Here is an 86,156-nt window from a genome sequence, read left to right as displayed (position 1 = left end):
ACGAAGACCTCCGGTGACGATGCGTGTGTGGTAACCCACATCGTCCCGGAGGTCTTCTTCTACGTCACCCGTTCACAACGTCCCGAGGAACTACATCTAGCGGACATGTCCGCTTGCGGACAGGGATGCGGGCAACAGATCCGTGCCGCGGACCCGGCCGCTCGTCGATCCGACCGGTGTGCCCCGCCGTCCGCCCGCCGGCCCCTCATTCGGGTGCGGGGATGGTCCGGCGGAAGGTGATCACCTCGGAAGCGACCTCCCGCAGGTCGAGGGTCAGCGCTCGGGCCTCGTCGCGCAGAGCGGCGAACGCCGCGTCCGCGCTCAGGCGCAGGCTCACGCTGAGGAAGCCGACCGCCTGCAGGACCGGCACGTCGTCGTCGCCCACCTCCTCGAGCGCGCCGACCCAGGACAGGAAGGGGCCCGGCTCCTCGCCCGGCTCAGTCACGGCGGTCTCCGCCGCCGGCCGGGAAGGAGCTCCGGAGGGCGTTGCTCAGCTGCTGCACCGTTCCATGGTCGGCGATGCGACGCCCGGGCGGGGACGGGGTTGCCGGACCGGCGAGCAGGAGGTAGCCGACCGCCGCTCGTCCTGCGGAGCGAGGCGCTCCGCGCGGCCGCGCAGGTCGGGCCGGCTCCGCACTGCGGCGCCCGTCGGTCACGCCGGAGTGCGCGCAGCCGACGGGAACCCGCGCAGAGGCGGCGCCGCCAGGACAGTGAGCCCCCTCCTCACGGCCTCCGATCCGGATCCGGAACCCCGTGTGTCTGCAACCTAGACCTCCCGAGTCGCTCTGGGAAGCGCTCGGGGGAAGGAGCATCGCCGGCCGGTCCCGGTGCGGCACGGATGTCCGCCGGGACCGCGGGCACCGCCCGGTGCGGACGCCGCCAGCGGAGCCAGGAGCGGGATGTCGCACCGATATCGACGAAGCGTGAGGATTCCGGCCCGTTCGGGCGTAGCCTCCGTTCCGACCCCATCCGGACCCCTTTCGCGTGGCCACGGCATCCATTCCGGATGCACCCGACGTCAGGATCCCCATGGGACGACTCGTCTACGACTCGCGGCTCGACGTGGACTTCGAGGACCGCCTCCTCGGTCACCTCCAGGTCGTCATCGGCACCAAGCTCGGCCGGGGCGAGAGCTTCTACCTCTCCTGGAAGGACCTGCCGGCCGTGGGCAGCGGCCGCACCTCGATCTGGCTGCATCCCGCGAGCGCGCTCCGTTTCCGGTACGCCAGTGCCGATCGCGTCGTCCTCAACCAGGCCTGGGTGCGGCGCTGGATCGCGGACTCCTACGCCCCGGGCGGGCTGCGCCTCACCGACGAGCCGGAACCCGAGGGGGACCGTCCGACGAGGACCGTGACTCCGGCATCGTCCCCGCGGGCGCCGCGGCTCTGACGTCGTCCCGGGGACCGTCAGTCGCGCGCCCCGAGCGCGGACTCGGGTGTGCTGCCGTCCCAGGCCGCGAGCAGGCGGAGCCTGTCCCCGCTGTCGCCCTGCTCGTCGGGGTAGTAGATCACCAGGACGAGCCCGTCGACCGGCAGCTTCTCGCGGTGCAGGTCGAGGGGACCGACGCGGGGGTGGTCGATCGTCGCGGTGCCGCCGCGGAGCGGGCGGACGTCGTGCCGGGCCCAGAGGGTGCGGAAGCGGGCGCTGGCCAGGGAGAGCTCGCCGACGAGCTCGACCGCACGGGGGTCGCTCGCGTCCTGGCCGAGGGTCTGCCGGGCCACGCCGACGAACGACTCGACCGCCGTCTCCCAGTCGCGGTGGAAGAGGCGCTCCTCGGGATCGAGCAGCAGCGACCGCAGGCGGTTGTGGCCGGGAGCGAGTCGCGGTGAGAGCGACACGGCCGCCCGGTTCGAGGCGAGGACGTCGAAGTACTGGCCCTCGACGAACGCGGGGACCTCGAGTGCGGCGAGGAGGTGGTGCAGCCGCGCGGGGACCTGCTCCGCCGGCCGCGCGCGCCGCCGCACGCGGGGCTTCGGCGCGGCGAGGTCGTGCAGCCAGGCGGTCTCGACGTCGTCCAGCTGCAGGACGCGGGCAATGGCCTCGAGCACCTGCGCGGAGGGATTGTCGTCGCGACCACGCTCGAGCCGGACGTAGTAGTCGGCGCTGATGCCGGCGAGGAGGGCGACCTCCTCCCGGCGGAGGCCCGGCACCCGCCGCCGCGTCCCCGGTGGCAGGCCCACCCGCTCGGGAGCGACGAGCGCGCGCCGGGCCTGCAGGTACTCGCCGAGTGCGTTCGCCGGTGCGTCGACATCCATGGGGCCGACGATACCCACCCCGTCGCGCGGGGAGAGAGGCCCTGCCACTCCCCGGATCCGCCGGGACCTGGCTGCCCCCGGCGGCGGCGACGACCATCGAGCCGAGCCGTTCAGCACGGACCCGTTCCCCAGGAGGAGACACCATGGACATCACCGACCGCACCGTCCTCGTCATCGGCGGCACTTCGGGCATCGGCCTCGGCCTCGCCTGCCGCTTCGCCGCCGCCGGCAGCACCGTCGTCGTCGGCGGACGCGACACCGCCCGGGTCGAGGACCTCGAGACCGTCCGGATCGACGTCACCGACGCCGACTCCGTGATCCGGGCCAGGGACGAGGTGCTGGCGGCGCATCCCGGCCTCGACACGGTCGTCACGATGTCCGGGGTCCTGCTCCAGGAGGACCTCCGCGACCCCGCCCACTTCGCCACCGCGGAGCGGACCGTCGCCGTCAACCTGCTCGGCACAATCCGCGCCGTCGACGCCTTCACCCCGCACCTCCTCGGCCGGGGCGGCGGCGACATCGTCACGGTGTCCTCGGGGATCGCCTTCCTGCCGTTCCCGCTGATGCCCAGCTACGGCGCGTCGAAGGCGGGCGTCCACGCGTACACCGAGTCGCTGCGGGCGCAGCTCGCCGGCACGGGCGTCCGGGTGACCGAGCTCGTCCCGCCGGCCGTCGCGACCGCGGGTCAGGAGGCCGTCAACCCGGCGGCCCTGCCTCTCGACGCCTACCTCGACGAGGTCCTCGAGCTGCTGACGCAGGAGCCGACCCCGGACGAGATCGTCGTCCGGGCCGCGCAGCGACTGCGCTGGGCCGAGCGGGACGGCACCTACGCCGAGCTCCTCGCCGCCCGGTCCCGGGCGCTCGACACCCTGCCGGGACGCTGAGCCGGCGCCGGGAGACCGGGAGACACATCCCGGGGAGGCGCGAGCGGCGCGGCAGTCCTATCGTGATGGAGGAGGTCATCATGGTTCGTTCGGCAAGCAGGAAGACCCGTCCGTTCATGCCCCGTCTGCTCGTGCTCTCCGTCGCGGTGATCGGCGGACTCGCCGGCGTGACGGGCTGCTCGACGGGCACGGCCCAGGAGACGCAGGCGTCGACGGCGCCCTCGGCGTCCAGCTCGACGACCGCGTCCAGCGCGACGGCCGCACCGGCGAGCCCTTCCGCGTCCGCACCGTCGTCCGCACCGCCCGCGTCCTCGGCCGGCTGCACCCCGAACGACACCCCCGTCCCGGCCGGCGTCACGACGGCGGAGATCGGCGACGTCGACGGCGACGGCCGGGCGGACCAGGCGTTCTACGACGAGGACGGCGGCTTCGACTACGGCATCCGCACCGCCTCGGGCGCGACCTTCCTGCAGCAGGACACGCTGGCGGGCCCGGCGACCCACAGCGGCTGGACGGTCGCGGTGAGCCCGACCCTCGCGGCGACCGTCCTCAGCGACGGCAGGACCGCCGCGCTGTTCGCCTTCACCGACTGCGCGTTCGTGACGCCGGTCGGTGTCGACGGGGAGCCGTACCGATTCGTGCTCGCCGGGTTCGGCGACGCCGGTACGGGCGTCACCTGCGGCACGGCCGACGCCGACGGCCACCACTCGATCTCCGGCGTCCTCGCCGCGCAGGACGCCGATGGGCGCTACAGCATCACCTCGACGCAGGTGGAGCTCTCGGCCGATGGGCGCACCGCGACCAACGGCGCCGTCACGAGCGGCGGCGACGACCTCGCGCAGGACGACCCCGCGGTCGTCGCCGCGATGACGGCGACCTGCGACGACGTGGCGAGCGTTCAGACCAGCGGGGAGTGACCGCCCGGAGTTCCGCTCGGTCCGAGCGGGGCGCCCGGACCGCGGAGATCGACAGCACTCGACCACCGCGCCCCCGGCGGTGGTGTCGAGGCGTCGCCGATGTCCGTCGCGCGAGTCGAGGACGGCGCGCGGCGGCGGCATCAGGGGTCAAGCGGGGTCGTACCCGCCCTCCTCATCCCACTGGTCGAGACCCTCGCGGGCGGGCGACCGGGGGGCCGGGGCGGGGCGCCGCCACGTCGACAGAGCGGCGTCGGCCCAGGCAGTGACCGACCCGGGTGCGGCGTCGTACGAGGCCCAGAACCGCGTGTGGCGAGCCGCCTCCTCCCGCAGATCGTCCGCGGGGACGACCGGCACGGCGGTGCGCGGTCGAGGTGCCACTGAGAGGCGTGTCATCGGGGATCCGGTCGTCGGCGCCGTGCTGATGAGTGCGGTCATGGCCGGACCATACGCCCTTCTCGAGGCCTCGAACGGAGGAGCCGCGAACACGTCCGCGCGAGCGACTCGAAGTCGGTCCGCCGCACCCCTCCGCGGCGGCTCCGGTCCTGACTCCGGGTGCTCCGGTGCGCCTGGTGCTCCTTCACACGCCTGTTGCGGAGAGCTCGTTCGGGTGGGGCCACCTCAGAGGGCCTCGATCTCTCCTCTGACCTGCCCACGTGAGCAGGGGGCCCACAGCATGTTGGGGGCGCTGAACGCGAGTGGAGGGGCGACGGGTGCTCGACGTCGACGGTGGGTAGCTTCGGGACATGGATGAACCCACTGAGCCGTCCGCTCGAGGGTGGCGAATCGATTTCAACGAGCCGCCGAGCCTTCTGTGCAGCGAAGCGGAGGCAGCTCTCGTGCGCGCGTCGGAGGAGAGTGCACTTCTTCGGAGTCTGCCCTCGGGATCCGGGGGGAGGGAGAGAGTCGTCTCCGCTGCATGCTCCGCTGCTCTTCTCGGTGCCAACGAGCACGAGCTCGCCGTCACGATGGGGTTCACGATCGAGGCCGTTCGGTCGATGCTTCGCGACGCTTGAACTAGGCCCGGGTCGTCCCGTATGGGGATGGTCTACCGAGATGCCGGGGTCGATACTGAGGAGCGCTGTCGGGTGGATGCCAGAGCGTCGAGTCCGCAGTGTCCTGTGAGCCCGGGCCGGCGATGCCCTGATGACGATCGGATCGACCATGCAACGCAAGCAGGCAGTCCTCGTTCTGGCCTCGTTGGTGCTTCTTGGAGCGACCGTCACCGGCGCGGGTATCGCACTGGCCGCACCCCCGGCTGTGCCCAGTGCGACGCCCAGCACGGTCACCCTTCCGAGCGAAGTCGTGGCGACGATCGCTCCTGGCACGCTGCACAGCGGGGAAGCATCCGCACCAACTGAAACGCCGTCGCTCGAGCCCGGTGCTCCCGGTGCCGAAAGGGCGCCGGTGGAGTCGGCTGATGCCGCGATCGCCCTCGCCCTCCAGGACGAAGCGTCCATCGGAGTCGCCACGAGCACCGATGCCGTCAGGACCACCTCGGAGGAGGCGTATGGCAGCGAAGGACTGCTCGCTGGCTTCTCTCCGCCGTCGGACAGCCCCTCCGCCGACGATCTCTGGCTCGTCGGTGTCACCGGCGAGATCCGCAACAGCTTCGGCGCCATCGCGGTTCCCCTCGACTGGATGATTTTCGTCATCGATGCGAAGACAGGTGCTCTCATCGGCCGGTGGGGCGACACCGGTAACTTGCCGGACATCTTCGACTGACGCCGTGATTGAGGCTCGACGAGCAAGCCGTAACAGCGCAGGCCGACCGTCCCGAAAGGGGATGGTCTGACGGACGCGAAGGCTGGGGTCAGGGCAGAGGGGCGACGTAGACACTCGAGCTCCCGGCTCGGCCCGCCTGAGTTCGCTCTACTTTCACGATGTGGGTCGGGTCGAGTCCGGCGGGTGTATCGAGGACATAGCTGGCGAGTACGTAGCTCTCCGAGCACCCCTCCTCCTGCGGGTCCTCCTGCAGCTTCGACTCGATCCGTAGGTGGTCGGGCGCGACGACCTCGAGAGCGACGGGTTCGTTCAGGCACTGACCGCTCCCGCCCGTGGTCATCGTGAAGGTGCTCCCGTCCTCCAGCCACTGAATCGGCCGGCTCGAGGTCGGATTCTTCAGTCCACCCCAGTAGCCGTATCGGTACACCGCGCCCGCGGGGGAGAAAGTCGGTGCGGCGGTCGGTGCGCCGGCGGAGGGCACCCGGTCCGGCCACCTGCCCGCGTAGTCCCCGAGGAGCCACAGGCTCGCTCCGGCTGCCACCGTCAGTGCGGTGATGCGCAGGACCTTCGAGAGGCCATGGCTTCGGTGAGTGGACACAACTCGATTCTGCCTTCGCGAAACGCCGGGTGCGCAATGATCCCGTCTGTCTTTGGAAGAGCAGTGAGATGGTGCGAGGCATGTGGACTCCCGGCGGGTGGAGCGGCGCGCTCCGTTCGGCTGAGCAAAGCACGCTCGCGCCGGTGCTGCTACGCGCTGAGCAGTTCCAACGCGACCAGACCCCTGCATGTCCGGGGAACGTCGACGATGCGTCGTCTGTCCCGAAAGGCAATCGCCTCACGCGTCACACCCGGCGTATCTCTCCAGATCCGAGTGCCTGTTCCGAGGGCAGCGGGGACAGCAGGTCACCGAGTTCGCGCTTCGCCTTCTGGTATCGACTGCGTGCCGTGGACGGTGGGACGGAGAGGATCTGGGCCGCCTCGCTGAGAGAGAAGCCCTCCCAGTGCACGAGTCGCACGAGCTCTGCCAGCTCCGGAGTGAGTTTGCTCAGCGCTGCTCGAACGTCGAGGACGACGTCGGAAGGTTCTCCGATCACGCCGATGGGGTCGACGATGCCGCGAAGCTTCTCGGCGAGGAGGTCTTGGCGCCTGCGCGTCCTACTGGTGTTCAGCGCGACGTTCCGCGCTACCCCGAACAGCCACAGGCGGGCGTCCTCGTCCGGCAAGGGCATGGACGACGACCGGCGCCACGCGATCGTCATCGTCTCGGAGAGCGCATCGGCAGCGTCATCGGTGCCGACTCGGCGTTCGAGGTAGTTCAGAAGGTCACGGGCTGTGGCGTCGAGGATGGCCACGATGCGATCGGCTTGCGTATCGCGGCGGCTCACTGGGTGAGGTTCGCCTGGGTGAATTTTGCGCAGTCGTCTTGGCTTCCGAAGGAGAGATCTGATCCGGTGACGGGATCGACCACTCCTCGGTCTTCGAGCTTGTCCCAGACGACGTTGATGATCGCGCCCACCACCGCTTGGCGGTACAGCTCGTCTCCCGAGTACAACTCGGTCGCGGGCACCACGGTGTCGCCGTCGTCGCCGCGGACGGTCACGTCCCGAGCGACGATCCGGGCCAGCTCGCCGTCGATGTCCGCGAGGGCGAGCACGTCGGTGGTGCGAAGCACGTCCTGCGCCTCCTTGACGTCCTCCGGGTCGCCTTCCCTGGCGACGCTGCGGAACTCGCATTCTCTTCCGCTGGGCAGCGTGAAGTGGACGACGGAGTCCGGATTCGTCACCCACGGCTCCCACCCGGAGAGCGTCGTCGCCGCGGCCGCACCCGCGCCGCCCAGCGTGAGAGCGACGACGGTGCCGATCACGACGGCACGAGGCGTGACTGGCCGCCGGCCGCGTCGTGTCTCCCGCTCCGCCCCGCGGACCATCTCTCGAAGGGCGTCGTCGGGGACTGCATCCGCCAGTGGAGTCGGTGGCACCGATTCGTCGAGGAGCGCCTTCATCGCCCGATCGCTGGCGGCGTCGTGAGGTTCGGTCGTCATGATCTGCTCCTGGGTGCTCGACTGGCCTTCACTCTGTACATGTCCAGCAGGACCCCGAACTGACGACACGAAGAGGGAATCAGTCGAGAACGTGTCCCGCTCGAGCGGGCATCGTCTCCTGCAGGGGTCGCTCGGCCGGGACGGTCTGTGAGTGGTGAGCGTCAGCGCGAGCGGACGTTCGTGTCTTCACCCTGCCGTGACTGCGGTGCGACCGTTGTCGCTTATCGGTTCGAGCCGGAACGAGCGCATCGGCCGTCTCGCCTGATCATCGATCGTCGGCTCACCGGTGCCCGCGGTGAGCGCCGATCCAGAGGAGCAGCACTCCGACGATCGCCGCGACGACTCCGAATGCCATCACCGTCGCGTCCGCGGGGTGCATCGCGCAGGCCGCGGCCACGTCGTCGTCGGCGCAGGTGCGCCACGGCTGGAGGAGGAACACGACGGCCACGATCACTCCGAGGGGAGCGAGAACCGCTCCGGTCGTGGTCAGCAGGTCGATCCGTTCTCGCGCAGCCATGTCCTCAAGGTAGCTGCCACCGTTGCGCCTCTACTGGTGCTCGATGCGCGACGCCGACTCCACGCCGAAGGTGCGGAGGGGGTCGGGGCCGTCGAGAGTGATGGACATCGTCGGGTCGCTCATGAACTCGTCCGCTGAGCGCTCGTGGGTTCCACGGCCCGCATACACGTCGCGGAGGACACTGGCTGCGGCGCCGGCGGGAGCCACGGCTTCTCGGAAGCGTCGGCGTCGGAGGAGTCCCAGAGTGAAGCCGACCGCGATGACGAGGCCGAGGGCCATGATGAGCAGTGCTTCGGACATCGTGATCTCCGATCGTTGACGTCGGTTCAGTCGAACACGCCCGCTCAGCGAATGCAACGCCGCCGGTGGGCGACCGGGCCTCCCTCAGGGGATGAGCCCGGACGTATCGCCGAGTCGTCTGCGATCGCTCCCTGAAGTCTGAGACGAAACCGTGCTCTGAGGGCATTCACTACTGAGGGGGGTGATGTCGGTGGTCGGTGCTGCTGAGCTGACGCTGGTGGATCGTCTTCGCGGCGGCGACCCTTCGGCGCTGGATGCTCTCTTCCGGATGCACGGCCGTGCGGTCCACCGGGCCGCGGGGAGCTTCCTCGTCCACGCCGACCAGGCGGAGGACGTCGTGCAGGAGACCTTCTTCCTGCTCTGGAAGCGCCGCTCGGGCGTGCGCATCGTGGGGGAGTCGGTGCTGCCGTGGCTGCTGGTGACGGCGCGCAACCTCAGCTCCTCGATTGACCGCCGCGAGCAGCGCCGACGCCACCAGCCCCTCTCCGACGACACCGCCTCCCCAGGCGTCGACACGGAGACGAGCGACCGGCTGCTCGACGTGCGGCGTCTGGTCGAGGAGATGAGTGCGACGGACCGCGCGATCTGGACGGCCTGCATCGAGGACGACCTCAGCTACAGCGACGCCGCTCGCTCCCTCGGCCTGTCTCACGGGACGGTCCGCAACCGCCTCTCGCGGGTGCGGGCATCGGTGACGAGAACCCTGACGGAACGGACAGAGGACCATGGACGATCCTGACCTGAGCGATGAGCAGATCGAGCGCATCAGCGCACGCCTCGCGCAACGGATCCGCCGCCGCCGACGTCTCGGCCAGGCCGCGGCGGTGACGCTCGCCGGCATCGCCGGCGCGGTCCTCAGCGCCGCAGTCGTCACGACAGTGCCGACGGACCGCGGCATCCCAGTCGCGGCGCCCGTCACCTGCTGGGAACAGGACGGGCAGGGCGTCGCCCTGTCGGGCGAGATCCGGACGCCGGCAGAAGAGCCCACCGAGTCACTCGCTGCGGCATGCGCTGCACTCACGGGGTCGGGTACCGACGGCATCACAGACGCGACGGACGCCGCACTGTTCTCCCTCGCAGGAACCCAGGTGTGTCGGGAGGGCGGGCGGATCCGGATCTTCACGGGACTGACTACCGCGGTCGACTGCACCGACCTGCCCATGAACCAGAACGGAGTCGACCAGTGATCACCAGTCGCGCGAGAAGCCTCCCCTTCAGCATCCTCTGCCTCTCCGGGGCGCTCCTTCTCAGCGGATGCGCGACGAGCACCACCGTGTCCGGCGCACCGTCGTCATCGCAGGTCCCGGGTGAACAGCTGCGAGTTGAAGACGTGACGAAGCTCACCTACGAGAGCACCGCGGTCATCGGTGATCAAGGATCAGGCGGGTGGGTGCTGGATCATCCGGTCAGCTTCCACACCGTCAGCATCGACGGCCAGTCGAAGCTCAGCGTGAACGAGCCTTGCAACCGGCTCACCTACGAGCTGCAAGCGGCCGGCCTGCAGCCTTCCGTCTGGGTCATCACCGCAGGCCCTGCGACGACGATCGTCGCGTGCAATGACGGCGAGCAGTGGCTGAGGGACGTCCTGGGCGCCGAGGACGTGAGCCTCACGCAGACCACGACCACGATGCGCATCCGCTCCGGCCCCGTCACCATCGACGCCACCGCGAAGACGACGCCCACCTCGACGGAGACACAGGCAGCACCGGCCTCGACTCGGGACCCCCAGCCCTCTTCACTCCCGACGGAAGCCCCGCCGTGCCCCCCGACTGCTGACGCCGCAAACGGGCCGATGATCGACGTCCAGCAGCTGACCGCCCCGGCGCTCGACCTGGCCAACGGCGCCGGAAGTCGCCTCTCCACGCTCAGCGCGGAGGAGAAGAAGCAGTACCCGATCTTCGCGGTGCGGGCGACGTATGCGGAGCTGTCCTCCTGCGCCCCGGGACTCGGCGGCGACACTCGAATCTCACCGGAAGCGCCGATGTGGGCTCTGAGCGTGTACGCCCCTGTCATGAACGACGCGCCCTACGGGATTCCGGTCAAGAAGTGGGACGTCTACACCGTCGTCTACGACGGCGATAGCGGAGAGGCGATCGTCTCCTCGACGGGTGTCGACCTCCAGGCGCTCGGGATGCGCGGTGACATGATCACCGCACGGTAGACGATCTCGGAGATGATCGGCGATGGCGCACCGGCCGCCTCCTGGGTCGGAAAGACCATCCCGCGACAGTGTGTAGAGGCGGCATCGACCTCGAGATCCTGAGGGCGCCGGGCGCACTGATCACCGCCGACCAGACCCGCAGTCGACCGCCTCGGAAGAGGGGGATCACGCGGGCGGATCGTGGGAGAAGTCGAGCGATCCGGCGAGGATGAGTGTGGCCACGTCGCGCACTCCGATGCCTTCCGCGAAGGCGTAGGCGCGGATGATCGCGAGGGCGTCCGCCGGTGTCGACCGGGTCTGGCCGATCACCATCCCGGTCGCCTGGTGCACTTCCCGGCGCGAGAGCGCCGGATCACGGGCGAGACTCCCGTTCTCCGGCAGGGTGATCGCCTGATCGACCACGGCCCTGGCGAGCGCTCCTGAGAGTCGGCCCGCGAGCTGCAGCTGTTCGGCGTCGAGCCGCATCGAGGCGCTGCTGTACAGGGTGACGGCGCCGATGCTCGAGGTGCCGATGACCAGGGGGACGGCGAGGACCGTCCTCGTTCCTGCCGCCTCTGCGGAGAGCGCGAAGACGGGCCAGGCGGCGAAGTGCCGCTCGTCGTCGACCTGCATCTCGACAGGGCGGTAGGCGCGGTACGCGCTCCAGGCGGGCCCTTCGCCGAGGTCGATCTGCGTCTCGTCGAGTGTCGCCGCTCGACGACTGGTCGCCGCGAGTGTCTGCATGTCGAAGGGAGCGCCGAGCACGGAGGTGGCGGCGTCCTCGGCGGGCAGCAGCGTGGCGAAGGAGGCGAGGAGCCGGTCGATCTCCTCGCCGAAGGCGCCGCCCGGCTGACTGGTGCTCACAAGGAGAAGCCGGGTACGCGCGTGCACTCGCTCGTGCCGAGCTCCGTTCCGATCATGAGCTGCAGGGGAGCGAGGAGCCGGTCGTCGACGTCGGTCCCGCGGCCGGAGTCGTCGTGCAGCCTGCCCATGGGGGTCCCGCCGTCGCGTGCGCCCGGGAAGGGTGCGGTTCGCCACGCGAGGTCTCGGATGGACTCTGAGACTAACCCCGTTCCGCACTGCTCACACCGATCCGGGACGATCGGTCGCGCAATCGCCCGGACGGAGACGCGAAGGGCTGTTTCTGCGGTGTCACCGGGATATTCGTGAAACACCTCTCCGGGGTCGTCCGAGGCGTACTGTGACGGATGCCGGCCGCGTCGCGGAGGTGCACGACCTCTCTCCCGCCGATGGGTGACATCGCTCGGCCGAGCGGGCTTCTCCTAGCGATCCGAGCCGCCATGACCCCGCGGGACGAGAATCAGCACGACTCCGTCCGTGCCCTCCAGGACCTGATCTCCGCGTTCTCCGGACCGCACTGGGTGCACCCCGCCTACGTCGAGCACGTCCTCGCGCACGCCGCGGACCTGCTCGACACGGCGCTGATCACCGCCGGGCCCGAGCGGATGCGCATGCCGACGCTGATGTGGCCGCGCTCGGCCGTCTTCGAGATCCCGAACCCGCCACCTGTGCCACCCGCGGCCCTCTGAACGGCGGGCTCTCCCGCCCGCGCTCGAGACGTCCCGGTTGAGCCGATGCGCAGGGCAGCGCGACCGACGTCCGAGCAGGGGAGGGGCACCAGCGCCGTCGGTCGCGAGTGTGGTGGAGTGGAGCGCACCGCCCGTCACCACCCCCGAGGAGCCACCATGCACGTCGTCGTCATCGGCGGGAGCGGCCACATCGGCTCCTTCCTCGTCCCCCGGCTCGTCCGCGCCGGGCACGAGGTCACGAACATCACCCGCGGCACCAGCACCCCGTACACCGCCGGCCCGGAGTGGGAGCAGGTGCGGAACGTCGTCGCCGATCGGCAGCAGGAGGACGAGGACGGCGTCTTCGCCGGCCGGGTCCGCGATCTGCGTCCGGACGTGGTGATCGATCTGGTCTGCTTCACCGTCGACTCGGCGCGGGCGCTCGTCGAGGGGCTGCGCGGGCACGTCGGCCACCTGATCAGCTGCGGATCGGTCTGGCGCTATGGCCCCACCCTGAAGCTCCCGATCCGGGAGGGCGAGGGGACGCCCGCGATCGACGAGTACGGCCGCCAGAAGGAGGCGATCGCCCTCCTCCTGAAGGCCGAGACCGCCGCGGGCGGCCTGCGCACCACCACGCTGCACCCGGGCCACATCAGCGGACCCGGCCGGGCGCCGATCGGCCCGCTGGGCAACCTCGACCCCGCCGTCTGGGAGACCCTGGCCACCGGCGGGACGCTGCGCATGCCGGGCTCGGGCGCGGAGTCCCTGCACCACGTGCACGCCGACGACGTCGCCCAGGCGTTCGAGCTCGCGGTGGCCCGGCCCGAGGAGGCCGCGGGGGAGGACTTCCACATCGTGGCCCCTTCGGCGCTCACGGTCCGCGGGTTCGCGCAGATCGCCGCGGGCTGGTTCGGGCGGGAGGCCGTGCTGGTGAGCATCGGCTGGGAGGAGTTCCGCCGGAGCGCAGGCGACGACCTCGCCGACGCGAGCTGGGGCCACCTGCACCGCAGCCAGTACTTCTCCATCGAGAAGGCGACGACGCTCCTCGGCTACGCGCCGCGGTACGAACCGGAGGCCGCCGTCCTCGAGGCCCTCGAGAGCCTGGTCGAGCGCGGCGAGCTGACCCTCCCGGTCGCGCTCCCGGCTCGAGCGCACTAGGCAGCAGCATCCGGCGCGGCCGGCCTTCGCGCGGGTCTCGATACGCGCCCGCGGCGCTACTCGAACAGCATGGGTCGGTCTCAGTCGAGCGTCCGCAGGGCCTGAGCGATTCATGCTGATCGAGTAGCCCGCGAAGCGGGCGTATCGAGATCCACATGTGCACGGAGGCGCTGGTCTCGATACGCCCCTGCGGGGCTACTCGACCAGCATGTGTCGACCAGTATGCGTGTGCCCTCCCATGCTGATCGAGTAGCCCGCGGAGCGGGCGTATCGAGATCCACCGCGTATTCGAGAGCCCTTGCTGCAGTCCGGCGGGTGCCCGCATCACTCGGTGGCGCGGCGGTCCTCGGCGAGGAGGAGCGCCAGCTCGTCGCGGCTCAACGACTCGACGGGTGCCTGCGCGGCCATGGCGAGGTAGCCGCCGTCCGCCGCTTCGTAGCTGCCCGCGCCCCCACCCAGGAGGGCGGGACGCTCGCCCTCGTGCAGGAAGAGCAGGTAGGAGCTCCCGGGTACGAGCAGGGGCTCCTGCACGGTCGTGTAGCGGACCCCGTCCAGGACGCCGCCGGTCTGCGTGATGGTGAGGCGGTCTCCCGCCTCGCCCTTGTGGACGGCGGTCACCTCGAGCTCGACCTCCGTGACGGCGATGGCGCCCTCGAGACTGGCGGCGCGCTGCTCCTCCTCCGACGCCTCGCTCAGCGGGTTCAGGAGCGGATCGGTGCCCTCGTAGGTCGGATACAGGACGGCGTCGCGGGTCGAGACGGCGGTGCCCTCGATGATGCGATCGGCCTGCCCGACGAGCTGCGGCAGGTCGTAGGAGGGGTAGTCGACGGCCATCCGCGACGTCCGCTCGACGATCGGCTCCGCGGGAGTTCCTGCACAGCCGGAGAGCAGAGCGGACGAGAGAACGGCCGCCGCGACCACCGAGATCCGGACCGCTGTCGTGGGCTGCATGCGGATCACCCTCTCACGGGAGACCGCTCAGGCCGGGGCCGTGCCGTCAGGGGGTCGATCACCGCCACGGGTGGTCAGCGGTTCCAACGTCCGTCCCCGGCACGCGCTCGATCGGATGCGACTCCACGAGTTCGACCTCGAGAGGACGCCGGAGAGAGAACCATAGTGATGCCGGCGGCACCCAGCCCGACGGCCACTGACGTCGCCGTCCAGCTACCGGAGGAGGTCCGTCGTCCCTCTCGACGTGGCCGATCGATGCGGCGTCCGGCGACTCGGGCCCCGGCGCGGGTAACCTGTGACGCATGATAGAAGGCGTCGGCGCTCAGCTTCGAAAGGGCGTTGCTGAGTTCTGCATCCTCGGGCTCCTGGACAGTGTGCCGATGTACGGGTGGGAGCTGTCGACACGCCTGCAGGAGGTGGGGGTCATCGGGAGCATCGGGACGCTGTATCCCCTTCTGGGGCGGTTGCGTGATCGGGGGTCCATCGCTGCTGTCGTCGTGCCGAGCGATCAAGGCCCTGCGCGGAAGTACTACTCACTGACTGACGTGGGGAAGATCGAACTCGGCCGTTTCAGAGCGGAGTGGCCGTCGTTCGTCAGTCAGGTGAACCAGACGATCGGAAGGGGAACCCCATGACTGCCTCCACCTCGCGGGTAGCTGACCGCTACCTGGAAGAGTTGAAGGTCGCGCTCGCCGATGTGCGCGCCGAACTCCGCGAGGAGATCTACGGGGGGATAGCGGAGGAACTGGACGGCCTCGATGACGACGCTGCGCGAGAGCGCATCTCCGAGCTCGGGACCCCTGCGCGTATCGCTTCGGCGGCCGACGGGTCGTCCAGCAGTAGTGGACTCGTCTTCGATCGCCCGTGGTTCGCCGTTGCGAGCTCGTTGTCGTACGCGTTCGGCTGGCTGCTGATCCCGGGCGCGGGCTGGCTGATCGGGATCGTTGCGCTGCTGCTCTGCTCCTCGTGGACTCTCGCAGAGAAGAGGGCGGCCGTGATCGCACCGGTGGTCACGGCTGCAGTCGTCGGCGGTGGCACCGGGCTCTTCTACTGGGTCACTCTCACTCCGAGTTCCACCATGACGACCTGGACGGTCCTGGTCGCAGCGACGCTCGTCGGCGGGGTGGTGAGTCTGATCCTGGGAACGCGCTTGTGCGCCCGCTACGCGAGAACGCGGCGGGCGCACGAGGCGACGATGCAGTCGTGTAGCCGATGATGCACATCTGCGCGTTGATGTTCATCTGGGCACTGAGCCGGCGGCGCGGAGAAGGCGGCACCACCGGGCCGGCGGGAAGCTCCGTCATGCTGATCGAGTAGCCCGCGAAGCGGGCGTATCGAGATCCACCGCCGCCGGAAGCCGGGTCTGCGGACCCGCCGTGCTGATGACGGCGGGTCTCGATACGCCCCTCTGGGGCAACTCGACCAGCATGTCTGCAAGCGTCTTTTCCAAGGAGATCGACCGCCCTCGGAAGCCGGGTCTGCGGACCCGCCGTCCTCAGAAGGCCGCGCCCGCGCGGAACGCGGCACCGGGGTGGCCCGCGGGCAGCGTGGGCGCGGTGAGTCCGAGGATCCGCTCGCGCATCGATCCGGAGCGGGGCGTCTCGGGCAGCATGCCGCGCTCGCGCAGCAGCGGCACGACCTGCTCGGCGAAGTCGCGGTAGGTCTCCCACGCGCCGTAGGTGTACTCGATCAGGAAGCCGTCGACGTCGGTCCGGTCGACGATCTCCTGCAGCTGATCGGCGACGGACTCCGCGGTGCCGGTGACGCGCATCCCTCCGATCGAGGACGTGATCACGTCGAGGATCTCGGCGACGGTCGGGCTGTACTCGGGCTGCTGGAACATCGCCAGCATGGTCTGCCCGACCTCGGTCGTCACCTCGGCGAGGGTCGCGTCGAGCGGGAACGACATCAGGTCGACTCCGCTCCACCCCATGAACAGCGCGGCGGCGGCCTCGCGCGAGGGGGTCGCGTCGAGCTCGGCGCGCAGACGAGACGCCTCCTCCTCGGTGTCGCCGACGATGATCGAGACGGAGGGGATGACCGTGATGTGCCGCGGGTCGCGGCCGTTCGCCTCCGCCCTCGTCCGCAGGTCGGCGACCGTGGCGGCGGCCTTGTCGAGGTCGCGGTCCTGGATGAAGACGCACTCGCCGTACCGGCCGGCGAAGGCGCGACCGGCGGAGGAGGTGCCCGCCTGCAGCAGCAGCGGTGTGCGCTGCACGGACGGGATCGCCGGGAAGTAGCCGTCGTAGCGGAAGTACTCGCCCTGGTGGGTGATGCGGTGCACCTTGTCGGGGTCGGCGTAGGTCCGGGTGGCCTTGTCGTACACGACCGCGTCGTCCTCCCACGCGCCCTCCCAGAGCTTCAGGCACAGCTCGACGAACTCGGTGGCGCGGCGGTAGCGCTCGTCGTGGGGCGTGACTCCGTCGTGCCCCAGGAGCTTGGTGAGCGCGACCTGGTTGTCGGAGGTGACGATGTTCCAGGCGATGCGGCCCTTCGTCAGGTGATCGAGCGTGGTGAAGGTCCGGGCGTTGAGGTAGGGCTGCTGCGCCGTGGTGGAGGCGGTGACGACGAAGCCGAGGCGATCGACGGTCGCCGCGAGACCACTGACGAGGACGAGCGGATCGTGCACGGGGACCTGCACGGCTTCGCGGATCACCACCTCCGGAACGTCGTCGCCGCTCATCGGATAGCCCAGTGCCTCGGCGAGGAAGAGGAAGTCGAAGCCGGCGTCCTCGAGCTTCCGGGCGAGGTCCTGCCAGTACTCGAGAGTGGCGAAACCGCGGGTGTCGCCGCGGGGGTGGTGCCAGGCGTTGCTGATGAAGTTCGGCGTGAACTCCTCGAACGCGCCGAGGAAGATCTGCTTGGTCACGGTGCTGCCCTTCGGTGGCGATCGGATGCTCCCGAGCGGAGGGCTGATAACCTGACGTTATCAACCCGCTGATGATAACCGTGGGTTATCATTCTCGGCAAGACCGCCGCACCGCACCACCCGGGAGGACCGATGAGCGATGACGCCGTCGTGGCGCCGGCCCTCGCCTCCGAGATCGGCGTGCTCGTGCGCACCCTGCGCACCGCACGCGGACTCTCGATGCGCGCGCTCGCGGCCGAGGCCGGGGTCTCGCAGCCGTTCCTCTCCAAGCTCGAGAACGGCCGCCTGCTGCCGAGTCTCTCGACCCTCTACGCGCTGGCCGCAGCCTTCGACGTGCCGCCGGCCGAGCTGGTGCCGGCGATCGCCTCCTCCGACGACACGACACCGGAGGCGCATCTGCGCGCGAGCGACGCGCCGCACGCCCCGCGCGCTCGGCTGGTGGCGGGCGGCCCGGGCCGGCGGACGGAGGCGTACCTCTTCACTGCGCAGCCGGGACAGTCCGACGACGTCGACTTCGTGCATCAGGGCGAGGAGTTCGTCTTCGTCACCGAGGGCACCGCGGTGCTGACCTACGCCGACGGAGCGTCTCACACGGTGTCGGCCGGCGAGTCGATCACGATCGAGACGTCGCGCCCGCACCGCTGGTCGGTGCCCGCGGACGCTGGAGGCGCGGCACGGTACCTGCTCGTGACCACTCCTCCAGGTGCCCCCGCGGGCTGAGGGCGAGCGCCGGCGACGGGAGGCGATCATCGCTCGTCTTTTGTGAGGACAAGCCGAGGCGCCGCCGCATCGCAGGGCGCGCTCGTCGGCGCTATTCGACGTACTCTCCCTCGATCCCGAGCGCTTCGATGTCCGTCCCCGTGCCGGAAGCGATCATGTCGCCCGTGGGTCCATCGCAGACGAGTGTGTAGACGTCCCAGGTCTTGGCCACCGTGCCCGAGAGCGCGCCCCAGTTCTGGATCGTGTGATGCACCGTCAGTACGTAGACCGGACGGTCGGCAGAGATCTGCACGTCCGAGGCCAGACTCGGCAGGGCGACCCGCAGATCTCCGTAGGACAGGAGGGCTGCATAGACAGGGCTCTTCTCGGCGCCGACGTCGACGACCGCTCGTGCGGAGCCGACCAGCTCGGCGACGGGCACCAGAGGCTGAGAGGCGTCGTACGGTTGAAGTGCAGGGAAGTGCTCCACGCGTTCTGCAGATGCTTCGTCCGGCGAGACGGCGGGCTCAGCAGCGGCCGGTTCAGTGCGAGCGGTCTCCACGGGAGTGCTCGGACCGTCTCCGCCGGCCTGCGCAGCCGAGACACCCATCGTCGTCGCCACTGCCGCCGCCGCAAGCACGACGCCGGCGATGCCGAGCGTGATCCTCGTGACTCTCATCAGTACCCCGTCCCCCAGAGCGACGCCGCACGCGTGCTCGCCGTCCGTCCGGCAGTCACGTCCCGGCTCAGCCACTCGGTCTTCGCGAAGGCGAAGAGCCGGTCGCCGTCACTCGTACCTGGACCGTACTGCCCAACCGTTCCCTCCTGCGACCTTTCTCCACGATCGGACCGGCCTGCGCGAAGCGACCTGACGGGGGAGCGGCGTCCCGCCGAAGGAGCGGATCGACCGTGCCGTCCATCCGCCCAGGCCAGGTGCCGGAGAGGTCGGGCCCGCGGGACACAGGCGGCGTCCGCGCCACAGGAGGCGGCGTCAGCGCGACACGCGGCGGCCGGCCCGCCGGTTCTCGATCGCGAGGATCGCGGCGGCGAGGAACGCGCCGAGGACGGCGCCGATGGTGTTCATGAACCAGTCGTTGGTGTCGCAGGAGCGGCCGATCGCCGGGACGCTCGCCTGGACCAGCTCGATCAGGGCGGACAGGCCGGAGACGGCGGCGGCGACGAGCACGGGGCGGCCGACCGCCACCGCGAGCAGCAGGGCCCCGGGGAGCAGGAGGGCGATGTTCGCGAGGGTGTCGATGCCGTCGAACGGCACCGAGAACTGCACGGTGCAGAAGACCAGCGGCGTGCCGTCCGGCGGGTACATCGTCAGCGCGATGCCTGCGAGGAAGGCCACCGCGGCGAGGACGAGGAGGGTCCTCCTCGCGCCGCGCCGGTGCAGCAGCCGGGCGAGCGCCGTGACCAGCGCGACCGCGATCCAGAAGCCGATCGGCACGAGCGCGGCGTGCTCGACGAGGAAGGTGCTGATCATGGCGCTCTGCTCTCGGGTGGCGGGGTGGCGGGATCGGTATCAGCGGGCGGAGGGACGGATGCGCGATCACCGACGGCGTCGACGTACGGGGGAGACGTCCGCGCAGCCCGAATCGAGCCCTCGGCGGAGGCAGGCCCCGGAGGTCGGCCTTGGAGACCGGTCCCGGAGGTCAGCTGCGGAGCGGAGAGCCCACGACGTCGAAGCGGTGGCCGCCGAAGGCGCCGCTGAGCAGCGGACGCGCCCGCGCGATCGCGGCCTGGACCTGGGGGAGTGCCAGCGAGGCCCGGTGCGCCTCGGCGCTCTCCCACAGCTCGACGACGAAGACGGTGTCGGGCTGCTCGTCGTCGACGCCGACCTCGTAGGCCAGGCAGCCGGCGTCGACGAGGGCGTCGTTGTGCTCGGTGAGGAGGGCGACGAGCTCGTCGCGTCTGCCGAGTGCGGCCCCCAGGGTGCCGACGTTCGCGAAGGTCATGCCGCGAGGCTACCGCCGCCGCAGCCCCCGCTCCTCGCCTCGATCCGCCGCGCCGGTGCTCGGCGGCCGACTCCGGCGGCGGCCGTCGCGACCGCGGCGACGGCGAATGCGACCGTGGCGCCCGGCCCGTCGAGAAGCGCTCCGAGGCCCATTGCGCCCACGGCCTGGCCCGCGATGAGCACCACGAAGAGCAGGGCCGTGCCGGTCGCCGCGCGGTCCGGGTCGAGGGCGGTGGTCCAGGCGATGAGCGCTCCGGTGCCGGCGGTGTAGCCCCACCCGAAGAGGAGGCACGCCAGGAGGGCGAGCGGCGAGGAGGCCGTGAGCGCCAGGCCGAGGGTCCCGACGGCGGCCGTCGCCGTGGTGATGGTCCACGCCGTGCGCGGCGGCAGGGCGCTGGTCCAGCGGGCGGTGGCGATCGCGACGGTGCCGCCGATCCCGAGGACGATCCACGCGAGGACCGACTCCGCGGTGCTGCTCCCGCCCTCGACCAGCAGGGTCCTGCCGAAGTTCCAGACTCCGGCGGATCCGGCGCCCAGCAGCGCCGCCGCCAGGATCGCCCCGCGATGCGCGCGCAGCCAGGTGGCGGAGAGCGCGGTCGCGGTCTTGCGGTGCGGGGTGGCGCCGTCGAGAGCGGCGACGGCGAGGGCGGCCGCGACCACGACGACCGCCGCGACGACCCACACCGTGCGCCAGCCCGGGAGCAGCGTCAGGGCGAGGGCACCCGCTCCGACCAGCCCGGGGCCCGTCCCGGAGTTCACGATCGTCTGCGCTCGCGCCTGCCGTCCCGGGCGGACGCCCCGTCGGAGCACGTCGACCAGTGCGGGGGAGGCGAGTCCTGCGCCGACGGAGCTCACGACGGCGGCGATCGCGAAGGGGACGAACTCGTGGCTGAGCGCCATCCCGAGCGCGCCGGCGCCCGCCGTCGCACCGGCGGCCAGCACGAGGACGCGGGCCGCGCGGGAGGCGAGCAGGAAGCCCGCGACCGCGCCGAGGCAGTAGGCGAGGGAGGCACCGGCCGAGACACGGCCCGCCGTAACCGCGTCGAACCCCAGCTCGGAGCGCATCTCCGGCAGCAGGAGACCGTAGGCGAAGCGCACGAGACCGTAGGTCGCCGCGATGAGCCCGGTGGCGGCGAGGACGAGGGGGACCGGGGACGAGAACGAAAACGTGCGTTTCATATTCAGAGTCTAGGCTGGAGGCATGTCCACTCCACTCCGAGCCGCGTCGATCAGGCCTCGCACCGAGGCGAAGCTGCTCGACGCGGCCGAGGAGCTCTTCTTCAGCCGCGGGATCGCCGCGACGCCGATCGACGCGGTGCTGGCACTGGCCGGCGTCTCGGCCGCCACCCTCTACCGCGGCTACTCCAGCAAGGAGGCGCTGGTCGCCGCCGCGCTCGCCCGTCGGCAGGCAGCCTGGCTCGAGACCTGGGACGCCGAGATCGCGCGGGCGCACTCGGACCGGGAGCGGCTGCTGGCCGTGCTCCCCGCACTCGAGCGCTTCCGGGAGCGGCCGCACGGCGCCCGCTGGTGCGCGTTCCTGGCGTCGTCCGCGGAGTACCTCGACCCGCCGGCCGAGCTCGCCGACGCGGTCCGCGCCGATACGGAGTCACTGCGCGGACGGCTGACCGAGCTCGCCGCACCGCTGGTGGGGGAGGAGGCGCCGCAGCTCGCGGAGGAGCTCCTGCTCGTCGTGACCGGCGAGCTCGCCATGCGGCTGCGCGGCGGCCCGCTCGGCGGGACCAGCACGGCCGGGCGCGTGGCGGACGCGGTGGTGAGTGCGCACCTGCAGGATCAGGGCCTGCGGGCGGAGCGGTAGCGGCACGGAGGGCGTCGCCGCCGTCGGGGTCGACGCAGCTGCCGAGGACGCCGGCACTGGCGACCGCGACTGCCGAGCAGCGAGGCGTCGACGACAATCACACGCTTCCGGAACAAGATCAAACTGACATGATCTCGATCATCGCCCAAAAATGGCACTCGGCCCTCCTCAGCGCGAGCCTGCAGCCCCTCATCCGCATGCCGCCCGATCACCGACGTCTACGAGTGGACGACGAAACCAGGCGACGAGACGGCCGGAGACATCCTGGCCTCGAGCGATTTCCCGCTGATGGCCAAGAGCTTGCAGGGCGCAACGCGGTTGGAGCACCGGGAGCGCGGGTCGGTGTACTCCACTGCCCGGCGCATGGCGTCCTGCTTGAAGGACTCCGGCACCCGCCAGTGGGTGAACCGCACCGGCGAGAACGACACCCGGCCGGAGTTCGACCCGGCAGCCTTCGTGCGCTCCACCGGGACGCTCTACAGCCTGTCCAAGGAGGGCGCCGGCAGCGCCGGCCCCCTCGTCCTCGCCCTCACCGCGGCGACCGTCGAAGCCGCGGAAGAGCTGGCGGCCGTCTCGCCGGGAGGTCGGATGCAGACACCGATGCTCGGCGTGCTCGACGAGGCAGCGAACGTCTGCCGCTGGCGGGACCTCCCCGACCTCTACAGCCACTACGGCTCCCGAGGCATCCCCATCATGTCTGTGTTCCAGTCCTGGTCGCAGGGCGTCAGCGTGTTCGGACGGGAGGGCATGGACAAGCTCTGGTCGGCCGCGAACGCGAAGATCTACGCCGGCGGAATCTCCGAGACGGGCTTCCTGCGGATGGTGTCCGAGCTGATCGGCACCTACGACCGCGAGACGACCTCCGCGAGCATCAACAAGGGCGTGCGCTCCACCACCAGCGCGTTGAAGCGGGAACTGATCCTCGACGTCGCCGAGCTCGCGAACCTCCCCACACCGAAAAAGGGACGCAAGATCGGGAGGGCGATCCTCATGTCCTCCGGCTCCCGCGCCGCCATCCTGCGCCCCGTCCCATGGTTCGACGGCCCCAAGCCGCTCGTCGCCGCAATCAACGCTTCCCTCGCGAACCACAGACCAGGTGCAGCGCCACCGCTGACGCCCACGCCGTCCACCGAGCAGGGGCACGACCTCACGCCGGCGACTCACGCATGAGCGACTACGACGACGACGACCCGTTCGGCGCCGACGAGCCCACCACCGCAGCGGTGAGCGTCGACGTCGACGCGGGGGAGCAGCCGACAACGCACTTCGGATCCGCGGATGAGTTCGTGCGCAAGCAGCTCATTGGCACCTACCGGCGCCGAGTCATGGCGCAGGGCTCCGGCGGCGGTTCGCGGTGGAAAGCAGCCTGGTGGGAGTCCAAGGAAGCGCAGCAGCGCATCGAAGCCCTGTGGCGGGCGTGGGAGGCCGCACGCGCCGACCCGAAAGCCGGGATGAGCGCGTGGTGGATCAACCACTGCGACCCGCACATGAGCGTCCTACTCTCCCCAGACGGGCCCTTCGCGGACTCCACCGACGAGAACCGCATCGGGGAGGCGCTGCCCTACGAACCACCGGTCGAGGGTGCGTTCCCACCCGACCTACAACCGCCGCTGTACACGCAGCGTCCGCGCAATGAGCACCGGTGATTTGGAGGAGGCGGCACGATTCCGGCCGTGATTGCCGGGCTGGCGATCGCGACGCACCACCCGGTACCGAGAGACCCTCGAAGCAGCGGGAACATCGGAAATAGGCATCCCCGGAGCGGAAGACGCCACATTCCCCGGCGCGCTACGTGCCGCCGTGGACTCCGGAGTCACGGCCGTCATGGCCGGTGACGACCCGACCGCGGTCAGTGCTCTGGAAGTACTCGCCACCTCGGGAATCTTGAGTCCTCAAGCCGTCTCTATCACCGGGTTCGACGGAGTTGGCGTGTACCGGTCGCCACTTTTCGGCCTCGCAACTATGCGCCAACCCGTGGAGGCGATGGCGATAGCAGCGACCGACATCATGATGCGCCGCTTGGACAACACCCAGACCGAGCCCGCGCACGAGGTATTCCGAGGAGAATACGTGCCCGGAACCACCCTCGGATTGCTACAAGCTGAGCACGCACTTAATTCGAGCGCCTGAAGTACTTTCGCTCAGGGTCTTCGGTCCGAAGACATCGAGAATCGTCGTTGCAACTTTCTTGAACGAGATGTAGCCCGCGGCGCGACCTGCGGTCGATTCGAAGCTTCCAGCCTGTGTCCTGTGATCGGGCCCAACGGGTGATGAGTGCGTACGATCCGAGGGCGCGACTGGTCCGATCGCGGTGGGCATGCTCGCGCAGGGTGAGTGCGCGAGCGGACGGGAGACGACCTTGCTCGTACTGGTCATCTCAGCAAGCAGCGCCATAGCGTAGCTGTCAGCCGCCTCATCCGCAGGTAGTGATCGGCTTGCTCGGGAACGCTTCTGCGCTTGAAACCCGGCTCTCGGACGGAGAACGGAGCCGTGTTAGAGCTCGGCCCGTGTTGGGGGATCGGCGCCTGCTCGGGATGTTGTCACGCCCGCGACGCAAGCGGCCCACCGCCCGATCGCGCGCAGCGACGGTTCATCGAGCAGCATCCCATGCGGCGCGCCCAGTCCCTGCCGGAAGGCCTCGTCGAGGATCGCTCCCATCGCGGAGTCTCCCGCGCCGATCGTGTCCGCGACAACGATCCTCGCGGCGGGCACCGTGATGCGTGCAACGGCGGAGGCGAGCAACAGCCCCTCGCCTCCACGCGTAATGACCGCGAGCTGCGCGCCGAGTCCGAGTAGCCGAGACAGCACCTCGTCGAGTTGCATTGTCGGGTAGAGCCACTCGGAGTCCTCGTCACTGAGCTTGACGATCTCGCAGGTCGTCGCGACCCGCTCGAAGCGCGCGAGTGCCGCCCGGTGCACTCCAACAAGGGCCGGGCGGATGTTCGCGTCGACGCTCGCGGTGACTCCGGCCGGCAGCGCCTCGAGCAGCTCGAGCACGGCGGAGCCGCCCGGCTCGAGGTAGAGAGCGATGGAGCCGGTGTGCACGTGGGTGGCGTCGCTTGGATCTGCTGTAGGCGGGTTCCACGAGAGGTCGAAAACGTACTCGGCCGAGTTGTCCTCACGCAGCACGGCGCGGGCGGTCGAAGTGCGAGGCGCGTCACCGTGGATTACATCCACCCCGGAGGCGTCGAGGTGCTCGGCAATGCGCCGGCCGCGGTCATCGTCGGCGATGTCGGTCACTAGGGACACGTCGCGGCCAAGCCGGGCGAGGGTGAGAGCGACGTTGGCGGGGGAGCCGCCGACGTATTCCTTGCTCGCGCCGTCCCTCTCGACAATGTCAATCAGAGCTTCGCCGATGACCAGGATCTGGGGAGCCACGCTATTAGGGCGCTGTTCCTCGATAGCCGGCTGATGCCTTGTCGTGGTCATTACTCCCTCCCGGGCTTGTGTCTTCGAGATGGTGTTGTTCGCCGCGCAACAGCGCCTGCGCCGACAGCGTCGTGGGTAGTGGCTTGTTGGCGCAGGCTCTGCTGCTGCTGCGTTGCCGTTGTCAGCGGCGTTTGTAGAGCTGCTGCCGGCGAAGGTGGTCGACGGCTACGGCGCAGACGAGGATGGCACCCACGACGATGTTGTTGAACTGGGGCGGGATGCGGGAAACGATCAGCGCGTTGTCGATCAGGGAGAGAAGGACAGCGCCGATGGCGACGCCGGTGATGTTTCCGAGCCCTCCGAGCAGGCTCACGCCTCCGATGAGGACGGCGGTGACGACGACGAGCGTGGTCGCGGAGCCGCCTGCTTCGACTTGCCCGGCGCCCACTCGTGCGGAGTAGAGCAGGCCGGCGATGCCGCCGGTGACTGCTGCGATGGCGTAGAGCGCGAGGTCGAGCTTCTTGACGTGGAGGCCGTTGGCGACGGCTGCTGCTCGGTTGCCGCCGAGGGCGCGGATGTTGACGCCAAACCGGGTGTGTTCGAGTGCGAACCAGGTGACGATACCGACGAGGACGGCGATCCAGATGATGTTGGGGACGCCGATGAAGTAGCCCTGTCCGAGGCGTACGAATTCTGGGGGGAGGGGGAGGACGTCGAGGCCGCCGGTGATGAGGGAGTTAGCGCCGAGGACGACGAAGAAGACTCCGAGGGTGGCGATGATCGGCGGGACGTGCCAGTAGGTGATGATCAGGTGGTTGAGCACCCCGACGAGTGCCGCGATGACGAGGGCGGCGAGGATCGCGAGGGGGATTGGAACCCCGATCTTCATCAGCGAGGTGCCGGTGAGGGCGCTGAGCGTGAAGATCGCGCCGACCGAAAAGTCCAGTCCTCCGCCGATAATGAGCAGCGCCGCGCCGCAGGCCATGACGAAGTAGATCACGGAGCTGCGGAGGATCTCCGTGATGTTGTCACCGGTAAGGAACGCCGGGTTGATCAGTGTCGCCGCGATGACGATGACGGCGACGACACCGAACAGGGAGGCTTCTTGGCGGACCAGAAGCGAGGGGATCCGGCGTGCTGCTTTCGCGGTGACGACGGGAGCGGGGGCGGTCGAGGTGATCTGTGTCATGACTTCTCCTTCGATGCGGCAGCCGCAGCGCCGCGGGGGATCGCGCCGGTGATCATCCCGATGATCTCGTCGCGAGTCGTTTCGGCGGTGCCACGCGTGCCCACGCTGTTTCCGAGCCGGAGCACGGTGATGCGGTCGGAGTGCTGGAAAACGAAGTCGAGGTCGTGGCTGATGACGATGACGGCTTTGCCCGCAGCGCGGAGCTCGTCGAGCATGCGTCCGACCTGGGCTGTCTCCTGGACACCGAGGGCGGCGGTCGGTTCGTCGAGCAGGATGGTGGGGGTGTCCATTCGGACGGCGCGCGCGATGGCGACGACCTGACGCTGGCCGCCGGAGAGCAGCCCTACGGGGGTCTTCACATCACCCACACGCACGTTGAGGTCGGTGAGGACCTTGGCGGCGTCGCGGTCCATGCGCTTGCGGTCGAGGAGCATTCCGAAGCGCTTGGGGAGGTTTCCGAGCGCCATGTTGGTGGAGATGTCGAGGCATTCGACGAGGGCGAGGTCCTGGTAGACGACGGCGATCCCCTTTTCGAGGGTGCTGGCGCCGTGGCCTTCGACGATGTCGCCGTTGATCAGGATGTCTCCGCCATCGCCTCGGTGGATTCCGGTGATGATCTTGATGGTGGTGGACTTTCCGGCGCCGTTGTCGCCGACGATGGCGTGAATCTCGCCCGGGTAGGCGGCGAGGTCGACGTGCTCGAGGGCGGCGACGGATCCGAAGAACTTGCGGATGCCTCGGAGTTCGAGGGCGGCGGTGTCGGTCACGACCAGCCCTTCTCGACGTACTCGGCGTAGTCGTCCTTCGTGGCCATCCGGGTGCCCATGTCGATGAGGGTGGCGTCGCCGCCGGCAGCGGTTCCGCTCTCGAGGCGGTCGGCGACGGCGTCGAGCGCGTCCTTGCCGCCATCGCAGAGCGCCTGGAGCAGGAAGCGGTACTCGGTTCCGTTCTCGATGGCTTCCTTGCCGCCGTTATCGGGGCCGTTGCCGATGAAGGAGACCTTCCCGGTGAGTCCCTTGGACTCGATGGCGGAGATGCCGCCCTGAGTGGCGGTGCCCATATTGGTGACGATGACGTTCACCTCGGGGTGCGCAGTGAGAAGGGCATTGGTCTGAGCGAGGGCCTTGGCGGAGTCATCGCCGGTGTAAACCTCGCCGACGATCTCGATGTCGTCGGAGTCGGCGACGGCGGCTTTGACGCCGTCCATGAAGAGCTTGCCGATTCCGGTGTCGGCGCTCGTGACGATTCCGAGCTTCTTGTCGCCGGGGAGCTTCTCGACCTCGTCGATGTAGACCTTGCCGAGCTCGGTCCAGTTGATGCCGACGTTGATGTCGGCGCCGCTGCCCTCCGCGCCGTCTCCGTACATGGTGGCGGTGACGATCCCCGCGTCGCGGGCCTGCTGGAGCAGAGGACCGAAGGCGTCGCTGGCCGGGAGCGTGATGATGCCCGACTTCTTGTTCGCGATGGCGCCCTGGATCTGCTCGATCATCGTGGTCGGGTCCATGGCCTGCCCGGTGGGCCCGGTCTCCGTGAAGTCGACTCCGCGTTCTTTGGCCTGGTCGGCCATGCAGTCGCCGATCACGCGCCAGGCCGGGTAGTTGGGCAGCGGGTTGACGAACTGAACGCTGACGGCGTCGCTGCCGGCGTTGTCGGTCGTGTCGCTGGACGCGCCGATCGGTCCGTCGCTGCAAGCGCTGAGGGACACTGCGAGGGCGGCGGTGCCCACGAGCGCGATCATGCGGCTGGTGCGGTTCATGATGATGCCTTTCTAGAAGCGGAAAGAGAAGGGAGAAGAGGGAGTCAGCGGTTGGGGGTGGCGGCCGGGAGAAGTGGAGCACCCTGTCGGCGGAAGTGGTCGAGCGAGAAGGTGTACGCCGCTCGGAAGGTGGGGTCATCGCCGAGCGTGCTGAACCAGTCGGGACGATCTAGGAATGACCCGGAGACGACTCGTTCGTCGAGGAGTCCTTGCTCAACGTCTCCCGCTTGGCGGTCCTTGAGGGGCTGAGTGGAGCGGCGGCTCTGGTCAGCAGTTGCAACCCAGCTGGCGATGACAGCGGCCGTGGCGGGCGCTATCCGATTCTGATGGAGGAGATCCTGAGCGATCGGGACGACGAATTTGGGGATGCGGTCGCTGGCATCGGTAGCGAGGCGCTCGAGCGTGTCGCGGATTGCGGGGTTGGAGAACCGCTGCAGGAGCAGGGCACGGTAATCGTGCAAGTCGATTCCCTCGACGGGTGGCACTGTGCTTTGCGCCTCCGTCATGAAGACGTCCACGAAGGTTGCGACTGTGACGTCGGCCATCGCTTCGTGCACGAAGGTGTAGCCGTTCAGGAGACCGATGTACGCGAGCGCCTGGTGGGACCCGTTGAGCATTCGGAGCTTCATCGTCTCGAACGGTGCGACGTCCTCGACGAGCTGCGCCCCGACGTTCTCCCAGTGGGGACGGCCGGTCGGAAAGTTCTCTTCGATCACCCACTGGGTGAAGTCTTCGCTGATGACCGGCCACGCGTCCTCATACCCGGTGGTCGCGCGGACCCACTCCCGATCCGCGTCAGTCGTGACGGGGGTGATGCGATCGACCATGCTTCCGGGGAATGCGGTGGTCTCCTCGACCCAGTCGGCCAGATCAAGGTCGGTCATTCTGATAAAGGATGCGAGTGCTTCGCGCGCCATGTCGCCGTTGTTCTGGATGTTGTCACAGGACATGACAGTGAACGGCTCTACGCCCGCGCGTCGCCGACGGCGCAGAGCGGCGGCGAGATAACCGAAGACGGTCATTGGCTGCTCGCTCCGCCACGTGTCGGCGCGCATCGTGCTGTTGCTGGTATCGAACCGTCCGGTGGTGTCGGAGAGGTTGTAGCCACCTTCGGTAATGGTCAGCGACACGATGCGAGTAGAAGGGTCGGCGAGCAATTCGATGAGCGCGGCGGGGTCATCAGGGCCGTAGAGGTAGCCGGAGATGGACGCGACGCGGTGCACCTCATCGGTGCCGTCGGCGGCACGCTCGACGAGGGTGTAGGTGTAGTCCTGGGCCTGGAGGGCGTCGCGCATGCGGACGTCTCCGGGAAGCAGCCCGGCTCCGACGATGGTCCATTCGAGGTCGTGGCCTTGCTGGTGCAGCTCGTGAAGATACTTGGCTTGATGGGAACGGTGGAAATTGCCCACACCGAAGTGGACGATGTGCGAGGTGGTCATGGCGGTGTCCTTTCGGCCAGGTCAGCGCGTCGGCGCCGGCAGCAGGGGAGAGGGGGCTCCGGTGCTGGCGATCGTGATCGCGAAGGCGGTGTAGGCGCGTCTGAGGGCTCTCGTCGCCGCGGGAATGCGGGGGACCATCTGCTGGAAGCCGTGAGTGAGCCCGGGATTGGGCAGGTAAGTGGTCGGCACTTCGGCGGCGATGAGGCGTGAGGCGAGTTCGCGGTCTTCATCGCGAAGCGGGTCAAAATCCGCGCTGACCACGACCGCCGGCGGGAGCCCTTCGAGCTCCGCGAAGCGGGGGGCCGCGCTGGGATGACGGCGGTGCTCATCCAAGGGCACGTACAAGTCCCAGAATCCGCGCATGGCATCGGCTGTCAGAAGGTAGTCGGCACCGTTGTCGGTATAGGAGAGGTTGTCGAACGCCGTCGGATCCACCACGGGGTAGAGCAGGAGCATCGACGACACGATGCTCTCGGTCTTCAGGGCGATCGCGGCACCGAGGGCAAGGTTTCCCCCGGCACTGTCTCCGGCGAGGGAGAGTGATCGGTGAGGACCCCGTTGCAGCTCACGGAGGACGGCGATGCAGTCCTCGATGGCCGCCGGAAACGGGTGCTCAGGCGTCCGGCGGTAGTCGATCGCGACGACGGGAAGCCTGAGGTGCGCGGCGAGCCGGCGAACATCCGGGTCGTACGAATCGACGTCACCGGCGAGCCAGCCACCTCCATGGAGGTACACCACGAGGTCGTTGTTGGCCTGTCGCTCATCGCCGTACCAGCGAACGCGCACTCCAGCGACGGAATCCTCTCGCGTCGGAACACGGTCGAGTTCGGGCTCAATGTCGCCCCGCATCCACGAGTGGAGGCGAGCCTCCCTGGTCCTGATCTGATCTGCCGTCGCAGCGGGATCGATGTTCAGGATGGCGGGTGCGTCGGCGATCAGAGTCACGACGTCGGGATCGACGGGGGCGCGAGAGGTCATCATTGTCCTTCCGGGGCCGAAACGAAGCGTGGCCGCAGCTGTAGAGCGATGCTGCGCCTACGGGATTCGAGACGACTTGAGGTGTGCCACCGACGTTACGGTTGCCACCCAAATCCCCTGACCGCCATTTGGCTGTCTTCACGGCACGAAACTCGCCGTTTGTCGATTCAGGTGCGAAGAGCCCATCGGAGTGCGGTGATCTGGTCTGCCAGGGCGCGCTTTCCTACGTTGGTCATCCGGTAGCCGTCGAAGCCGTGGATGGTGCCCGGGTACTGCATGATCCCGACGGGGACGCCGGTGGCCATCAGCCGCTGCGCGTAGGCGTAGCCCTCGTCGCGGAGGGGATCGTATTCCGCAACCCAGATGGACGCGGGCGGCGCACCGGCGACGTCATCAGTGAGAGCCGCAGCAGCCCGATGGTCTACCGGCACCGAGGAGTCACCCAAGTAGAGCTCCCACATCAGGAGGTTCTGCTCCCGGTTCCAGCCCGGCGTGGTCGTGAATCGATGCATCGAAGCGGTCTCACTCCGGCAGTCCAGCACAGGATTCACAAGGAGCTGATGGACAAGGGAGGGTGCTTCGTCGGTGCGCGAGGCCAGGGCGATGGAGGCCGCGATCGCACCCCCAGCACTATTACCTCCGACGCTCAACCGCCGGCTGTCGATTCCGAGCGAGGTCGCTTCGTCGTGCATCCACCAGAGCGCATCGACGCAGTCGTGGAACGCTGCCGGGAAGGGATGCTCGGGTGCTAGTCGATAGTCGATGGAAACGACCGTGCAGTGCGCATCTCGCGCGTAGTAGGCGCAACGGTCGTCCTCCGTGTCCAATCCGCCGAGGACGAAACCGCCACCGTGGATGTACAGAACGGCCGGCAGAACCCCGATCTGTTCGGGGCGGTAGATCCGGGCGGCGACAGTTGAACCATCGCGACGCGGAACGAGTACATCCTCGGTGACCACACCCTCGACAGTCCGCCTGCCTTGAGCGACGAGCTCTTGCTCGAAACGGCGCGATCCCTCAACGTCGGTGAAGTCGAAGCTGGGGATCATCACGCTGATCGCAGCCAGCTCAGGATCAAGGCGCAAGGGGAGTCCGTCGACAGTCACTCCGCCATCATCCCGCTCGCCACCCGCTACGCAGACCGCCAATTGGCAGATGTCATCGTTGTGACCAGACGGATGGCGGTCACAGGGCGATCCTGCTCGTAGGATCAGAGCATGCAGGGCCTCATGGTGAAGCTGCTCAACGTCGACACTCCCGGAGAGCGTGCGCTTCGTGTCGTCGCATACTTCGACCAGCTGGCCTCCAACAACCCGGACCTTGACGCCGTGGTACGAGCGACAGCAGTTCTCGCCGACTGTCCCGCAGGAGTAGAGCTCCCCTCTCGAGGACTATCGACCCGGTACTCCAGCGACGGCGCACTGTTGGCGGGATCGGCAGCTCACGTCTCGCAGCACGCGAACGTCGATGCGGGCAGCAACGAACACGGCACCCTCTGGTTGGAACGAGGCGACACCCGTCACGAGCTCGACGAGTTCATCCTCGAGCGCTTCGCGTTGACTGTCACGGCTGTCCTAGCGCGCCAACGTCCCTCAGGTGGGGTAGACGCCGCATCAGGGCTTTCAGACCCGGCCCTCGCGCAACTCCTCGTTAACGCAAGGAGCACAGAGGCGGAAAGGTCTCGCGCTGCACGCCTTATCGGGTTACAACCAGCGACTTCTATCCAACTCATCGCGGTCGAGTCAGAAGGATCAACGCTGGATGAACCCGCCACCCGTTTTCTCCGTACTGCTTGGCAGCGGCCGGTGCACATCGCACCACTGTCGAAGCACCTCTCGCTGGTGATCGCTGTCGGCTCGGAACCCGTCGACTGGACAGCCGCGCACGGCATCACCGGGCGAGCGGCGAGCGGACCCATCGTCGGCATTCTCGACGCACCACGATCCTGGGTCATCGCACGCGACACGCTCCGCTTCGCCGGCGCCACCTCATCATGGCCGCGACTACTCGATTCCGACACACTCGGAGCCCTACGCCTGGTCAGCTCTCTCGACCCCGCGGTCGTAGCGGAACAGCCCGACGTGATTCACCTCGAACGACTGGCATCAGGGCCACACGGGGCAGAGGCAATCGACATCCTCGACCACTACCTCCATGCAGATTCTCTGAGATCAGCAGCGCGTGCCGCCAACTTCCACCACAGCAGCATGCAGGGCCGCATCACTCGCCTTGGCCAAGCTCTACAAGTTGATCTTCGATCGCCCGCAGGCCGCGAGCGCATGGCCGTCGCCATGCTGATCTGGAGACTCTTCCGAAGCCACAACGGCTGACTCGGCCTTTCGACCTTCCGGCAGCCCATCGAAGAGGTGGGGCGAACCGCTGTCGACTTGCTCGTCGGTCGCCTGGAAGATCGAACGAGCGAGGACCGCTTCGTGGCGTTGCGCGGCTGCGCGCCCCCATCGAGGCGCGCGGCACAGGTAATGCCCTGCCGTTCAGCAGCATGTCGTCGAAACCGCCCGAAGCGAACCCGTCCCGCGATCCCACAACTCAAACCTGACATAATGCGCATTATCGGATGTCTGCACAGCGAGCAGCCGGGACCGCATGTTCCGCGACCAGGCTGCTCCAGCGGACGACCCGGGGCACCTGACGCGGGACGCAGCCGCCGACCGCGTCGGCTGACCGTGCGGACCCGCAGCCCTACCAGGTCCGGGCGGCTTCCGGAGCGCCTTGTGGGCGCGCCGTCGTCCCGGCACTGTCGTGCCGAGACGGACTGTTCGTCACCGAGAGGGAGTCATGGACGACGAGACCCTGCTGGGCATCCTGCTGCGCGGGCGGCCCGCGACGCTCGAGGACGCGGTGCTCGCGACCCACCTCGAGCCCGCGCAGGTCGAGGCGGCCGTGCAGCGGCTCCGCGACCGCGGGCTCATCGGCGGCGCGGGCGATCTGCTGGCCTATCCCCCGCCCGCGGACTGGGCGAACGAGGCCGTCTCGGTGCACACCCGCCGGGTCCGGGTCGCGGCCGAGGACGCCATGTCCGGCATCGAGAAGATCCTCGAGAACCTGCCCACCGTGCTCCGCGCCTGGTCGACCGGCGAGGCGGCGGCCGACCTGGTGCCCACGGTGCTGCGTCACGGGCCCTACGCCGCGGAGGACCTGCTGTGGGAGCTCGTCGGCACCCCGTCGGGCTCCCTCGTCGCGGTGTTCGCCAGCATCGACCGGCTGATGACGGCGCCGATCGACCGGGCCGTCCGCTTCGGTGACGCCCTGCAGGAGAGGGACACGGTGCGCATCATCGTCCCCTCGTCCGCGGCCGCCGACCCGCGGGTGCTCGAGCGGATGGCCGTCTACGGACGGGTCGGGCTCGAGTACCGCTCGCTCGACCGGCCGCCGGGCTGGTTCTGGGTCGACGGCGACCACATCGCGCTCCCCTTCGTCTGGGGCGAGGCGACCCCGACGAGCGTGCTCGGAGTCCGCCACGCGGGCCTCGCGAACATCGTCCGCGCCTACTTCGACGAGCTCTGGCAGCGCGCGGATCCGCTGGGCAGCGACGAGCACTCCTGGCTGCCGCTCCTGCGTCTGATGCAGCAGGGCAACACCCTCGACAGCGCCTCCAACCGCCTCGGCATCAACCCCCGCACCGGCCGCCGCCGCATCTCCGCCGCGATGGAGCACTACGGCGTGGACACGCTCTTCGGCCTCGGCGCGGCATGGGGCGCAGGCCGGGCGGGCAATACGACGCGATCCGAGGGGTGACCGACTCCGCCCGGCATCGGAAGGCGCGCCGCACCACCGACCGAACACTCGAGAAATCCGACACGGCCGGTCCTGCGGGGTCTCCGGCGCCTCCTGCCGCACGCTCTCGGCCATCAGCGGGAGATCGCTGCGGCGGGATGTGCTCGGCCGAGGCGCGTGCGCACGTGAGCCGGCAGCGCCCCCGCTCAGCGTGACACAAAGTGAATGGAATCCTTGACGAGGCTGTTCCACTTGTGACATGGTCGCCTCAGGAGATCACGGAGTCGTGATGCGGAGAGGCGAGACGATGAAGCTCGAGAACGTTCTTCTCGGAGTGCTGCTGCGGCACCCGAGCACCGGGTACGAACTGAAGAAGTTCATGGACACGCACGGCCGGTTCCTGCGCTCGAACACGCAGATGAGCCAGGTCTATCGCGCACTCGCAGGCATGGAGGAGCGCGGCTGGGTGAGCCACACCGTCGAGAGCCGGCCCGGTGCCACCGATGCGAAGACCTACCGGGTGACCGAGGAGGGTTCGACGATCTTCCTCGACTGGCTGACCGGTCCCTACACACCGCCGACGCGGTTCGAGGACCCCGACCTGGGCGTCCGGATCGCCTTCGCGGGCTTCATGACCCGAGAGCAGCTGCTCCATCTGCTCGACGTCGAGATCGAGGCGCGTCAGCACGAGATCGCGCTGTACCGCAACCGCGACCGCCGGTCCGAGGTCGAGACCTCGATCCCCTTCGATCCGGAGCTGGCCGAGCTGGTCGCCGAATGGCAGCACCAGGGTGGCGCCCAGTCCAAGGACGCGCACGTCGCCCGCTGCATCGCTCTGCGGTCGCTCCTCCTCGACGCGCCGGAGGGCGCGCCGCTCCCCTCGCTCCCGCCCCTCACCACCGCGATCGGAGCAGAACTGTGAAGGCGATCGTGCTGATGTTCGACAGCCTCAACCGCCACCTGCTCTCGCCGTACGCCGACACGATCGTCGATGCCCCGAACTTCGCCCGTCTCGCGGCGCGCGCGGCGACCTTCGACAACTTCTACGCCGGGTCGATGCCCTGCATGCCGGCGCGCCGGGAGATGCACACCGGCCGCTACAACTTCCTGCACCGCTCCTGGGGTCCGCTGGAGCCGTTCGACGACTCGATGCCGGAGCTGCTGCGCGACGCCGGCGTGCACACTCACCTCGCTAGCGACCACCCGCACTACTGGGAGGACGGCGGTGCGACCTACCACACGCGCTACTCGACCTGGGAGTTCTTCCGCGGCCAGGAGGGCGATCCCTGGAAGGGACACGTGTCCGAGGTCGATCCGTCCGCGCCGGTGCATCAGCGGATGCTGCGCCAGGACGTCGTCAACCGCTCCTACATGCCGACCGAGGCCGAGCACTCGCAGACGCTCACCGTCGACGCGGGGCTGCACTTCCTCGACACGAACGCGGACGCGGACCGGTGGATGCTGCAGATCGAGCTGTTCGATCCGCACGAGCCGTTCTTCGCGCACCAGCAGTACAAGGACAGGTACCCGCACGAGTACGACGGACCCGTCTTCGATTGGCCGGGCTATCAGAAGGTCACCGAGCCCGAGTCCCAGGTCGAGCACGCCCGCCTCGAGTACGCGGCGCTGGTCTCGATGTGCGACCGATCCCTGGGCCGGGTGCTCGACGCGATGGACGAGCACGATCTGTGGGACGACACGATGCTGATCGTGAACACCGACCACGGCTTCCTCCTCGGCGAGCACGGCTGGTGGGCCAAGTCCGTCCAGCCCTGGTACAACGAGCTCGTGCATCTGCCGATGTTCCTCTGGGACCCGCGCACGACCGAGCGCGACACCCGTCGCGGGGAGCTCGCGCAGACCATCGACATCGCGCCGACCCTGCTGCGCTTCTTCGATCTGGAGCCCACCCCCGACATGCAGGGCATCGACCTCGCCCTGCCGGAGGAGGCGCTGACCCGCGACTCGGTGCTGTTCGGGATCCACGGGGGTCACGTCAACGTGACCGACGGCCGCTACGTCTATATGCGCGCGGCGGCGGATCGGTCCAACACTCCGCTCGACGAGTACACGCTGATGCCCACGCACATGCGCTCCCGGTTCGCCCCGGCGGAGCTGATGGCCTGGGAGCCGTCCGAGCCGCTCCCCTTCACGAAGGGCGTCCGCACGATGCGGATGCCTGCGACGCCGGGCTGGATGAACCCGTGGCAGCACGGGACCCTCCTCTTCGACCTCTCGACCGACCCCGGCCAGGAGCACCCGCTCGTGGACGACGAGGCCGAGCTGCGCATGATGCGGCTGCTCGTCGACGCCCTGCGCGCCGCCGACGCTCCCGGCTCGCAGTTCACCCGACTCGGACTCCCGACCGAGGGCGAGCCGGGCAGGGAGCACCTGCTCGTGCGAGCCCAGCGAGAGCGTGCCGCGGCCGTGGCCGAGCCCCTTCCGCGCGCGGAGGATCTCGCCGCTCACGAGCTGCTCATGCTGCCCCTCGTCGACCTCCTCGCCGTGCCCGGAGCCCGCTCCGCGCTGGAGGCGCACGTCCCGGGGCTCGTCTCCACCGAACCCGTCTCCGTTCCGATCGGGATGAGCGTCCTCGACCTCGCCCGATCGGCCGCCCTGACCGCCGCACAGCTCCTCGCCCTCGGCGACGCACTCACGAAGCTCGTCCCCGTCACCGCCTGAGAAGGCGTCCCTTCCGCCGGCCGATCCTGCCGGCGCCACTCCCCTCGCATCCCCGAGCGGCGTCACCACCTCCGTGGCGCCGCCCTGCGGTGCACCCTCTGCACCTGACGACGAAGACAGGACCTCCTGATGAACACCTCCCTGCCCACCACCACCAGCGCTCCGACCGGCATCCCCGCCGCTCCCGTGAAAGTGCCGCACCGCTGGCGCAATCTCGCCACCCTGACCGGCGTCACCGTCGTCGACAACACCGAGGCCGGCCTCACCACCACCCTGTTCCCCTCCATCGCCGCGGCCCTGAGCCTGAACAGCGGGCACCTCGGCGTCCTCGCCGCCGCGGGCAAGGTGATCGCGGTCCCGGCCGGGCCCTTCTGGGTGTGGCTCGCCTCCAGGATCGGGCGCCGCGCCGCCCTCGTCCTCACCACCGTCATCGGCGGGACGTTCGGCATCGCCGCGGGCTTCTCGCAGGACTGGATCCAGCTCCTGATCTTCGCGACGCTGATGTCCGCCAGCCTCATCGGCGGCTCCCCCATCGCGAACGCCGTCATCTCGGACTCCTTCGACGACGCGAACCGCTCGAAGGCGGTCGGCTACTTCTACGGCGGCGTCAGCGGCATCGCCTCCGTGGTCGGCCCCGCCATCGCCCTGTTCACGGGTCTCACCGACGGCTGGCGGTACGGGATGTGGACGATCGGCGCGGTCTGCATCCTGTCCGGAATCCTGGTGCGCCTGGTGTTCCGCGACCCCGGTGTCGGCGCCTCCGAAGCCCAGCTCGCGACCCTGGACGAGAGCGAGCGCGCCAAGCAGAAGGTCACCGTCCGGTCCGTGCTGTCGCTGTTCACGATCCCGACGTTCTCGATCATGATGCTCTCCCGGCTGCTGTCCGGGCACCTGCTCATCACCATCTTCGGGATCCAGTTCCTCGTCGTCGAGCGCGGCTTCGAGAACCCCGTCGCCGCTCTCGTGCTGCTCCCCTTCGGTCTCGGCTACATCGTCGGCACGATCGGCGGCGGATGGACGATCCCGGTGCTGGACCGCACGCTGGGCCTCCGCGGCCGCGTAGCGTTCATCCAGCTGGCGCAGGTGTTCTTCGCGGTCGCCGCGTTCTTCGCCACGCAGCAGCCGCACGAGAACATCGGCGTCTACAGCGTCTTCTGGGCCCTGATGGGCCTCGCGCAGGGCATGAACCCGCCGGTCAACCGTCCGATCGTCTCCTCCGTCGTCCTCCCGGAGCTGCGGGGCCAGGCGTTCGCGATCTGGCTGACCGTCTTCGAGACCGTGGGCTGGGCCGTCTTCTCCCTCGGTGCCGGAACGCTGGCGCTCACCCTCGGCCTGCAGGGCGTGTTCCTCTACGTCCTCGTCGGCGCCATGCTCCTCAATGCGGTCGTGCTCGGCGCGCTCTACCTCGTGTACCCGCGCGACGTCCGCCGCGTCGAGGCCGAGCTGAACCGGCGCGCGGCGCCCGCCCGCGTCTGACCCACCGTGATCCGCACTCCCCCGCCCGCGCCCCGTCCGGTCCTCACGACCGGGCGGGGCGAGCGCCGTCCCCGAGCTCGCTACCTCGCCGGTCGCGCGACGCGACAGCGCATCCTGCACGCCGCTCTCGCCTGCCTCACCTCGAGGGGTTCGCCGGCGTGACCGTCAGCGCCGTCGCTCAGAGGGCGGAGCTCAGCACGACCGGCCTCCTCCATCACTTACGCTCGAAGGACGCTCTGCTGCTCGGCCTCCCACGAGCTCCGGGAGGCGGCACGACTCCGAGCCCGGCCGCCACCGTCAGGACGGACGCCTCGATTCCTCCCGCAGCCGCATCGCGGCCTCGTCGTCGAGCCAGTTCGGCCCGGTGTTGCGGAGGAACACCGCGTAGACCACCAGGGAGACGGCGATGACGGCGGTCGCGTAGCCGATGAAGGCCGGCACCTGGTCGGCGCCGAGCGCGCCGGCGTAGAGCAGCGGCGCGGTGCCGCCGAAGACCGAGTTGGCGAGCGCGTAGCCGAAGCCGAGCCCGAGGGCGCGGACGTGCGTGGGGAACAGCTGCGCCTTCACGACGGCGTTGATGGAGGTGTAGCCGGTGAGGATCACGAATCCGCCGACCAGGATCGCGAAGGCGGCGAGCGGGGCGGTCTGCTGCGGCAGGGCGGTGAGGAGGAACCAGGTGTAGAGCACTCCCCCGATCCCGAAGAAGACCAGGAGGGTCTTCCGGCCGATGAGGTCCGAGAGCCAGCCGCCGAGCGGCTGCAGGAGCATCAGCGTCGTCAGGGCGATGAGGTTGATGACGGTGCCCGTGACGACGTCGTCTCCGGCGAACGCGCTCTTGATGATGCTCGGACCGGTCACCGAGTACGTGTAGAAGGCGACCGTGCCGCCCATCGTCACCGCGAAGCAGAGCAGCAGCGGCCGCCACTGGTGGACGAGGAGCTCCCGCATCGAGCCGCTCCGGCGGGACTCCCCTGCTCTGACGGCGTCGATCCGGGTCGTCGCCAGCGATTCGTCCATGGTGCGGCGGAGCCAGAACACGACGACCGCGGCGACGCCGCCGATGCCGAAGGCCACCCGCCAGCCCCAGGCCGAGATCGCCTCGTCAGGCAGGGTCAGCACCATGACGAGCAGCGTCAGCTGAGCGAGGACGTGGCCGCCCACGAGGGTGACGTAGTGGAACGACGAGAGGAAGCCGCGCCGACCGGGGATCGCCGCCTCCGACATGTAGGTGGCGCTCGTCCCGTACTCCCCGCCGGTGGCGAAGCCCTGGAGCAGGCGCGCGAGCACCAGGAGGACCACCGCTCCCCCGCCGATCGACTCGGCCGTCGGCGCGAACGCGACGAGGAGGGAGCAGGCGGCCATCACGGAGACCGAGACCGTGAGCGCGAGGCGGCGCCCGTGCCGGTCCGCGAAGCGGCCGAAGAACCAGGAGCCGATCGGCCGCATGAGGAAGGTGACCGCGAAGATGGCCCAGATGTAGAGGGTCGAGTTCTTCTCGCCGGGAGCGAAGAACTGCGACTCGAAGTAGACGGCGAAGACGGAGTAGACGTAGACGTCGAACCACTCGACGAGATTGCCCGCGGACCCCTTCAACGTGTTCGACACGGAGCGTCGGAGGCTGGTGGGGGTCGTCGTCGTCGTCGACATGATGGTCCGATCATCAAGGGTTCCGGGTGGGACGGATCTCGGGGCGGCGAGGGAGCTGCGGCGTCTCCGCCGTCGGCGCCCCGCGTCGCGGCGAGCCCAGGGGCATCTCTACCGCATTCCCGGTGGCCTGTCCGGAAACTTGACGGTCTCCTGACGCGATCGGGGTCGGACCGCGACGAGGTCGCCGCGTCTCGCGCCAATCGGGCAGAGACGCTGGCCATATCAGTATGGTCTCTCAGTGGAGGTAGACACATGAGGATCCGTACTGAGAACTCGCTGCGATCATCGGCGACGAGGGCTCTTGCCGTCGTTTGGACCGTCACCATCGTCGCATCGCTCGCCGCGTGCTCAGCGGGAGACGCTGCGCCGCCGAAGCCGACCGTGCCGCCGCTCCCGGCTGCCGAGGTGGAGCGCGCGCTGGCCGAGAAGCAGGACGCCGCCTGGGAGCTGCTGGCGGTGACGTATCCGACCGCGGTCCGACCGGAGGTCGACGTGATCCGCACCGTGAATCCCTCGGAGTCGACGTCATCGATTGCGGATTGTATGGTCTCGGCCGGCTTCCCGGAGACGAAGGCCGATCCCGACGGCGGCCTCAACTACGGTTCTTTCCCCACGGAGCAGACGCAGACTCACGACATCGCCCTGTTCGTGTGCAGAGCGCAGTACCCGAGGGATCCGAGATTCGACACGGCTCCGACCGAGGCGCAGTACGAGTACCTCTACCACTATTACGCGTACGACCTCACCGAGTGCCTGGAGAGTCATGGCATCGACGTGCCGGAGGCGCCCACCTACGAGACCTTCCGCGACACCATCAATTCGGGCGAGGCGTGGAATCCCTACCTCAGCTATGAGCCGACCGGGAACACGCAGTGGCTCGCCGTGAATACCGACTGCCCGCAGACCCCTCGGGGCTACTTCGGGGAGTGATGAGCGCCTCGCTGCTCCACATGCCTGATCACTACGACCGCTTCACCCCTGTCACGGATGTCGTGGCACGAACTGAATGGAGAACACAATGAAAAAACTGCTTCCTACAGCAGCACTCGCTTTGATCGGAGGCATTGCGGCAGTGCTGACAGTTCCTGCGGCGGCCAACGCCGCATCCTATTCCTGCGGTGGCATACGGACGGTCGGTATCACGGCGGTCTATTCGACGTCGAACAAGGGGGACGGCGGAATTCTTCACGGATACACGTCGACCGACGGCCGGACTTTCGGCAAGGATTTCAGTTCGTCCAAGGATACTCCTGGCACGTACAAAACATTCTCTCAGTCGGGGTACCGCGGCGTTTCGAGCTGGAGTGTGGGAACGAACGGCACGGCGACCTTGAACAGCTCGGGCGCGAGCTGCTACCAGTGATCGAAATCTCTGCCTCGATCAGCAATCGCTGATCAGGCGTGGTCGGTCGGAGGGTGACAGCCGTCCTCCGACCGATCTCCGTGCGAAAGGCCTCTGCTGGCGAAAGGACTCTGCTGGTGAAAGGACTGTGCTGGTGAAAGGACTGTGCTGGTGAAGGACGATCGATCGCCTCGGAGACGTCTTCTCTCTCCCGTCGCCGCTCTCGCCTCCTGCCTGGTGGTGCTGGCCGCCGCGGCGGGTGTCTGGGCCGGAGCGGTGATCTTCACGCCTGCAGAGGAGGTCGTGCCGGTGACCGACTACACGACCGCTGTCGCTCGCGCCGGTGCTGTCGGCGCGTCGGTGAACCTGGTGGCGACGGCCCACTGGACCCAGTCCCCCGCGGGGACCAATTCGGCGCAGGGCACGGTGACGACGGTGAGTCATGTGCCCGGCGAAGTCGCCCACCAGGGCGAGGAGCTCTACACCGTGGACCTTCGGCCCGTGGTTCTCGCGCGCGGCGTGATCCCCGCGTTCCGGGACATCGACGGGACGAGCGAGGGCGAGGACGTGGAGCAGCTGCAGGAGCTGCTGGGTGACCTCGGGTACTACCGCGGCGCTGCGGACGGTGCACCGGGACCGCGCACCGCGGCCGCGATCAAGGAGTGGCAGAAGGCTGCGGGATTCCCGGTGGACGGCGTCGTCCGACGGGGCGACCTGGTCTTCGTGCCCGAGGTGCCGACCCGGCTGGTCGTCGACGAGACCCTCATCACCCGGGGAGCCGCGGTCTCGGGCGGCGAGGTCGTCGCGAGGACGCTGCCGAAGACGCCGACGTTCTCCGTCACGGCGACAGCGGCGCAGGCCGCTCAGATCGGCGTGGGAGTCGCGGCGGAGATCACCGGACCGGACGGACCCTGGCGGGCGGTCACGGCGGTCCAGGAGGTGAAGCCCGAGGTCGGGGTGTCGATCGCGCTCGCCGGCGTGGACGGCGAGGTCATCTGCGGCGAGGAGTGCGCGGATCTGGACGTGACGCAGGACACCCTCCTCCCCGTCCTCCTCACGACGACACCCGAGACGTCCGGTCTGACCGTCCCGACCGCGAGCATCCGGACCGACGTGAACGGGGATCTCGAAGTGACCGATTCGGCCGGCGGGAGGCATCCCGTGGAGGTCGTCGCTGCCGCGAAGGGCGTCTCGGTCGTGACCGGTCTCGCGGAGGGCACGGTAGTGCGTGTGCACGGCGATGACGCTGCACCCCGATGATCACTGCTGAGAGCATCGGCTTCCGCTATCGACGAGGTCCTCGGATACTGACCGACTTCAGTGCCGTCGTGAAGCACTCCGAGATGGTCGCGATCACCGGCTCGTCGGGGAGGGGCAAGTCGACCCTGCTCTACATCCTGGGCCTGATGGCGACTCCGGAATCGGGACGCGTCCGGATCGACGGCGTCGATGTGAGTGGCATGAGCGATCGGTCGAGGTCGGAGTACCGAGCCGAGAACATCGGGTTCGTCTTCCAGGACGCCGCTCTGGATCCCACGAGAACGGTCCTCGACAACATCGTCGAGACGGCTCTCTATCGCGGGTGCAGGGACTCGGCTGTGGAACTCGCGGCGCACGGGCTGATGGAGCGCTTCGGGGTCGCCCTGCGCGCCTCGGCGAGACCCCACCAGGTCTCCGGCGGCCAGGCGCAGCGGATAGCACTGTGCCGGGCACTCATCAACGATCCGACGATCCTCCTCGCGGACGAGCCGACGGGGAATCTCGATCCGGACTCCGCGGCGGTGGTCGTCGACGCACTGCGAGAGCGCGCCCTCTCGGGATCCTCGGTGATCGTGGTCACGCACGACGAGACGGTCGTCGCCTCCTGCGATCGGAGGATCCGCCTGTGAAGCGGAGATTCGTCCTGCCCGTGCTCCGGGAGGCCCTCGCCTCCTCGCTCGCGCAACCGGTGACCTCCCTCCTCACCCTGGTGATGGTGGTGGCGATGTGCGCCGGGATCGTTCTGACGACCGGGCGGACCGTGGGGGCGGAGCAGAGCGTTCTCGCGACTGTGGACTCGGCGGGGACGCGGTCCATCCTGGTCCGCGGAGAGGCGCAGGCGGGCCTGTCGTCGGACGCACTCGAGAGGATCTCCCGACTCTCCGGAGTGCAGTGGGCGGCCGCGTTCTCGGACGCCAGTGACGTCGGCAACTCCCGGATCGCGGAGGGGCGGAAGGTCGCTCTTCGATCGGTGTGGTCCTCCGACTTCGCAGAGCTGGGCATCGAGGCGTCGCGCTTCCCCCGCGGGTCGGCGTGGGCGTCCGAGGACGCGCTCGCGGCTCTGGGCTTCGCCGAGGAGACCGGCTCGGTCTCGACGGGCCGCGGAGCCGGGGTCGACGTCGTCGGGACCTTCGCCTCGTCCGAGTACCTGTCCTTCCTCGGCCCGTCCGTCCTGGTCCCGATGCCTCCGTCCTCGACCGGGAGTGTGGGCTACGTGATCGTCATCGCTTCGGAACCCGAGATGATCCGCCCGCTGACGCGAGCGATCGGCTCCCTTCTGGCTCCGACGGACCCTCAGGGCGTCACCGTGACCACGAGCGCTCGGTACGCGGACCTGCGTGCCGTTCTCGAGGGCACTCTCGGGGGCTTCGGCCGAGATCTCGTCGGTCTCATCGCCGGCGCGGGCGCGGTCCTGGTCGGTGCGACGCAGTACGGTCTCGTCCTGATGCGACGCAAGGACTTCGGACGCCGAAGGGCTCTCGGCGCCACGAGAGGCCTGATCGTCCTGCTCGTCGTCTGTCAGGTCCTCCTCGTCGCGACGGTCGGCGCTCTGCTGGGCACGGCGGGATCCGCCGTGCTCCTGGTGGCCGGCGGCGACCCGCTTCCCGGCCTCGACTTCCTGGTCGCCACGGGCGCTCTGGCGATCGTGGTCTCCGTCGTCGCCGCGCTTCTCCCCGCTCAGAGGGCGGCGAGCAGGGATCCCCTGCACGAGCTGAGAGTGCCGTGATCCTGAGGCACCTCGGTCACCTTGCGCCCTGCTCGTGCCTCCGCGTGAGCCCCGGCTCCACGACTCGACTCACCGCCGGTGCAGGCTCAGCACCGCCTCGACGAGGGCGAGCTGGCGCTCGGGCTCGATGACCGAGCCGCGCGTGACCCACTCGACCTGCTGGCCGGACGCGACCGACAGCAGCAGGTCGACGACCGGTTCGAGGGGCGCCTCCGCGGCGATCTCGCCGAGCGCGACGGCCTCCCGCAGCCGCTGCAGGAGCGTGATCCGCCACTCCCCGTCGACGGACGGCGCCGCGCCTGCGGCCGGGCCGAGGACGGCGACGCGGCCCCAGAAGGAGACGACCAGCCGGGCCTCCGAGCGGGTCGTCTCGTCCAGCGGCAGGATCTCGGTCATCATCGCGCGCAGTGCCTCGAGCCCGGAGAGCTCGGCCGTGCGCTGAGCGATGCGCGCGTTCGTGCGCTCGAAGACAGCATCGAAGGCTCCGGAGAGGACGGCGTCGAAGTTCGGGAAGTAGTGCCAGAGCGAGCCCGTCGCCACGCCGAGCTCGGCGGCGATGGCCCTCGAGGTCGCGGCTTCGAGGCCGTCGCGGTGAGCGATGGTCAGCAGGGCGTCGACGACGGCGCGACGCCGGGCGTCGTGGTCGACGATCTTGGGCATGGGTCCATTCTCGCGGCACAGCGGGAGGGACGCCGCCGCTGTCCTCGGCGGCCGCCGACGACGTTCACGCGACCGTAACAGGATCGAAACCGTTGTTGAGCGGTAGCTCAATAACGTGGCGGTCAACGCTTCCCGATGCTCCTCCCGGGATCCGCGCCCGCTCCTCCTCGCACGCCGTTCCTCCTCCCCCGCCGGCCGATGTCGCCGCCGCCGGCCTCCCGCTCCTCTCTCAGCCCTGCTCCTCCCTCAGCCCTGGAGGCTCCCCATGGTCATGCCCGTCGACACTCCCGTCGCCGAACCCGCCCGCCTGCGCGGGTCGCTCGGACCCACCGCGATCGTCTTCATGGTCGTCGCCGCGGCGGCCCCGCTCACCGTCGTCGCCGCCAGCCCGATCGGGATGGCGCTCACCAACGGCGGCGGTGTCCCCGCGAACTACCTCATCGCCGGCGTCGTGCTGCTGCTCTTCGCCGTCGGCTTCACCGCGATGGCCCACCACATCAAGGACGCCGGAGCGTTCTACTCCTTCATCGGCGCGGGCCTGGGCCGGGTCGCCGGCAGCGGCGCCGCGTTCCTCGCGCTCTTCACCTACCTCGCCATCCAGACCGCGATCTACGCCTTCTTCGGCTTCTCCACCTCGGCCCTGCTCGACGGGCTCGGTGTCACCGGGACCCCGTGGACGCTCTGGTCCGCTCTTGCGATCGCCGTCGTCGGCCTCCTCGGCTACCGCGACATCGACCTGTCCGCGAAGGTCCTCGGCGTGCTGCTCGTCCTCGAGGTCCTGGTGATCGTCGTGCTGGCCGTCGCGGTCCTGGCCGGCGGGGGGAGCGAGGCGGAGGGGGTGACCGTTGCCTCGTTCTCCCCTGCCGTGGTCCTCTCCGGGCCGGTCGGCCTGGGCGTGATGATGGCGTTCGGCGGCTACACCGGGTTCGAGTCGACGGCGATCTTCCGCGACGAGGCCCGGGATCCGAAGCGGACCATCCCCCGCGCCACCTACGCCGCCGTCCTCGCGATCGGAGTCTTCTACACGCTCGCCACCTGGGCGCTCGTGGTCGCCTGGGGCACCGGCGGCCTCAAGGGGCTCGCCCTCGAGCACACGGGCGACCTGCTGCAGCTGACCGCGACCACCTACGTCGGCTCCTGGCTCGCCGAGACGATCGCCGTGCTCCTCTGCACGAGCCTGCTGGCCTGCGTCATCTCCTTCCACAACGTGGTCAGCCGCTACCTGCACTCGCTCGGCAGGACCGGCCTCCTCCCCGCTTCCCTCGCCGGCACCCATGCGGCGCACGGGTCGCCGCACCGCGCCTCGGTGGTGGTGACGGTGATCTCCGTCCTCCTGCTCGGGGTCTGGACGGCGAGCGGCTGGGACCCGCTGCTCCAGGTGTTCACCTGGATCTCCTCGGTCGGCGCGATCGGGATCATCCTGCTGTTCGTGCTGGCCTCGGTCGCCGTGATCGCCTTCTTCGCCCGCACCCGTCTCGACCGCCGGGTCTGGAACACGGTCGTCGCCCCGGTGCTCGCTCTGATCGGGCTCGTCGCCGTCCTCGTGCTCGCCGTCACGAACTTCCCGACCCTGACCGGCTCGACCGACCCGGTGCTCAACGCGACCCTCGCCGGCGGTCCGCTCCTCGCCCTCGCCCTCGGTGTCCTCGTGGCGATCCGGGTGCGCCGGGCGCACCCGCTGCGCTGGGCGCTCGTGCGGTTCGACCTCAGCGAACCGGCGGCGCCGATCGACGCTCCGCGCGCCACGACCGGCGTCTGACCCTTCCTCCCTCCGCACCGACCCTCTGGAGCAGTTCATGACCTCGACCCTCGACACCGTCGACACGTCCACCGCCGCCCCGTCCACCTCCGCCACCGAGTGGACGCCCGTCGCCGCCCATCCCCTCGACCCGCTGCACGCGGCCGAGATCGAGCGCTTCCGCGCTCTCCTGGAGGGCGCGGGGCTCGTCGGCGCGTCGACCCGCTTCGCCTCCGTGCTGCTGCGCGAGCCGCACAAGCGCGACGTCCTCGCGTTCGAGGCGGGCGCGGTGCCGCCCCGCGAGGTCACCGCGCTGCTCACCGATCTCGCCGCGAACACGCTCAGCCAGGTCGTGGTCGATCTCGTCAGCGGAGCGGTGGCGGTCGAGCGCCTCGATCCCGCGGTCACCGGCTGGGGGCCCTCGCTGAACGAGGACTTCCCCGCCGCCGACGCGCTCGTGAAGGCGGACGCGCGCTGGGTGGAGGCGCTCGCCCGCCGCGGCGTCACCGAGCTCGACCGCGTGCGGACGGTCCCGCTCTCGGCCGGTGTCTACGGCTACGAGGACGAGGTGGGCGTGCGCGTCTACCGGGTGCTGGCCTTCTGGCAGGAGTACCCGACCGACTCGGTGTGGGCGCACCCGATCGACGGCGTCGTCGCCCACATCGACCTCACCCACGGACGGGTCCTCCGGGTGGTCGAGACGGACGTGATGCACGTCCCGCAGGAATCGGGCGACTACCTCGACCCTGTGGTCCGCGGCCCGGAGCGGACCACCCTGAAGCCCATCAGCATCACCCAGCCCGAGGGGGTGTCCTTCGAGCTCGACGGGAACGTCCTGCGCTGGCAGAACTGGGAGGTGCGGATCGGCTTCAACGGCCGCGAAGGTCTGACCCTGCACCAGCTGTCCTACGAGGATCAGGGCCGGAAGCGCCCGATCATGTACCGCGGGTCGATCTCGGAGATGGTCGTGCCCTACGGCGACCCCACGCCGACGCACGCCTGGCAGAACTACTTCGACGTCGGCGAGTACCAGTTCGGGCGCCTGGCGAACTCGCTCGAGCTCGGCTGCGACTGCGTCGGCGAGATCAGCTACCTCGATGCCGTCGTCGTCGACGATCTCGGCGCGCCGACGACGATCCGGAACGCGATCTGCATCCACGAGGAGGACGCGGGCATCCTCTGGAAGCACACCGACGACTTCTCCGGCACGAGCGAGACGCGGCGCCAGCGCCGCCTCGTGATCTCCTTCTTCGTCACCGTCGGCAACTACGACTACGGCTTCTACTGGTACCTCTCGCTCGACGGCACGATCGAGCTCGAGAGCAAGGCCACCGGCATCGTCTTCGCGTCGGGGCATCCGGGCGGCGACTACCCGTACGCCTCCGAGCTCGCGCCCGGGCTCGGTGCGCCGTTCCACCAGCACCTCTTCTCCGCGCGGCTGGACATGACGGTCGACGGAGTCGCGAACGCGGTGGACGAGATCGAGGTCCAGCGGGTGCCGAGCGGCCCCGGCAACCCGTGGGGCAACGCCCTCGCCCGCAGGGTCACTCCGCTGGCCAGCGAGTCCGAGGCGCAGCGGCTCGCGGACACCGCGGCCGGACGGGTGTGGAGCATCCGCTCGACGGAGACGACCAACCGGATGGGGCACTCCCCCGCCTATGTCCTGCACCCCGAGGGCAGGCCGGTGCTCGCCGCCGCCGACGACTCCTCCGCGCGAGCGCGGGCCGGCTTCTCGACCAAGCACCTCTGGGTGACGCAGTACGACCGCGACGAGCTGTGGGCCGCGGGGACGATCGTCAACCAGAACCCGGGAGGGGCGGGTCTCCCGCACTACGTCCGCGGCGACCGGCCGCTGCTCGGCGAGGACCTCGTGCTCTGGCACACCTTCGGCCTGACCCACTTCCCGCGGCTGGAGGACTGGCCGATCATGCCCGTCGACACCGCCGGGTTCGTGCTCAAGCCCGACGGCTTCTTCGACCGCAACCCGACGCTCGACGTGCCCGCCACCGCGAGCGCGGACCACTGCGCGCCGGGACAGCACCACGGCACCGGCCACGGCGGCGACGCCGCGGCTCACGCGCACTGAGCGCCGTGCCCGCCCTCGTCACCGGCGCGATGCTCGGCGCCTCGCTGCTGGCGGCCTGCTGCACGATCGTCGATCCGCACCGGGCGGGTCGCGGGTGGATGCGGGCCTCCGCCCTGCTGATGCTGGCCGCGATGACGGACAGCAGCACGGTCGGCGTCGTGCCACCCCTGCTCTGGGCGGTCGCCGTCGCAGTGATGGGCGTGGGCTCGGTCGCCGCCGACCGGAGTGCCGTGGGCGCGACGGCGACCGCGTCGCGCGTCCACCGCGGGCTGGCCGCGCTGGCGATGGGAGCCCTCCTCGTCGGTCACCCCGGGGCGGCCCCGGGCGAGCACGCGCACGCGGCGCTCGGCCTCGGAGTCGTCGTGACCGCCCTCGGCGTGGTCGTGGTCGCTGGCGGGCTCGCGCTCACCGGCGTGCGCTGCGCGGCTCGCGAGCGGCTGTCGGCCCGCGAGCGGATCGCCGCCCTCGAACCCGCTCTGATGGCGGTCGCCGTCGGCGCGATGCTGCTCTGACCACCTCCGCAGCCGCTCAGTGCAGGGACAGCTCGACGATGAGCACTGCCGCACCCAGCGCACCGACACCGGTCAGGACGAGCAGCTTCGTCCCGAGGGCGGCTTTCACACGGAGCACCGCGAGGAGCGTGATGACGATCAGGGTCGCCACCAGCACGATCGCGGTGAGACGCAGCGCCTCGGGAAGAGCCAGGGCACCGGAGGCGCTCACGCACAGGATGAGGACGGGAGCGATGATGACGCGCAGGGAGCCGAAGCTGACGGAGAGCATGTGCCGGATCTCGGCGCCGCGGGGCAGGACGCCTCGCGTCATCATCGACGCCGTCAGATCGGCGACGAACACTGCGAGCAGCGTGCCGAACACGGTGACGGCGAGAGTCACCGCCGCGCTCCGCACGGACGCGTGGTCGACGTCGCGCGCCGAGGAGACCGTGACGACCAGGGCGGTGAACGTCACGTAGATGCGCTCCTTGAGCGCTTCCGACGCCGAGGAGCGGGACGTGTGCGTCGGCGAGACGGTGTCAGCGTCCGGCACAGCGCTCCCGGCGACACGCGGTCATCGGGTCGCTCGCGGCCGTCGTCATCGACTCTCCAGCATCCGCTGCAGCACCGCGGCCGGAGCGGGGCGCGAGGCGTTGCTCTCGGCGACGGCGCCGGCGCGCGCTGCGTGGTCCGGGTCGGCCAGGAGGCGGCGCAGGGCTCCGGGGAGCTCGTCGAGTCCGGCGATCCCGATCGCAGCGCCGGTCGCCTCGACGCGCTCGGCGATCAGCGGCTGGTCGGCACCGTGGGGCCAGAGGACGAGGGGGACACCGTGCGCCAGCGCGGCCAGCACCGTGCCCGCTCCTCCCACGGTGACGATCGCGGAAGCGCCGCGCAGGAGCCCGTCGATCGGAGTGAACGGCACCCAGGTCACCGACCGGTCGTCGGATCCGACGACGCTCTCTCCGAGCGCGAGACCGGTCGTGACGACCGCGTCCACGCCCGCCTCCGCCAGACGGGCGGCCAGCTCTCCCAGTGCGCCGGCATCGGAGAAGATCGTCCCCATGCTCGCGACCACGCGAGGTCGCCCCGTCGCCGGCGCCTCCGGTGCCTCGCCGGAGCCGCGCCCTCGATGGGCGGAGAACGCCATGTCGTGCACGGGTGCGTCCGACCACGTCGGGTCCTCCCCCGCCGTGAGCTCCTCCGGCCAGATCTGCACGGTCCCGGCGGGGTCGCGCGGCTCGAGGCCGGCGGAGCGGTAGCGCTCCCCCGCGGACTCGGCGATCGCCTCCATCCAGGAGGTCGGCGGGTGCACGGTCATGCTGAACCTCCACCACGGCACGTCCAGGAGGGCGCTCAGGAACGGCCCGACCGAGTTGAAGACGTCTGCGACGACGACGTCCGGCATCCACGACCGAGCGGCCGGTATCGCCGCAGGGAGGGACAGGTCGAGCAGGACACCGCCGAACGTCTCGCCGATGCCCTCCACGGTCGGCTGCATCAGGTCCCCCTGCGTGCGCTCAGCGGCCAGCGTGGCGAGCTCGAGCGGCATCGGTCCCGCCGGCAGCAGCTCGACTCCCAAGGGAAGGTCCGACTCCAGCAGGGGACGCAGGTCGGCACTCGCGATCAGGGCCACGGTGTGACCGCTCTCCAGAGCCGCTTCCATCAGCGGCGCCATCGGCAGGACGTGACCGTGGGCGGAGACGGCGGTGAACAGGATTCTCGACATGCGTCCATCCTCTCGGCCCGAGCCACTAAACCACAAATGTTGTTTTGCTCTGCCGAGGACGGATCGCCGCAGCGCCCGGGTTCCGTCGGCGGCGGAATCAGGCCCGCGGTGCCCGCGTGCGCGTCCGCAGCCGGTACAGGCTGGTGGTCGCGGCGATGAAGAGGTCGGTGCCGTCCGGTCCGCCGAAGCAGACGTTCGCCACGACCTCCGGCACGGGCACGAAGAGCAGCTCGGCGCCGTCCGGGGCGAAGACGTGCACGCCGTCTCCGGCGGAGGACCACACCCGGCCGCGCTCGTCGACGGCGATGCCGTCGGGCAGGCCGTGCTCGATCGCCGCGAAGAGGCGGCCGTCGCGGGCGCCGGCTCCCCGGTCGACCACGTCGTAGGCGCGGATCCAGTGGCCCGGACCGTCCTCGAGGCCGCGCGCGCTGTCGGTCACGTAGACGGTCGCGCCGTCCGGTGAGAAGGCGATGCCGTTCGGCTGCACGATGTCGGTGACGACCGGCGCGAGGCCGTCCCGGGCGCTCCAGCGGAACACCCAGCGCGCCCCGTACTCGCGCTCGCCCGGGTGCCCCTCGGCCGGCTGCCGGATGCCGTAGTCGGGATCGGTGAACCAGTAGGAGCCGTCGGGCGCGACCGCGACATCGTTGGGCGAGTTGAGCCGTCCGCCGTCCCAGCTCGAGACGAGCTCCTCGACCGTGCCGTCCGGCCGCTCGCGCTCCAGGCGGCGCAGCCCGTGCGAGCACTGCACCACGCTCCCGTCCGCGTCCAGCAGCCGGCCGTTGGTGAACTCCACGCCCTCGCGGTGCACCGAGGTCTCCCCGGTCGCACTGTCCCACTGCAGGATCCGGTCGTTCGGGATGTCGCTCCAGCGCAGGCCCCCCTCGGCAGGGATCCAGAGCGGACCCTCGCTCCAGACGGCGCCCGTCCACAGCCGCTCGAGTCCGCCGTCGCCCCGGAGGAGCGCCTCGTCGTCCGTCCGGCCGTCGTCCGTGCGTCCCTCGTCCGTGCGTCCCTCGTCCGCTGTCGCGTCGTTCATCGGCTCCCGCCCGTCCTCTCGTCCTCGTCCTCGCGGAGGGCCGCCCGGACGGCGCCCTCCAGCCTTCCCGTGTCGCCGAAATCCCCGGCGCGCTCCGCCACGACGGTCCGGAGGACCTCGTCGGGCGCCACTCCCGCGGCGCGCAGCTGCACCACGCGATCCAGGACGCGGCGCAGATGAGCGTCGTAACCGTCGATCAGCTCCGGACCGCCGATCGGACCGTGGCTCGGGACGATGATCGCGGGTGCCATGGCGCGCAGCCGCTGGAGGCTCCGCAGCCACGGTCCGATGCGCGAGTGCGGGCTCGCGAGGGCCGGCGCGCCTCCCATCGCCAGGTCGCCGGCGAACAGCACCCGGTCCTCCCGCACGAGGGCGGCCGTGTCGCCCTCGGTGTGGTTCGTCCCCATGGCGGTGATCAGCACCGCGACTCCGCCGAGGTCCAGCTCGATCGTCTCGTCGAAGACGACGTCGGCGGGCCGGAACACCGCCCCCTCGAGCAGGCGCCGGTAGTGCGGGGACGCCGCTCGGAAGTCGTCGGCCACCGCCGGGGCGGTCGTCTCGAGCTCGCGCACCTGGCTGCGCGCGCGCAGCAGCACGACGTCGGAGGGGAAGGCGCCGGCACCGAGATCGTGCTCGGGGTGGGTGTGGGTGGTCAGCAGCAGCAGCGGGCGCTCCCCCGCGACGGACCGCGCGGCGGCGAGGACCCTCGCGCCGTTCTCCGCGCCCATCCCGGTGTCGACGACCAGGGCCCTGCGCTCGCCGACGACGACGCCGACGTTCGGGACGCGGGCCCGCGAGCCGTCGGGGACGAGGTGCACGTGCTCGGAGAGCCGGTGCAGCGTCTCCGGCCGGATCAGCGGGTCGGGCAGCTCGGTCGCGCCGGGCCCGGTTGCGCGGGGCGCGGTCGTTCCGGGTCCGGTCATGCCGGGATCACCGCCGTCGACTCGCGGACGACCAGCTCGCACTCGAGCGGCAGGACACCGCGCCGCTGCTCGCCGCCGAGCATCGCCAGGACCGACTCGGCGGCGAGGCGCCCGAGCTCGTCGAGCCGCGGATCGACCGTCGTCAGCGGCGGACGGGAGGCCAGCGCCATCACGTCCCAGTTGTCGAAGCCGACGACGGAGACGTCCTCGGGCACCCGCACGCCGTCCTCCTGGAGCTGCTCGACCACGCCGCGCGCGATCTGGTCGCTCCCGCAGAAGACGGCGTCGTAGGGCCGCCCGTCGCGGGTGAGGATGCTGGCGGCCTGCCGCCCCCAGGCCTCGCTCCAGCTGCCCCACATCGCGGTGACGTCCTCGGCGGCGACCCCGGCCGCGGCGAGCTCGTCGAGCATGCCGGCGTAGCGCAGCCGGGCGGCCAGGTGCTTCTGCGGACCGGAGATGTAGGCGATGCGGCGGCGGCCGAGGGCGAGCAGGTGCGCGACGGCGAGCCGTCCGCCGTGCTCGTCGTCGATGACGATCGACAGGTCGTCGGGCTGCTGCGACCGGGCCAGGACGTAGCAGACCGGGACCCGGGTCGAGATGGCGATCGGCGGCCGGGTCTCGGCGCGCCGGCCGGTGACGATCACGGCGTCCACCCGCCGGGCCAGGAAGGTCTGCAGGTGGTGGTTCTCGCGGATCGGATCGCCGCGGCCGTCCGCGAGCAGCACCGAGATCTGGCCCGCGCTCAGAGCGTCCTCGACGCCGAGCATGAGTGGGATCGCGAAGCGGCTGAAGCTGTCCGTGGTCAGCAGGCCGATCGTGTACGCGCGGGTGGTGCGCACCTCGCGGCGGGAGACGCCCTGGTCGTAGCCCAGCCGGCGGGCGACGCCCTCGATGTGCTCGCGTGTCTCGCCCCGCATCCGCCCGGTTCCGCTCAGCGCCTTCGACACCGTGCTCAGCGAGACGCCCGCCTCGCTCGCGATCCGCGCCAGCGTGATCCGCTGTCCGTCCATCACGCACCTCCTTTGCGCAGTCAGTTTTCCCACTGTTCACCGCCACCGCAAGGTCGATCTGAGAAAGATTGGGAAAGTTTTGCTTTGTGCGCATCCCGACTCCGACACTGGGTGAGGCCCACGGCCCTGTCATCTCGAAGAGGAGAAATCATGAACAGACCGACGCGATTCACGGTCGGCGGCGCGACCGTCCTGGCCGCGACCCTGGCGCTCTCCGCCTGCGGAGCGGCGAGCGGCAGCACCGGCTCCGGCGAGGCGAGCGAGCTCACGATGTGGGCGCGCTCCTCCACCCAGGACTACACGGAGGCGCTCGTCGACGCCTACAACGAGTCGCACGACACGCAGATCGAGCTGACGATCGTCGCCTCGGAGAGCTTCCAGCAGAAGGTCGGCGCGGCGGCCGGAGCGGGCTCGCTGCCCGACATCCTCGCGTCCGACGTCGTCTACGCCCCCAACTACGCCAAGCAGTCGGTCTACCTCGACATCACCGACCGCATCGCCGAGCTCCCCTACGCGGACGATCTCGTCAAGGCGCACGTCGACGCCTCGACCTTCGACGGCAAGAGCTACGCCGTCCCGCACAAGGTCGACTCGAGCTTCATCTTCTACAACAAGGACCTCTTCGCGAAGGCGGGACTGGACCCGGAGAACCCGCCGACCACCTACGACGGCATCTACGAGGCCGCGAAGGCGATCACCGCGCTCGGCGACGACACCTACGGCGCCTACTTCCCCGGCAGCTGCGCCGGCTGCAACGCCTACACCTCCTTCGGAGTGGCGAAGGCCGCCGACGAGGTGCCGTTCAGCGACGACGGCGCGACCGCGGACATCGACAGCGACGCGCTCGCCGACTGGTTCGGCCTCTACCAGCGCCTCTACGCCGACGGCCTCGTCGCGCCCGGAGCCTCGACCGGCGACTCCACCACCCAGCAGGAGCCCTTCCTGCAGGGCAAGGCGGGCATCTGGCCGAACGGCTCGTACTCGATCCCGTCCGTCAATGAGACCGTCGACTTCGACTGGGGCTACATGCCGCTCGCCACGGCGGACGGCAGCGGCACCGGCACGTTCGTGGGCGGCGACGTCATCGGCATCTCCGGAACCTCGAAGAACGCCGACGCCTCGTGGGACTTCATCCAGTGGACGCTGGAGGAGGACCAGCAGGTCGACATCGTCGCGAAGTCGGGCAACCTGCCCGTCCGCGTCGACCTCGCGGAGAACGAGTACACCGCCGCGGACCCGCGACTGGTCGCCATCACCGCCGGTCTGGCGAACGGCTACACCCCGTCGACCCTGGCCTACGGCGAGGCGATCAACTCCCCGAACGGTCCGTGGCTGACCGCCATGCGCGGTGTCGTCTTCAACGGCGAGTCCGGCGCGCTGGCGGACGGCCAGTCGGCGATCCAGTCCCTGCTGGACGGGGCCTACTGATCGTGGCCACCACCACTCTTCCCGCGGGGACGGCGCCTGCGCTCCGTCCCCGCGGGCGGACCGCCGCCTCGCGCGAGCAGCTCGCCGGCTGGGCGTTCATCGCCCCGACGGCGGCGACGATCCTCGTCCTCTTCGTCCTGCCCCTGGGCATCGTCGTGTTCATGTCGCTCAGCGACTGGCCGCTGCTGGGGTCGCCCACGGTGATCGGCATCGGGAACTACATCGACATCTTCACCGACCCGGGCTACATCGGCGCCATCCTCTTCACCCTCGGCTACACCGCGCTGGCGACCGCCTCGATCTTCGTGCTCGCCCTGGTGCTCGCGGCGTTCCTCAACTCCACCCGGCGCGGAGCGAAGTTCTACCGGATCGCGATCTTCGCCCCCTACGTCGTCGGACTCTCGACCGCGAGCCTGATGTGGGTCGTGAACTACAACGACCAGGTCGGGATCTTCGCCCAGGCTCTCCGCTGGCTCGGGATCGTCGACGGTCCGGTCGGCTTCTTCGACACCCCGCTCAGCGCCACCCTCGCGGTGACCTTCATGATCGTGTGGAAGTTCGTCGGCTTCCAGGTGGTGATCCTCCTGGTCGCGCTGCAGTCCATCCCGTCGAGTGTCAACGAGGCCGCCCTGATGGACGGCGCCAACGCGTGGCAGCGGTTCCTCTTCGTCACCCTGCCGTTCCTGCGGCCGACCCTCGCGCTCCTGCTCGTGCTGTCGGTCACCGGCTCGCTGCTGGCCTTCGACCAGTTCACCGTCATGACGCAGGGCGGACCCGACAACTCGACCGTGACGATGGTGATGTCGATCTACAACACCGCCTTCACCTCGTTCGACCTCGGCAAGGCCGCCGCCCTGTCGATCATCATGCTCATCGCCCTCGTGGTGATCAACGGCGTGCAGCTGCGCCTGGTGAAGGGATCCGAGAAATGAGCACCACCGCCGTCCGACCTCCCGCGACGACTCCCCCGGAGCCGTCCCTGCATGCGAAGCCGCCCCGGCGCCGGGAGGGCTGGCGGTCGAGGGTGCGGGGCGTCCCGTTCCACGTCACCGGCATCGTCCTGGCGTTCCTCTTCCTCTTCCCCCTGCTCTGGTCGGTGCTCAACTCGTTCAAGACCCCGGGCGAGGCGAGCGCCGCGCCGCCCACGCTCTGGCCGCAGGAGTGGAGCACCGCGAACTACGACGAGCTCGTGCAGAACGGCGAGGGGCTCGGCCAGTACGTCGGCAACTCGCTGATCGTGGCGACGGTCTCGGTCGTCCTGACCATGGTGATCGCGACGCTGGGCGGCTACGGCTTCGCCCGCTTCCGGTTCCGCGGCAAGAACCTCGTCTTCCTCGCGGTGATCGCGGTGCTGATGGTGCCGCACGCCACGCTCGTGCTGCCGCTCTACTTCATGTTCGCCCGGGCCGGCATGCAGGACAGCCTCGTCGCGGTGGGCCTCGTGCTCACGGTGTTCCAGCTGCCCTTCAGCATCTTCCTGATGCGCAACAGCTTCGAGGCGATCCCGGTGGAGCTGGAGGAGGCCGCGCGGGTCGACGGCGCCTCCTCGATCGCCGTCTTCCTCCGGGTCTCGCTGCCGCTGGTGCTGCCGGGGGTGGTGACGGTCGCCCTCTTCGCCTTCCTGGTGTCCTGGAACGAGTTCTTCATCCCGCTCCTGCTGCTGAACGACGGCTCGACGTTCACCCTCTCGGTGATGCTCGTCAACATCCGCACCGGCGCCTACGGATCGATCGACTGGGGGCTGCTGCAGGCCGGCACCACCGTCGCGATCCTGCCCTGCCTGGTCCTCTACCTGCTGCTGCAGCGCTTCTACATCGGTGGTCTCACCGAGGGCGCCCTGCGCGGCTGACCTCTTCCACGCCCTTTCACGAACTGAGGAAACACCTGTGACGATTCACGCCTCCTTCGACGCGCTCCCCCTCGGGTCGGTGCGTCCCGCCGGCTGGCTGCGCCGCCAGCTCCGCATCCAGGCCGACGGCCTCTCCGGACACATCGAGGAGATCTGGAAGGACCTCGGTCCCGACTCCGGCTGGCTGGGCGGGCCCGGCGAGAGCTGGGAGCGCGGCCCCTACTACCTCGACGGCCTCGTGCCGCTCGCGCACCTGCTCGACGACGACGTCCTGATCGAGCGCACGCAGAAGTGGATCGAGTGGATGCTCGCCAGCCAGCGGCCGGACGGGCAGTTCGGCCCGGCCGGCAACGACGACTGGTGGCCCCGGATGGTCGCGGCCAAGGTGCTGCAGCAGCACGCGGAGGTCACCGGCGATGCCCGCGTGCTCCCCTTCCTCGAGCGCTACTTCGAGCACCAGCTGCGCGAGCTGCCGGCCCGGCCGCTGCACGACTGGGCCGCAGCGCGCGCCGCCGAGAACGTCCTCGCCCTGGCCTGGGTGCACGAGCGCGCCCCGCGGGACGAGTGGACGCGCCTGGCCGAGCTGCTCTTCGGCCAGGGACCCGACTGGGACGACGCCTTCTCGGACGGCCTGATCACCGGACGTGCGATGTACTTCGACCACCGCACGCACGGGCCGAACGTCGCGATGGCGCTGAAGAACCCGGCGGTCCGCGCCCTCATGCTCGGCGGCGACGCCCATGAGGCGACCCAGCGCGCGCTGGCCAATCTGGACCGCTGGCACGGGCAGGTGCACGGACTCTTCTCCGGGGACGAGTGGCTCGCCGGCCGCGAGGCCAACCGCGGCGTGGAGACCTGCCAGATCGTCGAGTACATGTTCACGATGGCGATCGCCGCCAGGGTCACCGGCCGCTCGGAGTACTCCGACCTCCTCGAGGGGGCCGCCTACAACCTGCTGCCCGCCTCGTCGGACCCGCGGATGGTCGCGCACCAGTACCACCAGCAGGCGAACCAGATCGAGGCGTCGACCGCCGACCGCGACTGGTCCTACAGCACCAACGGGGCCAACGTCTTCGGCTTCGAGCCGCACTTCGGCTGCTGCACGGCGAACTACCACCAGGGCTGGCCGAAGTTCGTCGCGGCGCTGTGGCTGCGGCGAGACGACGCGCTGGCCGTCACCGCCTACGGGCCGAGCGAGGTGCGCGCGAGCATCGGCGGCGGCGAGCTGGTCATCGAGGAGGTCACGGACTACCCCTTCACCGAGACCGTCACCTTCCGCGTGGTCTCGTCCACGACGACGGAGCCGACCGGGCTCCTGCTGCGCGTCCCGGGCTGGGCGGCCTCGTTCGACCTCGCGGTCGCCGGCGAGACTCTCGGCGCGACTCCCGACGACGACGGCTACGTCACCGTCGAGCGGCTCTGGGTCGAGGGTGACGAGGTCGTCCTCCACCTGCCGATGAGCCCGCGCCGCATCCGCCGCGAGCGCCAGGCCGTCGGCGTGCGGGTCGGACCTCTGGTCATGGTCGCGACGCCCGACGAGTACTGGCGACCGGTGCCGGAGGCCCGCGGGATGGGCGAGTGGGAGGTCTTCCCGCAGCGCTCCTGGAACCAGGCGCTCTACCCGGACGCCCCGGTCCCGCTCGAGGAGTGGGACGTGCGCCGGTCGCCGGTCGGCGACGTGCCCTTCGACCGCGCGGACCCGCCCGTTCGCGTGCACGCCGTCGGCATCCGCGACCTCGCCGAGTGGACCCGCGACGGGGCGAGCGCGAGCCACCCGGTCGACGGTCCCGCGCCGGCGCGCTGGATCAACACCATCGACCTCGTGCCCTACGGCACCGCGCGGCTCCGGATCGCCGAGTTCCCGACCGTGCGGCCGGTGATCGGGGCCAAGGTGCCGCCGGACTTCACCGGCTGATCCAGCACCGCACGAGCCACCACCCGACCCCGCCGGCGCACGTCGCCGACGACGAGAGGACCCTCATGACGATCCCCCTGGCCGTGACCACCGGAGACCCCGCCGGCGTCGGCCCCGAGCTCGTCGTGCGGCTGCTCGACGAGCTGCGGGGCTCGGCGGCCGACCGGCTCGTCGTCGTCTCCTCCCGCGAGGAGCTGGCGGAGGGGCTGGAGCGGAGCGGCCTCGCGGTCGCTCTCGACGAGATCCTGGAGCCCGGTCGCGTCCGCCTGGTCGAGCCGGGCGGCTCGTGGCCGTCCGCTCGGGGTGCTGTGAGTGCCGCGAGCGGACGGTGGGCACTCGCCTGCCTCGAGCGCGGACTCGAGCTGCACGCGGCGGGCGAGATCGGCGGGCTGGTCTTCGGCCCGCTGAACAAGACGTCGCTGCACGAGGCGGGGATGACCGAGCCGGACGAGATGCGCTGGTTCGAGAACCGCCTCACGGGCTCGCACACGGCCTCGGAGGTGAACGTCACCACGTCGTTCTGGACATCCCGGGTGACCTCCCACGTCGCCCTCCGCGAGGTCGCGGACCTCGTCACGAGCGACCGCGTCCTCGAGTCGATCGTGCTCCTGCACGATCTGCTGGTCGGCGCGGGCACTCCGGCCCCGCGGATCGCCGTCTGCGCGCTCAACCCGCACGCCGGCGAGCACGGCCTCTTCGGCGACGAGGAGATCACCCGGATCCGCCCGGGAGTCGAGCGCGCGGTCGCCTCCGGGCTCGACGCGGCGGGGCCGTTCCCCTGCGACACCCTGTTCCGGAGGGGCTTCGACGGCTCCTTCGACGGGATCGTCACGATGTACCACGACCAGGGCCAGATCGCGCTGAAGACCCGGGCCTTCGACGGCGGGGTGACGCTGGAGGCCGGGCTCGACCTGCCGATCTGCACGCCGGCCCACGGCACCGCCTTCGACATCGTCGGCACCGGAGCGGCGACGCTCGACTCGACCCGCAACGCCTACCGGCTCGCGCGGCGCCTCGCCTCGGCCGGCGTCTCCGCTCACTGAGTCGCGGCGGCCTCGACGGTCAGCCCGCGGAGCACCGCGGCGATCGTCACGCGCTGGGTGAGCGCCGCGTCGGCGTCCACGGGCCACTGGCTCACGGTGCCGACGTGCGCCGCGACGACGGCCTTCGCCAGGACGGACGGCTCGACGATCGGGACGCGGCCGTGCACGGCGGCGAGGGCGACGAACCGCTCCCCCAGCTCGCGAGGGACGCGGCCGTCGTCGATCAGCATCAGCGCGGCGAAGGCCGGGTCGGCGGCGGCCCGCGCCAGCAGCACCGACCGCAGGGAGAACCACTCGCGGCTGGTGGGCAGCGCGTCGAGGAGGGCGCGCACGGCGTCGTCGAGCGTCTCCTCGCGGCCGTCCTCCTGCACCTGGGCTTCGAGGGCGAGGTGCAGCCGCCCCCACACCCGCGCGGCCTGCTCCTCGTGCAGAGCGAGGTAGAGCTGGTCGACGCCGGCGAAGTTGGAGTAGAAGGCGCCGCGGGTGAAGCCGGCCTGCGCGCAGATGTCCTCGACGCGCTGGCCGATGGTGCCGCTGCTGTCGAAGAGGGTGGCGGCCGCCGCGAGGAGGCGTCGTCGCGTCTCGCTCCGACGCCGGACCGGGGTGGGGTCGCCGTTGTTCACAGCGTCAGCCTAGGCGGGACCTTGCTCGGCGCGCACTTCTTCAGTACGTTCTGTATTCGATGCGAAACGTATTGAGGGCAGAGACAGGACCGACCGACGAAGCGTCGGGAAGGGTTCGACGCAGGACGACCTGGCTGCCCTTGGCAGCCGTCGGCCTCGTCGGGGCGGTGCTCGCCTGGCTGAACCAGGTGCCGTGGTGGGGCTGGCTCGTCGCCGCTGCGGCTCTGGCACTGGTGGCGTTCGCCGCGAGGACCTGGCGTCGTCGGCACTGGTTGGTTCGAGGAACGGCCTGGATCGCGGCCGCGGCGGTCGTCGGAGCGGCGGCGCTCGCGGCGGGGCCGCCCGCGGCGACCCGGACCCTCGACGGTCCGCGCACCGACCCGGTGGCCACCCGGCAGGGCGAGGTCGTCGGAGTCCGGAACGCCTCGGCCGGCGTCGACGCGTTCGCCGGCATCCCCTACGCCGCTCCGCCGGTCGGGGCACTGCGGTGGGCGGCGCCGAGCCCGGCCCCGCAGCGGTCGACCGTCCTCGTCGCCGACGACTTCGGACCCTCGGCCGTCCAGCCCGAGCCGTCGTTCGTCTCCCGGGCCACCACCCGCGTGCTCGACCTGCCGCTGGAGGAGACGCTGCTCGGCGGCTACGACACGGACGAGGACAGCCTGCACCTGAACATCTGGCGGCCGTCCGCCGCGGCCGCCGAGCCCCGCCCCGTGCTCGTCTACCTGCACGGCGGCGGATTCGTGGCCGGCTCCGGCGCTCTGCCCGCCTACGACGGCACGGCGCTGGCCTCTCGCGGCGGCACCGTCGTCGTCACACTCAACTACCGGCTCGGGGTCTTCGGCTTCCTCGCCGAGGACGCCCTCGGCGGCAGCACCCCGGGCAACCAGGGCCTGCTCGACCAGGTCGCCGCGCTGCACTGGCTGCAGGACAACATCGCCGCGTTCGGCGGAGACCCGGACCGGGTGACCGTCGCCGGTCAGTCGGCGGGCTCGGGCAGCGCCTGCCTCCTCGGCGCCTCGCCGCTGGCGGCCGGACTCCTGCACGGGATCATCGGCGAGAGCGGCGGCTGCCTGGGAACGGCGGGCGACCGCGACCAGAGCGACCTCTACGACACCGCCGCCGTGGCGCGCGAGGCGGCGGTCGGCCTGAGCGAGGCCCTCGGCGGGGCGAGCCTGGCGGAGATGCGGGCGATGCCGGCCGCGCGCATCGCCGAGGCCGCGAAGAGCCTCTCGACGCACTGGTGGCCGACCGTCGACGGCGTGGTCCTCGTGGACACCCCGAGCGCCGTCTACGCGGCCGGGCGGCAGAACGACGTCCCCCTCCTCCTCGGCAGCAACTCCGACGAGACGTCACTCGACCTGATCAGCGGCGTCGACTCGGATCCGGAGACCTGGGCCCGGGAGGCGCGGGAGGACTACGGCCAGGATGCGGACCGCTTCCTCGAGCTGTACCCGGGCGGCGACGCGGACCAGGTCACGCAGTCGCGCCTGCGGGCCGGCACCGACGAGTCGATGACCGCGCCGATGCGCCGGTGGGCGCTCGCGGCCGCCGCCTCGGGGTCGGCGCCCGTCCACGTCTACTCCTTCACCCGGACCCCGCCCGGCCGCGGCCTGGAGCGCTTCGGCGCGTATCACGGCGCGGAGGTCATGTACGCGTACGGGAACCTCGGCGCGGACGGCGACGCCGACTACACGGCCGTCGACCGCCGGCTCGAGAGCGAGATGAGCGGGCGCCGGCTCGCCTTCGTCGCAGGCGAGGAGCCGGACACTTCCGGCGGGGAGCGCTGGCCCTCGTTCCAGGAGTCTCCCGACAGCGTCCTGGAGTTCGGCGATGTCGTCCGCGTCACCGATCGCCCCACCCCGGACGCGGTCGACTTCTGGCTGAGCCGGGCGAGCTGACCCGGGGCCGTCAGGCCGTCTTCGTGGTCGGCCGAGCGTCCGGGTCCTTGCCGAAGCGGCGGACGAAGGTCTGGCGCAGCTCCTCGAGCTGCTCGCGCTCGCGGTCGCTGATCGGATCCGCCTGTCCCGCAGCGATCCGACGCTGCAGGCTGTTCGCTCTCCTGATCACCTGAACCATGGGAACCACCTCCGTCTTCCGTTTTCCGTCGCCTCGGGCAGCGTGTCCACGCTTCGCGGCGGCGCCGATCACGGCACGCTCGCGACCGCGGCCCCCGCCCTGGCGGAGGAGCGCGGTCTCCGGTCGTGGGGTGACGCGTCTCGCTCGTTCGGGGGGTAGGGACGGCGCGAGATGACGGCCGGGACCCGTTGTCGCGGGCCGCCTCGAGTGCCAGGGTCGGCACTGGGCGAGTCGTGCAGGCGCACGGTCGTTCCACCTGGAGAGGAACCCGCTGATGCGTTTCACCATCCGCCGATCCACCGTCCCCCGCAGTCTCGCCGTCGCCGTGCTGGCCGTCGCGCTCATCGTCTCGGGCGCTCCCGCCCAGGCGGCGCCCGCTCCGGCGCAGGCGGCGGCCGCGGCGGCAGCAGCGGCAGCACCCGTGGTCGGCCCGATCACCGGGGTCGCCTCGAAGCGCTGCCTCGACGTGCCGAACGGGTCGACCGCGAACCGGACGATCGTGGTCCTCTACGACTGCAACAGCGGCGCCAACCAGAAGTGGACGATCGCCACGACCGGCGAGATCACGGTCTACGGCGGCGCGAAGTGCCTGGAGGTGCGCAACCGCTCGACGACGGCCGGCGCCGACGTGCAGATCTCGGACTGCGTCGGCGGGGACGGACAGCGCTGGCGGGTCGAGAGCGACGGCACCATCCGCGCCGTCGCCTCGGGCCTCTGCCTGAGTGTCAAGGACCGGAAGACGGCGAACCGCTCATCGGTGCAGATCGCGGCCTGCGCCGGCGGCGACTGGCAGAAGTGGCGGACCAGCGCGGTCGTCGCGGACACGACGGCCCCGTCCGCGCCGGGGAGCCCGCGGGTGACGAACCTCGCCTGCCGCACGGCGACCTTCTCCTGGAACGCGTCCACGGACGCCGTCGGGGTGGCGGGATACGACGTGTACCACGACGGCCAGTTCATGAAGTCCGTCGCCGGAAACGTCCTGTCCACCGGCCTCGATGTCGTGCCGGGCGCGCAGTGGGGCCTCTACGTGAACGCCCGGGACGCCGCCGGCAACGTCTCGCAGGCCAGCGCCACCGTCGCGGTCACGGTCCCGCAGTGCAGCACCGACACGCAGGCGCCGACGAGCCCGACCGGGCTCACCGCGAGGGCGTCCGGCACCGCTGTCACCCTCACCTGGACCGCGAGCACCGACGACGTCGGGGTGCGCAGCTACACCGTCTTCCGCGGCTCCGCGCAGGTCGGCACGGTCGCCGGCAGCGGCACGACGGCGCCGGTCACGACGTTCACCGAGAGTGGCCTCGCGGCGAACACCGCCTACTCCTACACGGTCGCGGCCGTCGACGCCCAGGGCAACACCTCCGCTCGCAGCGCCGCCGCCGCGGTGACCACGGGCGGCGCCTGCAGCACCGCGTTCTGCACCGTCACCCAGACCGCCACCGACACCGACATCCCCTGGGGGCTGACCACCGTCCCCGACGGGACCGTGCTCTACTCCCGCCGCGACGCGCAGGACATCGTCCGCCTGAACCCCACGACCGGCGTGAAGACCAGCCTCGGGACCGTGCCGAACGTGCAGAGCACGGACGGCGAGGGCGGTCTGCTGGGCATCGCGGTGTCGCCGACGTTCGCCACCGACCAGTGGCTGTACGTGATGCACACCTCCCCCACCGACAACCGGGTGATCCGCCTCAAGCTCGTCGGCGACCGCCTCGACACGAGCACGGTGCAGGTCCTCGCCTCCGGGATCCTGCGGAACAAGTACCACAACGGCGGACGCCTGCGCTTCGGCCCCGACGGCAAGCTCTACGTCAGCACCGGCGACGGCCAGAACACCGCCACCGCGCAGAACCTGAACTCCCTGAGCGGCAAGATCCTGCGGATCAACCCGGACGGCTCGATCCCCTCGGACAACCCGTTCGGGAACGCCGTCTGGAGCTACGGACACCGGAACCCCCAGGGGCTCGCCTTCGACTCGCAGGGCCGTCTGTGGGAGCAGGAGTTCGGCAACAGCGTCATGGACGAGACGAACCTCATCGTCCGCGGCGGCAACTACGGCTGGCCGGCCTGCGAGGGCACCAGCGGCAGCTGCGGCACCGCCGGCTTCCTCGCTCCGAAGGCGACGTACCCGACCTCTGCGGGCTCCTGCTCCGGCCTCACGGTCGTCCGCGACGTCGTCTACATCGCCTGCCTCCGCGGCACCCGCCTCTACCGCGCCCCGATCACCGGCGACGCGCTGGCCACCCCGACCTCCGCCTTCGTCGGCACCTACGGCCGCCTGCGCACGGTCGAGCCCGACGGCCGGGGCGGCCTCTGGATGACGACCTCCAACACCGGCGACAAGGACAGCGTCCCGAACAACAGCAGCGAGAAGATCCTCCGCGTGACCCTCGGCGGCTGACCTCCCCTGCTGGTCGAGTAGCCCCGTCTTCTGACGCTGGTGGATCTCGAGACGCCCGCTGCGCGAGCAACTCGATCAACATGCATCCGCGCTCGACGGCCGCATGCCGGCGTGCCCCACGCATGCTGGTCGAGTAGCCGCCGCAGGCGGCGTATCGAGACCCGCCGTCCTCCGCGGGGTGGTCTGCAGACCCGCCTTCTGGTGCGGGTGGATCTCGATACGCCCGCTCCGCGGGCTACTCGATCAGCATGGATCCCCGCTGCGCGGGTTACTCGATCAGCATGGATCCCCGCTGCGCGGACTACTCGATCAGCATGGATCCTCGCTCTGCGGGCTATTCGATCAGCAGGCATCCGTCCTCACTCTTCGTGCGAGGCGTGCGCGGCCTCTGACGATCGCAATTGACTACGCAGTCAAACCGTGTTGTACTCGTCGGACCGCGCAGTTGACTGCGCTGTCAACCTCGGGTCCGAGGACGAGCGAAGGAGCTGCGACGTGGACGCATCGAAGGCCGTGCCGCAGCCGGACGACCGCGGTCGCCGGGTCTCGATGGCTGACGTGGCCCGCGCCGCCGGCGTGAGTCAGAAGACGGTCTCCCGCGTCGTCAACGGGGAGGCGCACGTCTCCCCCGAGATCGGCGAGCGCGTGGCCACGGCGATCCGCACCCTCGGCTTCCGGCCGAACGCCGCCGCCCGAGCCCTGGTCACCCAGCGGAGCCGCCGGATCGGCATGGTGACGATGAGCACCTCCCTCTACGGTCCGTCCGCGATCCTCGACGGCGTCGAGCAGGCCTCCCGTGCCGCCGGCTACTCCCTCAGCGTCGTGCGCACGGCGCAGAACAGCGGCGCGGAGCTGCAGGAAGCGGTCGACGCCCTCGTCGATCAGGGCGTCGACGGCATCATCCTCTCGGAGCCGGTCGACTTCGGGCATCCGCGCCTCACCATCCCCGCCGACGTCACGGTGCTCAGCTTCGACCACCCGAGCGAGGCGCACCGCCCCGAGGAGCTCGTCGTCGGCACCGACGAGGCCGGGGCCGCCCGCAGCGCCACCGAGCACCTCCTCGCCCTCGGCCATGAGACGGTCTGGCACATCGCCGGCGCCGGCACCTGGTCGGCCACCCGCCGTCGCATCGACGGCTGGCGGACCGCCCTCGCCGACGCCGACGCCGCCGAGCCGCCCGTGCTGAGCGGCGACTGGAGCCCGCGCTCGGGGGCGGAGGCGATGGCGTCGATCCTGCACCGGCGCGACGTCACCGCCGTCTTCGCCGCCAACGACCAGATGGCCGTCGGGGCGATCCACGCCGCCGAGGCCGCCGGCCTGCGCATCCCCGAGGACCTCAGCGTCGTCGGCTTCGACGACGACCCGATCTCGGAGTTCCTGCACCGGCCGCTCACCACGGTCAAGCAGGACTTCGCCGAGGTCACGCGCATCGCGATGCACCGGATGATCCGCACCCTGGACGGCCACGCGCCGACCGAGCGGCACCGCTCCGTCCCCGCCCAGCTGATCGTCCGCGCGTCCAGCGGGCCCGCGAACCCCGAGCGCGCGGCGCTGGCGCCCGCGTCGCCCGTCCCTGTCCCGTAGCTCCCCGTCCCGTACCTCCCTGCCCCGTAGCTCCCCGTCCCGGCTCTCGGCTCCCTCTTCCAGCTCTCCCCGTCCCTTCCCACCGCCGTCCGTGCGGTCAGCACGAGCCGCCTCCGCGCGGTCCCTCCGGCGCGCCCGCCGGCCCGTCCCTCCCCCTTCTCCGAAGGAGCTCCTCCATGCACCCACTGTCCCCCGCGCTCTCGCGCCGCGGGCTGCTCCGTCTCGGCGCCGCCGCCGGCGGCTCGGCGGCCCTCGCCTCCCTGCTCGCCTCGTGCGCCGCGACCGGCCCGCAGGCGGCCGTCGAGTCCGGAGCCGTCGACCTCTCGTTCTGGACGCACGACGACGGCTACGTGACGTTCTTCACGGAGGCGCTCGCCCTCGCCGATGCGCGCACCGACTTCTCCTACTCGCTCGATGTCACCAAGATCGGCGCGACCGACATCGTCACCAAGCTGATCGCGCAGGCCGTCGCCGGCTCCGGCACGCCGGACCTCGTCGGCATCGAGGTCGCGAACTTCGCCCGCACGCTCCGCGGCTCGATCGCCCCCGAGCTGCTGGTGGACCTCACCGAGGCGACCGCCCCCTACCGCGACGACCTGATCGCCGCCCGCGTCGACGCGTTCAGCAAGGACGGCGCCCTCTACGCGCTCGACTCCGACACTCCGCTCGCCGTCTACTACTACCGGGAGGACGAGTTCGCGCGCCTCGGCGTGCCGACCGACCTCGAGACCTGGGAGGAGTTCGCCCGTGTCGGCGGCGAGATCAGCGCGCGGGAGGGCGTGTCCTTCGGCGCGCTCTCCGTCGGAAGCGATCTGCCGCAGGTCGTGCAGGGCTACCAGCTGCTGCTGATGCAGCGCGGCGGGCAGCTCTTCGACCGCGACGGGAACCTCGACCTCGCCACTCCGGAGGCCGAGGAGGCGCTGCAGTTCGCGGTCGACGGACTCGCCTCCGGCTTCTTCACGACCGTCGCCGACTACTACGGCCCGAGCATGCAGAGCGGCCTGAAGCAGGGCTCGATCCTCGGGGTCGACATGCCCACCTGGTACTCGAGCTACGGCATCAAGCCGAACGTGCCCGAGCAGGCCGGCCTCTGGAGGGTGAAGACGCTCCCCCGCTTCGTGAACGGCGGCAGCCGCACGGCCGTGGGCGGCGGCACCGGCTTCGCCGCGGTCACCGGCAAGGCCAACAGCGACGCCGCGGTCGAGCTCGTCCTCGCCGCCTACCTCGATCCGGCCCAGCAGGTGAAGCGCTACCGCGACCTCGGCTATCTGCCGACGCTGCGCTCGGTCTACGACGACCCCGAACTCGCCACGATCACCGACGACTACTTCGGCGGCCAGGCGCTCTTCGACGTCTACGGCGAGATCATCGACGAGGTCCCGTCGCTCTTCCAGAGCCAGGACCAGCAGATCCTCACGACCGTGCTGTCGGGCTACCTCCTCCAGGCCTACAAGGGCACCCTCTCCCCGGCGCAGGCGCTCCGCGCCACGGCCGAGGACTTCCGCGGCCAGGCCCGCAGCTAAGGATCGATGATGTCGACTCTCACCACGGCCGGGGCGCCCGCCTCCGCTCAGGACGGCCGCGGCGGCTCCCCGCTCGAGGCCCGGCGCGCCGCGAAGCGGAAGCGCCTGAACACCTCCGGCGGCCGGGCCCCGTACCTCTTCATCGCGCCGTTCTACCTGCTCTACGCCTTGTTCATGATCGTCCCGGTCGGTGCGGCGATCTACCTCAGCCTCACCGAGTGGGTCGGCCTCGGCTCCCCCGAGTTCGTCGGGCTGGCCAACTACGGGAACCTGCTCGGCGACACGAGCTTCGGCGTCGCGCTGGTGAACACGCTGATCTACACGCTGATCGCGGTGTTCGTCATCGTGCCGTGCTCGCTGCTGATCGCGCAGGGCCTGAACGCCCGCGGGCTCAAGGCGCGCGACCTCTTCCGGCTCACCTTCTTCATCCCGATGGTGCTCTCGCCGATCGTCATCGCGCTGATCTACAGCCTGATCTTCGACCGCAGCTACGGACTCCTGAACTCGCTGATCCGCGCGGTCTTCGGGTTCGGCGACATCGACTGGCTCGGCGACCCGACGCTGGCCAAGGTCGCGATCGGCTTCGTCCTGCTCTGGCGCACGGTCGGCTACCTGACGATCTTCTTCCTCGCCGCACTGCAGGCCGTGCCGAAGGAGCTGTACGAGGCGGCCGAGCTCGACGGCGCCGGCGTGCTCGCGAAGTTCCGCACCGTCACGCTCCCCGCGATCCGCCCGGTGACCGCGTTCGTCGTCGTCACCTCCTTCATCAGCGCCGCCCAGCTCTTCGACGAGCCGTACCTGCTCACGCGGGGCGGACCGGGCGAGGCGACCCTCTCCGTCTCGATGTTCATCTACCGCGCCGCGTTCGAACGCCAGCAGTTCGGCTACGCCGCCGCGGCCGGAGTCGTGCTCTTCGTGCTCGTCTTCGCCGTCAGCCAGATCCTCAACCGCGCCCTCGCCATCGGGAGAACCTCATGACCGCCACCACGGGAATCGTCACCGCCGACGCTCCGGAGCGCCGCATCCCGCGGAGGCAGCGCCGGGCGAGCGGCGGCGAGCGCGCCCGCCGCGGACTGCTCTACGTCACCCTCTCGGCCCTGCTGCTCGTCTTCGTGTTCCCGCTGCTGTGGGCGCTGAGCGGCTCGTTCAAGAACCGCGGCGACATCTTCTCCACTCCCCCGTCGCTCGTCCCGAACCCGGCGACCACCGACAACTACGTCAATCTGCTGACCACTCAGCCCTTCTGGGCCTGGTTCGGCATGAGCGTCGGCACCTCGCTGCTCGCGACCGCGGTCTCGGTCTTCGTCTGCGCCATGGCCGGCTACGGCTTCGCGAAGTTCGCCTTCCGCGGCAAGAAGGTGCTCTTCACGATCATGTTCTCGTCGCTGTCGGTGCCGTTCGTCGTGATCCTGGTGCCGCTGTTCATCCTGATCGTGAAGGCGGGGCTCTCGAACCCGTGGTTCGCGCTGATCGTGCCGTGGGTCGCTCCCGCGTTCGGGATCTTCATGATGCAGCAGTTCATCGTCCAGTCCATCCCGGACGAGATCATCGAGGCCGCCCAGATCGACGGCAACAGCGAGTTCGGCACCTTCTGGCGCGTGGTGCTGCCGCTGCTGCGCCCCTCCCTCGGAGCGCTGGGCGTCTGGGGCTTCCTGCAGACCTACAACAGCTTCCTCTGGCCGCTCGTGCTGCTCTCGGACTCGTCGCAGTACACGATCCCGCTGGGCCTGAACATCCTCTTCGCGTCCGAGAACCGCTCCTACGACCTCGTCCTGGCGGGCGCGGTCCTCGCCTCGGTGCCGACGATCCTGGTGTTCTTCCTGCTGCGCAAGCAGCTGCTCGACGGGCTGACCGCGGGCGCCGTCAAGGGCTGACACCCCCACCGCCCTCCTCCGCCACTCCTCACCCGAACGTCCGAAAGGCCCTCCCATGCAGCACCTCACCGACCGCATCCTGTTCGGCGCGGCCTACTACCACGAGTACCAGCCGACCTCCCGGCTGGGCCGCCGCGACCTCGCCGAGGACTTCCGGCTGATGAAGGCCGCGGGCTTCACGATCGTCCGCGTCGGCGAGTCGGTCTGGTCGACCTGGGAACCCGAGAACGGCGTCTTCGAGCTCGACTGGCTGCAGCCGGTGCTCGATGCGGCCCACGAGCACGGCATCGCGGTCGTGCTGGGCACGCCGACCTACGCGGCGCCGATGTGGCTCGCTCGGCTGTACCCCGAGATCAACGTCGAGCGCTCGAGCGGTCGGCCGATGGGCTGGGGAGCCCGGCAGGAGATCGACTACTCGCACCCGGCCTTCCTCTTCCACGCCGAGCGGCTCATCCAGAGGATCGTCGAGCGCTACGCCGCGCATCCCGCGGTGATCGGCTTCCAGGTCGACAACGAGCCGGGCAACGAGATCTTCCACAACCGGCAGGTCTTCCAGCGCTTCGTCGACCACCTGCGCGCGCGCTACGGCACCGTCGACACGCTGAACGACGAGTGGGGGCTCACCTACTGGTCGCACCGCCTGTCGACCTGGGCCGACCTCTGGACCCCTGACGCCAATCAGCAGCCGCAGTACGACCTGGCCTGGCGCCGCTTCCAGGCCTCGCTGACCACGGACTTCATCGGCTGGCAGGCCGACATGGTCCGGGAGATCACCGCGCGGGCCGGCCGCGACGACCAGTTCGTCACCACCTGCATCTCCTACGAGCGCAGGACGGTGCAGGACGAGGAGCTCGTGCGCTCCCTCGACATCGCCGCCGGCAATCCCTACTACCGGATGCAGGACGGGCTCGAGCTGCCGGACGCGCGGGTGTTCGATCAGCACTGGACGACCTCGGGCACCTGGGCGCTGTACGCCACCGCGGACCGCATGTACGGATCGAAGCAGGCGCCGTTCCTGGTGACCGAGACCGACGCGCAGGCGATCGGCATGCCGTGGTCGAACGAGCCCGGCTACGACGGGCAGTGGCGCCAGGCCGCCTGGGCTCTGGTCTCGCGGGGCGCGACGATGATCGAGTACTGGCACTGGCACACGCTGCACCACGGCGCCGAGACCTACTGGGGCGGGATCCTGCCGCACTCGCAGGAGCCGGGCCGCGTCTACGAGCAGATCGCCGCGCTGGGTGCCGACTTCGCCGCCGCCGGCGACCGGGTGACCGAGCTGACCCCCGACTCCGATGTGGCGATCCTGTTCTCGAACGAGAGCAAGTGGGCGCTCGAGGAGTACCCCTCGTTCAGTGACCCGACCCAGGGCACCGTCGCCGCCCGCGGCGTGCCCGTCGCGTCGACGCGCACCTTCCAGACCGTCTTCGACTCCTTCGCGCGCGGCGCCTTCGACGCGGGGCTGCAGTCGAACACGGTGCACCCCTCGCAGCTGACCGGGACGTCGCCCGCCGCCTACGCGGCCGCGCATCCCGTGCTGGTCGCCGCGGCGTTCACCATCGCCGACGACGCGCAGCTGCAGTGGCTGGAGGCGTACGCGGCCGCGGGCGGGCACCTGGTCGTGGGCGTGCGCACCGGCTACGAGGACGAGGAGGCGCGGGCCCGGCTGCAGCGCAAGCCGGCGTTCCTCGACGAAGCCGCGGGCGTGCACTACGACGAGTTCGCGAACCTCGCGGTTCCGCTGCCGGTCGTCGCGGAGTCGGGCTTCCCGCTGCCGCCCGGCGCGACGGCGACCCTCTGGGCCGACGGCCTGCAGCCCGACGACGCCGAGGTGCTGGTGCGCTACGTCCACCCGCACCACGGCCGGTTCGCCGCCGTCACGACGCGCGCGCACGGCGCGGGCCGGGTCACGACCGTCGGCACCGTGCCGGACCTCGAGCTGGTGCGGGCCCTGATGTCCTGGGCCGTCGGCGACGCCGCGTCGGGATGGCGCCGCGCGACCGCGTCGCAGACGGTCACCAGCGCGACCAACCGCCACGGCGAGCGGATCCGCTTCGTGCACAACTGGTCCTGGGAGCCCTCGGTGTACCCGCTGCCGGCTGCCGCCACCGACGTGCTGACCGGAGCCGAGCTGCCCGCCGGCACCGAGCTCCAGCTCGGCCCGTGGGACGTGCGGGTCCTCGCCGCGGACGACTGAGCGACCGGCCCTGCCGCGAACGCCTGTCGGGGCAGGCCGGAGACTCGACTTCTCGCCCGGGTGGATCTCGATACTCCCGCTCCACGGGCTGCTCGATCAGCATGGGCCATCGCTCCGCGCTGCTCGATCAGGAGGGATCGTCGCTCCGCGCGCTGCTCGATCAGCAGGGATGCGGTGCGGCCGACCCGGGTTCGGCGGCGATCATGCCGGTCGAGCAGCCCCGGAGGGGCGCATCGAGACCCGGCGTCCTCCACAGGATGGTCCGCGGACTCGTCTTCCGGCATCCGGTCCTGCGTGCGGGCGGAGGCACCGCCGCTCTGCCACAGTGGTCACGCGCCGGGTCGTGGGACGGCCGACGCGCGGGAAGGGGTGGCCGACGCATGAGCGACACGGCGGCGGGACTCTCCGCGGCGCGAGCCGAGGAGCCGGTGGGGGTGCCCGAGGTGCTCTCGGAGCGCAGCGGACCGCGCTCGGTTCGCGCGCTCCGGCTCGGCGTCGGCGGCGCGGGCCTCCTCCTGACGCTGGTGCTGCTCGTCCCGCACGCACCGGCGCTCCCCGGGCTGTGGCTCGCGTTCCTGGTGCTGCTCGCCGCGATGTGGATCACGGCCTCGTTCCGGCTCGAGCTCGCCTCCGGCATCGGCACGGTCACCTTCGGGGTCGGCGTGTCGGTGCTCGCCTTCCTGGCGCAGGACGTGCCGCGCGTCCAGGCGCTGCTGCTGTGGGTGCTCGCGATCGCGCTGTTCCAGGTGATCTCGCGGCGCCCCTGGGCCGCCGTCGTCTACTGGACCGGTCTCGCCGCGCTCTCGGGCGGGGCGTTCCTGCTCGTCCTCTCCCTCTTCCCGCAGACGGGCTGGTGGCCGGTCCTCGCGGCGGTGCCGGCGGTGCTGGCCTACGGACTGCTCTCTATCGGAGCCGAGTACCTGCAGGCCTGGCTGACCCTGGCCGACGTCAGCGACGTGCCGCGGCCTGCGCTCCGGGCCGACCGGGTGCTGCTCGCCCTCGGCCTCAACATCGTGCTGGTGGCTCTCGCCTACGGCGCGCACCTCTCCGCCGGGGTCGAGCGCATCGATCTCGGCGCCGGCCTCGAGATCCGCTCGGCGAACACGCTCCTGATCGTCGCGCTGGCGGTCGCCGTGGTCAGCCAGTACCTCCGCCGCGCCCGGATCGAGCGCAAGCTGAACGGCCTGATCGAAGCGGCACTCGCTCTGCCGTGGGGCGACCAGGAGGCGATCTTCGAGACGCTCGAGCGGGCGGCCCGCACGGCGATCCCGTCAGCGAGCACGCGGATCTCCGCCACTCCCGGGCGCGCGTTCGAGCTGTCGGCGCCGATCACCACGCCCGGCCTGGGCCTGCGGCACGTGGTCCTGACGCGGCGCCCCGACTCCGGCGGCTTCACCGCACTCGAGCACCGCACCCTCCTCGCCCTCGCGCACATCGCGACCCAGGCCCTCTACGATCGCCGCAGCACCCGCGTGCTGCGCGATCAGGCCACGACCGACTCGGTCACCGGTCTCAGCAACCTCCGCGGTCTGTACGAGGAGTTCGCGGCGATCAGCGACCAGGAGGAGCGGGCGGTGCTGTTCATGGATCTCGACGACTTCAAGGCCGTCAACGACACCCACGGCCACTCGACGGGCAACACCGTCCTGCAGGAGGTCGCCCGTCGCATCCGCGAGAGCGTGCGCGGGGACGACGTGGTCGCGCGCATCGGCGGCGACGAGTTCGCCGTCCTCCTGGACTCGATCACCGCCGGAGCCGTCGCGCTCCGGATCGCGCGCGCCGTCGAGCGGCCCCTGGTCGTCGGCGACGCCGAGCTCCACCCCCGCATCAGCATCGGCGCCCCGGTCGCTGTCGACGGCGGCTCATTCGACCGGGTGATGCAGGAGGCGGACGAGCGGATGTACGAGACGAAGAAGGAACGCAAGGGCGAGGAGGCGCAGGAGGCGGCGGTGCAGGAGGCGGAGTCGAAGGAGCTGGATCTCGTCGCCGAGGTCCGCGTCGCCGTCGCCGACGGGACGGTGCGGGTCGCCTTCCAGCCGGTGATCGACGTCGCCGAGCGGCGCATCGTCGGCTTCGAGGCGCTGGCCCGCTACACCCGGACCGACGGCACCGCGCTGAGTCCGATCACGCTCGTCGACATCGCGCGCTCGCTGGGCCTGCTGGACGAGCTGACGGTGCAGATCGTCGACCAGGCGGTGGCCTGCATGATCGAGTTCCGTGCGATCGATCCGTCGGTCACGTTCCTCAGCGTCAACATCGAGGCGGAGCAGCTGATGCACGACGGCGTCACCGAGGTGATCTGCGCACATCGCACCGCCGATCAGGGCATCCAGCTCTGCCTCGAGCTGACGGAGGGCTCGATCGGGCACGTCGACGAGGCCGTCATCGAGCGGGTCCGCGCCCTCACCGCGGACGGCATCGCGATCGCGCTCGACGACTACGGCCAGGAGCACGCGGCCGCTGCGGCGCTGCTGACGGTGCCGCTGAGCATCGTCAAGATCGACCGTGTCTTCCTCGCCGACGAGGAGAACCCCCGGCACGCGACGATCCTCCGCTCGATCATCAACCTGGTCTCGGACCTCGACATGCACACGATCGTCGAGGGCGTCGAGACGACCTCCGCTCACGAGCTGCTGACGAGCCTGCATGCCGACCGGGCCCAGGGCTACTTCTACGGCCGCCCCCTCTTCCCGGAGCTCGTCAAGGAGCGCCTGCGCGCCACGGGCACGGCGGCGATGCCGGAGCAGCCGCCGGCGTAGCCCGCGGAGCGGCCCCCGCCCGCTGATCGAGGAGCCCCGGCCGTGTTGATCGAGTAACCCGCGCAGCGGGCGCATCGAGATCCACCGTCCGCGGGAGCCGGGGTCTCGATACGCGCTGCGCGCTACTCGACCAGCATGGAGGGGCTGCGACGCACTCGCCCCGCGCAGTGTGCCGTCCATGCCGACCCAGCAGCCCGCGCAGCGTGCCCTGAATGCCGACCCTGCAGCGTGCCCTGCATGACGACCCGACAGTCCGCGGCGAGGGCCCCTTGCATGTTGATCGAGTAGCCCGCGCAGCGGGCGTATCGAGATCCACCGTCCTGCAGACCCCTGGTCTCGATACGCGCTGCAGGCTGCTCGACCAGCATGGATGGCGCAGACACGGCCGTTCTAGGAGTCATCGGACTAACGCAGATCAGCCATCACCCGCTTTCGCAAGAATAGCCGGAACTTTCGCAAGAACGCCTTCTCCGACTTTCGAAAGAATCATCGCGCCCGTCTTTTCCGGGCGCCGATCGAGAAGTACACGAAACGTTTCGTTTTCTTATTGACACGGGTGTTATCGGCTGCTTAGTCTCGTCCTCGTTCCGAATCACCGGCGATTGGATGCTCTCGACATGACGACCCGACCTGGGGCACGCGACGCCTGCACGGCGACCCGTCCGCCCCTCCTCCCGACACCGGTCGGCACGGCATGGTGATGCCGCTGACCGGCGCGCCCGGGACCACCGTCCCCGGCTCGACCGTGCCCGGCGCCCCCGGCCCGGAGGCGCCCGTCCCCGGCGGCCCGGCGTCGATCCGGGGCCGCTCGAACGCCCGCGGCTTCCGCGCCGCCCGGCGCAGCTTCCGGCGGCACTGGCAGCTCTACCTGCTGATCCTGCCGCCGCTGCTCTACTTCATCGTCTTCAAGTACGTGCCGATGTCGAACGCGATCATCGCGTTCAAGGACTACAACGTCATCGACGGCGTCTGGGGCAGCCCCTGGGTGGGCTTCAAGCACTTCGAGCGGTTCTTCTCGAACCCGATCTTCTGGACGCTGCTGAAGAACACCTTCCTGCTCTCCGCGTACGTGGTGCTGGCCGGCTTCCCGTTCCCGATCCTGCTCGCGCTGGCCCTGAACGAGGTGCGGCTGCGCTTCTTCCAGCGCACCGTGCAGATGGTCACCTACGCGCCCTACTTCATCTCCACCGTCGTCGTGATCTCGATGACGATCCTCTTCCTCTCGCCCAAGCTCGGCCCGGTCAGCGACGTCACGTCGTTCTTCGGACTCGGGGCGATCGACTTCCTCGGCGACCCGGACTTCTTCCGGCACATCTACGTCTTCAGCGACGTCTGGCAGACGACCGGCTATTCCGCGGTCCTCTATCTGGCGGCCCTGTCCTCCATCGACACCTCGCTCTACGAGGCCGCCCGGATGGACGGCGCGAGCCGGCTGCAGAAGATCTGGCACGTCGACATCCCGGGCATCATGCCCACGGCGATCACCATCCTGATCCTCGGCGTCGGCAATGTGATGGCGATCGGATTCGAGAAGGCCTTCCTCCTGCAGAACTCCCTCAATCTCTCGCAGTCCGAGATCATCCCCACCTACGTCTACAAGGTGGGTCTGCTCAACGCCGACTTCAGTCAGGCCGCGGCCATCGGGCTCTTCAACGGAATGATCAATCTGGTCCTGCTCCTGGGCGTCAACGCGCTCGCGAAGCGGATCACGGGACAGGGGCTCTGGTGACCGCACTCGACACGCCATCGACCACCGCTCACGAGGACGGCGAGGCCTCCCGGCCGCCGCGCCGCCGGCAGCGAGCGACCCGGATCAAGGACCCGATGGTCGACCGCGTCTTCATGATCGCCGTCTACGTCCTGCTCACGACGTTCCTGCTCGCAGTCCTCCTGCCGCTGCTCTACATCCTGGCCAGTTCGTTCAGCTCGCCGCTGGCCGTCTCGTCCGGCCGGGTGAGCTTCTGGCCGATCGACTTCACCCTCGAGGGCTACGAGCGCGCCCTCGGCGACTCGACGATCGTCACCGGCTTCGCCAACTCGCTCTTCTACACGGCCGCCGGCACCTTCGTCAGCCTCGCGCTGACCGTCGCGATCGCCTATCCGCTCTCGCGGAAGGACTTCTGGGGCCGCGGCGGGATCACCCTCGGCGTCATCTTCACGATGCTCTTCGCCGGCGGCATCATCCCCACCTATCTGGTGGTGCAGCAGCTCGGCCTGCTCGACACCCGCTGGGCGCTGATCCTCCCCCAGGCCGTCGGCGTCTGGCAGGTGATCATCGCGGTCGTCTTCTTCCGCTCCTCCATCCCGGACGAGCTGTACGAGGCGGCGCAGCTGGACGGCGCGAGCGATCTGCGCTTCCTCTGGACGATCGTGCTCCCGCTCTCGAAGCCGCTGCTCGCGGTGGTCGCGCTGATGTACGCGATCTACCAGTGGAACTCCTACTTCGACGCGCTTCTCTATCTCCGCGATCCGAGCCTCTATCCGCTGCAGCTCGTGCTGCGGAACGTCCTGATCCTCAATCAGGCGACACCGGGCATGGACGCGGCCGCGCAGATCGAGCGCCAGCAGCTCGCGGATCTCCTCAAGTACTCGCTGATCGTCATCTCGACGGTCCCGGTGATGATCCTCTACCCCTTCGTCGCCCGGTACTTCAACAAGGGCATCATGCTCGGCGCCGTCAAGGGCTGAGCACCCCCGAGCCCGCCCCCTTAGGGCCGACTCCCCCGGTCGCGCGGAACTCCCCCGCGGCTCTCTCACCCATGGAAGGAAACACCTTGTTCTCTCGCACACAGCACGGCAGAGTCGCCGCGCGGAGGAAGCACCTCCTCCTCGGCGCCGTCCTCACCACCGCGATCATCGGGCTCACCGGCTGCACCGGCGAGAGCCCGGAGGCGGACCGCAAGGTCATCCGGATCTTCGGCGAGCAGGGCGCGCAGATCGACCTGAACACCAACTCGTTCACCAAGGTCCTCGAGGACAAGTTCGACGTCGACATCCAGTTCGAGACCACGTCCTACGGCGCGTCCGAGGCGGCCGAGGCACGCCAGATCTCGCTCGCCGGCGGCGACCTGCCCGAGGCGTACATGCTCGTCCCCTGGGCCTCGCAGTTCAGCCGCGCCGAGCTCCAGCGCTACGGCGACCAGGGCCTGCTCGTGCAGCTCAACGACCTCATCGACGAGAACGGCCCGAACATCAAGGCGGCCCTCGACGCGGAGCCGGGCTTCAAGGAGCTCACCGAGACCCCGGACGGGAAGATCTGGGGCCTGCCGCAGTGGAACGACTGCTACCACTGCTCCTACCCCTACAAGTTCTGGATCAACACCGACTGGCTCGACACCCTCGGCCTCGCGGCCCCGACGACCCCCGATGAGTTCTTCGCGGTGATGCAGGCCTTCAAGACCCAGGACCCGAACGGCAACGGCCAGGCCGACGAGATCCCGCTGACCGGCAGCACCCAGCAGTCGCTGGTGCCGTACATCATGAACGCCTTCATCTACAACGCGTTCAACACCGGCTCCGGCGCGAACGGGCAGCCCGTCTCGCTCGGGCTCGACGGCGACACCGTGCAGCTGCAGACCATGCAGGACGGCTGGCGCGACGGCCTGAAGTTCCTCCGCAAGCTCTGGGACGCCGGCCTGATCGACCCCGCCACCTTCTCGCAGGGCGGCGACCAGATGACCGCGACCGGCAACGCGGCGCAGGGCGTCCTCATCGGCGGCTTCACCGCCATCCACCCCGGCTTCGCCGTGACCATCGGCCAGGAGGACGGGCGCGACACGCAGTACGACCTGCTCCCGCCGCTGACGGGCCCCGGCGGCCAGAACGCCACCTTCCTGCTCCCGAGCGTGCCCGGTGCGACCTTCGTCGTGACCAAGGCGGCCGACGAGGTGGAGCAGAAGGTCATCGTCGAGATGATGGACTACCTGTTCTCGCCCGAGGGCCACGTCCGCGGTGAGTTCGGCGAGGAGGGCATCGGCTGGCGCGCGCCCGAGGAGGGCGAGATCGCGCTGGACCAGAGCCTCGAGCCGTCCCTCGTCGACACCAAGATGGACGAGTCGAACGAGGCCGACTACAACGGCAACTGGGGCCCGATGGCCCAGGTGTTCGACACGGCCGAGTTCCGCGCCAGCCAGGTCCAGCCGCTCGACATCTACACCGAGGCGGGCTTCGAGCGCCGCCTGTTCGAGGCGACCGACCAGTACGCCGGCAAGGAGTCCGACGCGATGTTCCCCTACTGGAACATCTGGGTCCCCTCGGAGGACGCCAGCGAGCTCTCCACCCTCACCGCCAACGTCGAGAGCAGCGTCGCCACGGCGACCGCCGAGTTCGTCACCGGCGTCCGCGACCCCGGGAGCGACGCCGACTGGCAGTCCTACCTCGACGCCCTGACCAGCCTCGGCGCGGACCGCTACGCCGAGATCTGGCAGAGCGCCTACGACCAGTAGCGGCACGCGCGTCCCCTCCCCTCGCCCGCGACCCGGGCGGCGGGAGGGGACTCCGCTGTCCGCGCCCGCACCGCTGCATGTCCGACGCACCAAGCCCGACGCCCCACGCACGACGCACCCCAAGGAGCACCGCATGACCCTCGCCCAGGAGTGGAACGACCCCGACGTGTTCGAGTGGGGCACGGAGCCGGCGCACGCCGTGCTCACCCCCTTCGCCACGCTCGACGCCGCACTGGCGGGCGACCGCGCGAGCACGCCGCTCGCGCACAGCCTCGACGGCGACTGGCGCTTCCACTGGGCGCCGAACCCGGCAGCCCGCCTGGACGGCTTCGCGGCCGAGGACTGGGACGACTCGGCCTGGCCGACCATCCCGGTCCCCGCCAGCTGGCAGCTGCACGGCTACGACTTCCCTATCGGCACCAATCTCGTGCTGCCGTGGACCGGCGCGAACGGGCGGCACGAGCAGCCGGACCCGCGCGGCGACTACCCGAACGCGCCGACCCTCTACAACCCGGTCGGCCAGTACCGCACCGCCTTCGAGCTGCCGGACGGCTGGGCCGAGCGCCGCACCTTCCTCCAGTTCGACGGCGTGGAGTCGGCATACTCGGTCTGGCTCAACGGGCAGCGACTCGGCTACCGCGAGGACAGCTACACGACCGGCGAGTTCGAGGTCACGGAGCACGTGCGGGCCGGCTCGAACGTCCTCGCGGTCGAGGTGCACCGCTGGTGCACGGGCTCCTACCTCGAGAACCAGGACAACGTCCGCCTCTCCGGGATCTTCCGGAGCGTGCGGCTGCTCTCGCGCGCGGCGGCGATGATCCGCGACGTCACGGTGCGCACCCCGCTCGACGACGCGTTCACCGCCGGGTCGGTCGAGGTGGCCGTCGCGATCGACGCGCACGCCGCGGCGTCCGCGGCCGGTCTCGAGCTCCGCACGCGGCTGTTCGACGGCACCGCGCCGGGTGCGGCGGAGGTGGGCGAGCAGAGCCGGACGGTCGCCCTCGACGCCGACGGCCGCGCGGCGAGCCTGGCGAGCATCCCCGTCTCGGCCCCGCGACTCTGGTCCGCGGAGACCCCCGAGCTCTCCACGCTCGTCGTCGAGCTGAGCGACGCGACCGGCGCCGTCCTCGAGCGCGTCGCCGTCCGGGTCGGCTTCCGCCGCGTCGAGATCGTGGACGGCGTGCTGCTCGTGAACGGCCGGGCGGTCTCGCTCCGCGGCGTCAACCGGCACGAGTGGAGCCCGCGCACCGGCCGCACGCTGAGCCGCGACGACATGATCGCGGACATCCGGCTGATGAAGCAGAGCAACATCACCGCCGTCCGCACCTCGCACTACCCGAACGACCCGCGCTGGTACGACCTGGCCGACGAGTACGGGCTCTACCTCGTCGACGAGGCGAACAACGAGACGCACATCAACCGCATCGACGAGGACGGGGCGCCCTTCCTGCCCGGCGACCGCCCCGAGCTGCGCGCTCCCCTGCTCCAGCGGATGCGCAGCATGGTCGAGCGGGACAAGAACCACCCCAGCGTGATCGCCTGGTCGATCGGCAACGAGTCCGGAGTCGGCGCGAACCTGCAGGCGATGTACGAGTGGGCGAAGAAGCACGACCCGACCCGCCCCGTCAGCTATCAGGACCCCGTCGGCTCCGGCACCTGGGTCGTCCCGGCCGGTCTCTCGGACTTCGACGGCGACTTCTACCCGCCGGTCGCGCAGTTCGCCGAGCGCTCGCGCCGGGATCCGCGGCCCTACCTGCTGGTCGAGTACGCCTTCAGCCAGGGCAACACCTCCGGCTACCTCGAGGAGTACTGGGCGGCCGCCCGCGAGGACCCGCGCGCGATGCCCGGCGGCTTCCTCTGGGACTGGGCCGACAAGGGCCTGTACTGGCCGCGCCCCGATCGGCCCGAGGAGGAGTTCCTCGCCTACGGCGGCGACTGGGGCGACGAGCCGAATCAGGAGAGCGCCCACATGAGCGGCCTCGTCCTCGCCGACCGCACGCCGACCCCGAAGCTGGCCGAGGCGGCGCTCGCCTACCAGCCGGTCTCCGTCACCGCGGTCGATCTGCGCGCCGGCGAGCTCCTCGTCGCGAACGAGCACCTGTTCACCGGGCTCGACGGCTACGTCGTGCACTGGACCGTGTCGGCGGACGGCGAGCCGGTGCAGCAGGGGTCGCTGCCCGGCGCGGAGTGGGCCATCGGCCCGCAGGAGGAGGGGCGGGTCACGCTGCCCTACCCGCTGCAGGAGCCCGCTGCGCAGGACGCGGCGCGCGAGTACCGCCTCGACGTGCAGCTGGCCCTCGCCGCGCCCACCGCCTGGGCGGAGGAGGGACACGTCGTCGCGCGCGCCCAGTTCGAGCTGCCCGTCGACGCCTCTCCCGCCCGCCGCCGGGCGCCGCGGGATCTGCCGCCGGTGACCGCGACCGAGGAGGGCGCGGCGATCGTCGTGCGCGGGCCCGCGTTCTCCGCGACCGTCGACCGCTCCACCGGGCGCCTGACCTCGATCCGCTACGGCGGTCGCGAGCGGCTCGCCGCGCCTTTGCTGCCGAACTTCTGGCGCACCCCGAACGACCCCGAGCTCTCGATCCCGGACATCCGGCTCGAGCGTCCGGAGCCGTCGCTGCCCTGGCGCGGCGTCGGCGAGGAGTGGGCGATCGATCGGGTCGACGTCGAGGAGACGCCGGGCGCCGTCCGCATCACGGTCGACGGGTCGGTGACCACGGCGGTGCCGTTCCGGCCGAGCGGCCGGGTGACGACCTCTCCGCAGTCGATCGTCTACACGATCCACGGCACGGGCCAGGTCGACGTGCTCTCCACCTTCTCGCCGGTCGAGGGCACGCCGAACCCGCAGGTTGTCGGCACCACGTTCGGGCTCGCGCCGGAGCTCTCGACCCTGCACTGGCACGGCCGCGGCCCGCACGAGTCGTCCGCCGACCGCCGCGCGTCGGCGTTCTTCGGCCGCTGGAGCGGTGCCGTCGCCGACCAGCCGACCCGCTACAGCCGACCGCAGGACAGCGCGAACAAGGCCGACACCCGCTGGGCCGCCCTCGTCGACGGCAGCGGCGCGGGCGTGCTCGTCCTGGCCGGCGGCGGCACGTCGGTCGAGAACATGTTCTTCAACGCTCAGCCGAACAGCCCGGACGAGCTGGCCGACCGCCGGCACTGGCACGAGGTCCCCGCGTCGACGAGGACGGTCGTCCGGGTCGACGCCGCCCAGGAGGGCCTCCAGGGCGGCAACTGGGACGTGCAGACCCGCCCGGAGAAGTACAGCAACAGCCCGGAGAAGGGCCCCTACCGCCAGCATTTCCGCCTCCTCCCCCTGCGCAGCGGCGAGGACCCGGCGTCGGTCGCCGCCGCCGCCGTGCCCACCGAGTCCCCCGTGTCGCAGCCTGAGCGGGTGCCTGCCTGACCGCGGCGGGTCTCGACACGCCCTTCGGGCTCCTCGACCAGCATGTGCGGACGCACGCCGGCACACCCCGCGCGGTTCCTGCAGTACGTGCGGGCTCGCACCGACGTCCTGGGGGCGATGCATGCTGATCGAGTAGCCCGCGCAGCGGGCGTATCGAGATCCCCCCACCGTCAGAACGGTGCGGGAACATCGACGAAGTGCGGCCGAGGGGGCGGGTCGGGCGGCCGCCCGGGCAGTGGGGGCGGGCGGTTAATGATCCGCCGGCCGGTGGGGCTCGTCCACACGAGGGTCCCCTGGTCGTCGATTCTGTCGTAGCTCCACTGGTCCCCGTGCCGGACGTGGTGGTGCGAAGTGCAGAGCGAGACGAGGTTCTCGAGGGAGGTCTCCCCGCCGTTGCGCCACTCGAGGGTGTGGTCGGCCTCGCTTGTGCTGGCGGGCCGGGTGCAGCCGGCGAAGCGGCAGGTCTGGTCCCGCAGCTGCAGGTGCAGGCGCATCTGCGGCGGTGGAACGCGGTAGGTGCGGCCCACGGAGACGACCGCGCCGGTATCGGAGTCGGTGAGGACGCGGGTGAAGGAGGCTGCGGTGCGGATCAGCTCGCGCGCGATCGGTGCGGGGACCGGTCCGTAGCCGTCGAGATCCGCGGGCGCATCGTCGAGACCGACCGCGGTCGAGGCGGCGAGGGTGAGGCGCACCTCGGCCCGCACTCCGGGGACGAAGGTCGGGTCGGGTCGGTGCTCGGGGTCCGGGGTGGTGCCGGCGATGTCGCCGTCGCAGAGCAGATCGACCGCGGCGTCCGCGCTGAGCTGCTGCAGGGTGCGGGGGTCGCCGTCATCGCGGAGGGTGCGCGCGATGCGGCGGAGGCGGTCGTACGCGCCCGTCACCGCCGGCGCGGGAGCGTGAACGCAGAGCGTGGCCATGCCGTCGACATCCGGGGTGACCCAGACCGCGCGGTTCAGCGTGGCTCGGGAGTGGCGCTCGGTAAGGGGCTGCTCGTGCAGCGCCTCGCGCCATCGACTCAGGGCGCGGCGCAGCTGGGTCGTCGTCATCGTGAGCGCGGCGTCGGCCGCGCGCTCGTCGAGGGCCGCGCGGGAGGCCTCGGGAAGGCTGATCGCGGTTCTGCAGATCGCCTCGCCCGCCTCCCAGAGGATCCGCGCGTCCCTGAGCAGGGCGCGAGTGAGCGGCAGGTGCTCCATCAGCATCTGCGCGGTCTCGAGGCGGCGCGAGACGTCTCGCTCGGAGACGCCGAGCGTGACCGCGAGCTCGGCGCGGATGGAGCGCTCGACGAGGTCCCGGGTCTCACTGCGGGACGTGCCGCGAGCGAACGATTCCGGGACGGTGAGCGCGACGCGGTAGCCGCGGTGGATGCGTTCCGCGGTTCTCAGGCGCGTCGGGGATGCGGCGCGCTCGGCGGCGGCGGCGTCGGTGAAGCAGTCGCGCACCTCCGCGAGTGCTGCCGCGTTCTCATCGTTTGACATACGCGTATTGAAGCAGGAGCCACCGACACCGGGACCGGAACCAGGGGCTGATCGGGGACAACGCCGTCGGATCGACGAGTGTGGAGGAGACTCGCTCCCGGATGTCTCGGCGATGGTGGGTCTCGATACGCCGCTGAAGGCGGCTACTCGACGAACGGGTGGGTCTACTGGGAAGAGACGTCCGCAGACATGCTGGTCGAGTAGCCCCGAAGGGGCGTATCGAGACCCGCCCAGCGTGAGGACGGCTGTCTCTTCCCCGCCCTGCGCCGGCACCGAAGGCGCCCCCTCCGCTCGATCTGCCGCTGGAGGCGGCTACTCGACCAGCACGATGGGCTGCCTCGGTGGCTCTTCGTGGCAGCAGGAGTGGCCGCATCGGTGGCTGCTGGACGGGCACGAGCGGCCGCCCTGCGGGCTGACCGGCGACCGCGCGGAGCCCTGTCACCGCACCGTAGCGACCACGGGCCCCGTCCCGACCTCGGTGCGCGCGTGGGTTCGGCGGCGTCGCCGTCAGCGCCGGGTGAGGAGCGCGACATGGATCTCCTCCGCGAGGAGGTCCAGCGCTCGCGCGTGAGCGGCGAGGGAGTCCCGCCCAGCACGCGTGATCGAGAACTGCGCGATGCGCAGCAGCATCGTTCGACGGTGTCCTTCCAGGAGCACCATGCCTCGGTTCGCGAGCTCGCGGAGTCGTGACCGCAACTGCACGAGGCCGATCCGGTGATCCACTCGAACCGCCAGAGCCGACAGCAGGCGCGATTCATCGCAGTTCACGCCTCGCGCGAGCTCGATGAGGATCAGGGCGTCGAGGGACCGGCCGGCGGCGCAGGAGCGGCAGGTGATGGGAACCGCGTCAGGGCGGAAGGCTGCCATCAGGAGCGGAGGCCGAGTGATCGGGGGTGCGGTGAGCGCAAGGTCATCCCTGGGGGAAAGGGGCGGGCGGTGGCGGGCGGGGACGTCGGCGTGCTGATCGAGGAGGTCGCGGAGGGGGTGTGTCGAGATCCACCGTGGTGGGCGGGGTGGGTCTCGATACGCCGCCTGCGGCGGCTTCTCGACCAGCAGGAAAGAGGCACGCCGGTGGCTACTCGGTCGGCGTGCGCCGGGTCACTCGAAGAGGGACAGGGTGAGGGTGGAGCTGTAGTCGCCGGCGTCGACGGTGGTGGGGGTCTTGAGGGTGAGGGCCGCGTTCGCGGTCCAGGAGCCCTCCTCGGCGACTCCGGCGCTGTCGTTGGTGATCGCGAGGAGCTCCTGATCGACGAGGCCGACGCCGTCGGGGCCGCCGTCGAGGGCGGTGTCGACGACGTCGCCCTCGGCGACCAGGCCCGAGTCGCCGCCGTCGATCAGGTTCGGGGCCCAGCCGAGGTTCTCCGCGCCGATCGTGTCACCCGTCGACGAGGTGAAGTCGCTGGCGGTGCCGAGCACGTACCAGCCGGCGCCGGCGGGGATGTCGGCGGCGTCGCGGGTGTCGGTGACCGTGACTGTGGGCAGGGTGCCGGTGAACTGCCGGGCCACGCTGTTCGAGCCGTTCTCGGTC

80 protein-coding genes (1 of these 80 cut by a window edge) are annotated in these 86,156 nt (G+C 70.3%); 47 read left to right on the top strand and 33 right to left on the bottom strand.

The window, feature by feature from the left end; all coding sequences use genetic code 11:
• Window positions 1-205 precede the first annotated feature (205 nt).
• Window positions 206-445 (bottom strand): ANTAR domain-containing protein, encoded by a 240-nt coding sequence (locus tag EDF45_RS16910; protein WP_123737003.1) that lies wholly within the window; start codon window positions 443-445, stop codon window positions 206-208.
• A 584-nt stretch (window positions 446-1,029) separates the two neighbouring features.
• Between EDF45_RS16910 and EDF45_RS16905 the strand changes: the two genes are divergently transcribed.
• Entirely contained in the window at window positions 1,030-1,389 is a 360-nt protein-coding gene (locus tag EDF45_RS16905; protein WP_185020242.1) for an ATP-dependent DNA ligase, read from the top strand.
• Window positions 1,390-1,406: 17 nt separating this feature from the next.
• On the opposite strand, the gene EDF45_RS16900 is transcribed toward EDF45_RS16905, so the two are convergent.
• Window positions 1,407-2,255 carry a helix-turn-helix domain-containing protein gene (locus EDF45_RS16900; protein ID WP_123737004.1) on the bottom strand — a complete coding sequence of 283 codons (849 nt, stop codon included), beginning with the start codon at window positions 2,253-2,255 and terminating at the stop codon, window positions 1,407-1,409.
• Between the two features lie 143 nt (window positions 2,256-2,398).
• Between EDF45_RS16900 and EDF45_RS16895 the strand changes: the two genes are divergently transcribed.
• From EDF45_RS16895 to EDF45_RS21060, 3 genes are all read left to right on the top strand, one after another.
• Window positions 2,399-3,139: an SDR family oxidoreductase gene (locus EDF45_RS16895; RefSeq protein ID WP_123737005.1), complete on the top strand. Its 741-nt coding sequence runs from the start codon at window positions 2,399-2,401 to the stop codon at window positions 3,137-3,139.
• Between the two features lie 80 nt (window positions 3,140-3,219).
• Window positions 3,220-4,056, top strand: a complete 837-nt coding sequence (locus tag EDF45_RS16890) for a hypothetical protein (RefSeq protein WP_148060308.1) — start codon at window positions 3,220-3,222, stop codon at window positions 4,054-4,056.
• A 1,143-nt stretch (window positions 4,057-5,199) separates the two neighbouring features.
• Window positions 5,200-5,778 carry a hypothetical protein gene (locus EDF45_RS21060; protein ID WP_148060311.1) on the top strand — a complete coding sequence of 193 codons (579 nt, stop codon included), beginning with the start codon at window positions 5,200-5,202 and terminating at the stop codon, window positions 5,776-5,778.
• Between the two features lie 88 nt (window positions 5,779-5,866).
• Here the strand turns inward: EDF45_RS21060 and EDF45_RS16875 are convergent, their stop codons facing one another.
• The 5 genes from EDF45_RS16875 to EDF45_RS16860 all read right to left on the bottom strand — a co-directional run bounded on the left by EDF45_RS16875 (window position 5,867) and on the right by EDF45_RS16860 (window position 8,636).
• The gene (locus tag EDF45_RS16875) at window positions 5,867-6,376 is read right to left on the bottom strand and encodes a hypothetical protein (protein WP_123737009.1); all 510 of its coding nucleotides are present in this window, start codon (window positions 6,374-6,376) and stop codon (window positions 5,867-5,869) included.
• 244 nt (window positions 6,377-6,620) lie between these two features.
• Entirely contained in the window at window positions 6,621-7,130 is a 510-nt protein-coding gene (locus EDF45_RS21825; protein ID WP_260312374.1) for an RNA polymerase sigma factor, read from the bottom strand.
• Between the two features lie 29 nt (window positions 7,131-7,159).
• Window positions 7,160-7,780, bottom strand: coding sequence for a hypothetical protein (locus EDF45_RS21820; RefSeq protein WP_260312243.1), 621 nt, complete (start codon window positions 7,778-7,780; stop codon window positions 7,160-7,162).
• 319 nt (window positions 7,781-8,099) lie between these two features.
• Window positions 8,100-8,336, bottom strand: a complete 237-nt coding sequence (locus EDF45_RS16865) for a hypothetical protein (protein WP_123737011.1) — start codon at window positions 8,334-8,336, stop codon at window positions 8,100-8,102.
• A 30-nt stretch (window positions 8,337-8,366) separates the two neighbouring features.
• Window positions 8,367-8,636: a hypothetical protein gene (locus tag EDF45_RS16860; protein ID WP_123737012.1), complete on the bottom strand. Its 270-nt coding sequence runs from the start codon at window positions 8,634-8,636 to the stop codon at window positions 8,367-8,369.
• Window positions 8,637-8,853: 217 nt separating this feature from the next.
• On the opposite strand from EDF45_RS16860, the gene EDF45_RS16855 reads away from it, so the two are divergent.
• The 3 genes from EDF45_RS16855 (at window position 8,854) to EDF45_RS16845 (ending at window position 10,797) form a co-directional block, all read left to right on the top strand.
• Window positions 8,854-9,375 carry an RNA polymerase sigma factor gene (locus EDF45_RS16855; RefSeq protein ID WP_185020241.1) on the top strand — a complete coding sequence of 174 codons (522 nt, stop codon included), beginning with the start codon at window positions 8,854-8,856 and terminating at the stop codon, window positions 9,373-9,375.
• Window positions 9,362-9,823 carry a hypothetical protein gene (locus tag EDF45_RS16850; RefSeq protein WP_123737014.1) on the top strand — a complete coding sequence of 154 codons (462 nt, stop codon included), beginning with the start codon at window positions 9,362-9,364 and terminating at the stop codon, window positions 9,821-9,823. Before EDF45_RS16855 ends, EDF45_RS16850 begins: the two co-directional genes overlap by 14 nt.
• A gap of 86 nt (window positions 9,824-9,909) precedes the next feature.
• Window positions 9,910-10,797 (top strand): hypothetical protein, encoded by an 888-nt coding sequence (locus EDF45_RS16845; RefSeq protein WP_148060312.1) that lies wholly within the window; start codon window positions 9,910-9,912, stop codon window positions 10,795-10,797.
• Window positions 10,798-10,962: 165 nt separating this feature from the next.
• On the opposite strand, the gene EDF45_RS16840 is transcribed toward EDF45_RS16845, so the two are convergent.
• On the bottom strand, window positions 10,963-11,640 hold the full coding sequence (locus EDF45_RS16840; protein ID WP_123737016.1) for a GAF and ANTAR domain-containing protein: 678 nt from the start codon (window positions 11,638-11,640) through the stop codon (window positions 10,963-10,965).
• 437 nt (window positions 11,641-12,077) lie between these two features.
• On the opposite strand from EDF45_RS16840, the gene EDF45_RS16835 reads away from it, so the two are divergent.
• Window positions 12,078-12,326: a hypothetical protein gene (locus EDF45_RS16835; RefSeq protein WP_123737017.1), complete on the top strand. Its 249-nt coding sequence runs from the start codon at window positions 12,078-12,080 to the stop codon at window positions 12,324-12,326.
• A 156-nt stretch (window positions 12,327-12,482) separates the two neighbouring features.
• Window positions 12,483-13,463, top strand: a complete 981-nt coding sequence (locus EDF45_RS16830) for an NAD(P)-dependent oxidoreductase (protein WP_123737018.1) — start codon at window positions 12,483-12,485, stop codon at window positions 13,461-13,463.
• Between the two features lie 324 nt (window positions 13,464-13,787).
• On the opposite strand, the gene EDF45_RS16825 is transcribed toward EDF45_RS16830, so the two are convergent.
• Window positions 13,788-14,414: a hypothetical protein gene (locus tag EDF45_RS16825; RefSeq protein WP_148060313.1), complete on the bottom strand. Its 627-nt coding sequence runs from the start codon at window positions 14,412-14,414 to the stop codon at window positions 13,788-13,790.
• Window positions 14,415-14,716: 302 nt separating this feature from the next.
• Between EDF45_RS16825 and EDF45_RS16820 the strand changes: the two genes are divergently transcribed.
• Complete coding sequence (locus tag EDF45_RS16820; protein ID WP_123733258.1) at window positions 14,717-15,049, top strand: PadR family transcriptional regulator; 333 nt, start codon at window positions 14,717-14,719, stop codon at window positions 15,047-15,049.
• Entirely contained in the window at window positions 15,046-15,630 is a 585-nt protein-coding gene (locus EDF45_RS16815) for an HAAS signaling domain-containing protein (protein WP_123737020.1), read from the top strand. Before EDF45_RS16820 ends, EDF45_RS16815 begins: the two co-directional genes overlap by 4 nt.
• A 279-nt stretch (window positions 15,631-15,909) precedes the next feature.
• Here the strand turns inward: EDF45_RS16815 and EDF45_RS16810 are convergent, their stop codons facing one another.
• On the bottom strand, window positions 15,910-17,283 hold the full coding sequence (locus EDF45_RS16810; protein WP_185020240.1) for an NtaA/DmoA family FMN-dependent monooxygenase: 1,374 nt from the start codon (window positions 17,281-17,283) through the stop codon (window positions 15,910-15,912).
• A 132-nt stretch (window positions 17,284-17,415) separates the two neighbouring features.
• Here EDF45_RS16810 and EDF45_RS16805 point away from each other — a divergent pair, with 132 nt between their 5' ends.
• Entirely contained in the window at window positions 17,416-18,003 is a 588-nt protein-coding gene (locus tag EDF45_RS16805; RefSeq protein ID WP_123737022.1) for a helix-turn-helix domain-containing protein, read from the top strand.
• Between the two features lie 91 nt (window positions 18,004-18,094).
• Here the strand turns inward: EDF45_RS16805 and EDF45_RS21055 are convergent, their stop codons facing one another.
• The 4 genes from EDF45_RS21055 to EDF45_RS16785 form a co-directional block, all read right to left on the bottom strand.
• The gene (locus EDF45_RS21055) at window positions 18,095-18,661 is read right to left on the bottom strand and encodes a hypothetical protein (RefSeq protein WP_148060314.1); all 567 of its coding nucleotides are present in this window, start codon (window positions 18,659-18,661) and stop codon (window positions 18,095-18,097) included.
• 312 nt (window positions 18,662-18,973) lie between these two features.
• Window positions 18,974-19,471, bottom strand: coding sequence for a VanZ family protein (locus EDF45_RS16795; protein WP_123737024.1), 498 nt, complete (start codon window positions 19,469-19,471; stop codon window positions 18,974-18,976).
• A gap of 169 nt (window positions 19,472-19,640) precedes the next feature.
• Complete coding sequence (locus tag EDF45_RS16790) at window positions 19,641-19,943, bottom strand: putative quinol monooxygenase (protein WP_123737025.1); 303 nt, start codon at window positions 19,941-19,943, stop codon at window positions 19,641-19,643.
• The gene (locus EDF45_RS16785) at window positions 19,940-21,121 is read right to left on the bottom strand and encodes an MFS transporter (RefSeq protein ID WP_123737026.1); all 1,182 of its coding nucleotides are present in this window, start codon (window positions 21,119-21,121) and stop codon (window positions 19,940-19,942) included. Before EDF45_RS16785 ends, EDF45_RS16790 begins: the two co-directional genes overlap by 4 nt.
• A 22-nt stretch (window positions 21,122-21,143) precedes the next feature.
• On the opposite strand from EDF45_RS16785, the gene EDF45_RS16780 reads away from it, so the two are divergent.
• The 4 genes from EDF45_RS16780 (at window position 21,144) to EDF45_RS16765 (ending at window position 23,888) form a co-directional block, all read left to right on the top strand.
• On the top strand, window positions 21,144-21,758 hold the full coding sequence (locus EDF45_RS16780) for a TetR/AcrR family transcriptional regulator (RefSeq protein WP_123737027.1): 615 nt from the start codon (window positions 21,144-21,146) through the stop codon (window positions 21,756-21,758).
• A 375-nt stretch (window positions 21,759-22,133) separates the two neighbouring features.
• A complete protein-coding gene (locus tag EDF45_RS16775; RefSeq protein ID WP_260312373.1) occupies window positions 22,134-22,928 on the top strand; it encodes a type IV secretory system conjugative DNA transfer family protein in 795 nt (264 codons plus the stop codon).
• A complete protein-coding gene (locus tag EDF45_RS16770) occupies window positions 22,925-23,404 on the top strand; it encodes a DUF4913 domain-containing protein (RefSeq protein ID WP_123737029.1) in 480 nt (159 codons plus the stop codon). The genes EDF45_RS16775 and EDF45_RS16770 overlap by 4 nt, the downstream gene beginning before the upstream one ends.
• 31 nt (window positions 23,405-23,435) lie before the next feature.
• The gene (locus EDF45_RS16765) at window positions 23,436-23,888 is read left to right on the top strand and encodes a substrate-binding domain-containing protein (protein ID WP_123737030.1); all 453 of its coding nucleotides are present in this window, start codon (window positions 23,436-23,438) and stop codon (window positions 23,886-23,888) included.
• A 363-nt stretch (window positions 23,889-24,251) separates the two neighbouring features.
• Here the strand turns inward: EDF45_RS16765 and EDF45_RS16760 are convergent, their stop codons facing one another.
• The 7 genes from EDF45_RS16760 to EDF45_RS16730 all read right to left on the bottom strand — a co-directional run bounded on the left by EDF45_RS16760 (window position 24,252) and on the right by EDF45_RS16730 (window position 31,595).
• Window positions 24,252-25,187 carry a carbohydrate kinase gene (locus tag EDF45_RS16760; RefSeq protein ID WP_260312248.1) on the bottom strand — a complete coding sequence of 312 codons (936 nt, stop codon included), beginning with the start codon at window positions 25,185-25,187 and terminating at the stop codon, window positions 24,252-24,254.
• A 121-nt stretch (window positions 25,188-25,308) separates the two neighbouring features.
• Window positions 25,309-26,316 (bottom strand): ABC transporter permease, encoded by a 1,008-nt coding sequence (locus EDF45_RS16755; protein WP_123737032.1) that lies wholly within the window; start codon window positions 26,314-26,316, stop codon window positions 25,309-25,311.
• Window positions 26,313-27,083, bottom strand: a complete 771-nt coding sequence (locus EDF45_RS16750) for an ATP-binding cassette domain-containing protein (protein WP_221181139.1) — start codon at window positions 27,081-27,083, stop codon at window positions 26,313-26,315. Before EDF45_RS16750 ends, EDF45_RS16755 begins: the two co-directional genes overlap by 4 nt.
• Complete coding sequence (locus tag EDF45_RS16745; protein ID WP_123737034.1) at window positions 27,080-28,072, bottom strand: sugar ABC transporter substrate-binding protein; 993 nt, start codon at window positions 28,070-28,072, stop codon at window positions 27,080-27,082. Before EDF45_RS16745 ends, EDF45_RS16750 begins: the two co-directional genes overlap by 4 nt.
• Before the next feature lie 44 nt (window positions 28,073-28,116).
• A complete protein-coding gene (locus EDF45_RS16740) occupies window positions 28,117-29,511 on the bottom strand; it encodes a mannitol dehydrogenase family protein (RefSeq protein ID WP_123737035.1) in 1,395 nt (464 codons plus the stop codon).
• Between the two features lie 21 nt (window positions 29,512-29,532).
• Window positions 29,533-30,489, bottom strand: a complete 957-nt coding sequence (locus EDF45_RS16735; protein WP_165909108.1) for an alpha/beta hydrolase — start codon at window positions 30,487-30,489, stop codon at window positions 29,533-29,535.
• A 167-nt stretch (window positions 30,490-30,656) separates the two neighbouring features.
• Window positions 30,657-31,595, bottom strand: coding sequence for an alpha/beta hydrolase (locus EDF45_RS16730; RefSeq protein ID WP_123737037.1), 939 nt, complete (start codon window positions 31,593-31,595; stop codon window positions 30,657-30,659).
• 111 nt (window positions 31,596-31,706) lie between these two features.
• Here EDF45_RS16730 and EDF45_RS16725 point away from each other — a divergent pair, with 111 nt between their 5' ends.
• The 6 genes from EDF45_RS16725 (at window position 31,707) to EDF45_RS21975 (ending at window position 38,792) form a co-directional block, all read left to right on the top strand.
• Window positions 31,707-32,819 (top strand): helix-turn-helix domain-containing protein, encoded by a 1,113-nt coding sequence (locus EDF45_RS16725; RefSeq protein WP_123737038.1) that lies wholly within the window; start codon window positions 31,707-31,709, stop codon window positions 32,817-32,819.
• 466 nt (window positions 32,820-33,285) lie between these two features.
• The gene (locus EDF45_RS16720) at window positions 33,286-34,245 is read left to right on the top strand and encodes a hypothetical protein (protein WP_123737039.1); all 960 of its coding nucleotides are present in this window, start codon (window positions 33,286-33,288) and stop codon (window positions 34,243-34,245) included.
• Window positions 34,246-34,531: 286 nt separating this feature from the next.
• The gene (locus EDF45_RS16715) at window positions 34,532-35,146 is read left to right on the top strand and encodes a PadR family transcriptional regulator (protein WP_123737156.1); all 615 of its coding nucleotides are present in this window, start codon (window positions 34,532-34,534) and stop codon (window positions 35,144-35,146) included.
• The gene (locus EDF45_RS16710) at window positions 35,143-36,906 is read left to right on the top strand and encodes a sulfatase (RefSeq protein WP_123737040.1); all 1,764 of its coding nucleotides are present in this window, start codon (window positions 35,143-35,145) and stop codon (window positions 36,904-36,906) included. The genes EDF45_RS16715 and EDF45_RS16710 overlap by 4 nt, the downstream gene beginning before the upstream one ends.
• A 129-nt stretch (window positions 36,907-37,035) precedes the next feature.
• Window positions 37,036-38,382, top strand: a complete 1,347-nt coding sequence (locus EDF45_RS16705; protein ID WP_123737041.1) for an MFS transporter — start codon at window positions 37,036-37,038, stop codon at window positions 38,380-38,382.
• Window positions 38,379-38,792, top strand: coding sequence for a helix-turn-helix domain-containing protein (locus EDF45_RS21975; protein ID WP_123737157.1), 414 nt, complete (start codon window positions 38,379-38,381; stop codon window positions 38,790-38,792). The genes EDF45_RS16705 and EDF45_RS21975 overlap by 4 nt, the downstream gene beginning before the upstream one ends.
• Here the strand turns inward: EDF45_RS21975 and EDF45_RS16695 are convergent.
• Window positions 38,680-40,029, bottom strand: coding sequence for an MFS transporter (locus EDF45_RS16695; RefSeq protein ID WP_123737042.1), 1,350 nt, complete (start codon window positions 40,027-40,029; stop codon window positions 38,680-38,682). The genes EDF45_RS21975 and EDF45_RS16695 overlap by 113 nt on opposite strands.
• A 381-nt stretch (window positions 40,030-40,410) precedes the next feature.
• Here EDF45_RS16695 and EDF45_RS16690 point away from each other — a divergent pair, with 381 nt between their 5' ends.
• From EDF45_RS16690 to EDF45_RS16675, 5 genes are all read left to right on the top strand, one after another.
• Window positions 40,411-40,959 (top strand): hypothetical protein, encoded by a 549-nt coding sequence (locus EDF45_RS16690; protein ID WP_123741033.1) that lies wholly within the window; start codon window positions 40,411-40,413, stop codon window positions 40,957-40,959.
• A gap of 88 nt (window positions 40,960-41,047) precedes the next feature.
• A complete protein-coding gene (locus tag EDF45_RS21050; protein WP_148060315.1) occupies window positions 41,048-41,392 on the top strand; it encodes a hypothetical protein in 345 nt (114 codons plus the stop codon).
• A 150-nt stretch (window positions 41,393-41,542) separates the two neighbouring features.
• Complete coding sequence (locus EDF45_RS16685) at window positions 41,543-42,631, top strand: peptidoglycan-binding protein (protein WP_185020239.1); 1,089 nt, start codon at window positions 41,543-41,545, stop codon at window positions 42,629-42,631.
• Complete coding sequence (locus tag EDF45_RS16680) at window positions 42,628-43,260, top strand: ABC transporter ATP-binding protein (RefSeq protein WP_123737045.1); 633 nt, start codon at window positions 42,628-42,630, stop codon at window positions 43,258-43,260. Before EDF45_RS16685 ends, EDF45_RS16680 begins: the two co-directional genes overlap by 4 nt.
• Window positions 43,257-44,357, top strand: a complete 1,101-nt coding sequence (locus tag EDF45_RS16675; RefSeq protein WP_123737046.1) for an ABC transporter permease — start codon at window positions 43,257-43,259, stop codon at window positions 44,355-44,357. Before EDF45_RS16680 ends, EDF45_RS16675 begins: the two co-directional genes overlap by 4 nt.
• A 69-nt stretch (window positions 44,358-44,426) precedes the next feature.
• Here EDF45_RS16675 and EDF45_RS16670 read toward each other — a convergent pair whose 3' ends face one another.
• Window positions 44,427-45,017, bottom strand: coding sequence for a TetR/AcrR family transcriptional regulator (locus EDF45_RS16670; protein WP_123737047.1), 591 nt, complete (start codon window positions 45,015-45,017; stop codon window positions 44,427-44,429).
• A gap of 271 nt (window positions 45,018-45,288) precedes the next feature.
• Between EDF45_RS16670 and EDF45_RS16665 the strand changes: the two genes are divergently transcribed.
• From EDF45_RS16665 to EDF45_RS16655, 3 genes are read left to right on the top strand one after another with little or no spacing between them, the layout of a single operon-like run.
• Window positions 45,289-46,776 carry an APC family permease gene (locus EDF45_RS16665; RefSeq protein ID WP_185020238.1) on the top strand — a complete coding sequence of 496 codons (1,488 nt, stop codon included), beginning with the start codon at window positions 45,289-45,291 and terminating at the stop codon, window positions 46,774-46,776.
• Window positions 46,777-46,813: 37 nt separating this feature from the next.
• Window positions 46,814-48,841 (top strand): primary-amine oxidase, encoded by a 2,028-nt coding sequence (locus tag EDF45_RS16660; RefSeq protein WP_123737049.1) that lies wholly within the window; start codon window positions 46,814-46,816, stop codon window positions 48,839-48,841.
• Between the two features lie 5 nt (window positions 48,842-48,846).
• Window positions 48,847-49,353 carry a hypothetical protein gene (locus EDF45_RS16655; RefSeq protein WP_123737050.1) on the top strand — a complete coding sequence of 169 codons (507 nt, stop codon included), beginning with the start codon at window positions 48,847-48,849 and terminating at the stop codon, window positions 49,351-49,353.
• 16 nt (window positions 49,354-49,369) lie between these two features.
• Here EDF45_RS16655 and EDF45_RS16650 read toward each other — a convergent pair whose 3' ends face one another.
• The 5 genes from EDF45_RS16650 to EDF45_RS16630 all read right to left on the bottom strand — a co-directional run bounded on the left by EDF45_RS16650 (window position 49,370) and on the right by EDF45_RS16630 (window position 54,033).
• Window positions 49,370-49,888: a hypothetical protein gene (locus tag EDF45_RS16650; RefSeq protein ID WP_123737051.1), complete on the bottom strand. Its 519-nt coding sequence runs from the start codon at window positions 49,886-49,888 to the stop codon at window positions 49,370-49,372.
• A 45-nt stretch (window positions 49,889-49,933) separates the two neighbouring features.
• A complete protein-coding gene (locus EDF45_RS16645; RefSeq protein ID WP_123737052.1) occupies window positions 49,934-51,061 on the bottom strand; it encodes a glycosyltransferase in 1,128 nt (375 codons plus the stop codon).
• A gap of 97 nt (window positions 51,062-51,158) precedes the next feature.
• A complete protein-coding gene (locus EDF45_RS16640) occupies window positions 51,159-52,100 on the bottom strand; it encodes an SMP-30/gluconolactonase/LRE family protein (RefSeq protein ID WP_123737053.1) in 942 nt (313 codons plus the stop codon).
• Window positions 52,097-53,023, bottom strand: coding sequence for an MBL fold metallo-hydrolase (locus EDF45_RS16635; protein ID WP_123737054.1), 927 nt, complete (start codon window positions 53,021-53,023; stop codon window positions 52,097-52,099). The genes EDF45_RS16640 and EDF45_RS16635 overlap by 4 nt, the downstream gene beginning before the upstream one ends.
• Window positions 53,020-54,033: a LacI family DNA-binding transcriptional regulator gene (locus EDF45_RS16630; protein WP_123737055.1), complete on the bottom strand. Its 1,014-nt coding sequence runs from the start codon at window positions 54,031-54,033 to the stop codon at window positions 53,020-53,022. Before EDF45_RS16630 ends, EDF45_RS16635 begins: the two co-directional genes overlap by 4 nt.
• 150 nt (window positions 54,034-54,183) lie before the next feature.
• On the opposite strand from EDF45_RS16630, the gene EDF45_RS16625 reads away from it, so the two are divergent.
• The 5 genes from EDF45_RS16625 (at window position 54,184) to EDF45_RS16605 (ending at window position 60,268) form a co-directional block, all read left to right on the top strand.
• Window positions 54,184-55,461, top strand: a complete 1,278-nt coding sequence (locus EDF45_RS16625) for a sugar ABC transporter substrate-binding protein (RefSeq protein WP_123737056.1) — start codon at window positions 54,184-54,186, stop codon at window positions 55,459-55,461.
• Between the two features lie 2 nt (window positions 55,462-55,463).
• Window positions 55,464-56,393, top strand: a complete 930-nt coding sequence (locus tag EDF45_RS16620; protein ID WP_243581886.1) for a carbohydrate ABC transporter permease — start codon at window positions 55,464-55,466, stop codon at window positions 56,391-56,393.
• Complete coding sequence (locus EDF45_RS16615) at window positions 56,390-57,310, top strand: carbohydrate ABC transporter permease (protein ID WP_123737057.1); 921 nt, start codon at window positions 56,390-56,392, stop codon at window positions 57,308-57,310. Before EDF45_RS16620 ends, EDF45_RS16615 begins: the two co-directional genes overlap by 4 nt.
• 37 nt (window positions 57,311-57,347) lie before the next feature.
• On the top strand, window positions 57,348-59,225 hold the full coding sequence (locus tag EDF45_RS16610) for a beta-L-arabinofuranosidase domain-containing protein (RefSeq protein WP_159984853.1): 1,878 nt from the start codon (window positions 57,348-57,350) through the stop codon (window positions 59,223-59,225).
• Between the two features lie 65 nt (window positions 59,226-59,290).
• The gene (locus EDF45_RS16605) at window positions 59,291-60,268 is read left to right on the top strand and encodes a PdxA family protein (protein WP_123737059.1); all 978 of its coding nucleotides are present in this window, start codon (window positions 59,291-59,293) and stop codon (window positions 60,266-60,268) included.
• Here the strand turns inward: EDF45_RS16605 and EDF45_RS16600 are convergent.
• Complete coding sequence (locus tag EDF45_RS16600; protein WP_123737060.1) at window positions 60,262-60,891, bottom strand: TetR/AcrR family transcriptional regulator; 630 nt, start codon at window positions 60,889-60,891, stop codon at window positions 60,262-60,264. The two genes, EDF45_RS16605 and EDF45_RS16600, sit on opposite strands and share 7 nt — an antisense overlap.
• Window positions 60,892-61,031: 140 nt before the next feature.
• Here EDF45_RS16600 and EDF45_RS16595 point away from each other — a divergent pair, with 140 nt between their 5' ends.
• On the top strand, window positions 61,032-62,789 hold the full coding sequence (locus EDF45_RS16595; RefSeq protein ID WP_185020237.1) for a carboxylesterase/lipase family protein: 1,758 nt from the start codon (window positions 61,032-61,034) through the stop codon (window positions 62,787-62,789).
• A 10-nt stretch (window positions 62,790-62,799) separates the two neighbouring features.
• Here the strand turns inward: EDF45_RS16595 and EDF45_RS21380 are convergent, their stop codons facing one another.
• Window positions 62,800-62,967, bottom strand: a complete 168-nt coding sequence (locus tag EDF45_RS21380; RefSeq protein ID WP_185020236.1) for a hypothetical protein — start codon at window positions 62,965-62,967, stop codon at window positions 62,800-62,802.
• Window positions 62,968-63,241: 274 nt separating this feature from the next.
• Between EDF45_RS21380 and EDF45_RS16590 the strand changes: the two genes are divergently transcribed.
• The 11 genes from EDF45_RS16590 to EDF45_RS16540 all read left to right on the top strand — a co-directional run bounded on the left by EDF45_RS16590 (window position 63,242) and on the right by EDF45_RS16540 (window position 83,153).
• Window positions 63,242-65,365 carry a PQQ-dependent sugar dehydrogenase gene (locus tag EDF45_RS16590; protein ID WP_123737062.1) on the top strand — a complete coding sequence of 708 codons (2,124 nt, stop codon included), beginning with the start codon at window positions 63,242-63,244 and terminating at the stop codon, window positions 65,363-65,365.
• Between the two features lie 495 nt (window positions 65,366-65,860).
• Window positions 65,861-66,949, top strand: coding sequence for a LacI family DNA-binding transcriptional regulator (locus tag EDF45_RS16585; protein WP_243646305.1), 1,089 nt, complete (start codon window positions 65,861-65,863; stop codon window positions 66,947-66,949).
• A gap of 176 nt (window positions 66,950-67,125) precedes the next feature.
• Window positions 67,126-68,472 carry an ABC transporter substrate-binding protein gene (locus tag EDF45_RS16580; protein WP_123737063.1) on the top strand — a complete coding sequence of 449 codons (1,347 nt, stop codon included), beginning with the start codon at window positions 67,126-67,128 and terminating at the stop codon, window positions 68,470-68,472.
• Between the two features lie 9 nt (window positions 68,473-68,481).
• On the top strand, window positions 68,482-69,450 hold the full coding sequence (locus EDF45_RS16575) for a carbohydrate ABC transporter permease (protein ID WP_123446502.1): 969 nt from the start codon (window positions 68,482-68,484) through the stop codon (window positions 69,448-69,450).
• A complete protein-coding gene (locus EDF45_RS16570; RefSeq protein WP_123737064.1) occupies window positions 69,447-70,346 on the top strand; it encodes a carbohydrate ABC transporter permease in 900 nt (299 codons plus the stop codon). Before EDF45_RS16575 ends, EDF45_RS16570 begins: the two co-directional genes overlap by 4 nt.
• 55 nt (window positions 70,347-70,401) lie before the next feature.
• Window positions 70,402-72,543, top strand: coding sequence for a beta-galactosidase (locus EDF45_RS16565; RefSeq protein ID WP_123737065.1), 2,142 nt, complete (start codon window positions 70,402-70,404; stop codon window positions 72,541-72,543).
• A 380-nt stretch (window positions 72,544-72,923) separates the two neighbouring features.
• Window positions 72,924-75,302 carry a bifunctional diguanylate cyclase/phosphodiesterase gene (locus tag EDF45_RS16560; RefSeq protein WP_185020235.1) on the top strand — a complete coding sequence of 793 codons (2,379 nt, stop codon included), beginning with the start codon at window positions 72,924-72,926 and terminating at the stop codon, window positions 75,300-75,302.
• A 694-nt stretch (window positions 75,303-75,996) separates the two neighbouring features.
• The gene (locus EDF45_RS16555; protein WP_243600210.1) at window positions 75,997-77,031 is read left to right on the top strand and encodes a sugar ABC transporter permease; all 1,035 of its coding nucleotides are present in this window, start codon (window positions 75,997-75,999) and stop codon (window positions 77,029-77,031) included.
• Complete coding sequence (locus EDF45_RS16550; protein ID WP_243646304.1) at window positions 77,028-77,990, top strand: carbohydrate ABC transporter permease; 963 nt, start codon at window positions 77,028-77,030, stop codon at window positions 77,988-77,990. Before EDF45_RS16555 ends, EDF45_RS16550 begins: the two co-directional genes overlap by 4 nt.
• An 86-nt stretch (window positions 77,991-78,076) precedes the next feature.
• Complete coding sequence (locus tag EDF45_RS16545; RefSeq protein ID WP_185020234.1) at window positions 78,077-79,747, top strand: extracellular solute-binding protein; 1,671 nt, start codon at window positions 78,077-78,079, stop codon at window positions 79,745-79,747.
• A gap of 133 nt (window positions 79,748-79,880) precedes the next feature.
• Entirely contained in the window at window positions 79,881-83,153 is a 3,273-nt protein-coding gene (locus tag EDF45_RS16540) for a glycoside hydrolase family 2 TIM barrel-domain containing protein (protein WP_123737068.1), read from the top strand.
• Window positions 83,154-83,323: 170 nt separating this feature from the next.
• On the opposite strand, the gene EDF45_RS16535 is transcribed toward EDF45_RS16540, so the two are convergent.
• From EDF45_RS16535 to EDF45_RS16525, 3 genes are all read right to left on the bottom strand, one after another.
• Window positions 83,324-84,628 (bottom strand): HNH endonuclease signature motif containing protein, encoded by a 1,305-nt coding sequence (locus tag EDF45_RS16535; RefSeq protein WP_123737069.1) that lies wholly within the window; start codon window positions 84,626-84,628, stop codon window positions 83,324-83,326.
• 507 nt (window positions 84,629-85,135) lie between these two features.
• Window positions 85,136-85,495: a hypothetical protein gene (locus EDF45_RS16530; protein ID WP_123737070.1), complete on the bottom strand. Its 360-nt coding sequence runs from the start codon at window positions 85,493-85,495 to the stop codon at window positions 85,136-85,138.
• A 231-nt stretch (window positions 85,496-85,726) separates the two neighbouring features.
• Window positions 85,727-86,156 carry the 3' portion of a hypothetical protein gene (locus EDF45_RS16525; protein ID WP_123737071.1) on the bottom strand. The gene runs 206 nt beyond the window's last position, so the window shows 430 of its 636 coding nt (coding positions 207-636); its start codon lies beyond the right edge, outside the window; it ends in the stop codon at window positions 85,727-85,729.

Source organism: Rathayibacter sp. PhB186 (assembly GCF_003751825.1).
Taxonomy (GTDB): domain Bacteria; phylum Actinomycetota; class Actinomycetes; order Actinomycetales; family Microbacteriaceae; genus Rathayibacter; species Rathayibacter festucae.
The sequence above is the reverse complement of the archived record's forward strand: the minus strand, read 5'-3'. Positions and strand labels throughout refer to the sequence as shown.

Excerpts from the sequence above, each read along its gene's own strand:
- EDF45_RS16905 (WP_185020242.1), top strand. The coding sequence starts at position 1,030 with ATGGGACGACTCGTCTACGACTCGCGGCTCGACGTGGACTTCGAGGAC.
- EDF45_RS16795 (WP_123737024.1), bottom strand. The coding sequence starts at position 19,471 with ATGATCAGCACCTTCCTCGTCGAGCACGCCGCGCTCGTGCCGATCGGC.
- EDF45_RS16815 (WP_123737020.1), top strand. The coding sequence starts at position 15,046 with ATGACTGCCTCCACCTCGCGGGTAGCTGACCGCTACCTGGAAGAGTTG.
- EDF45_RS16820 (WP_123733258.1), top strand. The coding sequence starts at position 14,717 with ATGATAGAAGGCGTCGGCGCTCAGCTTCGAAAGGGCGTTGCTGAGTTC.
- EDF45_RS21380 (WP_185020236.1), bottom strand. The coding sequence starts at position 62,967 with ATGGTTCAGGTGATCAGGAGAGCGAACAGCCTGCAGCGTCGGATCGCT.
- EDF45_RS16530 (WP_123737070.1), bottom strand. The coding sequence starts at position 85,495 with ATGGCAGCCTTCCGCCCTGACGCGGTTCCCATCACCTGCCGCTCCTGC.
- EDF45_RS16890 (WP_148060308.1), top strand. The coding sequence starts at position 3,220 with ATGGTTCGTTCGGCAAGCAGGAAGACCCGTCCGTTCATGCCCCGTCTG.
- EDF45_RS16535 (WP_123737069.1), bottom strand. The coding sequence starts at position 84,628 with ATGTCAAACGATGAGAACGCGGCAGCACTCGCGGAGGTGCGCGACTGC.
- EDF45_RS21820 (WP_260312243.1), bottom strand. The coding sequence starts at position 7,780 with ATGAAGGCGCTCCTCGACGAATCGGTGCCACCGACTCCACTGGCGGAT.
- EDF45_RS16740 (WP_123737035.1), bottom strand. The coding sequence starts at position 29,511 with ATGACCACCTCGCACATCGTCCACTTCGGTGTGGGCAATTTCCACCGT.
- EDF45_RS16735 (WP_165909108.1), bottom strand. The coding sequence starts at position 30,489 with ATGACCTCTCGCGCCCCCGTCGATCCCGACGTCGTGACTCTGATCGCC.
- EDF45_RS16895 (WP_123737005.1), top strand. The coding sequence starts at position 2,399 with ATGGACATCACCGACCGCACCGTCCTCGTCATCGGCGGCACTTCGGGC.
- EDF45_RS16570 (WP_123737064.1), top strand. The coding sequence starts at position 69,447 with ATGACCGCCACCACGGGAATCGTCACCGCCGACGCTCCGGAGCGCCGC.
- EDF45_RS16670 (WP_123737047.1), bottom strand. The coding sequence starts at position 45,017 with ATGCCCAAGATCGTCGACCACGACGCCCGGCGTCGCGCCGTCGTCGAC.
- EDF45_RS16725 (WP_123737038.1), top strand. The coding sequence starts at position 31,707 with ATGCAGGGCCTCATGGTGAAGCTGCTCAACGTCGACACTCCCGGAGAG.
- EDF45_RS16805 (WP_123737022.1), top strand. The coding sequence starts at position 17,416 with ATGAGCGATGACGCCGTCGTGGCGCCGGCCCTCGCCTCCGAGATCGGC.
- EDF45_RS21060 (WP_148060311.1), top strand. The coding sequence starts at position 5,200 with ATGACGATCGGATCGACCATGCAACGCAAGCAGGCAGTCCTCGTTCTG.
- EDF45_RS16900 (WP_123737004.1), bottom strand. The coding sequence starts at position 2,255 with ATGGATGTCGACGCACCGGCGAACGCACTCGGCGAGTACCTGCAGGCC.
- EDF45_RS16715 (WP_123737156.1), top strand. The coding sequence starts at position 34,532 with ATGAAGCTCGAGAACGTTCTTCTCGGAGTGCTGCTGCGGCACCCGAGC.
- EDF45_RS16615 (WP_123737057.1), top strand. The coding sequence starts at position 56,390 with ATGAGCACCACCGCCGTCCGACCTCCCGCGACGACTCCCCCGGAGCCG.
- EDF45_RS16780 (WP_123737027.1), top strand. The coding sequence starts at position 21,144 with ATGTCCACTCCACTCCGAGCCGCGTCGATCAGGCCTCGCACCGAGGCG.
- EDF45_RS16580 (WP_123737063.1), top strand. The coding sequence starts at position 67,126 with ATGCACCCACTGTCCCCCGCGCTCTCGCGCCGCGGGCTGCTCCGTCTC.
- EDF45_RS16555 (WP_243600210.1), top strand. The coding sequence starts at position 75,997 with ATGGTGATGCCGCTGACCGGCGCGCCCGGGACCACCGTCCCCGGCTCG.
- EDF45_RS16825 (WP_148060313.1), bottom strand. The coding sequence starts at position 14,414 with ATGCAGCCCACGACAGCGGTCCGGATCTCGGTGGTCGCGGCGGCCGTT.
- EDF45_RS16835 (WP_123737017.1), top strand. The coding sequence starts at position 12,078 with ATGACCCCGCGGGACGAGAATCAGCACGACTCCGTCCGTGCCCTCCAG.
- EDF45_RS16635 (WP_123737054.1), bottom strand. The coding sequence starts at position 53,023 with ATGACCGGACCCGGAACGACCGCGCCCCGCGCAACCGGGCCCGGCGCG.
- EDF45_RS16625 (WP_123737056.1), top strand. The coding sequence starts at position 54,184 with ATGAACAGACCGACGCGATTCACGGTCGGCGGCGCGACCGTCCTGGCC.
- EDF45_RS16590 (WP_123737062.1), top strand. The coding sequence starts at position 63,242 with ATGCGTTTCACCATCCGCCGATCCACCGTCCCCCGCAGTCTCGCCGTC.
- EDF45_RS16630 (WP_123737055.1), bottom strand. The coding sequence starts at position 54,033 with ATGGACGGACAGCGGATCACGCTGGCGCGGATCGCGAGCGAGGCGGGC.
- EDF45_RS16665 (WP_185020238.1), top strand. The coding sequence starts at position 45,289 with ATGCCCGTCGACACTCCCGTCGCCGAACCCGCCCGCCTGCGCGGGTCG.
- EDF45_RS16745 (WP_123737034.1), bottom strand. The coding sequence starts at position 28,072 with ATGAACCGCACCAGCCGCATGATCGCGCTCGTGGGCACCGCCGCCCTC.
- EDF45_RS21050 (WP_148060315.1), top strand. The coding sequence starts at position 41,048 with ATGAAAAAACTGCTTCCTACAGCAGCACTCGCTTTGATCGGAGGCATT.
- EDF45_RS16790 (WP_123737025.1), bottom strand. The coding sequence starts at position 19,943 with ATGACCTTCGCGAACGTCGGCACCCTGGGGGCCGCACTCGGCAGACGC.
- EDF45_RS16660 (WP_123737049.1), top strand. The coding sequence starts at position 46,814 with ATGACCTCGACCCTCGACACCGTCGACACGTCCACCGCCGCCCCGTCC.
- EDF45_RS16645 (WP_123737052.1), bottom strand. The coding sequence starts at position 51,061 with ATGTCGAGAATCCTGTTCACCGCCGTCTCCGCCCACGGTCACGTCCTG.
- EDF45_RS21055 (WP_148060314.1), bottom strand. The coding sequence starts at position 18,661 with ATGAGAGTCACGAGGATCACGCTCGGCATCGCCGGCGTCGTGCTTGCG.
- EDF45_RS16755 (WP_123737032.1), bottom strand. The coding sequence starts at position 26,316 with ATGACACAGATCACCTCGACCGCCCCCGCTCCCGTCGTCACCGCGAAA.
- EDF45_RS16785 (WP_123737026.1), bottom strand. The coding sequence starts at position 21,121 with ATGAAACGCACGTTTTCGTTCTCGTCCCCGGTCCCCCTCGTCCTCGCC.
- EDF45_RS16705 (WP_123737041.1), top strand. The coding sequence starts at position 37,036 with ATGAACACCTCCCTGCCCACCACCACCAGCGCTCCGACCGGCATCCCC.
- EDF45_RS16860 (WP_123737012.1), bottom strand. The coding sequence starts at position 8,636 with ATGTCCGAAGCACTGCTCATCATGGCCCTCGGCCTCGTCATCGCGGTC.
- EDF45_RS16770 (WP_123737029.1), top strand. The coding sequence starts at position 22,925 with ATGAGCGACTACGACGACGACGACCCGTTCGGCGCCGACGAGCCCACC.
- EDF45_RS16865 (WP_123737011.1), bottom strand. The coding sequence starts at position 8,336 with ATGGCTGCGCGAGAACGGATCGACCTGCTGACCACGACCGGAGCGGTT.
- EDF45_RS16830 (WP_123737018.1), top strand. The coding sequence starts at position 12,483 with ATGCACGTCGTCGTCATCGGCGGGAGCGGCCACATCGGCTCCTTCCTC.
- EDF45_RS16720 (WP_123737039.1), top strand. The coding sequence starts at position 33,286 with ATGGACGACGAGACCCTGCTGGGCATCCTGCTGCGCGGGCGGCCCGCG.
- EDF45_RS16560 (WP_185020235.1), top strand. The coding sequence starts at position 72,924 with ATGAGCGACACGGCGGCGGGACTCTCCGCGGCGCGAGCCGAGGAGCCG.
- EDF45_RS16575 (WP_123446502.1), top strand. The coding sequence starts at position 68,482 with ATGTCGACTCTCACCACGGCCGGGGCGCCCGCCTCCGCTCAGGACGGC.
- EDF45_RS16540 (WP_123737068.1), top strand. The coding sequence starts at position 79,881 with ATGACCCTCGCCCAGGAGTGGAACGACCCCGACGTGTTCGAGTGGGGC.
- EDF45_RS16850 (WP_123737014.1), top strand. The coding sequence starts at position 9,362 with ATGGACGATCCTGACCTGAGCGATGAGCAGATCGAGCGCATCAGCGCA.
- EDF45_RS16640 (WP_123737053.1), bottom strand. The coding sequence starts at position 52,100 with ATGAACGACGCGACAGCGGACGAGGGACGCACGGACGAGGGACGCACG.
- EDF45_RS16680 (WP_123737045.1), top strand. The coding sequence starts at position 42,628 with ATGATCACTGCTGAGAGCATCGGCTTCCGCTATCGACGAGGTCCTCGG.
- EDF45_RS16565 (WP_123737065.1), top strand. The coding sequence starts at position 70,402 with ATGCAGCACCTCACCGACCGCATCCTGTTCGGCGCGGCCTACTACCAC.
- EDF45_RS16695 (WP_123737042.1), bottom strand. The coding sequence starts at position 40,029 with ATGTCGACGACGACGACGACCCCCACCAGCCTCCGACGCTCCGTGTCG.
- EDF45_RS16605 (WP_123737059.1), top strand. The coding sequence starts at position 59,291 with ATGACGATCCCCCTGGCCGTGACCACCGGAGACCCCGCCGGCGTCGGC.
- EDF45_RS16760 (WP_260312248.1), bottom strand. The coding sequence starts at position 25,187 with ATGACCACGACAAGGCATCAGCCGGCTATCGAGGAACAGCGCCCTAAT.